This window comes from Holdemania sp. Marseille-P2844, from assembly GCF_900120005.1.
Lineage (GTDB): Bacteria > Bacillota_I > Bacilli_A > Erysipelotrichales > Erysipelotrichaceae > Holdemania.
Map to the genome: position 1 here is coordinate 1 of NZ_LT635447.1, position 114,030 is coordinate 114,030.

The 114,030-nt window shown below is 49.0% G+C and carries 114 protein-coding genes, 3 tRNA genes, 1 riboswitch and 2 other annotated features (1 of these 120 only partly in view); of the genes, 17 read left to right on the plus strand and 100 right to left on the minus strand.

What is annotated here, in order from left to right; all coding sequences use genetic code 11:
* From BQ7364_RS00090 to BQ7364_RS18475, 47 genes are all read right to left on the minus strand, one after another.
* Window positions 1-565, minus strand: a 565-nt coding sequence (locus tag BQ7364_RS00090; protein WP_200798741.1) for a hypothetical protein, incomplete at its 3' end; no start/stop codon positions are given.
* A 9-nt stretch (window positions 566-574) separates the two neighbouring features.
* Window positions 575-946 carry a hypothetical protein gene (locus tag BQ7364_RS00095; RefSeq protein ID WP_072682803.1) on the minus strand — a complete coding sequence of 124 codons (372 nt, stop codon included), beginning with the start codon at window positions 944-946 and terminating at the stop codon, window positions 575-577.
* Window positions 947-956: 10 nt separating this feature from the next.
* A complete protein-coding gene (locus BQ7364_RS00100) occupies window positions 957-3,503 on the minus strand; it encodes a hypothetical protein (RefSeq protein ID WP_072682804.1) in 2,547 nt (848 codons plus the stop codon).
* Between the two features lie 40 nt (window positions 3,504-3,543).
* On the minus strand, window positions 3,544-3,819 hold the full coding sequence (locus BQ7364_RS00105) for a hypothetical protein (protein ID WP_234973125.1): 276 nt from the start codon (window positions 3,817-3,819) through the stop codon (window positions 3,544-3,546).
* 53 nt (window positions 3,820-3,872) lie between these two features.
* Window positions 3,873-4,220, minus strand: a complete 348-nt coding sequence (locus tag BQ7364_RS00110) for a hypothetical protein (RefSeq protein ID WP_072682806.1) — start codon at window positions 4,218-4,220, stop codon at window positions 3,873-3,875.
* A 12-nt stretch (window positions 4,221-4,232) separates the two neighbouring features.
* Window positions 4,233-4,688, minus strand: coding sequence for a phage tail tube protein (locus BQ7364_RS00115; protein ID WP_072682807.1), 456 nt, complete (start codon window positions 4,686-4,688; stop codon window positions 4,233-4,235).
* A gap of 2 nt (window positions 4,689-4,690) precedes the next feature.
* Window positions 4,691-5,089 (minus strand): phage tail terminator protein, encoded by a 399-nt coding sequence (locus BQ7364_RS00120; protein WP_083538297.1) that lies wholly within the window; start codon window positions 5,087-5,089, stop codon window positions 4,691-4,693.
* Window positions 5,086-5,499, minus strand: a complete 414-nt coding sequence (locus BQ7364_RS00125) for a minor capsid protein (protein WP_234973126.1) — start codon at window positions 5,497-5,499, stop codon at window positions 5,086-5,088. The genes BQ7364_RS00120 and BQ7364_RS00125 overlap by 4 nt, the downstream gene beginning before the upstream one ends.
* The gene (locus BQ7364_RS00130; protein WP_072682808.1) at window positions 5,496-5,843 is read right to left on the minus strand and encodes a hypothetical protein; all 348 of its coding nucleotides are present in this window, start codon (window positions 5,841-5,843) and stop codon (window positions 5,496-5,498) included. Before BQ7364_RS00130 ends, BQ7364_RS00125 begins: the two co-directional genes overlap by 4 nt.
* Complete coding sequence (locus tag BQ7364_RS00135; RefSeq protein ID WP_072682809.1) at window positions 5,828-6,190, minus strand: head-tail connector protein; 363 nt, start codon at window positions 6,188-6,190, stop codon at window positions 5,828-5,830. The genes BQ7364_RS00130 and BQ7364_RS00135 overlap by 16 nt, the downstream gene beginning before the upstream one ends.
* Window positions 6,191-6,209: 19 nt before the next feature.
* Window positions 6,210-6,467 (minus strand): hypothetical protein, encoded by a 258-nt coding sequence (locus BQ7364_RS00140; RefSeq protein WP_072682810.1) that lies wholly within the window; start codon window positions 6,465-6,467, stop codon window positions 6,210-6,212.
* Between the two features lie 14 nt (window positions 6,468-6,481).
* Window positions 6,482-7,375 (minus strand): capsid protein, encoded by an 894-nt coding sequence (locus BQ7364_RS00145; protein ID WP_072682811.1) that lies wholly within the window; start codon window positions 7,373-7,375, stop codon window positions 6,482-6,484.
* A gap of 17 nt (window positions 7,376-7,392) precedes the next feature.
* Window positions 7,393-8,103, minus strand: a complete 711-nt coding sequence (locus BQ7364_RS00150; RefSeq protein ID WP_072682812.1) for a hypothetical protein — start codon at window positions 8,101-8,103, stop codon at window positions 7,393-7,395.
* A 250-nt stretch (window positions 8,104-8,353) separates the two neighbouring features.
* Window positions 8,354-9,547, minus strand: a complete 1,194-nt coding sequence (locus tag BQ7364_RS00155) for a phage minor capsid protein (RefSeq protein ID WP_072682813.1) — start codon at window positions 9,545-9,547, stop codon at window positions 8,354-8,356.
* On the minus strand, window positions 9,534-11,063 hold the full coding sequence (locus tag BQ7364_RS00160) for a hypothetical protein (protein ID WP_072682814.1): 1,530 nt from the start codon (window positions 11,061-11,063) through the stop codon (window positions 9,534-9,536). Before BQ7364_RS00160 ends, BQ7364_RS00155 begins: the two co-directional genes overlap by 14 nt.
* Before the next feature lie 4 nt (window positions 11,064-11,067).
* Entirely contained in the window at window positions 11,068-12,462 is a 1,395-nt protein-coding gene (locus BQ7364_RS18245; RefSeq protein ID WP_234973127.1) for a terminase, read from the minus strand.
* Window positions 12,453-12,941 carry a hypothetical protein gene (locus BQ7364_RS00170; protein WP_072682815.1) on the minus strand — a complete coding sequence of 163 codons (489 nt, stop codon included), beginning with the start codon at window positions 12,939-12,941 and terminating at the stop codon, window positions 12,453-12,455. Before BQ7364_RS00170 ends, BQ7364_RS18245 begins: the two co-directional genes overlap by 10 nt.
* A 32-nt stretch (window positions 12,942-12,973) precedes the next feature.
* Complete coding sequence (locus tag BQ7364_RS00175; RefSeq protein ID WP_072682816.1) at window positions 12,974-13,738, minus strand: hypothetical protein; 765 nt, start codon at window positions 13,736-13,738, stop codon at window positions 12,974-12,976.
* Complete coding sequence (locus BQ7364_RS00180; protein WP_072682817.1) at window positions 13,725-14,840, minus strand: DUF4417 domain-containing protein; 1,116 nt, start codon at window positions 14,838-14,840, stop codon at window positions 13,725-13,727. The genes BQ7364_RS00175 and BQ7364_RS00180 overlap by 14 nt, the downstream gene beginning before the upstream one ends.
* Window positions 14,841-15,255: 415 nt before the next feature.
* Entirely contained in the window at window positions 15,256-15,417 is a 162-nt protein-coding gene (locus tag BQ7364_RS17855; RefSeq protein WP_159432730.1) for a hypothetical protein, read from the minus strand.
* 5 nt (window positions 15,418-15,422) lie between these two features.
* Window positions 15,423-15,794: a DUF6883 domain-containing protein gene (locus BQ7364_RS00185; RefSeq protein WP_072682818.1), complete on the minus strand. Its 372-nt coding sequence runs from the start codon at window positions 15,792-15,794 to the stop codon at window positions 15,423-15,425.
* 94 nt (window positions 15,795-15,888) lie between these two features.
* Window positions 15,889-16,317 (minus strand): sigma-70 RNA polymerase sigma factor region 4 domain-containing protein, encoded by a 429-nt coding sequence (locus BQ7364_RS00190; protein ID WP_072682819.1) that lies wholly within the window; start codon window positions 16,315-16,317, stop codon window positions 15,889-15,891.
* Between the two features lie 411 nt (window positions 16,318-16,728).
* A complete protein-coding gene (locus tag BQ7364_RS00195; RefSeq protein ID WP_072682820.1) occupies window positions 16,729-17,061 on the minus strand; it encodes a hypothetical protein in 333 nt (110 codons plus the stop codon).
* On the minus strand, window positions 17,058-17,417 hold the full coding sequence (locus BQ7364_RS00200; RefSeq protein ID WP_072682821.1) for a hypothetical protein: 360 nt from the start codon (window positions 17,415-17,417) through the stop codon (window positions 17,058-17,060). The genes BQ7364_RS00195 and BQ7364_RS00200 overlap by 4 nt, the downstream gene beginning before the upstream one ends.
* Window positions 17,414-18,133 (minus strand): pentapeptide repeat-containing protein, encoded by a 720-nt coding sequence (locus BQ7364_RS17475; RefSeq protein ID WP_083538322.1) that lies wholly within the window; start codon window positions 18,131-18,133, stop codon window positions 17,414-17,416. The genes BQ7364_RS00200 and BQ7364_RS17475 overlap by 4 nt, the downstream gene beginning before the upstream one ends.
* Before the next feature lie 6 nt (window positions 18,134-18,139).
* A complete protein-coding gene (locus tag BQ7364_RS00210; protein ID WP_072682822.1) occupies window positions 18,140-18,331 on the minus strand; it encodes a hypothetical protein in 192 nt (63 codons plus the stop codon).
* A complete protein-coding gene (locus BQ7364_RS00215; protein WP_072682823.1) occupies window positions 18,328-18,522 on the minus strand; it encodes a hypothetical protein in 195 nt (64 codons plus the stop codon). Before BQ7364_RS00215 ends, BQ7364_RS00210 begins: the two co-directional genes overlap by 4 nt.
* Window positions 18,523-18,534: 12 nt before the next feature.
* Window positions 18,535-19,287, minus strand: a complete 753-nt coding sequence (locus BQ7364_RS17595; protein WP_072682824.1) for a DNA-methyltransferase — start codon at window positions 19,285-19,287, stop codon at window positions 18,535-18,537.
* A 15-nt stretch (window positions 19,288-19,302) separates the two neighbouring features.
* Window positions 19,303-19,809: a single-stranded DNA-binding protein gene (gene ssb, locus BQ7364_RS17600; protein WP_072682825.1), complete on the minus strand. Its 507-nt coding sequence runs from the start codon at window positions 19,807-19,809 to the stop codon at window positions 19,303-19,305.
* 154 nt (window positions 19,810-19,963) lie between these two features.
* The gene (locus tag BQ7364_RS00230; protein WP_072682826.1) at window positions 19,964-20,872 is read right to left on the minus strand and encodes a hypothetical protein; all 909 of its coding nucleotides are present in this window, start codon (window positions 20,870-20,872) and stop codon (window positions 19,964-19,966) included.
* A gap of 2 nt (window positions 20,873-20,874) precedes the next feature.
* Window positions 20,875-21,855: a hypothetical protein gene (locus BQ7364_RS00235; RefSeq protein ID WP_072682827.1), complete on the minus strand. Its 981-nt coding sequence runs from the start codon at window positions 21,853-21,855 to the stop codon at window positions 20,875-20,877.
* Between the two features lie 15 nt (window positions 21,856-21,870).
* Window positions 21,871-22,620, minus strand: coding sequence for an MBL fold metallo-hydrolase (locus BQ7364_RS00240; protein ID WP_072682828.1), 750 nt, complete (start codon window positions 22,618-22,620; stop codon window positions 21,871-21,873).
* 2 nt (window positions 22,621-22,622) lie between these two features.
* Window positions 22,623-23,726, minus strand: a complete 1,104-nt coding sequence (locus tag BQ7364_RS00245; RefSeq protein WP_072682829.1) for a hypothetical protein — start codon at window positions 23,724-23,726, stop codon at window positions 22,623-22,625.
* Window positions 23,727-23,730: 4 nt separating this feature from the next.
* On the minus strand, window positions 23,731-24,453 hold the full coding sequence (locus BQ7364_RS00250; protein ID WP_072682830.1) for a hypothetical protein: 723 nt from the start codon (window positions 24,451-24,453) through the stop codon (window positions 23,731-23,733).
* A gap of 13 nt (window positions 24,454-24,466) precedes the next feature.
* Window positions 24,467-24,853: a hypothetical protein gene (locus BQ7364_RS00255; RefSeq protein WP_072682831.1), complete on the minus strand. Its 387-nt coding sequence runs from the start codon at window positions 24,851-24,853 to the stop codon at window positions 24,467-24,469.
* Between the two features lie 2 nt (window positions 24,854-24,855).
* The gene (locus BQ7364_RS00260) at window positions 24,856-25,059 is read right to left on the minus strand and encodes a cold-shock protein (RefSeq protein ID WP_072682832.1); all 204 of its coding nucleotides are present in this window, start codon (window positions 25,057-25,059) and stop codon (window positions 24,856-24,858) included.
* 19 nt (window positions 25,060-25,078) lie between these two features.
* Window positions 25,079-27,118 (minus strand): SMC family protein, encoded by a 2,040-nt coding sequence (locus tag BQ7364_RS00265; protein ID WP_072682833.1) that lies wholly within the window; start codon window positions 27,116-27,118, stop codon window positions 25,079-25,081.
* Between the two features lie 41 nt (window positions 27,119-27,159).
* Entirely contained in the window at window positions 27,160-28,212 is a 1,053-nt protein-coding gene (locus BQ7364_RS00270; protein ID WP_072682834.1) for a tyrosine-type recombinase/integrase, read from the minus strand.
* Window positions 28,209-28,826 carry a DNA methyltransferase family protein gene (locus BQ7364_RS00275; RefSeq protein WP_072682835.1) on the minus strand — a complete coding sequence of 206 codons (618 nt, stop codon included), beginning with the start codon at window positions 28,824-28,826 and terminating at the stop codon, window positions 28,209-28,211. Before BQ7364_RS00275 ends, BQ7364_RS00270 begins: the two co-directional genes overlap by 4 nt.
* Window positions 28,827-28,829: 3 nt before the next feature.
* Complete coding sequence (locus BQ7364_RS00280; protein ID WP_139248512.1) at window positions 28,830-29,351, minus strand: glucosaminidase domain-containing protein; 522 nt, start codon at window positions 29,349-29,351, stop codon at window positions 28,830-28,832.
* Window positions 29,351-29,524, minus strand: coding sequence for a hypothetical protein (locus BQ7364_RS17860; RefSeq protein ID WP_159432731.1), 174 nt, complete (start codon window positions 29,522-29,524; stop codon window positions 29,351-29,353). The genes BQ7364_RS00280 and BQ7364_RS17860 overlap by 1 nt, the downstream gene beginning before the upstream one ends.
* Before the next feature lie 12 nt (window positions 29,525-29,536).
* Window positions 29,537-29,848 (minus strand): hypothetical protein, encoded by a 312-nt coding sequence (locus tag BQ7364_RS00285; RefSeq protein WP_072682837.1) that lies wholly within the window; start codon window positions 29,846-29,848, stop codon window positions 29,537-29,539.
* Between the two features lie 42 nt (window positions 29,849-29,890).
* On the minus strand, window positions 29,891-30,256 hold the full coding sequence (locus tag BQ7364_RS00290) for a helix-turn-helix domain-containing protein (RefSeq protein ID WP_072682838.1): 366 nt from the start codon (window positions 30,254-30,256) through the stop codon (window positions 29,891-29,893).
* A gap of 14 nt (window positions 30,257-30,270) precedes the next feature.
* On the minus strand, window positions 30,271-30,453 hold the full coding sequence (locus BQ7364_RS00295) for a hypothetical protein (RefSeq protein WP_072682839.1): 183 nt from the start codon (window positions 30,451-30,453) through the stop codon (window positions 30,271-30,273).
* Between the two features lie 431 nt (window positions 30,454-30,884).
* Window positions 30,885-31,094: a helix-turn-helix domain-containing protein gene (locus BQ7364_RS00300; RefSeq protein ID WP_072682840.1), complete on the minus strand. Its 210-nt coding sequence runs from the start codon at window positions 31,092-31,094 to the stop codon at window positions 30,885-30,887.
* Window positions 31,084-31,437 (minus strand): hypothetical protein, encoded by a 354-nt coding sequence (locus BQ7364_RS00305; RefSeq protein ID WP_072682841.1) that lies wholly within the window; start codon window positions 31,435-31,437, stop codon window positions 31,084-31,086. Before BQ7364_RS00305 ends, BQ7364_RS00300 begins: the two co-directional genes overlap by 11 nt.
* Window positions 31,438-31,491: 54 nt before the next feature.
* Window positions 31,492-31,623, minus strand: a complete 132-nt coding sequence (locus BQ7364_RS18475) for a hypothetical protein (RefSeq protein ID WP_255370380.1) — start codon at window positions 31,621-31,623, stop codon at window positions 31,492-31,494.
* Window positions 31,624-31,753: 130 nt separating this feature from the next.
* Between BQ7364_RS18475 and BQ7364_RS00310 the strand changes: the two genes are divergently transcribed.
* The 3 genes from BQ7364_RS00310 to BQ7364_RS00320 all read left to right on the plus strand — a co-directional run bounded on the left by BQ7364_RS00310 (window position 31,754) and on the right by BQ7364_RS00320 (window position 34,177).
* Window positions 31,754-32,143: a helix-turn-helix domain-containing protein gene (locus tag BQ7364_RS00310; RefSeq protein WP_083538304.1), complete on the plus strand. Its 390-nt coding sequence runs from the start codon at window positions 31,754-31,756 to the stop codon at window positions 32,141-32,143.
* Window positions 32,144-32,509: 366 nt separating this feature from the next.
* Window positions 32,510-32,866 carry a TM2 domain-containing protein gene (locus BQ7364_RS00315; protein WP_072682842.1) on the plus strand — a complete coding sequence of 119 codons (357 nt, stop codon included), beginning with the start codon at window positions 32,510-32,512 and terminating at the stop codon, window positions 32,864-32,866.
* 141 nt (window positions 32,867-33,007) lie between these two features.
* Window positions 33,008-34,177, plus strand: coding sequence for a tyrosine-type recombinase/integrase (locus tag BQ7364_RS00320; RefSeq protein ID WP_072682843.1), 1,170 nt, complete (start codon window positions 33,008-33,010; stop codon window positions 34,175-34,177).
* 172 nt (window positions 34,178-34,349) lie between these two features.
* Here the strand turns inward: BQ7364_RS00320 and BQ7364_RS00325 are convergent.
* From BQ7364_RS00325 to BQ7364_RS00350, 7 genes are all read right to left on the minus strand, one after another.
* Window positions 34,350-34,433: transfer RNA gene (locus BQ7364_RS00325), tRNA-Leu, on the minus strand.
* Between the two features lie 148 nt (window positions 34,434-34,581).
* Window positions 34,582-39,087 (minus strand): hybrid sensor histidine kinase/response regulator, encoded by a 4,506-nt coding sequence (locus BQ7364_RS00330; RefSeq protein WP_083538305.1) that lies wholly within the window; start codon window positions 39,085-39,087, stop codon window positions 34,582-34,584.
* Window positions 39,084-39,452, minus strand: a complete 369-nt coding sequence (locus BQ7364_RS00335; protein ID WP_072682844.1) for an Hpt domain-containing protein — start codon at window positions 39,450-39,452, stop codon at window positions 39,084-39,086. The genes BQ7364_RS00330 and BQ7364_RS00335 overlap by 4 nt, the downstream gene beginning before the upstream one ends.
* Window positions 39,434-42,637 (minus strand): PAS domain-containing protein, encoded by a 3,204-nt coding sequence (locus tag BQ7364_RS00340; protein WP_072682845.1) that lies wholly within the window; start codon window positions 42,635-42,637, stop codon window positions 39,434-39,436. Before BQ7364_RS00340 ends, BQ7364_RS00335 begins: the two co-directional genes overlap by 19 nt.
* The gene (locus BQ7364_RS00345; protein ID WP_072682948.1) at window positions 42,604-45,231 is read right to left on the minus strand and encodes an EAL domain-containing protein; all 2,628 of its coding nucleotides are present in this window, start codon (window positions 45,229-45,231) and stop codon (window positions 42,604-42,606) included. The genes BQ7364_RS00340 and BQ7364_RS00345 overlap by 34 nt, the downstream gene beginning before the upstream one ends.
* A 464-nt stretch (window positions 45,232-45,695) precedes the next feature.
* The gene (locus BQ7364_RS17865) at window positions 45,696-45,839 is read right to left on the minus strand and encodes a hypothetical protein (protein WP_159432732.1); all 144 of its coding nucleotides are present in this window, start codon (window positions 45,837-45,839) and stop codon (window positions 45,696-45,698) included.
* A gap of 467 nt (window positions 45,840-46,306) precedes the next feature.
* A complete protein-coding gene (locus BQ7364_RS00350; protein ID WP_072682846.1) occupies window positions 46,307-46,954 on the minus strand; it encodes a pentapeptide repeat-containing protein in 648 nt (215 codons plus the stop codon).
* A gap of 137 nt (window positions 46,955-47,091) precedes the next feature.
* On the opposite strand from BQ7364_RS00350, the gene BQ7364_RS00355 reads away from it, so the two are divergent.
* The gene (locus tag BQ7364_RS00355) at window positions 47,092-47,475 is read left to right on the plus strand and encodes a BlaI/MecI/CopY family transcriptional regulator (RefSeq protein WP_072682847.1); all 384 of its coding nucleotides are present in this window, start codon (window positions 47,092-47,094) and stop codon (window positions 47,473-47,475) included.
* Entirely contained in the window at window positions 47,459-49,192 is a 1,734-nt protein-coding gene (locus tag BQ7364_RS00360; RefSeq protein WP_072682848.1) for a M56 family metallopeptidase, read from the plus strand. Before BQ7364_RS00355 ends, BQ7364_RS00360 begins: the two co-directional genes overlap by 17 nt.
* Before the next feature lie 85 nt (window positions 49,193-49,277).
* Here the strand turns inward: BQ7364_RS00360 and BQ7364_RS00365 are convergent, their stop codons facing one another.
* The 6 genes from BQ7364_RS00365 to bcp all read right to left on the minus strand — a co-directional run bounded on the left by BQ7364_RS00365 (window position 49,278) and on the right by bcp (window position 55,981).
* Window positions 49,278-50,966: a M14 family metallopeptidase gene (locus BQ7364_RS00365; RefSeq protein ID WP_072682849.1), complete on the minus strand. Its 1,689-nt coding sequence runs from the start codon at window positions 50,964-50,966 to the stop codon at window positions 49,278-49,280.
* A 114-nt stretch (window positions 50,967-51,080) separates the two neighbouring features.
* Entirely contained in the window at window positions 51,081-51,824 is a 744-nt protein-coding gene (locus BQ7364_RS00370; protein ID WP_072682850.1) for an amino acid ABC transporter ATP-binding protein, read from the minus strand.
* The gene (locus tag BQ7364_RS00375) at window positions 51,817-53,376 is read right to left on the minus strand and encodes an ABC transporter substrate-binding protein/permease (protein WP_072682851.1); all 1,560 of its coding nucleotides are present in this window, start codon (window positions 53,374-53,376) and stop codon (window positions 51,817-51,819) included. Before BQ7364_RS00375 ends, BQ7364_RS00370 begins: the two co-directional genes overlap by 8 nt.
* A gap of 38 nt (window positions 53,377-53,414) precedes the next feature.
* Window positions 53,415-53,626: a binding site (T-box leader), on the minus strand.
* 130 nt (window positions 53,627-53,756) lie between these two features.
* A complete protein-coding gene (locus BQ7364_RS00380) occupies window positions 53,757-54,749 on the minus strand; it encodes a nucleoid-associated protein (RefSeq protein ID WP_072682852.1) in 993 nt (330 codons plus the stop codon).
* A gap of 91 nt (window positions 54,750-54,840) precedes the next feature.
* Window positions 54,841-55,245 carry a hypothetical protein gene (locus BQ7364_RS00385; protein ID WP_072682853.1) on the minus strand — a complete coding sequence of 135 codons (405 nt, stop codon included), beginning with the start codon at window positions 55,243-55,245 and terminating at the stop codon, window positions 54,841-54,843.
* Window positions 55,246-55,519: 274 nt separating this feature from the next.
* Complete coding sequence (bcp, locus tag BQ7364_RS00390; protein WP_072682854.1) at window positions 55,520-55,981, minus strand: thioredoxin-dependent thiol peroxidase; 462 nt, start codon at window positions 55,979-55,981, stop codon at window positions 55,520-55,522.
* A gap of 326 nt (window positions 55,982-56,307) precedes the next feature.
* Here bcp and BQ7364_RS00395 point away from each other — a divergent pair, with 326 nt between their 5' ends.
* The 3 genes from BQ7364_RS00395 (at window position 56,308) to BQ7364_RS17870 (ending at window position 59,534) form a co-directional block, all read left to right on the plus strand.
* Window positions 56,308-57,459 carry a glycerate kinase gene (locus BQ7364_RS00395; protein ID WP_072682855.1) on the plus strand — a complete coding sequence of 384 codons (1,152 nt, stop codon included), beginning with the start codon at window positions 56,308-56,310 and terminating at the stop codon, window positions 57,457-57,459.
* Between the two features lie 71 nt (window positions 57,460-57,530).
* Window positions 57,531-58,928 (plus strand): GNAT family N-acetyltransferase, encoded by a 1,398-nt coding sequence (locus tag BQ7364_RS00400; protein ID WP_072682856.1) that lies wholly within the window; start codon window positions 57,531-57,533, stop codon window positions 58,926-58,928.
* 351 nt (window positions 58,929-59,279) lie between these two features.
* Window positions 59,280-59,534: a LysR substrate-binding domain-containing protein gene (locus BQ7364_RS17870; RefSeq protein ID WP_255370381.1), complete on the plus strand. Its 255-nt coding sequence runs from the start codon at window positions 59,280-59,282 to the stop codon at window positions 59,532-59,534.
* Window positions 59,535-59,754: 220 nt separating this feature from the next.
* On the opposite strand, the gene BQ7364_RS00410 is transcribed toward BQ7364_RS17870, so the two are convergent.
* Window positions 59,755-61,239, minus strand: a complete 1,485-nt coding sequence (locus tag BQ7364_RS00410) for a flavocytochrome c (protein WP_006057698.1) — start codon at window positions 61,237-61,239, stop codon at window positions 59,755-59,757.
* A gap of 125 nt (window positions 61,240-61,364) precedes the next feature.
* Here BQ7364_RS00410 and BQ7364_RS00415 point away from each other — a divergent pair, with 125 nt between their 5' ends.
* Together BQ7364_RS00415 and BQ7364_RS00420 are read left to right on the plus strand one after the other, a co-directional pair.
* Window positions 61,365-63,074 (plus strand): cache domain-containing sensor histidine kinase, encoded by a 1,710-nt coding sequence (locus BQ7364_RS00415; protein WP_072682858.1) that lies wholly within the window; start codon window positions 61,365-61,367, stop codon window positions 63,072-63,074.
* A complete protein-coding gene (locus BQ7364_RS00420; protein ID WP_072682859.1) occupies window positions 63,052-63,825 on the plus strand; it encodes a response regulator transcription factor in 774 nt (257 codons plus the stop codon). Before BQ7364_RS00415 ends, BQ7364_RS00420 begins: the two co-directional genes overlap by 23 nt.
* Window positions 63,826-64,058: 233 nt before the next feature.
* Here the strand turns inward: BQ7364_RS00420 and BQ7364_RS00425 are convergent, their stop codons facing one another.
* The 7 genes from BQ7364_RS00425 to BQ7364_RS00460 form a co-directional block, all read right to left on the minus strand.
* Window positions 64,059-64,346, minus strand: coding sequence for a hypothetical protein (locus tag BQ7364_RS00425; RefSeq protein ID WP_072682860.1), 288 nt, complete (start codon window positions 64,344-64,346; stop codon window positions 64,059-64,061).
* Window positions 64,347-64,503: 157 nt separating this feature from the next.
* Window positions 64,504-65,916 carry an ATP-binding protein gene (locus BQ7364_RS00430; protein ID WP_072682861.1) on the minus strand — a complete coding sequence of 471 codons (1,413 nt, stop codon included), beginning with the start codon at window positions 65,914-65,916 and terminating at the stop codon, window positions 64,504-64,506.
* Window positions 65,917-67,026: 1,110 nt separating this feature from the next.
* Entirely contained in the window at window positions 67,027-67,857 is an 831-nt protein-coding gene (gene rhaD / locus BQ7364_RS00440) for a rhamnulose-1-phosphate aldolase (RefSeq protein ID WP_072682863.1), read from the minus strand.
* The gene (locus BQ7364_RS00445; RefSeq protein ID WP_072682864.1) at window positions 67,854-69,122 is read right to left on the minus strand and encodes an L-rhamnose isomerase; all 1,269 of its coding nucleotides are present in this window, start codon (window positions 69,120-69,122) and stop codon (window positions 67,854-67,856) included. Before BQ7364_RS00445 ends, rhaD begins: the two co-directional genes overlap by 4 nt.
* A 79-nt stretch (window positions 69,123-69,201) precedes the next feature.
* Window positions 69,202-69,516 carry an L-rhamnose mutarotase gene (gene rhaM / locus BQ7364_RS00450; RefSeq protein WP_072682865.1) on the minus strand — a complete coding sequence of 105 codons (315 nt, stop codon included), beginning with the start codon at window positions 69,514-69,516 and terminating at the stop codon, window positions 69,202-69,204.
* 96 nt (window positions 69,517-69,612) lie between these two features.
* Window positions 69,613-70,473, minus strand: a complete 861-nt coding sequence (locus BQ7364_RS00455; protein ID WP_072682866.1) for a nucleoside phosphorylase — start codon at window positions 70,471-70,473, stop codon at window positions 69,613-69,615.
* Window positions 70,460-71,590, minus strand: coding sequence for an alkaline phosphatase family protein (locus BQ7364_RS00460; protein ID WP_083538312.1), 1,131 nt, complete (start codon window positions 71,588-71,590; stop codon window positions 70,460-70,462). Before BQ7364_RS00460 ends, BQ7364_RS00455 begins: the two co-directional genes overlap by 14 nt.
* 226 nt (window positions 71,591-71,816) lie before the next feature.
* Here BQ7364_RS00460 and BQ7364_RS00465 point away from each other — a divergent pair, with 226 nt between their 5' ends.
* Entirely contained in the window at window positions 71,817-73,178 is a 1,362-nt protein-coding gene (locus BQ7364_RS00465; RefSeq protein WP_072682867.1) for an alanine/glycine:cation symporter family protein, read from the plus strand.
* A 207-nt stretch (window positions 73,179-73,385) separates the two neighbouring features.
* Here BQ7364_RS00465 and BQ7364_RS00470 read toward each other — a convergent pair whose 3' ends face one another.
* Together BQ7364_RS00470 and BQ7364_RS18560 are read right to left on the minus strand one after the other, a co-directional pair.
* Window positions 73,386-73,973: a class D sortase gene (locus tag BQ7364_RS00470; protein WP_072682868.1), complete on the minus strand. Its 588-nt coding sequence runs from the start codon at window positions 73,971-73,973 to the stop codon at window positions 73,386-73,388.
* On the minus strand, window positions 73,970-77,476 hold the full coding sequence (locus tag BQ7364_RS18560) for an LPXTG cell wall anchor domain-containing protein (RefSeq protein WP_139248514.1): 3,507 nt from the start codon (window positions 77,474-77,476) through the stop codon (window positions 73,970-73,972). Before BQ7364_RS18560 ends, BQ7364_RS00470 begins: the two co-directional genes overlap by 4 nt.
* Window positions 77,477-77,600: 124 nt before the next feature.
* On the opposite strand from BQ7364_RS18560, the gene BQ7364_RS00480 reads away from it, so the two are divergent.
* Window positions 77,601-78,194 carry a TetR/AcrR family transcriptional regulator gene (locus BQ7364_RS00480; protein ID WP_159432733.1) on the plus strand — a complete coding sequence of 198 codons (594 nt, stop codon included), beginning with the start codon at window positions 77,601-77,603 and terminating at the stop codon, window positions 78,192-78,194.
* Between the two features lie 125 nt (window positions 78,195-78,319).
* Here the strand turns inward: BQ7364_RS00480 and BQ7364_RS00485 are convergent, their stop codons facing one another.
* A complete protein-coding gene (locus BQ7364_RS00485) occupies window positions 78,320-79,699 on the minus strand; it encodes an aminopeptidase (RefSeq protein WP_072682871.1) in 1,380 nt (459 codons plus the stop codon).
* A 203-nt stretch (window positions 79,700-79,902) separates the two neighbouring features.
* Between BQ7364_RS00485 and BQ7364_RS00490 the strand changes: the two genes are divergently transcribed.
* Entirely contained in the window at window positions 79,903-80,754 is an 852-nt protein-coding gene (locus tag BQ7364_RS00490) for a VanW family protein (RefSeq protein ID WP_072682951.1), read from the plus strand.
* Between the two features lie 158 nt (window positions 80,755-80,912).
* On the opposite strand, the gene BQ7364_RS00495 is transcribed toward BQ7364_RS00490, so the two are convergent.
* The 18 genes from BQ7364_RS00495 to BQ7364_RS00580 all read right to left on the minus strand — a co-directional run bounded on the left by BQ7364_RS00495 (window position 80,913) and on the right by BQ7364_RS00580 (window position 101,810).
* Complete coding sequence (locus tag BQ7364_RS00495; RefSeq protein WP_072682872.1) at window positions 80,913-82,148, minus strand: helix-turn-helix domain-containing protein; 1,236 nt, start codon at window positions 82,146-82,148, stop codon at window positions 80,913-80,915.
* Between the two features lie 432 nt (window positions 82,149-82,580).
* Window positions 82,581-83,078: a hypothetical protein gene (locus tag BQ7364_RS00500; RefSeq protein WP_139248515.1), complete on the minus strand. Its 498-nt coding sequence runs from the start codon at window positions 83,076-83,078 to the stop codon at window positions 82,581-82,583.
* Window positions 83,079-83,100: 22 nt separating this feature from the next.
* Window positions 83,101-83,637, minus strand: coding sequence for a hypothetical protein (locus BQ7364_RS00505; RefSeq protein ID WP_072682874.1), 537 nt, complete (start codon window positions 83,635-83,637; stop codon window positions 83,101-83,103).
* A gap of 744 nt (window positions 83,638-84,381) precedes the next feature.
* Entirely contained in the window at window positions 84,382-85,695 is a 1,314-nt protein-coding gene (locus BQ7364_RS00510; protein WP_072682875.1) for an amidohydrolase, read from the minus strand.
* On the minus strand, window positions 85,692-87,410 hold the full coding sequence (locus BQ7364_RS00515; protein ID WP_072682876.1) for an adenine deaminase C-terminal domain-containing protein: 1,719 nt from the start codon (window positions 87,408-87,410) through the stop codon (window positions 85,692-85,694). The genes BQ7364_RS00510 and BQ7364_RS00515 overlap by 4 nt, the downstream gene beginning before the upstream one ends.
* A 99-nt stretch (window positions 87,411-87,509) precedes the next feature.
* Window positions 87,510-88,568, minus strand: a complete 1,059-nt coding sequence (locus tag BQ7364_RS00520; RefSeq protein ID WP_072682877.1) for an ABC transporter substrate-binding protein — start codon at window positions 88,566-88,568, stop codon at window positions 87,510-87,512.
* Window positions 88,569-88,737: 169 nt separating this feature from the next.
* Window positions 88,738-89,775: an ABC transporter ATP-binding protein gene (locus tag BQ7364_RS00525; protein ID WP_072682878.1), complete on the minus strand. Its 1,038-nt coding sequence runs from the start codon at window positions 89,773-89,775 to the stop codon at window positions 88,738-88,740.
* Between the two features lie 10 nt (window positions 89,776-89,785).
* Window positions 89,786-90,568 carry an ABC transporter permease gene (locus BQ7364_RS00530; protein WP_072682879.1) on the minus strand — a complete coding sequence of 261 codons (783 nt, stop codon included), beginning with the start codon at window positions 90,566-90,568 and terminating at the stop codon, window positions 89,786-89,788.
* On the minus strand, window positions 90,568-91,398 hold the full coding sequence (locus tag BQ7364_RS00535; protein ID WP_072682880.1) for an ABC transporter permease: 831 nt from the start codon (window positions 91,396-91,398) through the stop codon (window positions 90,568-90,570). The genes BQ7364_RS00530 and BQ7364_RS00535 overlap by 1 nt, the downstream gene beginning before the upstream one ends.
* Before the next feature lie 63 nt (window positions 91,399-91,461).
* Window positions 91,462-91,562: riboswitch (purine riboswitch) on the minus strand.
* Window positions 91,563-91,756: 194 nt separating this feature from the next.
* Window positions 91,757-92,443 (minus strand): peptidoglycan-binding domain-containing protein, encoded by a 687-nt coding sequence (locus BQ7364_RS00540; RefSeq protein ID WP_072682881.1) that lies wholly within the window; start codon window positions 92,441-92,443, stop codon window positions 91,757-91,759.
* A 115-nt stretch (window positions 92,444-92,558) separates the two neighbouring features.
* Window positions 92,559-93,233, minus strand: coding sequence for a hypothetical protein (locus BQ7364_RS00545; protein WP_072682882.1), 675 nt, complete (start codon window positions 93,231-93,233; stop codon window positions 92,559-92,561).
* A 126-nt stretch (window positions 93,234-93,359) separates the two neighbouring features.
* Window positions 93,360-93,962, minus strand: coding sequence for a hypothetical protein (locus BQ7364_RS00550; protein ID WP_139248516.1), 603 nt, complete (start codon window positions 93,960-93,962; stop codon window positions 93,360-93,362).
* A gap of 164 nt (window positions 93,963-94,126) precedes the next feature.
* Complete coding sequence (locus BQ7364_RS00555) at window positions 94,127-95,116, minus strand: ABC transporter ATP-binding protein (RefSeq protein WP_072682884.1); 990 nt, start codon at window positions 95,114-95,116, stop codon at window positions 94,127-94,129.
* The gene (locus BQ7364_RS00560) at window positions 95,113-96,120 is read right to left on the minus strand and encodes an ABC transporter ATP-binding protein (RefSeq protein WP_072682885.1); all 1,008 of its coding nucleotides are present in this window, start codon (window positions 96,118-96,120) and stop codon (window positions 95,113-95,115) included. The genes BQ7364_RS00555 and BQ7364_RS00560 overlap by 4 nt, the downstream gene beginning before the upstream one ends.
* 13 nt (window positions 96,121-96,133) lie before the next feature.
* Complete coding sequence (locus BQ7364_RS00565; protein ID WP_072682886.1) at window positions 96,134-97,060, minus strand: ABC transporter permease; 927 nt, start codon at window positions 97,058-97,060, stop codon at window positions 96,134-96,136.
* 13 nt (window positions 97,061-97,073) lie between these two features.
* Window positions 97,074-97,997, minus strand: a complete 924-nt coding sequence (locus tag BQ7364_RS00570) for an ABC transporter permease (RefSeq protein ID WP_072682887.1) — start codon at window positions 97,995-97,997, stop codon at window positions 97,074-97,076.
* Between the two features lie 213 nt (window positions 97,998-98,210).
* A complete protein-coding gene (locus BQ7364_RS00575) occupies window positions 98,211-99,857 on the minus strand; it encodes a peptide ABC transporter substrate-binding protein (RefSeq protein ID WP_229056812.1) in 1,647 nt (548 codons plus the stop codon).
* Between the two features lie 306 nt (window positions 99,858-100,163).
* On the minus strand, window positions 100,164-101,810 hold the full coding sequence (locus BQ7364_RS00580) for a peptide ABC transporter substrate-binding protein (RefSeq protein ID WP_072682889.1): 1,647 nt from the start codon (window positions 101,808-101,810) through the stop codon (window positions 100,164-100,166).
* Between the two features lie 116 nt (window positions 101,811-101,926).
* Window positions 101,927-102,134: a binding site (T-box leader), on the minus strand.
* A gap of 554 nt (window positions 102,135-102,688) precedes the next feature.
* Between BQ7364_RS00580 and BQ7364_RS17605 the strand changes: the two genes are divergently transcribed.
* Window positions 102,689-103,237, plus strand: coding sequence for a hypothetical protein (locus tag BQ7364_RS17605; RefSeq protein WP_072682890.1), 549 nt, complete (start codon window positions 102,689-102,691; stop codon window positions 103,235-103,237).
* A 53-nt stretch (window positions 103,238-103,290) separates the two neighbouring features.
* Here the strand turns inward: BQ7364_RS17605 and BQ7364_RS00590 are convergent, their stop codons facing one another.
* The 8 genes from BQ7364_RS00590 to BQ7364_RS00625 form a co-directional block, all read right to left on the minus strand.
* A complete protein-coding gene (locus tag BQ7364_RS00590) occupies window positions 103,291-106,797 on the minus strand; it encodes a hypothetical protein (RefSeq protein ID WP_159432735.1) in 3,507 nt (1,168 codons plus the stop codon).
* A gap of 50 nt (window positions 106,798-106,847) precedes the next feature.
* Entirely contained in the window at window positions 106,848-107,192 is a 345-nt protein-coding gene (locus BQ7364_RS00595; RefSeq protein ID WP_072682892.1) for a hypothetical protein, read from the minus strand.
* An 18-nt stretch (window positions 107,193-107,210) separates the two neighbouring features.
* Window positions 107,211-108,026 carry a hypothetical protein gene (locus BQ7364_RS00600; protein WP_139248517.1) on the minus strand — a complete coding sequence of 272 codons (816 nt, stop codon included), beginning with the start codon at window positions 108,024-108,026 and terminating at the stop codon, window positions 107,211-107,213.
* On the minus strand, window positions 107,989-108,870 hold the full coding sequence (locus tag BQ7364_RS00605) for a type II secretion system F family protein (protein ID WP_072682894.1): 882 nt from the start codon (window positions 108,868-108,870) through the stop codon (window positions 107,989-107,991). Before BQ7364_RS00605 ends, BQ7364_RS00600 begins: the two co-directional genes overlap by 38 nt.
* A complete protein-coding gene (locus BQ7364_RS00610) occupies window positions 108,858-109,913 on the minus strand; it encodes a CpaF/VirB11 family protein (RefSeq protein WP_072682895.1) in 1,056 nt (351 codons plus the stop codon). Before BQ7364_RS00610 ends, BQ7364_RS00605 begins: the two co-directional genes overlap by 13 nt.
* A complete protein-coding gene (locus BQ7364_RS00615; protein WP_072682896.1) occupies window positions 109,906-110,706 on the minus strand; it encodes an RcpC/CpaB family pilus assembly protein in 801 nt (266 codons plus the stop codon). Before BQ7364_RS00615 ends, BQ7364_RS00610 begins: the two co-directional genes overlap by 8 nt.
* Window positions 110,703-111,104, minus strand: a complete 402-nt coding sequence (locus BQ7364_RS00620; RefSeq protein ID WP_072682897.1) for a DUF5411 family protein — start codon at window positions 111,102-111,104, stop codon at window positions 110,703-110,705. The genes BQ7364_RS00615 and BQ7364_RS00620 overlap by 4 nt, the downstream gene beginning before the upstream one ends.
* Window positions 111,105-111,165: 61 nt before the next feature.
* Entirely contained in the window at window positions 111,166-111,345 is a 180-nt protein-coding gene (locus BQ7364_RS00625) for a hypothetical protein (protein ID WP_072682898.1), read from the minus strand.
* A gap of 307 nt (window positions 111,346-111,652) precedes the next feature.
* Between BQ7364_RS00625 and BQ7364_RS00630 the strand changes: the two genes are divergently transcribed.
* From BQ7364_RS00630 to BQ7364_RS00640, 3 genes are all read left to right on the plus strand, one after another.
* Window positions 111,653-111,726, plus strand: a tRNA-Gly gene (locus BQ7364_RS00630).
* Window positions 111,727-111,734: 8 nt separating this feature from the next.
* Window positions 111,735-111,808 (plus strand) — tRNA-Gly (locus BQ7364_RS00635).
* Between the two features lie 130 nt (window positions 111,809-111,938).
* Window positions 111,939-113,036, plus strand: a complete 1,098-nt coding sequence (locus tag BQ7364_RS00640) for a tyrosine-type recombinase/integrase (protein WP_072682899.1) — start codon at window positions 111,939-111,941, stop codon at window positions 113,034-113,036.
* Window positions 113,037-113,061: 25 nt separating this feature from the next.
* Here BQ7364_RS00640 and BQ7364_RS00645 read toward each other — a convergent pair whose 3' ends face one another.
* The 3 genes in view from BQ7364_RS00645 to BQ7364_RS00655 are tightly spaced (at most 39 nt apart) and all read right to left on the minus strand, a layout consistent with a single transcriptional unit that may run on beyond the window.
* On the minus strand, window positions 113,062-113,340 hold the full coding sequence (locus BQ7364_RS00645) for a hypothetical protein (RefSeq protein ID WP_072682900.1): 279 nt from the start codon (window positions 113,338-113,340) through the stop codon (window positions 113,062-113,064).
* Window positions 113,341-113,342: 2 nt separating this feature from the next.
* On the minus strand, window positions 113,343-113,672 hold the full coding sequence (locus BQ7364_RS00650) for a hypothetical protein (protein WP_072682901.1): 330 nt from the start codon (window positions 113,670-113,672) through the stop codon (window positions 113,343-113,345).
* Window positions 113,673-113,711: 39 nt separating this feature from the next.
* Window positions 113,712-114,030, minus strand: the 3' portion of a protein-coding gene (locus BQ7364_RS00655; RefSeq protein ID WP_072682902.1) for a PBECR3 domain-containing polyvalent protein. Its footprint extends 7,052 nt past the window's final position; 319 of the gene's 7,371 nt are visible here — the last part of the coding sequence; the start codon falls outside the window, past its right edge — the gene reads right to left on this strand; its stop codon occupies window positions 113,712-113,714.

Here is a 114,030-nt window from a genome sequence, read left to right on the forward strand (position 1 = left end):
ACTCCTGCTTGGCCGGAGCCTCGCCGTAATTCAACGACCCGACAGTCATCGTGTTAAATTGATCCACGGTAATGTTGGCGCTGTTAAACGACTCAACGGTCCATGCCGGATAAAGCAGCTTGTGCTCCGCCAGCAGCTCGCCCCCGCGGTACCACCGGCAGATCGACTCTACCGGCTTGCTGTAGTCATCATAGTAACAGGTGATGCCAGCCGAGCTGTGCCGCTTATCAAACTGCACCGTGATGATTTGTGGTCTGACAAACTCACAGCTGTCATCTGACAACTCTGACCACCAGCCTACTCTCTCCCGGGTGTAGTCATCCGGCATCAGCGTCATGGATCCGTCAAGCAGAAATTGATCGTACTCGCAAGTCGCAAAGCGTTTAGGGATATCACGGTAGCCGTCATACACCTCACTGAGATGAGCCAGGCGCCACTGGCTTGCAGTCACCTCTGTGATATCACCCTTGGCGGTGTTGTCAAACACATCAATGTCAATCTCGGCCTCGGTATTTCGCCATTTGAAAATTGAGTTTTCGTAAAACGTTTGTGTAGTCTTTGCCATGTACTCACCCTACCTTTCGATCGCCGAGAAAGAAAAGTTTTTCCAGGCACGGCCCTGGCTGTCCTCATAGGCAAGACTTGCGGAAAGTTTTGAGCTGTACGCCTCCATCGTAACCGGATCGCCAGCTGGATCGTAAAACTGGACATAAAAAAAAGGCGGAAGTCCCTTAGCCCATTTTACGAATCGTCTAAACTCAGGTGTCTCAATAGCGATCGCCCACTTGATCGTGATCTTGTTTTTTTTGCCAATCACCTCGCGGAGCATTAAGCCTGAATCATTACGTCCGGATGTTTTATCCACATCGTTAAGCTCCCATGACAACTCGGTGGGGGACGGAAAATCCCGAACCGTTGGATCGTCATCTGTCCAATATTTGAGCATCCTATCCCTCCTACCTGTTTATGCCATTAAACGCAAAATCACCACGGCGACCCTTTGTGCGATCCCAAGCCTCGCCGATGATCCCGACGATCTCATCCATCAAATAGACATCGCCGCTCTTATCCAGAAGCTGACGCAAAAGATCAATGATCAGATCAAGCTGCACTGAGGTCATGCTGTTACCCTGGGGCAGCCGGGCTGCGACACGGTCCGCGAGCTGATCAATCCACCCGGTGTTGTTTTCCAGCGGCATGACTGCTTCTTTGCCGGATTCGCCCACCATCGCCAATGTAGGCTGATCGATGAGACCACCTTGCGCAAGGTATGGAATTTGAGGTATTGTTACAAGCTGAACGCTGCCACCATCATAAATTTTTTGTCCCATCAAATAAAGTGGATCCCAACTAAACTTAAGTTTTTCGTTTAACCATCCTATAAAGCGATTAACGTGTTCAATCGCCCAGTTTATACCTCGTTTAAAGCCATCACCGATATTGTGGGCTAGCTCTCCGAAGAAATCTCCAATTTTCTTTACAGTTGTGTCAAAGAATGTTTTCACTTCGGTAAATTTCACCTGAATACTATCACATAACGATTTAAATTTACCTGAAACCCAAGTTACAAGCGTGCTCCATAAATTCGTTAAACCGGTTCGGATACCCTCGACTAAGTTTGTTGCTAATGTTCCTCCAATTTCCAGGAACATCGTGAATAAAACATCTAGCGAAACAAGGAAAAGTTCTGCCATCAGTGAAACTAAGGACACAAAAATACCTAGCCAGTCAATAGACATCAAGCCTTGAGCAAATGACTCTCCCACAGCTCTGTAATCTGTTTCCCTTAATTTCTGCGTCCACGAATCCATTAGATTGATTGCAAGTACACTCAATCCCTCACCCAATACACCCAAATCAGCGTTTATAAACGCATTTGCAATCATCTGCATAAATCCGCCTAAGAAACTTCCGATTGTGTCGCCAAGCATTCCCCAATCAAATGTTTCAAACAAACCTGCCAGTCCATCTCCAATAAATACACCTAAGCTATCCCAGTTTATCCCAGTTACCAGACCATGTAAGAGACTTAACGCTGTATTTAAAGCTTCAGCAATATTTTTACCGATTTTTTTTCCTAGACCTGGGAACTCTACAAATCCGTTTATCAACTGAGCTAAATTAGAACCGACCTTAGCAGCCTTCGCCTTAATTGGAGCCCAATTTATTTTATCTAATGCTTCACTTAGCTTTTCACCGAACAAAGCGCCAATCCCATACCAATCGCCAGCATCAATTAAATCTTTCAGTTTCTGTGCAAAATCAGAAATCCCTGAAGTATTGATTTCAGGCATGGTGATTTCGGGTAGCGCCGCACCATCGTCCTCTTTTTGTCCGATAATATTGAGCTCGTCAAACGATGCAAGTTGAAGACTTGCTTTTTTTGCAGCCCCGCCCACTCCAGACAGTGCCTGCTTTTGAGCATTAAGCTGCTTTGTAGTAGCCACGCTCGCAGAAAGTGAGCTGCCAAACAGTGTGGAAGTAAATGCAGCAAAATAGGCAGTAATCTTAGAAAGTCCCGCCATCAGTGCATTAACTGCCGGTAGAATTGCCTGAAAAATAGGAGTGAAAGCGACAGAAAGATTGGACTTAACCTGCTTTAACGATCGGTTGAATTGATCGTTAGTCTGTAAGCTTTGGCTTAGCGATGTAAACATTGACTTAATGCCTTTTGTAATCGCAGGCATAAGCAGTCTAAATACAACCAAAGTACCTAACAAGCGTTTAAAAGAAAACCGCGAAGTGCTGGCATGTTTACCGCTGTTTTTGAGATGAAGATTGAATTTCGGCAAATTTTTAACCAATCCGCCAATCACTGACCCAAATTTTCCTAAACTTGAAAATAAGCTTTTAAAGGAAAAACCAGATGATTTACTTTGGGATCCTAGAGAAGATAACTTGTTTCGTAACGAGTCCGCCTTAATCTCAAGATCAACCATTTGCGCGCCGATTTGTTTTAAATTAGATTCAAATCCATCTGCTGCAATTGGATCTGTCTTAATTGCTTTTTGCATCGCGTCCTCAAGTTCATTTGATTTATTTCTCAACTTTTCCATCTGTGCTTCTATTTGAGTTAATTGATTGTTGATTAGTTCTTTCTGCTGTTCAATATTAAAATCAATTTTTATCTTTGGGAAGGATATGACTGAAGGCGGCGCTCGTGGCATGGCTGATCCCGGTGTCGTTTGAGATGGTTGTGTAGTGTCCTCGGGTGCCGGCATGTTTGGCATCTTAACGTTATTGATCTGTTTAAGATAATCTTCCAGCTCCTTTTTGCTTGCTGCCATCATATTACGGACCTCATCCGTAATCGCCTGCAAGCTATCGGTCATGGATTTAGCCATATCCTCAAAAAGCTTTTTGATCGGCTCTTGCATTGTTTGTGACAGCTGCTTTTGAAGATTTTGTGTCAGCTCCATCATCTGTTCTTTGAGGTTTCCACCCATCTCGATATCAAGGGATATTTTACCGATTGACGTACCACCCGAAGCGGATTCTGCCATATTCTCACCTCACTTTCTAAATGTGAAAAAGGCGTTCAGATCATCCGAACGCCTGTGCCAATATTTGTTCTAATTTTTTAACTTCTGCTTCTTTTTCTTCTTCTGACATTTCTTTAACTGGATTTATCTTCATTCGCCATTCGCTGCGGATCCGTTTTTGCTCAGTCGTAAACAGCTTAAGCATATCTTTGTTGTCCTCTGATCTGATCCTGACTATCTGCCCAAGTGGTGTTTCTGGCATTATGCCAGAAAGTAAGGTGCAGAATTCCTGCCAGTCCATCGAATCATCGTACAAGTTTTTATTCGGATACTGCATAGCGAAACTGGATTCTATTAAATCCCAGTCTTCATAAATGTCATACCACTGATTTACTTTTTTTTAGCCTTACCCTCAAGCTTGTCAACATCCTCTAAAGATTGCCCACCAATACAAGCAAAGATGACAAAGACCAGATCCTGCAAAGCCTCAAAAGATAAATCCATACTGTTGATGTAATCAGCAGCACTCTGACCCAACGATAAAATCAAAATTTGATCAATAGCTCTCATCTGCTCCTTTGCAGGTGCATCATCAGCCATCTTTTCCTGCAGCGCCATGATCTCCAAAACATTCGTTTTTGAGGTGTTTACAGTAAAGCAATGGTCAGCATCGATTGTGATAATCGGCCGCTCATTCTTTGCTTTTAGGCGCTCAATAATATCATATTTTCTTGCCATTTTATTTCCTCCTTATGCCGTCGGTGTCGCTGCCGGCGTCCATGTAGGCTTACCATCACCCTGAGCGGTGAACTCCAACGGCGCCACATTAGTGCTGTCACCACCAGCAACATTGGTAACGTTTAGAACGCAAGCAAAACTCAGCTTACCACCGTCTGGAAATTCGATCGCCATTTTTGTAGAGCAGCTGAGACCATCTTTCCATGCGGTCTCTGCCACATAATCATTACCAGGGTCACCGACATGCCGTTTTCCACTAAACTCAATGCTGAATGCTTTGCCGGTCATTAAAGAACGAGCCCATCCCGCTGATCCGAACGGCGTCCAATTTTCCACATTGCCATCAATGGATATTCCCATTGTTTCGAGATCCGCAATATCAACATCAGGTTCGGTTGTTCCGCCATCTGTCGAAATTTTAATTTTCATGTTATAGACTGGAAAAACACCTTTAAATTTCTCTGCCATGTTCATTCTCCTTTTCTTTCGTAGGTCATATAAACCTCAATTACATACTCATTAACCCCTGAATCATCCTGCCCCAATGAGATTGGTTCATCATTGCGCATGTCAAACTTAACTACTCTGCGGCCTGCGATCACAGGATTTTGTCCATAAAACTTGGAATACAATTCTTGAGCCGCTCGCTCAGAATCATCTGGATTTTTTGTCCAATGCAAGACGATGGATAAACCTTTAACTGCAGTAGAAGTTTGACCAACACCACCTAAGGCAAGCCGGCCGCGACTTGTCGCTAGATTCCGTATACAAACCGTTTTGTTGTTAGATTTATCGTAGGAAGCCAGGATCCAATGATCAGCCTGAAATTGTGGTTTTAGCCAGTCTTTAATCTCTTTGAGCGTCATCATTTCACTAATCCTCCTGCGGTCTCTTTAAAAAATCGGCTGTAATTATCCTTGATCAGCCGCAAACCTTCTCCATCGAGATAATAATCCATCCAATGATCTTGTGCATTAGGATTATGTGCTGTCTGAAAATGAGCAACATTCCCTTTTTCATTCGGCGCATTGAAGTACCATCGCCGCGCATAAGGTGTGTTAAAGATTACACTACCAACAAGTCCCGCAGCATCTTCTTTTACAAGTCCCCAGCCACTGCTTTGCATGGTACCAGTATCAAAAGGGACAACTTGTCTTACGGTGATGTCGCTCAAAATCCAGTCCACAGTTTTTTCAAAAGCCGTAGTTTTTGCACGATCAAGTTTATCGATAATACCTGGATAAATCTCAACTTTAACGTTTGCCTTAATCCCATTCATCGCAGATCAATCTCCGTACTAAATACAACACCCATCGCCGTTGGTTTACTCACTCGGTAGATTGTGCGCTGCTCATCCCCTATTTTGACATATCCCTGGATTGCCGCAAGGCTTCCAATCGTTTGAACATCACCCTGAATGATAATTGTACCCGACAGTACCGTAAGCTTGCTATCTGCATTAAAAGTGTGCCGGGATGACTGATCGAATACAGCCATTCCAGAATACACTTCAACTTCCTGCGGACCCTGATCTTCGGTATCAATTTCTTGCACCACACTTATTTGTGTAGTCGCTTCGTAAGTCGGAAAAGGAAGCGGCGACTTGATTACAGCACCAGGCATGTCAATCCCGTCCTATCTAACAGCGCGATCACTGAATCATCCGTATGAACGCCAGAAACGACTTTGCCATTAAACGTCATGGACGTTTTACCGATACTATACGACTGCACCGGCGAATTAAAAAACGACCCGTAGGTTGTCACATAATCAGCCTGCAAGCATGTCGCCTTTCTGATCAGCTCCTGCTGACTGAGTTGCAGACCATCGAAGCCCGTCCGGTGAATTCGTCCGAACGTCAAAGCATCAATATCATCGCTGGCATTGCACAGCGCCTTGTCAATCAGTTCTTCATTTATTGCACCTGAGCCATAGGCTTTATAGTCTTCCGGCGTTGCATAAGCTTTCATTGTCACCGCTCCTTTCTGCTTATTCCTTTGCTGGCCGATCCTGCTGATCAGCTTTTTTGTCAGCCTTTTTCAGCTTCTTTTCCAGCTCTGCGACCTTTGCTTTTTCAGCTTCCAGCTCTACTTTCACTTTTTCCAATTCAGCGTAGGGAACTGTTTTACTCGGCGCTGGGATACGTTTACCATCTTTGATGATATCGTACCCAGCCTTTAAAAACTCCTGCTCCTGGGCTTCGTTGATTGTTTCTTCACGGTTACCTTTGATTGCGTAAATCTTCATGTCTTTCTCCTTTCTTATGCTTCGGATTCAGCGTTAATAAATACGCCCTGCTTGCGATTCGGAATCAAGAACAGATCGCCGTACTTGCGGTTCTGGTACAGATATCCATCGCCCTGGGTATGCGTACCTTCCGGCCACAATTTGATGTACTGGTGCTTGTCACAAGCCAAAATCGAACGCGGGTGGAACAGGATCATGTTGATCTGCTTAGCGGAAGCACCCGGCTTACATCCATCCGAGAAGTCATAGACAGTCTTCATGCGGCTTGACAGAATCGGCTTAATTTTCAGGCCATCAAGATTGACGATCTTTCTACGAATGCTCCCGCTGTTCTGAGTCAAGCTCAGATACCGCTGAATTTCTTTTGCCTCATTGATCATTTTTTCAACCACTGGCGTCACATACAACAAACGACCTTCCATCGGGACTTCTTCTTCCGTCATCTTCATCATGGCATTGTCAATGATGGACAATACGTTTTCACTGGTCAGAACCGTGGTGTCCGGCGTTTCACCTGCCGTCTTATATTCGGCATACAGCTTCGAATTCCGATAACAGTCAGTTTCTGGGATTGCCTGCTGGGTCTCGAATTCGTTGGTTACATTGGCTGCGGCAAGGGCAAGGTTCGACTCATCAACATCCATCTGATCGACAAAGAATTCAACATCACGATCAAACTTCAAAACGAAAGTCTGAAAATCGTTCTTTACAGCCTGCCGGTTGAATCCACCATTACGGCTGTGATCTTTGTATCCGGCCATTTCAATAAACGGAATTTTGATTGTATTCGCGTTGATGAATCTAACTCTCTGCGTAGTCATCTCGGCCGTCATCAGCTCACGAGCGTATTTCTGCATGAGCTCACTCTGGAACTGTGTTACATAGTTAACTGTGTTGTTTGCTGGCATTTATATCCACTCTCCTTTTATTTTGTGTTTCCGAAAATACTTGAAATTTGATTTTTTGTTGCTTCTGCAGCTTCTGTTTCCTCCTGCTGGTGAGCGCCAAAGGAAAAAGTATTGGCAGCTGCAGCTTGATCTTCCGATGGTTTAAGCTCCGGCCAGTCGGCAAGCAATGTTTTAACAGCCTCCTTGGCTTTTGCCTCGCTGTACTCGCCGTTTTCCATGACTTCCTCTGGGTCGATCAGTCGCGCCGCGCGAGCAATCTTTGTCGGATCCACACCGGCAATCGCTAACTCGGATTTAATCTCTGCTCTGGCCAATTTGGTTACGAGCATGCCGGTTGCTGGATCTCGCTGCGCTTGTACCGCTGGATGCCCTGGATCCACAGCTGGAGTTTCTGTTTCTCCATCTGTTCCTGCCGCAGCTTCGGCTTCTGTAGCTGCAGGTTCCTCAGTTTCTGCAGTGACTCCGCCCTTTTGATACTTCTTCCGGGCTTTCGCCATCATTGCGTCTACTTCGGCTTGTGTGTATGTTTTTCCACTCTGCGCTTTGTCATCGCTGGCAGATTCAGCGCCCTCCTGTTTCTGTTCAGTTTTTCCCTGTTCAGCGGCCTTAGGATCAGCCTTTTCTGGTTTGTCTTTTTTATCTTCCTCTTTCGGCTTCTCGTTGCCAAAAGCGGAGGCAATTCCTTCTTTTTCTGTTTTTGTTTCTGTCGGTTTCTTTTCGTCTTCCATTTTGTTTCCTCCCTCGGCTTCAGGTGCCGATAACCTCACAGCGCTTTATTTAATGTCCACTGCGCCGGAACGGACCGTGACTTACAGATGACTTCCGAAGTTCGGAAGCTTGCGTTTTGGCGGGTCTTTCATATGCACGATCTCCCTTTCCTTTTTTCCACAAAAAAAGCAGGTCTTTTCAATTACCTGCTTCCAACATTGATTCTTAAAATGCCATTCCTGGCTGACAATTTGCTCATTCCATACATGTTTACACATGCTCTTTTTCCCTCCAACGATTCCGCTTAAGTTCAGGGTTTTGTTTTAGATGATCACGAAGTAGTGCCTGGCAATGTCTCAATTTCTTTTTTGCCTCCTCTTGATTTTTCGGATCAATTACAGTTGCAACATCTCTTTTCGCTTGCCGAATACTTCTTTCCAACATTCTCATCTGCTGTTCAGCTTTGTAAAGCCTCGCTGATTCCTCAGGTGATGCCACAATCGGTTCCCGATCACCGGGATAATAGGTATAAAGCGTATGTCGGCAATTCGGATGAAATAACCCGGCTTTGATAGCCTCAGAAACACACTTATACTTACCATCGTTTGTCTGAATGAAATCCTCTGACGGGTGACTGAATACGTCATCAATCAGAATCTCACCTTGCCACGGCTGGCAAAGTGAACAGGTTGCGGTATGACTGGAAACACGGACAAGCCAGAGTTGGTGTTTATCCCGGAAGGCTCCCTCACCAAGCATGCGGGCACGCTGTGACGCTGTCCGAATTGCCATCTCAACATAGCTTACGATATCAAACCGAGCACCATTTTTGTACTGAATGCACTTAATACCCTGAGCTAGCAACTCCTTGGATGCCTCATCCACAGCCTGCTGCAGTGTTAAGGCTCCGGAAGACATTTTATAAGTCGCCTTGAAAACTGTCTGCCGATAGATGTCGTCCATCTTCCGATATACCGCTTTATTCGCTTCGTTGAGGTCTTCTTTTACCGCCTCTGTTAATGCGTCTAGCTTTCGCGGATTCGCTTTAAAGAAATCCTGTTCAGGATTCGCAGACTTCCCTACTGGCGCGGTGTTCTTTCCATCCTCAGGCAAAGATACCCCAACGGTCTTTTCGGCACCCTGACGCTCTGCGGCACGCTCAACTGTCGAATATCCAGAATCATATGAGCCATTAAGAACCTCGTCAACTTTGCGCTGTGTTTCCGTCGAAATCTCTCCGATGATCTCGCGACACTCACGCCGAAACTGTTCTATATTGCGCAGTGTAGCCTTTTGCCATTGTTCCCACGCAAAGCCCAGCCGTTCTTCTTCCTTCATATGACGCTTAAGATTCCGACGCATGGAGTTGATCAAGTAAAGCTCCATCTCCTCATAAATCTGTCGTAAATCATAAGGATTAGGCGGCTCTGACGGATCTCGGCGCTTATCTTTATCCGTTGCCATTGGTCATCTGCTCGATTGGCGGCATGGTCTGCGTAATCGGTGGAAGATCGAACTCGTTTACCGCTGCCGGTTGCTGCATTGGGATCAGCCCGTCTCTTTCATTCAGCCGGCGGATTTCCTCTTTCTTTTCTTCCTCATCCAGGCTGTCCCCGTACATTTCTTCGATGATCCGCTCGTTGCTCATGACGCCGTATTGCTTCGCCTTACCGACGGTCTCAACCACAGATTCAAACGACGGGTTCGCATACTCGCCAAAACTGCAGGTGATTTCGTATTCCTGGTACGGCTTTCCTGCCGCCGTGTCCATGATCTTAAGTGCTGTTGAGATAATATCCGGAATGACCTTTTCCGCCAGCTTTACGATCTTGTTTCTGGTGTACAGCGTGGCCTTTTCTTTTTCCCGCTGTGCTTCCGCATTGTCCATCTTCTTCACGTCAATGCCGAGTGTAGCAGGGCTGACAAGTCCCTGAAGGCACAGATCTAGCGCGGCCATGTATGCCGCCATCAATCCCTCGCCGTCCACCTGCCCTTGCTTTACATCAATGGTATTGTTTGCCGTTTCGGCACCGGATCCCGTGATCTTGATAAAGCGACTGTCAAACGTGTTGGGTTTAAGCAGATCGCCACGCTTGGGATCTCGGGGAATCATCTTGTCTGGGATAAATGTCTTTGTCCGGTTATCTCGCAGCGCCTCAATCCATTGGCTGAAAGCCTCATCAAAACTGTCAAAAGCGTCCTCTTTTCCATCAAACAGCGACTTTCCACGGCCTTTATATTTTGGCGATGATCCGAAAATCACCGGAACCGCCATCATATACGCCTGCGATTTACTGATTGGTTTAAGGTGTGCGAATTCGGGATAATCAAGCAGGTTTTCCTTTTCCCAAGTTGGGCTGTAAAGCTCGTAATCTATCCCATGTTCATCATAGATTTCATGCAATTCAAAACGACCTTCACTGAATTCATACGGATTCTTAAAAATGATCTTTTTGATTTTCCCATGCACAAAAACAAATTTGACCTGATCCGCCGGATAAAACTCTGGAATTGGATAAGGACTTTCTTCTGGATGGAAAGAAAACTTGATTGCTCCATCGCCTAAATAGAGCGCTTGCTTAAAGATATCTTTCCAGAAATCGTCAGGGAGTTCTTTCTCCATTTCCTCCCAACGCTGCTTTCCTTTGGTGTTGTCAAAATCCAGCTCATTCATATCGTCTAAAACGATACCTGTCAAAACATCGACAATTAAAGCCGGTAATCCTGTATGAATTTTTCTGAAATCAACGCCATTAGTTGCCGTCGCTGCCCAAAACTTTGTGTTGCCCATCATATCATCAATGGTCGTGTAAAACTGATGCAGCTCCGACGGATCTCCACGATACCAGATCTGGTTTTTGAATACATTGGCATCAAAGTCCATCGGCTCAATAATCCGCACCGTCAACGGATTCATACCTTTGTCAATTTCCAGCCAGTTCCGCAGCTTTACCTTGACGCTTTGGCTAAATTTTCCCATCTTATCATCCCTTTCCATCCGGTATACCGATCATGTGCTTGTACGGCATCCAACTGTACTGATCAGCGTTGATCGTATGATCGTTGGCATCCTCTGGCAGTTTTTTGTCATCCTGCCAGCTGTATGCGTTGTACTCATGGATGCTGTTGGTGCATTCATCCACGATGAAGTAATATCCCTGCGCCATCCAGCCGATCTGCAAATAGATTCTGTCCAAGATCGGCAGACGCTTCCAGCTTGGATAAAAGAAATACAGACTTCCGATCTGCCTGTTATACTTCTCACACTCTGTAAGCGTCGCCTGGTCGGCTGAGTCTATGTAAACATCACGGGCGAAAGCATCGCCGCCATCTACCCAGCGTTTCCGGTTGCGCTCCAAGAAGTCAACCAGCAGCGGTGGAATGTCCGAAGGTGCCAGAGCGTTCTGTCCTCTCGCTACACGGCCCTTGTTGTTATAGACTTCTTCGGCCAGCGCAACAAAGACCCGCTCCGTTGTGATCCCGCCAAACTTGAAAGAAATAGTGTCGTCACTCTTACGTGAGTAAGATGTATCCACTGCAGCGCAAAATTGTACATACTGCTTTTCTTTCGCTTCTTGCGGGGTGATAATGTGTCTTTTCTCAAGGTTAAAGACAAGCCCCGTTGCTCGACCACGCAAGCCTAGAATCTTGTTTTTATACATCTTGGTGCCAGGCGCAACCGCGCTTTTTTTGATCTCTATTTCCTCAGCGGTAAGTGCTGCATTGTCGTTAAAGTTAAAGTACCAATGCACCCATCCTTTTACCGGCGGCTCGTTAAGCTCTGCAAGAAGTTCCGCCGGGTAGTCATCAACGTACCTTTTTAGCGGTCGGCTGCGGTTGAGAAACTCGGAATACACTGGCAGGTTAGGATCATCTGGATTACTTGTCGTCATCATGTATTTGCAGCGATGCGTGATCTCCCGCAAAAATTCCATATCTGCGATATTGACCTCATCAATGTACACACAGCCAACCTGGCCGCCCAGAACCTTTTTCCATCGCGTCTTGTTGTCATATCCGCAGACGTAAATGATCTTTACCCCCTGCGGTGTGAGTAGCTCAACATGCGGTAGTCCAACCTTACCATGCCCTTTTGGCCAATAGCTGGCTGTGTATTTAAACTGATCCAGCAGCATTCTTTCACCGTTGATGACGTTCTTTTCCACGGTACCAAGATCCGCGCCGGCGATAATGTGAAATCGCACCGGACTGGCAGCTACCTTACACATAAATTTAAAAATGCCGACCGTCGTCTTGCCGCAGGCAGTGACTCCCTCCAGGTATTCACGGGGCACGTCCACCCGCAAAAAATCCTTGAACTTATCCGAGAGGATCAGCATTGGCTTCTGCACTTCGTTGACTTGATCCGTTACTTGCATATTTCATCATCCTCTGGTGTCATCATTTGTTTCACGATTTCGCTGACCGCTTCCATCTGCTTAACGGTCGGATCATCGGCATCCTGGTGTGCAGCTGCTGCCTTCGCTGCCTTCAATTCCTTTTCCCATATCCGCATTTTCTTCTTTTCGAGTTTAAGCCGTTCGGCATCGGTATCCATCCGATCAACATCGCGGATAAACTCCATCGCTCGAACGTCGCCTTTTAGCGCGCTGCGGAAGGCAGAAGCAAGAACTAAATACTGATTATCAGCATCATCCGGATCAATGCCTAAATCAATAAGCATTTCCTTGCTTTTCTTGCTTTTTACAGGCAGAGAAAGAAGCATCTGCATGGCTTCCCGCATTTGCTTTTTACGCTTGAGTTTTGCATTGGTTGCAGCTGCGCCCTTGCGCTGGATCGCAAGGCGTTCTTCCGGAGTCCGATCGCGTAAATTGATTAAATTCTTCTCATTGGCCATGCCAGTTCCTCCTTTCCCAGAGTTCAGAGTTTTTATTTAGACTTTCTCGCAGTATATGAATAACCGTATTTCTTGGCGTTTTTTCGCAGCCACCAGTCAGCCCCATCATCATAGCTCAAGTGTTTTGGCCATTTCGCGGTGCTAACGCCTTTGATGAACGCTTTTGAATCAAAACCCTTTTTCTTGCTAATTGTGTAAATTTTGCGAGTCCCGATGGCTGCTATCCCCCGCTCATTTCCCGAAGCGATAGAAATCAGGTCTGCTTTGCTGAAATTCCCGCCGCTGGGATGATTGTGTAAGATCATTTGATTCTTTCCACCACTTATTGCAACTGAGGATCTACCGCCCTCGATATGCCGATGAACAAAGCCTTGATCATCAACGGTTATGCCATATTCATGATCTGCACTCGCATATTTTTTCACGAATAAATCCAAGGTTTTATCATAGCTTCTGAACTTCCCGCCGACATTAAATTCAGCTGGGAATTTTGCATTTCTAAAGCCATGATCACGGCCATCTCCGGCTGAGTTAAAACCACCACCGAGGTCATTTTTTCCGTACTTTGCCCCCCGGCCGCCTGCAAACGTCCGATAAAACTCATCTTGCGATGATATGAGAGCGGCAATCGACTTTTTGCCGATCATGATTTTAAGAAAATCATCAAAATTCTCACTGACAATAGATTTACCTGTGTTGAGATTGTAAAGCTCCAGATCATTAAAAACGATCCAGTTATCATCTAGCCGGATCGCATTGTTACCTTTCAGCAAAGCTCTGAATTTAGCTGTCTCCATTTTCCTTCCCCTCCTGTTTCTGATTCTTCATTCTTTCAGTTACCTTATTTTCAAAATAAATGACCTCACATTCTGGCGGATAGTCATATTCGAGCTTCCCGCCGTACACAAGTATGTGAGATGGCTTAACGTGCTCGATCATCGCATCCATTCCCTCTTTCCAGACCTGAAAGCATTCATCATCGCGCTTAACTCCGATCGTGGACACTGCCACGATGCTGCCCGCTGGGATCCCATCAAAGCAAAAAGTAAAGGTTTCCGGTTCTGCCCAACTTATAGTCGGAATAACTTTGATGCCGTTCCGTTGCCAGTATTGCCCAAGAAGCCGCGACCTGTACACATTCCACACCTTCATAGCCATGGGCATGTCTAAATACAGCGAAAAGTCAGGAGATAGCACTACCTCGTAATCAGCGAGCGTTTCTAGATACTTCTCCGGTTGATTCCAAAGCCGCTCAAACTGATAGTCATCCACAAAACAATGCACGCCTACGGCCTTGTTACGGCTGCTCAGCGCGTAATTAAATCCGATCAAATCAGTTGGGATTACACCGTCGTTGTAGATAACCGGCATTTGATAAAAACCATCAGCCTCATCCTCGTCAAATTTATCAAGGTTATAGGTTTCCATCGTCCTTATGCGCTCATTCTCGCGTTCTTCCGGTTGGTCATCATGCCAGCCGATCAAGTCATCAATTTCTTCTGGATCAAAACCCGTCAGCTCCAGATCGAATTCTTCTGATGATAGTTCAGTCATCAGACCGCCGAGTAGCTCCATATCCCACTCACCGCTGATTTTGTTGAGCGCCACATTCAGTGCCTTCTCGTCGTTTTTTCTGATGTCCAGGACAACGGCGCTGATCTCCGTGTAACCCATGTCCTGCATGACCTGCAGACGCTGATGGCCTCCGATTACTGTCATATCCTTGTTGACGATCACCGGGTCACAGTATCCCCAGCGTTCAATGCTGGCTTTGATTTTTTGATACTCGCTATCTTTCGGCGTCAATTTTTTGCGCGGATTGTACTCCGCCGGCCGTAGGACAGAGACATCAAGCAGCTGCGTCTGCAGCTCGGCTGCGCGCGCGTGAAAGCTAGTCATTGCGTTTTCTTTCCTCCGCTGCGTTTGTGTTTAATGCTTTTTAGATACTCCTGATACGGTTCGCAATAAGCACAATCGCGGCATACTGTCGGGCAGTCTTTTGGACAACGCTTGCTGTCATTGCATGGTGATTTAATCATACGAATCACGCTCCTTTTCTTATTTTCTGCCTACATTGATCGCTTAAATATTTGATAATTAATAACTATCAATGCCTAACTCGAAAAACATAAATATTTATTAGTTATTAAATATATAGAGAGAGAAAGAGAAAGAGAAAGAGAAAAAGGTCAGCGGCAAGGCGATAAACCAATCTGACCAGTGTTTGTATTTTGCAACATGTTGTCATATGCTGCCACATTCAGCGAGGGAGGCGCTCGCTAAAAACCATTAAAAAAGCAATCTGATAGATTGCTTATTTTTTTTCTAACTCATTCTCTGAGTATTCCTTTACATCGTTATTATCTAATTCAACCTGATAATAATACGTGTTTTTTACTTTATACATGTCAACAACTATACCTGTTTTCTTAGTGTTTTTAATTATTACTTCCTCTAAGTCTTTAAATTTATTCATCTATCTCACTCCTTTCCTTTTTTCTTTTTAATCCTGTGAGCTGTAATATTTCTAAAATATTGTTCCTCTTTATCTTTACCCCAAACTGTTCTAAACAACTTTTTTTCTGTAACCCCCAATTCCATATCTACTATTGCCTTTGTATATCCTGTTTCTGATCTTTTATACTCAGTCACTTCATTACCCAAAAGACCTTTAAGCATATCTTTTCTTAGCTGTTCCGCATTTTCCATGGTATATCCAACTGCAGCGAATTCTTGATAATGCTTTTGAACTGGATTCAAATAATACTTATATATTTTATCATCATGTATAGTCGCATGAGAAGCTCCTTCAATTTGTTTTTTTATACCTATTTTTGCGCCTCTACCGCCCATCCCGTGCACCTCCATAATAACAAAAAGCGCCCTGGATTACCAGAACGCTTAGACATACCTACTGCATCGTTACGCGCACAGTATATCACAAAAGTCAACCGTACGCGTACGGACTTTTACAAATTTGATCGATGCGATACTGTAAGCCTGTTTTTGACATATTGACCATGGGCGCAGCTGCCTGATAGCTGTATCCATCCTCATACACCAGCCGGATGATCTGCCGATCGTCCTGGCTTAGGCTGCTAAGCCAGGTATCCAGCCCCAGCAGCTGCCGCTCGGCGTACGCCTGATCGATCTCTCGCTCCAATGTTGCCTGCTCAATAGTCATACGCTGCACCGCAGGGTGCTTGGGATCCAAACGGTGGATCCCGCACTCTTTGGCAGCCTGCTCTGGCCAATCCTGATGCCAAGCAATAGCATCCTCGATCTGCTGCAGCCGGCGCTCCAACTGTCGGATCTGGCGGGTGTAGTTGCCGTACACTCGCAGCTTATCCTTGGTCCGTTTGATCCTCTCGTCCACCGCTATCCCTCCTGTCAACACCGATCAACTCTGCCCGATATCGTTTTTTAAATTTGCGTCCTTGCCTGATGCTGTGGTACGCCGCGGTGAGCTGCATCTTAAAAAATTGAGCGATCTCCGGTACCGTACCGACAAATACACAAAGATCGTTGTCTCTGGTGTCGTACAGAGCGTATGTCTTTATAGCTCTCACATCAGCGACTGCCTCTCATTGCCGCTCGCAGCTTACGCCTGAGTCGTGCCAGGTGGCGCTGCATGTCTCTTTTGCGCATCGGCGACATCGTGTTGGCTATTTGTTGTTTGGTGGCCAGGATGGCCGCTTGGATCTCAGTGACGGTCATCATCAATCTCCTCCCATCCTGTCAATCAGCAGCACGAGCACCACAAACACGACGGCGAGTAGTACGGGGATCATTGATTGCCGCTCCAATCCAATGCCTGACCGCAATGCTTACAATACAAGTCCCCATCAAACGGGTGTACTCTTCCTCCGCATTTAGGGCAACGGTATATAATTACTGTTGTTGGACGATCGTCTATAAATTTAGCGGTTGCCGTTTCTTCATTGATCTTCACCGGCGTCGCTCTGTCAATAAGCTCCTGTAGAACGGATTTATTTGCGTTAAGTGTTTCTTTGTCCAAAGGGTAATAATCTCCGCATTCATATTCTTCCAAATCAAAATCTTCGATGTACTCCATCGCATGATCGCATAAGAAATTTAACGCTTCTTGATATTTATTCATTCTTCAACCTGATTTCTGTAAAAACGGTTTTCTTCAAATTCTTCTAATAAATCAATTTTATCATGTGTTACAGTCATAGCTTCATAATTTATCTTTCCGTTTAAATCTTCATAGAAATTCATCAAGCACCAACCATACACTTCACACCAATACCATTCTCCATCTTCAAGCTCTTTAAATTTCAACGGAGGATTGTCAAAGTGTTTATTTATTAGTTTTTCTAGGTTTGATATATGCTTCATAATTCTTGGAGAATGAAAGCTTATATATCTTGGAGTATGTAAAAGAAAACTGTCTTTTAATTCTTTAGTTGCTTTTAAACATTCTTCTTTTGTAAGTTTCTTTTCATCAATCATCGTTCGACCACCTCCAACAGTTCGACTCGTTCACATCTGATTTTCCCATCCGAGTTGTACGGGACACAAACTCCGCAAAGCCATTCCCAGCGAATTAAGACCTTCCAGATCTCGCCTTTGTAGTTGTTTTTAACAAATTCCAGCGGTGCGACGTTTATTCCACATCCGCAAGCATTGCATCTATCAAAGTTCACATTCTCATTAATCACCGATCCGGCAATGATATTCCAACTTCCCGGCGGTTTGCGTTCACCGCCAAACGTTTTATACGCGATATATCCATCTTTTGTTTTTTTAAAGTTTCTTTCCATGAAGTCAACCGCAGCTAATATTCCTTTAGATCCACTCAGGTTAGCGTATCTCAGGTCAGCGTTGCTCAGGTCAGCGCCACTCAGGTCAGCGTTGCTCAGGTTAGCGTATCTCAGGTTAGCGCCACTCAGGTTAGCGCCACTCAGGTCAGCGTTGCTCAGGTCAGCGTTGCTCAGGTCAGCGCCACTCAGGTCAGCGTTGCTCAGGTTAGCGTATCTCAGGTTAGCGCCACTCAGGTCAGCGTTGCTCAGGTCAGCGTTGCTCAGGTCAGCGCCACTCAGGTCAGCGTATCTCAGGTCAGCGTATCTCAGGTTAGCGTATCTCAGGTTAGCGCGTTCTCCGCCTTCTTCATCTAAAAGCCAGTTTTTATGGTTTTCCAATATTCTGTTCAGTTCTTTTTTATTCATCATTACTCACCCCCATGCATCGCTTTTATATCGCGATTCTTCCTTTCTTTTTAAGTTTTCGACTTGCTGTCGTAATCCGAGATTTTCACGTTCAAGTTTTTCGATATATTCGATGATCACTTTTAAATCATGCGGATATTTGCTTTTCGCACACTGCGTTAAATCAAAGATGCAATTTTCAACTTCTTTATTTTTCATTTCGTCCTCCAATACCCAAGACGAATCGCCATTTCTTCAAATTCGGCAATGTTTATCAATTCCGGATCTATTCCGTTATTCTCTGCGATTCTTTTCATTGCTGTCGATGGCTGGATCGCTTTCTTTTCCCATCCGCAAAAGACTGTTCGATCTTTTGCTGCAATTTTTTCTGATTTCTTAAATTTGATCATTTTTCATTTTCCTCACAAATTCAAGCATACAGGCACATCCGACAACATCTTTTCTTTAGCTGCTCTGTAAAACTCTTTCTTGATCTCAAACCCATAGCAGTTCCGATTCAGCTCGGCGCAAGCTCTTAATGTGCTTCCGCTACCGGCCACCGGATCTATTACAACATCGCCTGGATCCGTGTAGATTTCAATCAGTCGTTTTAGCACTGGAACTGGTTTTTGTGTTGGGTGAATCCTCGGGTATTTTCCTGACTTATCCCACTCAAACCAATCCAGAATCATCTTCCCACCGTTATTAAATTTAGGCAGTTTGTCCCGATACAGGACAAGCGCTGTTTCTGTCGCGCCGCAAATTCGCATGTTGGCTTTCAGTACCTGCGAAGAAGACTTCTTGACGAAGAATAACGGCTGTGTATGATTAAATCCAAATTGTTTTGCATAGTCTGTGATCTCGTTCAGCTGCTGCCAGCTGAAGAAGATGATCATACACGGTGCTTTTCCTCTTTCCTTCGGCTCCGGCCTGAGAAGCCGCGTGCAGAACTGGAAAAAGTTATAAATTTTGAAATCTTTGTCCGTGTCAAAGAATTCCTTTCCCGCCTTATCACTTTCGCCATTTTTGTTGTCGCCGCCAATATACCAATCAGAACGGCTTCCGTAAGCGTTGATCCCGATATTGTACGGTATGTCAGCAATGATCAACTGCGCCCGTGGGATCTGGTATCGTTTGGCGTTTTCAAAGTGATCGTTATACAACTCAATCTTCATAACACTCCGCCTCAACTAAAATGGGAGATCGTCAGAGCTGATGTCCAGCGTTGGACCTGAGCTGTAATCCTCACCAAACGGATCCTGATACTCCGGATTGGCAAAACCTGTGCTGCCGTAGGCTGACGATGAACTGCGGCCGGCAGTGTTATCCCGTGTAGTCGATCCGCCTTTGTATTGTGACTTGCTACTCGCTTGCGATGACGCCTGCCGCTGGATCTCAACACGCTCACAGACGACTTCGGTAACGTTCACTTTCTGGCCAGAGGCATTGTCATAGCTGCGCGTCTGGATCCGGCCATCCACCGCAAGCAGCGCTCCCTTTTTTGCATAGTTGCAAATGTAGTCAGCGGATTGCCGCCAAGCCTGGCAGCTGATCCAGTCCGTGACAGCCTCGTCCTGCCCCTTGAGTTTTGGACGATCCACAGCCAGCTGGAAGCCGCAGACGGACAACCCAGACTGCGTCTTGCGCAGCTCAGGATCCCGAGCCAGCCGGCCGGTTAAGATTACTCGGTTAATCATGATCGTTTACCCTCCCACGGGATCATCCCGATCACTTCTATCTCTGTTTCTTGTAGTTTCAGCGCTCCGCTTACGAGTCGCAAGCCCTCCACAGCATTACTGCACATGATGTAAGACGGCGCCAAGTGTGGATAACGGCGCAGACGATAAACCATCAGCACGCTTCCAGCTCCTTCAGCACTCGCTCGAGCCGATAACGTCCATTATTGGTTAGCTGCGTTTGCCAGGCGTTCGCCCGTGGCGACCAGCGGAAACCGTTCTTTTTCAGGACATCACGAACTTCCGCAGAAGGCTTTTCTTCAAAGATCAGCTTAATTCTCATGGCTTCCGGATCTTCTTCAACTGAAAATCCGTCATATTCTTTTCTGTAAGCCGGTTGTGATTTTGCGACTTCTAGCTTTTTAATCCGTTCTTTCACCCGCCGGATTTCTGCGTTGTTGTTGGTGAGCTGATAGCTTTCAAACGGCTTCGGGTCTGCGCGCCAATTGATGTCCAAAGATATTTTCAGTTTTTCCAGCTCTTCTAAAGGTAAATTAGGGCAACCGTCCAGCGTTTTATACTTGCGATAAAAGGCATTGACTGCCTTCATGGTTTCCTGCGCCTGCTCAAGATTCGCCAGCTTGTTTTTCAGCTTTTCTATAGCTTCCGGATCACCGGCGGTTATGACTTCCTTACCATTTAGCAGATTTCTGATTTTATCTTCGATCGCTTTGCACATTTTATACTTCTCTTGGTTTCGATCCCACGCCTGATTCTGCTTTTCTTTTTTTCTCATCGGAAATTTAGCCGGTCCAGCGATCATCACCGACGGACACATCTGATCGATCCGGAAATTGGTATTGTAGTAGTCTGCGAGCAGCTTAGCGTACTTATCCGCTAATTTCTCCGCTTTCTCAGCGGCGTCTGGCCGTCTATCAGCCACTTTCTCAGCCAGCTGGTATATTTGTTCTGCTTCCTGTCGATAAGCTGATGTCGCACTTCCTTCGCGGTAGTCATCAAAGGACATCATTTCCTTTGATCGCCGGGCTGCAGCTTCGTTAATTTCGTAGTATTTTCTTTCCATCTCTACTTCTCCTGTTCTTTTAATTTGCGGCGGATTTCTTCAAATTCTTCACGGTTGAAATCTGTGGCTTCTGCAACTTCCAGATCCGATCCGGTTTTCATCTGCTGGTAGTAATCCGGGAATACGTCCTGGCGCTTTTGAGTTGTCTTGCCACGAGATCCGCTATCCTGAGCACGACTCAGCCAATTTGTAACAAATCGCAATATCCCACGCTTTGTTTTACGTCTCGCCGGATCTGCAAGTAGCCAGCCTCTCATCTTGCGCAATTCTGTCACCACATTCGTTGCTTGATATAGCTGTTGCCATTCATTGGCCATTGATGTGGCTACAGGGTATTCTGTTCCATCGTTCAATGGCAGCATGATTAATGGCAGCTCTTGCGAAACTTCGGCAAACTCCTCTGGTTCTTCTTCGTCATAAGGTACAGGTTCGGGAGTATTTTCATCCGGCGTCGAGTCGTTAGAGCTCGGCGCAAAAGTATTTAAATATAAGCTACTGTTACTGTTACTGTTATAAGCTACTGTATTTCGAACTCTTTCAGTAAGGGTTACGGTAAGGGTTTCTAAAGCCTTTTTGAAATCTTGGCTTTTGTCCTTGGAACAGTCTTCGTAACCCATTTTTATAACCTCGATAAGATCACTTAAAAATACTGTATCAGGTAAAGTGCCTAGGAACTTTATAGCCCCTCTAATTTGGTTTGAGTTCTCAAAGCTGTTATACCGCAAAAAGTTCTTAATAAAGACGATTTCGTTATCTTTGTCGTACTTAATGCAACCGTTTTGTAACAGTTCTTTAAACCCTTTTTGAACCCTTTCAAGTGTCCATTTTATGTCCGAAGCAACATATTGTTCAGGGAGGTAATACAACCCTATTGAGCTACGATGAGGACAAGTCAGAAGATATAAAAACAACAATTTCCCGTCATCACTTAATTTTCTATTTTTTTGATCCCGCCAAAACATGCTATCAATCTTGGAATACATTGTATAAACCCTCCTTTACAAAATACCCCCACTTTTTCGGCATACAAAACAAGGCTTTCCGAACTGTTTCTGAACCCTTTGTTTAAACAAATTGGGGTTGGCGTGACGGTCAGATAAGTGCATCAAAAAGATGCCTTTACAGTTGCTGAGATCCAGTTTTTTGAGCTGATCACAGGTGTGCTTAATGGACATGTGGCTGTTTAAAATGCGCTCATAACGTTTGATATCGACCTCGTTGTGCTGCTCTTTGGCAGCCTCGTAAGCAAAGTGGATCACCTGACCGTCATAGTTGGACTCAATAAATACATAATCAAACTGCTGCTGTGAAAGATCCTCCGCAAAGTATTTGCAATCATTGACAAACAGGATCATCTCCATATCGGTATAAATCACAAAACCCAGGCTATCCTCTGCGTCATGCTCAACGACAAACGGGTAAACTCTGGTTTCCGCAGCGACGGTCTTAATCCGGCCGGCCTCCAGCAGTGTGCTCTGGTCCTCTCCAACGATCAACCGGTTGCCATACACACGCTTCCCGCGGCGTTGCAGATCGCCGGAAGCAGCGCAGTGGTCCTTGTGGTTATGCGTGATTAAAACAGCGTCTACGGGCCGTAAGTCGAGCCCCTCAGAGGTCATACGGCGCAGAAGCTCAGCATAGGGAAGGCCAGCCTCCAGCAGCAGCACTACCGGAGGCAAGTCTTTGCGATTTAATGTAATATGATAACAGTTGCCAGCGGATGAGCTGGCCAAACAACGGAATTCCATGGTCAGAACGGGTCAGCCGACGCAGCGACCTTCTCGGCTTCATTAAGCTTGATTTCCGGGGCCTTTTGTACGCTCTCGGCCTGTTGAGGGATCGCCGGGATATCGTCTTGTACTGGGCGGCTTCCGGCCTGCTCAGCGACTTCTGCGTCCACAGCACCTTCTTTGTCGATACGTTCATCTTCTGTTTCTTTATATTCGTCATCTTTCATTGAATCCTTATAGGATTCAAAAATATAAGAATCTCCAAAATCCTTTGGAATTGGTTTTGTTACGTTGTTACGAATTTTCCGGATAATCATAGATTCTCTGGAATGCGGAGAACGCCAGGCCGGACTGATGTATTTTTGAACTGATGGATGATCAAGAATCTCCTCTAATGGCAGATCCTTTACTCCATCTATTATTTCTTTACGCATCGCCGCTTGCTTTTCTTTGGCTTCTATCGCAGCTTTACCCTCAAGGTTATATGCACTGATACCGAAGTATTCCCCCATCAGATTTTGATTGATGTGCGCAAGTAAATTAACTTTAACAGACTCTCGATCAGCGATGTGATATTGGGTAGATCCATCAGAGTAAGTAATTGGATAAACAACACGTACAACCTTTTGACTATAACCTTTGGGCTCCCACTCCGGTGGCACAACTTCGAGACCTTTAAAATGAGGAAATTTAAAATCATCACCCTCACGGACGAGCCAATAAGGATGTACTGTCTGAACATTTACGCCATACTCTCGCAGAATTCGATCATTACCATCACCTTGAATACCAAAATCAAGATGAGGTGTTTTGTTGGGCTTGTTGATGTCCCGAGGAGTGATATAACACTCCTCAGGAATAGCTAATGCGTTGAGCCTGAACATGGCCGCACGCTCTAAAATCGTCGCCACGTCATCTTTTAAGACATTGATATCCACCTTGTTCGTTTTACAAACGTCAAAGCACTTTTTAAAAGCATTTTTTGCACAGATCATTTGATAATCATCTAAGCGCATGCCAACTTTCCCTAATCCCTCAGCAGCACCATTGATAAACAATTCTGATAGTTTCTGTTCAGCGGTTCTAAAAACTTTTACCGGCGCATTCTTCTTTTCTTCTGCCATTTTATTACCCCACAATTACCTTTCTATCTTCAATCTCGGCATATAAATAATCTATTAAATATTTTTTAATTTCAAGTTGACAGGACGCTTTCCACGCTCCTCCATCCGCATCAAATAAAGCAACATTCATGTTTTTATCTATACGGAATAGGAACATTTGTTCTGGTTGCACCACTTCGTAAAATGTCCGGAAAGGTATCAATTTTACCAGAGGTGGAACGGCAATTGTGCCTTTTACAGAAACTCCCTGCGTCACTGCGACTCTCTGTCCCATTCCATCATCAGTCATCTCAATCTTATTTTCTGAAGAAATACGGCTGATCAACTGGATGAGATTGTTCCGGTTTTCAGACTCTGCAAAATTGGTTTGTAGCATGATAATCATAGCCTCAACGGACATATACTGATTAAACTCAATATTGGGAGCCTGGGCTGTCGACCGGAAGATGTGCTCACGATCTTTGTAACGATCGTATGAGGAGTAAACATTGACTTCACGTTCTTTTACAAGAACACGCAATGGAAGATTGTGGTCATCGAGCTCTGTTTTAATATTTTCAATCAGCATTTCGAGATTGCAGAAATCCATGCGATCACAGCGCGGAATCCGCTCTTTGATTGGGCTGAGAGCCAACTCCGTGTAAGTTGTACCCTCAATATCAATTGTTTGCACCTTGTTTCGACTTTCGACTAGTTCCTGAATTTTTTCAATAGCTTCTTTTAACATTGCGATTTCCTCCTTAATTCGCTCTTTCTGATGGTATATAAATTTCCGGCATCACGACATCACCTGATAAGTTAATCTGTCCCGGAGCTACTCCGCAGTTTTCTTGCAAACCCTCTTTGATCTCGCCAGTTTCCTCATCAACAATTTGGACTGTAAGCAAAGAAACTTTGATAGGATTCGTTGGTTGTAACGAACTAGAAACTTTAACTGTTACTGCCGGGTTCTTTCTTTCATAGTCAGCCTGAACGGTTAATTCGACTTTAATTTTTCTTGGCTTAACTGGATCCGTATTAAGATCAGCAATGTTTTTCAAAACTTTGCTCAGTTCAAGATCAATCCGTTCTAGGATAGCTCCACCATTGAACTCAAGAATTGAGCTTGTGTTCTTTTTGTTCTTCATCATCAAGCCTCCAAGCAGACATAGCCTGCTTTTTCACCATGGTCACCCTGAATAACCTCAAAGGTTACCCGTTGATCTTTTTCAGCTTTTTTAAAGCCTTCCATTTGTAAATCAGACCAGTGAAAGAAATAATCAACTCCGTTGTCGCCGGCGATGAAACCATAACCCTTTTTGTCCTCAAAAAACTTAACTGTACCTTTAATCATTTACTTTACCTCTCTCTTTCTATGCGCTAATCAGCGTTACTTTGTTATAGTTGACGTCGTCAACTTTGGTCGTGATGATCTGCGCCTGCGTCGGAATCGCCGCCAGGCTGGCTGTGTCGAGCTTGTCGCACTCATCAAATATGTAAGGCAGATCTGACAGTCTGAGATGACGTTTAACGCATTCAGCCAGGTAGATGCCTGTCAGGATCTTTTCAGAGCCCGAGCCATCCTCAAACGGTGTGTTTTTGTCCAACACCGATGGATAGCACACCTCATCCCAGCTGCCTTTTTTGAGATTGTATTTGATCAGAGTAAATTGGACACGATCACCAAACACGCTGGAAATACGGCGCTGGAACAGTCCGAGCTTGATCTCTAAAAACCGATCAATCAAGATGGACTGCTGCTCAAAGTCAATGAGCGTGTCCTCTTTTGCTTTAATTTGTATACACATGGCCGCAGCCTTTTTTTGCGTGGCCACGTAAGCGCCGTGATCGTTTAGGACGTTGTGATACTGTACAGAGTCAGCGTTTAACCGCTGGATCTCCGCTTGTACGTCAGCCATGGTTGCCTGCTGATTTTTGATCAGATTGTCATAGCTATCCTGAGCCGCTTTCACAGCCTCTCTGAGCGCTATTGTCTGATCTGAGTCAACTACCTCACTTAACTGTTTACGCAGCTGTCCGGCGCTATCCTGAGCTTGCTGAGCGTCTTTTTCAAACTCGCGGATTTGTTGTTTGATCAGCGGTAAACTCTCCTCTGCGTCTGCCTTTCCTTTTCGGAGTTCTTCAATTTTAAATCTCAGATTTTCGATGTCATTTTTCAGTTGCTTACCTTGCCGGACGATGTAATCAAGGTCTCGCTGCTTACTGGACTCCCAGGTTACACGGTAGCTTTCAAGCGCCGCTTGATTGAGCACATAGCCACAATTTGGGCACACTTCTTTTTGTGATTCTGGTTGCGTATATTCCTCGGCATTTCTGGTGTGATATTTCTGCAACCGCTCCTGCCTTCTCGTTTCCAACTCCGCGATCTGCTGTTCAATGCTGGCAATCTTTTGATCATTGCCAAGAATTGCATTCTCAGCGGAAATCCGACGCCGGATTAAATCCTGTGCTTGACACTCAGCATCTTGTCTTACCTTTTCCAGCCGGCGAAGCTCCGCCTCAATCTGCCGGTTGTGCTCCTGTACTGCCTCCATGTCCTTTGTCCGGCTCTCAGCAAGCTTAAGGGTCATATCAGACAGTTGGAGTTTTGCCTCGTTGATCCGCGGATTGTCCCGGCCAGACAGCTGTACCTGTAAGCCTGACACTTGCTTGTCAATTTGATCAAGCGCCTCTTGAGCCTTTTGAAGTGATACATGATCTACGTCTAGCACAGACTCCAGACCTTTAACTTGCTGCTCACTTGCTTCAATATCCTTTTTAACCGCTACGACTTGTTGCTTGACAAACTTTTGCGCAAGTCCTGGATCGTACTGATACCGCGCCATCAGATCGCGGATTGTCAGCAGCGCCGGATCGGATGCAAAGACATCCTCATTACTTACATCGCCGATGATCTCAACGATAAAGCTTCGCAGCGTCTTATAGTCGCAGCCTTGGCCGATGTAATATGGGTCAATCATCGCCCGGGTCAAATCAAATTTTGATGTCTCAAGCTGCCGGTTGGTACCAAGCAGCTTAAGCAGCGTCTTTTTTGCCTCGCCCTGGTTTTTAAACTTTGTGCCGTCGATCCAATAATCGGTCGTATGCTGCAAGTCACCCGGCTCGCCGGATCCTTGCTGCCGAGGCCGCCATCCCTTGTACACTTTTTTTAATGTAAAGGTATCGCAGACCAGCTCAACGCTGACCTCTGCCTCCTCTTTAAATTCCGGCTTAAATGATTGATAATCTGACGACCCATCAAGCAATAAATCAGTTAACGCCCAATAGATGGCCAGGATTGTATTTGTCTTCCCCTGCCGATTCGGACCCGCGAAGATGCTGCGGGATGTAAGATCATATTCCGCGTGAGTGATATTGCGGAAATTCTCAATGATGACCTTTTTTAATTCCATCGTCAATCTCCCTTCCGCCAGCTGGATCATCAGCTGGACATTTACATATATTTTCTGTGGCTATGTTTAACATTTTCCTGTGATACCTGGGCATAGATCATCGTTGTGTTGATCTCATTGTGTCCAAGCATCTGCTGCACTTCTTCGATTGGCATTCCTTTGGTCAAGGCCATCGTCGCACAGGTGCGTCTGAATTTATGCGGATGACACTTGATCCCGAGTTGATCGCCTAAATGCCGGAAGTAGCTTTCGATTCCACCTGCGCCGAGTATCGTTCCGGTATTGTATGAATTCTGATACCCGGTGAACAGATACTCGCTGTCTACTGACATTTCTGATCTCACTTCAAGCCATTGCTTTAAGCGGATGATTGATATCTCGTTTAGATAACAGATTCGTTCTTTTGCACCTTTGCCGAACACGAGGATCTCGTTGCTTGTCAGGTTTAAATCCTTAAGCTTAGCTCCGGAAGCTTCACTTACGCGGCAACCGGTGCTCAGCATAAATTCAAAGAGTGCTTGCATTCTTATCGCTACAAAACGATCTCGTGTATTTCTTGCCTTTTCAACCCGGTTCTTCAATTCGTCTCGCATGAGTTCGATTTCTTCCTGGCTGAATGGTTTCTTGATCCGCTTGTCTTCTTTCATCTTCTTAATCGCCCGCATTGGATTCCTTGGAATATATCCATTATCCGCGAGCCAAGTAAAGAAGCTGGACAGATATCGACGCTCGCCGTTCAGTGTGGCTTTTGACAAATTCGGACTGTCGATCATCCGCTTTGCGAAGTGCATCCGCAGATCGTCCGTTGTAATGTCGGTGATCTTTTTTTGAATGTATAGGTGTAGATGTGAATTTAACTCCTGCCTATACACTTTAATGGATCGATCACTCAATCCATCAATCTTTTTGCTTACCAAGAACAGCTGAATCAGCTTTTCGTCTTCGTAGCCATACGGTACGACTTCATTCTTTTTAGGTACCAGATCATAATCTTCGAGGCAAGTGATCAGTGTATTCTTTACAAGCTCAATTTCGCGGCTTTCAATTTTATCATTTAGCTTCAAAATGATTAAATTGATTACATCATTTTTCACGGTGACACACCTCTCAAGCAATACATTGGCGTGACTAAGGTAAAATTGATTTCATTTTGCAGGGTATTGCCTTGCACACATATCGCACTAATACCCGCAAAGCTAAACTGTAGATAAGACATCCACACACATTTGTAGTCGAGATCCTGGGCGACAACGTCAAGCAAACTTTGATAATCGTAACCTAAACGCTGGATCTCCTTGGCTACCGCCAGAAAATTGGCCCCGCCGCCGACACTGGGCTCATTGGCTGTGATCTTTTCGCCGCTATATCCAGTAAGTACCGCCTTGGCCATCAGCACACACACATGAAATGGTGTGAAAAATTGACCTGTCCTCGAATTCCCGGCATTTAACATCATGTAGATGCTGCCGAGATAATCATTGATATCATTCTCAAACAGCTCTACAAGCCTTGCGGTCCATCGGCACATTTCTTTTAACTGCTCATCGTTGTATTTTTTTGCAAGTGTCAGATACTGCTCTTCCAGTCGTTGATCGAAGAATAACTGGTTTGATATAGAGATCCCGGACATCTGCACCCAATCCTGGAAGATATCTTGAGCATGATAGCTGCCCGCCATCCTGTTGATGCCGTTGATGATTGCCTCCATAAGCTACTCAGCCAGCTGCTCCATGAGCTGGACTATCTTTTCTGTATCATCAGCCTCCGACCACAGCGAGCGCTGCTGTGCTACCGTGGTCAGGCCGTTGCCGTAGTAGTCGGCCATGATCTCAAACATGCGCCGCAGGCCATCCGTGGCCGTGCTGTACTGGCAGTACCGATCACCGCACCGGATGCCGGCCGGATTGTGCTTGGCCAGCCAGGCCGATGAGCTACCCCAGCCAGTCTCAAGGACAAACACCGCCGCGGCGTAGACTGGGCTGATGTTGTACTCCTCAGCCAGCTCCAGCAGTGCTACCGGCACCACGCCGGCGGCCTTGCCGATCGGCTGCCAGTCGTGCCAACTGACGTCCATCTCTGCGGTGTAAGCCGGCGTATCAGGCTGATAGAGATCGATCACGGTCACCGTCTGCCGTACTGGTGTCTCGGCCTCAGCTGCAGGCAGGTTAAGCGTCACGCCGGCGGTAATCGCAGCCGTGAGAGCCACGAGCACTGGGCGTCTAAGCCGGCGCACTACCGATCCTCCTGGCCGATCAAATTTCGCATCTTGTCCATGATCTCCGTCTCCGTGTAAATATCCATCAGATACGCCATCTCCTCCACGATCTGGTCTATCTCGTCCATCTTAAGTCCGATATGCTTTGCTGCCACCGCTGCATAAGCGCGGGTTGCTTCGTTCGTTGTCATTCTGGCACCTCCTCAATATGCTTCTCTCATTGCATCCATTTCTGCTTGAATTTTTTCTAATTCGGCAGTCAAACTTTCTTTTCTCTTTTCGAGCGAATGAAAACTAAGTGCTTTCTCTTCTAAGAATTCAATCATTGTTTGACCACCCAATTGCCAAAGGAATACCATTTCATCGACATTCAAATTTACTGGGTGATAATTATAAACATTTTCTACTGACTTAAATTGATCATCAGTAATTTCATGCCCAATAAAATCTTCAAATTCTTTTTTTAACATATTTTTACCTTTCGTCTGCCACAAATTTTTCTGTATTTTAACCATTGCCGTGGTTTTTGTAGTATAATTTCACTGAACTTGGGTAAATCAGTTCAGTTTTGTTCTTGCCTTCCGGTTGCCGCCGGTTGGCTTTTTTTGTGCTGTCAGCGTCTCGCTGATCCGCAACTGGTTGACCGCCTCGATAATTTTTTGCTCGCTGCTCAGGTCCATGCCGCGGGTCCGCTCCAGAAATCTCTCGGCCTCTTCCCGGGTGTATATCCACTCCTGCCCGTTCCGCGTGCCGGTAAGCAACCCATGCTTGCGCAGCACATGGATCCTTTGCGGATATGTACCCAACGCCTCGGCAAGCTCCTTGGTGGTGTAAACCAGCTTGTACTGATTAGCAGCCAAGCTGGCCTGCAACATGTCAACCTTTTTTGTTAGCTGCTCGATGGCAGCCAGTAACTCGTCCATGCCCTTAATCCTCCTTATCTCGCTTGTGCTTGGTCAGTTCTGGGCGTCGTAGGCTTGCGTGCCTTTTGATCAAGGGCTTCGCGCGCTTTAAGCAACTGCATGTCATGTTCCAACATAGCCTGCCCTACAGGACTAAGCTCGCGGAAAGCCTTTAAAAACTTCTGCATTTCCTGCTGATCGCTGTTCTTTTTACGCATACTCTCACACTCCTTTCTGGCCTCATCAGTGCCGGCCTAACCGGCAGACCATCGGGCAGATCGCCCTAGGTTTCGACCTGTTAAAAATTTCCAAGTTGTGTTAAAATTATCGTGGAGGTGATAAAGTTGACAAAACTTTTGAACTCCCCTATTCTTCATAGCTAAGATCGCACACCGTGCGCCAGCAGACGGCTGTTTTTGCTTAGAATGACAATCGCTTTTTATATTTGCTTACCATGGCAAATATAATAGATTCTAAGTGTTGCACAGCAAGCAACCATACTTTACTGTGGCTGAAATGTAATCTTAGCTACCGCTCAATAGGGTCTTCGGCAGAAGCGTCCTGCCTTAAGTGGGTGGACTTCCAGGTGACGCTGGAAGTTGAGGTAAACAAATAACGCAGGCATCAGTGCGTCACCACTGGTGCTTTTTTATTTGTTGTTGAAGAATACTTGATCGACACTAACATCAGGAAATTTCACTTTAAATTTCTTAAGAAATTCATAACTTGGATTTTGATATCCACTTTCAACCTTGTAGTAATAGGAAGCAGAAACACCTATTTTTTCAGCCATTGCTTTTTTAGTTAAATCAGCCGATCTTCTAAGGTTAATTAAGTTCACCATTTCTTTACTTTTCATCGAATAATTCCTCTATCAATTCTTTAGGCACCGGCTGATTCTGTCTTTTGTGCTTATCAGCCAACGACATTTCAGCTTCCTCTCTCTGGATCGCTTCCATGCAGTCTTTTACTCCTTTTCTTTTTTTGATCAGATATTCCTCGCCATCTATGGATATGCCATTTATTTTTTTACCTCGGCTGTTCCATAATAGAGAACATTCATTTCCGTATGCTCTTAGGAGATTCATGGCTGCGGTGAGCTGCTGCCATGGTTTTCCGAGCTGCTTGGTCTTGTTGATTTCTTTTGCCAATTCAAGCAATACTCCTGGATTTACCATAATTTCAATTTGTTTTTTCTTCATCTCACACCTCCTTGACGTTGGCTTCTTCTAAATTCATCTTATTGCCTCCTTTTTCTAATTGACGCCGAACAGCTTTTTGTAGGACTCAAGTCCGTAGCCTGTTGTTTCAATTACAAACTCATGTTTGACGCTATCGTAGATGCCGTACCAGTTGGTGCTGATCTGTTTTACTTCGTATCTTTTCATCTTATGTTCTCCTTTAATCTATTGCAATATCATATTACACCAAACGTTTATTTCCGTCAATACAAAAATATTGCAAAAGTTTATTTTTTAGTTTATGATAGGTTTGTAATTAGAAAGGAGGTATCAATAAATGACTATAAATGAGCGCGTGCGCGCATTGAGAAAGGAACTCGGGATGAATCAGACTGAATTTGGCGAGCGTATCGCCTTATCACAAGGTCACCTTACAAGTGTCGAACAAGGCAAAAGAGCAGTTACCGACCGAACCATCAAATTGATTTGTACTGAATTCGGTGTATCTGAAGATTGGCTGCGGACAGGCAAAGAGCCCAAGTATTTGAATGATGATGATTCCAGTCTTTTCCGGCAGGCCGCTGCGGGCATCGAGATGGTTGATGACAAACGTGCGATGGCTGCGCTTGAGGTTTACTGGTCGCTAAGCCCGGATGACAAAAAAGTGATCTGGACAATGCTTGACCAGATTTATGAAAAAGTGCATAAAAAAAAGAGCAGCGACTAAATCACTGCCCATGAATCCTGCGCCACTCAGCACAGATTGATTTAAACCAATTCAAAAGCTTGTCTAAAAGACCTGGATCATCGATCCTGTCTATCATGTTTTTAAGCACTGTTCTATAATCTTCTACGTTCATCGGCTATTCCTCCACTATCTAATATTAAACGGTTGGAAGACTCCGGAGCCTCTGTATGATTATAGATTACCAGTAACTGGAAATTTATTCAAGCTACTCAGCAAGATAGAATCGAACAAAAAAATCTTACCTGGTATCTAATACAGGGAAAGATAGAATTAAAAATATTTTTTAAGATTTAGTTTTTTATGCCATCATTAAATAATTAACAAAGAACTTGAAAGGGGATAAGTATGTCAGAAAATTATGAAACAAAGTTTTGTCAACACTGCGGTGAAAAAATAAGAAAAGACGCCGTCATCTGTCCTCACTGTGGATGTGAAGTAGAGAGCCGACGTCGGGAAAAAGATGAAAAGGTTATCATCAATAACAACATAAGCAATCGCGTTAATGCACATGGTGGAGGATGCAAGAACAAATGGATTGCCTTGCTTCTTTGCATTTTTCTAGGTTTTTTAGGAGCACACAAATTCTACGAAGGTAAAATATTATTAGGAATCGTTTACATATGTACTCTTGGATTTCTAGGAATAGGTATACTTTTTGATTTTTTCTCATTATTATTTAAACCAAATCCTTATTGGGTCTAAAAAAGAAAAGCCCACCGGCGGCAACCGGTGGGAATTGAGGAACTGATTGCAGTCAGAACCTCTGCATAGAAAAATTTGTCGTGGCAGACATATCTTTTTCTATGCGCTCATTTTACCACAAAAAGAAAAGGAGCGCTATATATGGCAAAAACAAAAAAACTCCGCAAGGAAAAATACATCAAGCAAAAAACAGTCAATGGTCGCTTATATTTACAGGTATCATTTTTGTATGAGGATGAATATGGCTTTAAACAATCGTACAGCAAGAGTTTCCGCGCAGACGATTACGAGTCAGCCGCCGCGGCTCTGGACGTTGCCTGTGCACACCGCGATCAGATGCGTACCCAGCTGCTGCACAGCGGCCAGAAGGTCCGCGCACGAGCTGACAGAAAGCATACGGTGGATGAGGCGTTTATGCTGATCCAGCAGATATTTCCAAAAACCTTAAAGACAGTCAAGCACCGTACGATTACCTACCGCAATTACATCCAGCCGGCTGTCGGCAACAAGCCGATTGAGGAGATCACCGGCCTGGACATCCAGCAGACGCTTAACGCGATGATCACCACAAAGTCAGACGACAACATCGGACGGGTGGCCACCTGCTGGAGATATATAATCCGGGCGGCTGCCTTCACAGGCTGGATCAGCAGCGATCCTATGCTGCAGGTGGTTGTCCCAGCATCGCAGCTGCCACATAAAAAAACAGATGTATCGACAGATCGCGAAACACTCGATAAAGTCATCGCCGGCATCCGGCATTATACTAAAAATAATGACAGGTATAAATTTAACGCTGAACTCATCGTTTATATGCTTGAGATCATCTATTATACCGGGATCCGGCCGGCAGAATGCCTGGGGCTTGATAAAGCAGATATCGATCTTGACGCCGGATATATAAACATTGATACCGCACAGGGCAGCACGACCAAGGAATGGAACACGCAGAAGGCGACAAAGACTAAACAAAGCGTGCGTCTGGAGCCGATCGTTCCGCAGCTTGAACCAATCTTGCGGCAGCTCATCGGTATACAGCCTAGTGAGCATTTGTTTATGCGCTGCGATGATACTGTATGGTCTATTGATGATGTTGCAAACAAGATCAACTATGTCAGCAAGCGTGTGGGTGTCGATTTTAACGTATACCGGTTGCGGCACAAATTTTCCACTGACCTTGTCACCAACAACGTCGATCCGCGCACGATCATGGAGCTCATGGGACATAACAATATCAATCAAACATTGGACTATGCCAGGAGCAACGATCAATTAAAAAAAGATGCATTGAAAAATCGCAAATACTCATGAATTACTGCCCGGTTATCCGGGCATTTTTCTTTGAACTGTTTTTGAACGATTCTTGAACGATTTTGCTTGAATTGCATTAAATCGGATTGATTTAACACATTGCAAAATAAAATAAAAAAGCCCTTTGTTAAAGGCTTTTCTTAACCACATTGAATTGTGGGCTTCCTTAAAATGGTGCACCGAACGGGACTTGAACCCGTACGAATAAATCACACGCCCCTCAAACGTGCGCGTCTGCCGATTCCGCCACCGGTGCATTGCTTAATTATTATAGCAAAGTTCCATTCAAAAAGGAAGAATTTTTATTCACACGTCGCTTTTTCGTGAGCAGGAAGAAACAATGGGAAATCATTCAAAAAAAAACAGAAAAAACCGCGGCTGAATCAGACCGCGATTTCCTGTAATCAATCGGGATTTCCGTTTTTTTCCGGCAGCACCCGGCTGAGCACCACATAAAGCAAATCAATATCAATCGGTTTCGCGACATGCGCAGTCATTCCCGCCGCCATGGACGCTTCCACATCCTCCGCAAACGCGTTGGCCGTCATCGCGACGATCGGAATCTGCCGCGCGTCCGGGCGAGGTAATTGACGGATTGCCCGGGTCGCTTCATAACCGTTCATCACCGGCATCTGGATATCCATTAATATCGCGTCGTAATACCCCTCGGGCTTGTCGCTGAAGTTGCTGACCGCCTGTTTTCCATCACAGCAGACCTCAAACCGGGCGCCGGCCAATTCCAGAATGCCGCTGAGAATTTCCGCATTGATCTGATTATCTTCCACGATCAGAAAACGCCGCCGCGCCAGATTTTGATCCACCTGCGGCTTCACGGTCAAAGTCTTTGACGAATCCGGATTATCCGTTTCTCCGCTGAAATCCTGTTCACATTCCAGTTCGACGATAAACGTAGAGCCGTGTCCGACTTCACTTTCCACTTGGAGACTGCCGCCCATCCGTTCGATCAGACCGCGCGTGATGCTTAATCCCAATCCCGTCCCCTCGATCTGTCCGACTTGCGGACTGCGGGCAAACGGATCGAACAAATGGGCCAGAAACTGCGGCTCGATGCCGATGCCGGTGTCGCGGATTGTAAAACGGTATCTCACCTGTCCCGGAGATGAACCGGCGATTTCCTCCACGATGAAATCCACCTGGCCTCCCTCCGGAGTGAATTTGACGGCGTTGCTTAAAATGTTGATCAGAATCTGATTGATCCGCAGCGCATCGCCAAAGAACCGGGTGTGTTCGATCCGCTCGGCATTGATATTCAGCCGAATCGCTTTGGCTCGCGCCTGCGGTCCCATGATTGCCGACAACTGTTCGATCACCTCCGGCATCCGCAGACCAGCGCGGTTCAATGTAATCTGCGAACGCTCGATCTTGCTCATATCGAGAACGTCGTTGATCAAACTCAGCAGATGTTTGGACGAATAGGTAATTTTTTTCAGACAATCCGCCACCCGCCGGGAATCATCCAGATGGGCTCTCGCCAGCGCGGTCATCCCCATTATCGCGTTCATCGGCGTGCGGATATCATGACTCATCGCCGAAAGGAAATCACTCTTGGCCCGGTTGGCTTCCTCGGCCTGGATCAGCGCATTTTCCAGTGTATTTTTCGTCTGACGTTCCGCGGCGAGCATCTCCGTAACGTCCGCGCGCACAAGACAGACAGTCTGATGATCGGCGTCCCCCCACAGCACGCTGACTTTTTTTATCCGCTCGCCAGCCTCGCTCTGATAAGGAAACAGGAAATCATAGCCTTGCGGCTCACGCTGCAGGCGCTTTAGCATCGTCGCCAGGGCAAATTGCCGGCTGCTCTCCTCCGCGCTGCCGCTCTGACTGTGGCTGCGGGCAAACTTGTCAATCGCTTCGTCGCAGTTTTCAACGATATACGGCGGCAGATTCTCCACAATAGTCTGGCGTGTATGAATGGTCAGCCGCTGCGAAGCGATATCAATGAACCCGGCCAATTCAAAGATTACGGCGGCTACCCGCAGCAGTCCCTGCTGCTCGCGCACCGACTCGGTGATGTCGGTCCGGGACAGGCAGATCCGGTTTAACCGCCGGTCCGTGACCGACACAGTGACGTTTTTCATGCGCAATTCGCCGCGCGGATCGCACATTGAGAATGTGAATGTAAACGAGTTTTCTTTCGCCAGCCGGGGTTTCAGGAATTCCGGTTTCAAATTGCCGGCGTAGCGTTCCTTATCCTTGGGCAGCACATGGCTTTCCAGCAGCTGATCAATCCATTGAGAATAGCGGCCATGCGTCCTTGCGGTCAGCGCCGTCTGTTCGTTCTGGGTCAGAATCTTAAATGTATCCGCACCCAGGTCGATATCGGCGACAAAATCATAGTTGATTTTTGACAGCTGCTGCAGAATCAGGTTGGCGATTGTCTTTTCCGTGATGTCCGTGACAGTCAGAATCCCCGTAACGTCCCCGCTGTCCGGCGTCGTTACCATGTTCATTTTAATTTCGACATAGCGGCCTTGCGATTCCCTGGGCAGCTGCACGAAACATTCCTGAATCTGCACAGTTTCTCCGGCCGCGAATTCCCGCCGGGCCGGCTCGTTTAAATAATGATCAAGGAAATACCGGCGCTGATCCGGCTCGACGATCAACGACGCCAATCCTTTAAAGAACACGTCGCGGTCGTAGCCGAAAGTTGCCAGCAATTCGGAATCCGTGTAATCCATGATGTCCAGAATCACGCCCTGAGTGATGTTGCAATGTCCCGCTACCAGCGCATTTTCCCCCGGTGTGCGGTAATGTTCAAGAATCAGTTCGTTATACTGCTGGCGAATCCGCTGCTGTTCCAGCCGTTCCCGGGTGATATCGTGATGCAGCGCATAGACGCGGATTTCCCCTTCCTCACCCGGGATCATCGCCAGCTTGCTGCTGACCCAGATCTGACCTTTGTCTGCCGTCAGCATGCGGAAAACAATTTCGCCCTGAGGTTGGCGGTCGGCGATGAACTGAAGCAGCTGGCGGCGGACTCTTGCCTGATCTTCCGGATGAATGTTCGCGGTAAAATCCTGCCGGATCGCCTGACTTATCGCAGCGTAGCTCATCCCCGCCATTTCGGCAAATCCTTCCGAGATGTATTCCGGAATCAGCTGCCCCTTTGGCGTACATTCGATCACCGTCACGCCGCCCGGCAAATTCTGGACGACCGTCTGAAAATACTGCGCCAGCCGTTCGTTTTCCTTGCGGACGCGGACTTCCTCGGTGATCTCACGAACATGCTTGATATAAGCCCCGATCCCGTTCCAATCCGTTTCACGAAAGCGGGTCGCATAAAAACGGCCGGGCTGATCGACGGACATCTCATGTTCTTCATTATCCGGCGCGTGTGTTTTCAGCGTGCAGAAGGCGCAGGGCTGCGACTTGCCAAACAGCACTGCGTAGCATTTCCGGCCGGCATATTGTTGATCATTGGAAAAAATTTTATGGTTATCGTTGACATAATAAAGTTCATAGTTCTGCTTGCCGATCACATAAATCCCATCCGAGGATTCATCGGCGATACTCTGGTACAACCGGGTTTCCGCCGACATGCCGGTAAACACCGCATAGAACTGCGTCGATTCCGACAGGGGACCCATTCGCCGGCCGTTCAGGTGTATCCAGACCAGCGAACCATCGCGGTGAGGACTGCGGTAGGAAACATCCAGCACCTCGCCGCTGACTAATGCCTGCCACGCCGCTTTCTGCACCCGCTCGCGATCCGGCGGATAGATTGCGTTCATCGCATCCTGATGGACGATAGTCTGAAATTCCTGCTTTCCATAACCGGTCAGCTCTGCGACGCCGGCAGAGAAATACGTCGGGATAAAGACCTTGTTTTCCACTTTATAACTGGCGATTCCGCCGGGAATGGAATTGACCAGATGATTCATCTGGAGCTGCGCTTCCTTGAGATCGGAAATATTGTGGAACACGCAGTGAAGCAGCGAACTGCCGTCCTCCTCGCCGATCCAGCTGATCTGTACGCGCACCCAGACGAGGTGACCGTCACGGTGAGCCATGCGGAATTCCAGCGTCGCCGGCTCATGCGTGCGCACGACTTCCACAGCCTGGGCCTCGACGCGGCCACGGTCCTGATCATAGATCAACTTGCCGGCGTCTGCGGCAGCCTGGACAGAATATTCTTGAGAAGTATATCCGCTGAGCGCAGGCACGCCATCGGAGAAATAAACGGTCTCCAACTTGTCCGTCACTTTATAAACGGCAACGCCGCCCGGGATTGCATTGATGATCTGCTGCATTTTCTGATTGGCGGCGTTAAGCTGTGTTTTTAACGCGGCCTGTTCGCTGCCGTCCTGAAACAGGCTTACCAGCACCGTTCCCCATTGAGGCAGCGTGCCCATCGAAGCCTCAATCTGAATTGCACAGTAACATCCCTGCGTTTTATCCCACGCCCGCAAGCTGTGCCGCAATGTTCCGCGCTCTGTTTTCAGCTGTTGCAAAGCCCGCTGCAGTGCTGGCCGATCTTGTGGATGCACGGCAGTCTGCGCCAGAAGTCCCTCTGCAGGTTCGCCGAAGTGCTGCCGAAAAGCAGCGTTGGCATACAATGGCGGCGATGCATTGTCCGCAAGCTGATAAATCACGAATCCGCAGGCAAGCGCGTCCCCCAAATTTTCCAGCATTGTGAAAAATGACGGGACTTCCGGTGTCAGTACCAACAGCGTCGCCGTTTCCTCAGCAATCTTCAGCGTCTGAACTTCCGTTGTGTAGCGCGCCTGCGTGCGGGGATTTTGCCAGACAGCCGGATTCTGGTTTTCCCCGATGTTCTCCAGCCAGCCGCTGAAGTCGGGATCCTGACTCCAGCTTTGCGCCGCTTCGTTGGCCGGCTGCCATTTCATCTGTGAACCGCGGACAAACAAGATTGTTTTATGGGAATTCATAACGAACACGCGGTCAGCTCGGCATACATCCCTCTGACCTTCTCAAACTCCTGCCCGATCTTTTCCAGCTTTTCTGGATAATCGCCCCGAACTTCCAAGCGCCGCAAAGGCTCCACGATCTCGCAGACCGCTTCGTACAACGACGTTAATCCCAGATTGCCAGATACGCCCTTGAGCGTGTGAGCCGCCTGAAAAGCAGCTTCCAGATTTTTTTCTTCTACCGCTTTCTGCAGCGCCGGCAAGCTCTCATCCTTGAACAACATGCCTAAAATCCGCACATACATGCGTTCCTGCTGCATAAACCGTTCCATTGTCAGCGCATAATCCACGCCGTAGGCCGTCATAATCATTTTAACGTCTGACATCCGAAAACCTCCTTGTTTCCGATAAATTCATTCAGCGTCCGGATCAGTAAGTCCGGATCAATCGGCTTCGCCAGATGCGCGTTCATCCCGGCCGCCATGCTTTTTGCGATATCGTCGTCAAACGCGTTGGCGGTCATGGCGATGATCGGAATCTGTCCGGCATCCGCGCGCGGACTGGTGCGGATCCTGGCCGCGGCAGTTAAGCCGTCCATGACCGGCATCCGGATATCCATTAAGATTGCATCGTAGTAATTCAGGGCGGAAGCCTGATAAGTCTGCAGCGCCTGTTCGCCGTTTTGCGCCGTATCAACGCTGAAGCCCCTGTCCTGTAAAAGCATAGCCGCGACTTCGGTATTGATGGCGTTGTCTTCGGCCAGTAAAATCCGCCGGCCGGTAAAGTCCAGCGTCTTCAGATCCAGACCCCCGGCGTCCCCGGCGGAAACGATGCCGGCGAAAGTTTCATGGACGCCCGCTGCCAGACCAAGCTTGACCTCAACGATAAATTCCGTACCCCGGCCCTTTTGCGAACGGACGCTGATTCTTCCATCCATCAGATCGACGACGCTTTTGGAAATTGCCAGCCCCAGCCCGCTGCCGCCGGATGTCGCCGTCGTCCCGGTTGACTCCTGAGAGAACGGTTCAAACAGATGCGGCAGAAACTCCGGGCTGATGCCGACGCCCGTATCCCGAATCACAAACCGGACGACGGCGTTGTCTTTCTTTGCCTGAAGCTGGCTGACGTGCATCACCACCTCGCCGCCGGACTCTGTGAATTTCACCGCGTTGCTTAAGATATTGACCAGCACCTGCTGCAGCTTCATCGCATCGCCCATATACTCCGCCTGCAGCGAAGGTTCGACGATGCATTGATAACGCACGCCTTTGTTCGCGGCCTGACCGGCGCACAGAGTGCTGACTCCTTCGATCAGTTTCCGCGTGGATAAAGGTCCGTTATTTAAAAGCAGCTTGCCGCTTTCAATCCGGCTCATGTCGAGGATATCGTTGATCAGTCCCAGCAGAAACCGCGAAGACAGCTGAATTTTTTCAATACAGTCGCCAATGCGGACCGGATCGTGCAGCGACTGGGCGGCGATTGCGCTCATTCCCAGAATCGCGTTCATCGGGGTGCGAATCTCATGCGACATCCGCGAGAGAAAATCCGTCTTCGCGGCGTTGGCCTGCTGCGCGGCGTTCAGTGCGGAAGCCAGCTCCGCTTTCTGAATCTGTTCCTGACGCACGACCTCGGTCACGTCGCTGCGCGTCACGCACAACCGATCCAGCCGGCGGTCGAGATAGAAAACTTTATACAGTTTGACACGGGTCTGTCCCTGCTTGTCCTGCATTTCAATGGAAAAGGTATAGGATCCCTTTTCCGCCAGCTGTTGTTTCATAAAAGGCAAATCGAGCTGACGGCGGTATTCCGCTTCAAACTCCGGTTTGACATAACGCCGGGCAAATTGTCCGATCGCTTTTGAAAATTGATCCTCCTTTGGAATCATCGGATCGTTGGAAGCATGAATCCGCAGTTTTCCGGACAGCGCGTCGATTTCCGCGATGATGTCGTAATTCAGACTGACGATCTGATCCAGCAGCTGTTCCTGCAGCTTTTGTTCCGTGATGTCAAGGGTATAGAAAAAGACGATGAGTTCCCCGGTTTCCGGATTCAGGCAGGAATGAAACGTTGTATGACTCCAGAACGCGCCTTCGCGCGTACTGCGCAGAAATTCAAAATGATATTCCGTCTTGCCGACGGCGTAATCGGCCTGGACCTGTTCGCGCCGCATTTGCTCTTCAATCCGCAAGCCGGTCAGCGGGTCGATGGAGGAATGCGCAAACTGAGCGATCACCTTGTCATAGCTTTCGCCGATCTGAGCAACGGCGAAGTTGGCCGTCGTCAGATAGCTTTCCAGCACATTGCGGGTCAGATTCAGCCGTCCCTGACCGCTCTGATTGCCGCTGGCAGCCTCCACAAAGTAACGCAGTTCCCGTTCGTACAGTTCCTTTTCGCGCCGGTGGAGCTGCTTTTCCTCGGTAATATCAATAAACACACAGTCAAGATACGGTTCGTTGTTTTCCATAAACAGCTGAGCTTTCACCGAGACCCACTTCACGCTGCCATCCTTGCAGCAAATCTGGTTTTCAATGTGGACGGTTTTCGCCTGACGCAGCTGTTCGCGCAATCGTTGGGCGATTTCCTGCAGTTCCTGCGGGGCGATGATCAGCGCCAGCTGATTGCCCAGCTCGGCAAATTCAGCGCGGGTGTAGCCGATGAACTCAAACAGTCCGTCGTTGGCGCTGACAACAGTCAGGCTGGCGTCGTAACGGCAGCGGAAAACCGCGCCGGGAATGTTGTTGTACAGCCGCAGCACTTCCTCCTGCGCCTGAATCTGTGCGGTGATGTCATAGCACACCGACGAAATCGCCGGACGTCCGTCCTCCGCCTGCAGCCGCCGACCCAGATCATGAACCCAGATATAACTGCCGTTCTGCTTCTTCATCCGATATTCCACCGTGTATTCATCGCTGGTTTTCAGCTGATCGGCGACTTCCTCATCGACCCGCTGCCGATCGTCCGGATGCATGCAGTTGATGATCCGGCCCTGGATGTCCGCGACGAATTCCGCTTCGTCCCGATATCCCAGATACGCCAGCATCTGATCATTGATGAAATAAAACGGGAAGCCCTCGGCGATATAGCCGCCCATCATCCCGCCCGGGAGCGTGTCGTTCAGCAGCTCTTCCCGCTGGCGGCGCAGCCGTTCCACAACCACCGTCTGCGGGTAGTGCTCACCCGCCTGCTGACTGCGGCCCGGTTCGGCAAAATGCAGACTGACGATTTTCCAGGTCTCCGCCTGCCGCCGCAAGATAAAAAACCCCCGAAGATGCCAGGCATACTGGGAGTTTTGAAGAATCATTTCAGTAAAAACAGAACTCAGATCCGCTTGTAAAAAACGGACTTTCATCACAGGAAAAGCGGCCGAAAACGGTTCGGCCAATTCCTGAATATCCGCGACGATATACGCGTGCATCGCTTCCCGCCCGCTGGCGGCTTCCTGTTCGCCAGTTCCGATAAAATCAAGGTCCTCATCCAGATAGCCGACGGTTTTCTCCACATCGCGTGCTTCAAACCAGGCCTCGCAGAACTGCCGGACTATTTTTTCACAATTTCGCTCCTGATCCCCCATACATTCGCTTCCTCCCATAAACGACAACGGCTCTGACAGCCGACCTTTGCGCATTTCAACGCGCTGTCCGCGCGGGACAGCACCTCATCCAGCGTTTCGCTCAAATCCCACATTGCAATCCCGGCGGAGACTGTCAGCGGCACGTCCTGATTCCACCCGGCCTCGACAAACGCCTGGCCCAGCGCTTCGCCCTTTCGGACAACCGCTTCCTTCCGCGCCGTCTTCTTCATGACCACAATAAACTCATCCTGCCCTAATCGGGCGAAGATATCGCTCTGACGGAAATGTGAGCGCAGCAGACGGCTGAACTGACGAATCCGCTGATCGCCGCAATCATGACCAAGCTGGTCGTTGACTTTTTTCAGATTGTCAAGGTCGAACAGGAACAACGCCAGCGGGGCATCGTCCTGACGCAGCGACTGACAAACCGCATACAACCCCCGGCGGTTTAACAGATCAGTCAGATAATCACGATAGGCTTCCTCGCGCAGGATTTGTTCCTGCTGCCGCAGAACACTTAATCTCTGCGTGCGCTGGACGCGTTTCCACAGACTCATCGGCGTGTGCGGTTTGCCCGCAAAATCATCCGCTCCGATATTGAACGCCGCTTCCTCCCACCGGTCGTCCCAATATCCACTCGCAATGATCGGAATATCGCGGACTTCGATGCGGTGCTGCAGCGTTTTCAACACTTCGACTCCGTCCGGATTTTTTATATCCATACTTAAAACAATCAGCCGGATCTGGCTGGCATAGAGGTCCAGGCACTGGTAAACACTCTGACCGTCGCCGACGCATTGCACCTGATACTGCTGGCTTAAAACGCGGCGCATTTCTTCGCAATAACGAACGTCTCCATCCGCTAATAAAAGCATCGGCTTCTGCTGATTAGGAAGCGGCTGCGCATTGTCCAACGCCTGATTCGCCTTCTGTTCGCACTGTTTCTGAAGCAGTTTTTCAAATTCCTCGCAAGGCATCGGCCGCGCAAAATAATATCCCTGCACATAATCGCAGCCGGTTTCCCGCAGCCGTTCCAGCTGTTCCCGGGTTTCCACACCTTCCGCCACGACGCTTAAATTCATCCACCGCGCCAGACTCATGATGAAGCGCAGGATTCCCTGATTGGTCGGCTTAGCCGTTTCGTTCTGAATAAATTTCATATCCAGCTTTAAAATATCCAGCGGCAGCTGGTTCAGCATGTTTAATGAAGAATAGCCGCTGCCGAAATCATCCATTTCAATGACAAATCCCAGCGTCCGCAGCTGTTCGACCGTCGCGATGATCTGGCCCGGGTTTTCGGTATAGGCACTTTCTGTAATCTCCAGATGCAGCCGGCTTGGCTGAAGCTCATATTTTTTCAGAATCCGGGTCAGAAAGTCGATCAAATCGCTGTTGTAGATATCCGCCCGGGAGACGTTGACGGAAACCGAGATCGGCGGATAGCCTGCCTGATCCCATTGGTGCAGCTTGGCGCAGGTCTGTTCCCACACATATTGATCCAGCTTGGTGATAAACCCGTTGCGTTCAAACAGTGGAATAAATTCGGCCGGCGACTGAAAGCCCCATTGCGGATGATTCCAGCGCACTAACGCCTCGGCGCCTGCCAGCTGATCGTCTTTAATCTGAAACTTCGGCTGCAGATATATCACAAACTGCCGTTCTTTCAGCGCAGCTTCCATACTGTCGGTAATCGCCTGTTCCCGCAGCAGCTTGTTGCGCAGCGTATCGTCATAGGCAGCGACGTAGTGATTATATTGTCCCTTGATCCGGCGCACCGCCAACAAAGCCCGATCGCACATCTGTTCCACCGACACCTGTTTATCGCGGATGACATAAACGCCCCATTTCACAACGACGTTCTGCATGTTCGCCAGCGTGTTGATCTCGCTGTTGGCGTTGATAAAAGATTCCTGTGGATACGCTTGCGGACGGCGCAGCAGACAGGCGAACTGATCGGCGCTCAACCGGCCGCAGATTCCGCGGTCGCCGATTTTTTCCTGAATCATTTCAGCGACGCTGATCAGCAGCTGATCGCCCGCCGGCACACCCAGAATATCGTTGATCAGTTTAAAATTCTCAATATTGGAGCACAACATGTCATATTCCTGATCCGGATGCGCCTGCAGCTCCTCCCGCACCCGCCGGTAAAAGAATTCCTTACTGTAAAGGCCGGTCAGCCGGTCATAGCGGAACTGATTGATCATCGCAGCGTTTTCGCGCAGGTTAATAATACTGGCGACGCGGTGCAGGATAATCTGCGGCCGGTACGGTTTGGCGACAAAATCCGTCGCGCCGTGGGAAAGCGCCGCAACCTCGTCGGATTCGTTGTCGTTCTGCGTCGCCACAATGACCGGAATGGAAGCAATCGACGGATCGTTTTTCAGAATGGATAAAAACGTATAGCCATCCATCACCGGCATCATAATATCCAGCAGGATCAGGGAAACGTTATCCTTCTGATCACCCAGCACTTTTAACGCTTCCAAACCGTTCTGCGCTTCCAGAACTTTATACTGCGGCTCTAAAATTCCCCGCAGCATGATCCGGTTGATCTCATTATCTTCCACGATTAAGATTATTTTTTGTGAAGTCATCTTCATTACCCCGCTTCATCCGCCTTGCTTGGACTGTCGCCGGAAATCAAAAACAAGATTTTAATTTTCAGATTTCCAACCAGTTGTCTGAACTGCTTAAAGAATTAGGGGAGTGTTTTTATCTCTGCCTGATATCCATTGAAATAATTTTAGCATAGGGTAAAGGGAACCGCAATCTCTTTCCAGGGTGAAAGTCGTTCGAATATGGTAATAATTTCAGTAAATAAGTTTAATTTCATCCGGTTTTCTTTTGAATGACAAACCTGAACATAGATTAATCCGGATTGAATTCCTGACTGATTATAAAATGGAATTGATCTATCTAACCCTGGATAATTATTTCATTTCCCTAACTATTTCCCCCGATCCTGCCCGAAAGGAAAAACAACGAAAAAGGGCTGGCGAACGCCAGTCCCTGACTCAAACATCTTTTCATTTCAGGCGAAGCTGGATTTAAAGCTGGATCAGCGAAGCATCAGCCGGCTGCCCTGATGCAGGATATCCGCGATCAGGTTCAGCACCGGATTGTATTGATCCAGAAGGCAAAGACTCATGCCTCCAAAAACAAACATCGTCGTGACAAACCAGCGCAGATTCTTAATCATCATCTTCCGCTTCCTTCTGTTTTTTAATCCACCAAAGCAAGCCTGCCGCCACGCCTAAACTGATGAGCAGCCATCCTGTTTTTTTCTTCATGAAGCCTTTCCTCCTTGATTTCTGGCTTCATTATAAGAAATATTCCCGCCGCTCTCCATCGTTTGAGCTTACAGACAGCTTACAGTTTCGTCACCCGTGTAAAAAACATGATTTTCTGAAGCCTCATTTTAGTAAATCAAGCCTGAGCGGCCTGCCCCAGTTTGAAAATCGCAGTTTTCTCATAAAAAAAATAGAAATTCGCTTACCGGGCGCCTTTCTATTTCCATTCCAACAGGAATGATTTTTCTATTGCCAGGGAGTCTGGCTTAACGGGGGAAAGAAATTAATCAAACTTCTCATTTGATTGTCTTCATTATAACCTCCGCTTGTGTGAAAAACATGGTCGAATTGTGAAATATTTGTGTAAGTCAAAAGCAGTTTATTCTTCCTTAATGATAATCCCCAAAACCCGGGCCAGATCCACCGCCTGCGCCGGATTCACAATCACGCCCCTCAGCTCGTCGCCGCACAAGGCAATTCCTTCGATCGAACAGGTGGACAAATCGACGCCGCTGAGATGACTGTGGAAAAACTCACTTTCATCCAGCTTGCAGCGTTGAATTTCAAAGCTGGAAAACTTTCCTTCGCTGAATGAAGACTGCGTGCAGATGCAGTCCGCAAAGCGGCAGCTTTTAAAACTGGAGAACGCGAAGTTGGAATAATCGAGCGCACAGTTGAGGAATACCACGTCCTGCAGCACGCAGCGCGACAGATCCGCGCCGGTCATGCGGCAATGATCGAACACAACCCGCCGCAGCGTGCTTTCACTCAGCTGACAGTTGGAAAAATCGCAGTGATCGAAAATCACGTCGATAAAATAATTTTTCTCGCTGATCGCCGCCATCGTCACCTTTGTCAGCCGGCATTCGCTGAATTCCCTGCCCGGCGCTTTTTCTTCCGGCCATAAATCATCGTTGATTTCCAAGCCGGTCAGTTTTTCCTGCGCCGCCAGCGCGGACGTCAGCACAGCGGGATCCAGCTTCAGGGGCAGGCGCGGCGCTTGCAGTTCTTTTTTGATTTGTTTCATGAACTCATCCTTCCTGATTCTTTTAATCTTATCACAGATCCAGTTTCTTGCAATGAAATCCAATGTTGACAGCCCTTGTCTATCGTGATAGACTCAAGACAGAAGATGTGTCTATTGCAATAGACAGGAGGTGCTTTATGGAACAGGAACTGAAACTGCATGAAGCGGAATACCGTTTTGCCTGCATTATCTGGGAACACGAACCACTCAGCTCCGGCGAGCTGGCGCAGCTGTGCCGCCAACAGCTGAACTGGCAGCGTACAACGACGTATACCGTGTTGAAAAAGCTTTGCACAAAAGGGTTCTTTAAAAATGAAAATGCCGTCGTAACAGCGCTGATCAAGAAGGAACAGGTGCAGCAGTATGAAAGCCGCAAGGTGCTGGAAAATCTTTTCGACAACTCGCTTCCGGCGTTTCTGACCGCATTTATGGCCGGAAAGAAAATCAGCGAGGATGAGGCTGAAGCGCTGAAAGCGTTGATTGACCGCTGTCAGGAGAATGATGATGAACGCGGCGCTTAATTTTCTGATCGGCAACAGCGTCGCCGTGTGCTTCGTCTTCCTCGTTGTCGTGATTCTGCGATGGCTGCTGCGGCATACGCCGAAAATCTACGCCTATGCCTTATGGGCGGCGGTGTTTCTGCGGCTGCTTTTGCCGGTATCGATCAGCGCGCCGGTCAGCTTTGTCCCCGCCGGCGCAATGGCCTTGAGCGAACAGACCGCGCAGGCGCTCTCGCTTCCGCGCAGCGATGCCCCTCGCACGTCCTTAATCCCGCCAGAAACAGCCGCAGCTGCGGAAACCCGCCCTATGTCCGCTTCCCAACCGGCCGCCGGACTTGGAATGTTCTGGCTGATCGGACTGGCCGTGATCGTCAGCGGCAGTCTGCTCCAATACCGCCGGTTTCTTCGCCGCTGTGTCCGGGGAACTGAAATTCAGCCTGGAATCTGGCGGTGTTCCGACCTGGACTCGCCGGTTCTGATCGGCCTGGTTCATCCCCGGATTCTGCTTCCGGAGGGATTAAATGAAATAGAGGAAACCAGCGTACTGCTTCATGAACAGATGCATTCCCGGCGCAAAGACCCGTGGATCAAGCTGGCCGCTTACGCGCTCGTCTGCGTCTATTGGTTTCATCCGCTGGTCTGGGCCGCCTTTGCCCTGATGAGTCAGGACATGGAAATGGCTTGCGATGAAGCGGTAATCCGCCGTCAGGACAGTCCGGGAAAACAAGCCTATTCCCATGCCCTGGTCGAACTGGCTGCCGCCTCTTGGCAGCGCTTCCCGCACCCGCTGAACTTTGCGCGCGGGTCGCTGCGCAGGCGAATTGAGAACATCCTGAATTATAAAAAACTACCGTGCTGGGCTGGCGGTCTGCTGACGATCGGACTGGTCGTCGTGCTGATCGTGGCGCTGTGCAGTCCGCGTCAACAAAACGCTTTCGACGCGCAGGCAAAAACGCTGGCTGAACAATTCTGTTCAGCCTTGGTCGCGCAGGATGACGCAGAGCTGCGGTCACTGCTGCCAGATCAGAGTGCCGCTGACCGGCAGGAGCTGCTGCGATTCGCGACTCCGGAATGTCAGGTCTGGTCTGAAAAACCGGCAGTTTACCGGGATCAGATCCGGGTTCAGGCAGACATCGTGATCCAGGACAGCACTCTGTATGCCTCCGGCGATGCAACGCTCAGTCTGATGATGCGCTCGCAGGATAAGGATTTATTTCTGGAACGCGTGCAGGTCGGCGAAGCCGCCCCCTTTGATCTCGATCCCGCGGACGCCGACGCGTTCATGCCGCTGAACGATATCGTCGATCGGCTGCGGGCTTATATCCCGCAGGCGGTGCTGGACGGCATCAACAGCCGGACAATCCCTTCTTCGCATTTCTATCTGCTCGCCAGCTACGATGATCCGCAGACCCGGATCGCTGACAGCTACCGCTATAATCTCCAGATCACCGTTGACGCCGACCGGATGACCTCGCTGCACTTCCGGGATTACGGTGCGGACGCCTCGCAATGGCCGCTTGTCAATCTGACGCAGGCGCAGGGGCAGGCGCTGGCCGAAGCCTTCGCCCAGGATTTCCTCAAGCTGGATCAGAATCCTCCATGGGAACCGGCCGGGATTCAGGAAACGATCGGCGGCGACTACGACAGCTGGAAAGCGGTGCAGGACGGGGTCACCTATACGATCTGCATCGATCGGGAACATGCGTTTGTCGTCTACTATTTCTCCGAAGCCGAATAATCCCAAATACATGATAAAACAGGAAAGATCACGGTCTCTCCTGTTTCTTGTTTATTCTTCTTTCGTTTGAAAATCAGCGCCAGCCTTATAACACAAGCTTTACGACCGCGCGGCCGGCTTTCGGCTGGAACGCAGTAATCGTGATTTCCGCACCCTTGCGCGCCTGCACCAGCCAGCGCAGGGTATGGGTCAGCGGTGCGTGTGCGCCGGTAGTGACTTCACAGGAACGATACTCGGCGTTCGCACCGGAATAGCCTTCCAGATCGCCGATCTCCGTAATTGCCTGACCGGCGATGAAGCTCTCAATCTGCCCCTGCAGCGAAACCTTGACCGGTTTGGCCGTGCCCAGAAGCTTCGCTTCCCGGCTTAAATAAGTCGGCAGATAGCCAACGTTAGAAATTGTAGCGGTTACTTCCGCCAGATCCGCACCCAGCCAGTTCACATTTGTCTTGTCGATCTCCAGCTGCGGCAGCGACTGAGCGTAGCGCAGGCAGAACTTCGTCGTTTTTTCCACTTCCTGCAATAAGAACGCATTCGGACAGTTTTCCTCAGTAAATTTCAGATTCAGTCCGCCGATTTCCACTAATCCCAGCTGCGGATGTTGATACGGCGTCCAGGCTTCCATGCTTTCCGGGGCGTTTTCCGCGCACCACGCCAGCACCTTCGCCATCGTGTCCAGACATTCCGCTTCGCTTTTGGCGTCGCGGCGATCCCAGTCGATCTTGCAGCCGGCCCGTTCCAACAGATTCCACAGTTCCAGCGTATAGGCAGGAATGCCCTGATCCTGGAAGCACCAGTCGTCAAACGCGCCGGAGGAATAATTTTCCTGATCCGTCATGAAGTGATCGAAAATGTTGATCGCCGGATAGCCCATTTCTTCCGTCGCCATCGCCGCGATCTCACGCAGCCGGCGCATGTCGTCGGGATCCGCGCTCTTTTCCGGGCGGGTTCCCGGCGGATACAGAATCACGCCGCCGCTGGTATGATGCGTTGCGACCGCGCCGATGTTGTGATGGGCCAGGACAAAATCCACTACCGCTTTGTTTTCCGGATTGCTTAACGGGTAAGCCCCGGCCCCGGCCTGGCGGGATTCATGGAACCAGCCGAACGGATAGTTGCGGTTGAAGTCCAGTCCCCATAAGGTGGGAGCCGGCTGAATCTCATTGCCGTTGGCGCCCTTCAGCACGCCTTCACTGACGACCGTGTAGAACTCGCCATCGCGCTCATCCGGCTTGCGTTTTTCCATTAACTGCGGGTGCGTCTTGCTGATCTTCCAGGCGCCGTGCTTGTCCTTGATCCGCATCATCCGGATCACGCCGTCCTGATCCATGTCTTCCGGCACTAAACCCGGCTGCTGCACCGGGGTCAGATACGGCCGGTCAGCGGAACGCAGATCATACGGCGAAGTCAGATACACCTCGCTGCCGTCCACGCTGATCCGCGGAATGACGTAGAACGTCAGCGTGTCCACCAGCCGCGTCAGCTGGGCATCCTCGCCATAGTTTGTGCACAAGACGTCGAGCGTATGCAGCGCCGCCATCGAACCGGTCACTTCCCCGGCATGCGTATTGGCGTCGATATAGAACGCCGGCTTCGCCAGCGGATCGCCCGTCTGCTTATTGGTCAGCGTCAGCGCCCATACGTCGCGGTCCTTTTCACTCTTGCAGATCGATTCCATCGCAAGTAAATCCGGATGGTTTTTGACCAGCGTCTGCAGCGCTTCGGTCAGCTCGGAATAAGCATAGTAATGATCGTACTGAAAGGTTGTTTTCATTCGGACACCTCCATCTTTATTTTATATTCAGTCCTGCCCTGGCTTAGTCAGCTTGAATTCAACGATTTGCTCAGGCCGGCCGGTAATCCTATGATGCGCCAAAATCCTGTTTTTTTACAACACTTTGCTTAAGAATTCAATCGTTCGCGGATGGGTTGGATGATCGAAGATTTCCGTCGGACTGCCCTGTTCGGCGATCACGCCTTCATCCATAAACAACACGCGGTCACTGACCGACCGGGCAAAGCCCATTTCATGCGTGACGATCACACACGTCATGCCGCCTTCCGCCAGCTGCTGGATGACCTCCAGAACGTCCTTGACCATTTCCGGATCGAGCGCCGAGGTCGGTTCGTCGAACAACATGACGTCCGGCTCCATCGCCATCGCCCGCACGATCGCCAGCCGCTGCTTCTGACCGCCGGAGAGCTTGCGCGGATATTCGTGCGCCTTGTCCTCCAGGCCGACCTGCTTCAACAGCTTCATCGCTTTCTCTTCCGCTTCCTTCTGCGGAACCTTCTTTTCCAGCGTCGGGGTGATCGTGATGTTTTCCAGCACGGTTAAATGCGGGAAAACGTTGAAATGCTGGAACACCATGCCGATCTTCTGACGGTGGTGGTCGATATTGATCTTTTTGTCGGCAATGTCCACGCCTTCAAAGATGACCTGACCGCTGGTCGGCTTTTCCAGCAGGTTCAGACACCGCAGAAACGTCGACTTGCCGCTGCCGGAGGGGCCGATGATCGAGACGACCTCGCCCTTATGAATCGTTTCGTTGATTCCTTTTAAAACTTCCAGCGATCCGAAATTCTTTTTCAGATCTTTGACTTCAATTAATTTTTCTCCTGCATTAATCACTGACGCTCATCCTCTTTTCCATATATTGAATGCCCTTCGATAAGACAAAGGTCACGACGAAGTAGATCGCGGCAATGATGATCAGCGGCTGCCAGGCATAGAACTTCGTGCTCATTAACAGCGTCCGCGTATACATCAGCTCACCGATATAGAAGGTGGAAGCCAGCGAGGTTTCCTTGATCATCGTGACAAACTCGTTGCCCAGCGCCGGCAGGATATTCTTGACCGCCTGCGGCAGAATGATCTTCATCATCATGTGCCGGTTGGACATGCCCAGACTCTTGGCCGCTTCGCTCTGGCCCTTGTCGACCGCCTGAATGCCGGAACGGATAATTTCCGCAACATAAGCCGAGCTGTTGAAGACCAGCGCGATGACGACGCAGGCATATTTGGACAGGTTCAGCCATGGGAAGGCCATCGGCAAAAAGAAGCGGAAGATATACAGCTGCACGAGAATCGGCGTGCCGCGCAGCACTTCGACATACACCGCCGTGATGAATTTCAGCAGCGGATTTTTCGACAGCTTGATAATCGCGATCAGCGCGCCGAAGATCGTGCCGAAGAAGACCGTGATTGCCGCCAGCTTCAAGGTTTCCCACAAGCCGCCCATGAAGATGCCGGAATTCTCCTGGAAGACCTGGATGACGCCCGGCGACTTCTTTGCGACGCCTTCGGAGCCGTCGAATTCAATGCCCAGCTTGGAAGCCAGCGTCTTGGCTTCGTTTTTCCATTGTTCATACAGCCCCTTTTCGTTGATGTCCGCAATTATGTTGTTGATCGCGGCAATCAGCTCCGTTTCGCCTTTTTTAACGGCGAGCACGTTGCCGGCATGCTGATCTTCCAACGTCGTATCGAAGCGCGCATCCGCCAAGATCAGCGAATTGTCCTTGGATACATAGCCTTTGGCCACGTCGCAGTCGGAAGCCAGCGCATCCACCTTGTTGGTGGTTAAGCTCAGGATGCCGATGTCCATCGACGTGATCGTTTCCAGCGTCGCCTGCGGCAGCTGGGTCTGCACATAGTTTTCCTGCAATGAGCCGGCCTGCGCGGCGATCAGTTTCCCATCGAAGCTGGCCAGATCCGGATACTTCTCCGCATCCGCGCGGCGGATCATCAGCCCCTGACAGGCCGCTTCTCCGGTTTTGTTAAACCCGTCGGATAATTCAAAGGAATCCTCGCGGTCTTCCTTCCAGCCGAAACCGCTGATCGCCATGTCGCTTTCGCCCAGATCGACTGAGCTGAGCACCATCGCGAAGTCCATCGCCTGAATTTCCAGCTCAACGCCCAGCTGATCAGCGATGTACTGCGCCATCATGATGTCGGAGCCGACATACTGGTCCTGTCCTTTCCTGGAATCGTCGATAAACTCCTGCGGCGCAAAGTCCGGCGACGTCGCGACGATCAGTTTGCCCCGCTGCAGGATTTCCTCCAGCCGGTTGGCGGGATTGCCCTGAGCCGGCTGTTCCTCCTCGGCCGCCAGCGACAATCCAGTTGTGATCCACAGGCAGAAAATCATAACGGCCAGGATCAGCGTGCTCTTCATCTTTCTCATATTACCCCTCTTTTCCAAACAAAAAAGCCGTTCCTCTATCTAGGAACGACTCACATCGCGGTACCACCCTAGTTGCCGGAACAAAAACATCCGACCCCCTCGTTCGTTAACGCAGACTCACGTTTCAGACTACTGCTTTCATCTGAACTTCTCCCAGGTGCGCTTCGCTATTGACAGTGCCGCCAAACTTTCACTCTGTTTTGGCTCGCTAATGGATATCTCAAGCTACTCTCCTGTTCGCTGAATTTTGAATATGGATTCAGTTTAAGCGAAACTGAGACGGTTGTCAAGACGGAAATCACCTGCTTCGCGATAAAAAGAGAAATTTTACATCAATCCATGTAACTTCTTACATTCTTTTTTTATTTGTCCGGCTGCGTTTATTTATCATAGATATGGGTGATGTTTTTCAACAGGATGGAAAGACTGCCGTCAGGATTAGTGATGAATTCCACATGGCTCTGATCGTGCATATAATCAATCGGCAAAACGATCGAAATCCCGCTGTCGGTCACCAGCTTCTGCTTTTTCAGCTTGGCGTCGTAGGCGGAGCTGGTCACAACCATCCGCTGCTGATCCAGACCACGGTCCTGCAGCTTCGCCTTCGCTTCAAACAGCGTCGAAGGATCGTCGACGTAGATTTCCTCAAAGACTTCCTCAAGGTTGACTTCTTCCTTTTCCTGCAGCGATTCTGCAACTTTCTGCTTGAACTCGACACGGCGGTTCATTTCGGTCAGATCGTCGCTGGGATGAATTTCCTGCACGATTTTCTGCGCCGCCTTGATCTTCTCCTTCGGCGTCATTTCAAATTGTTGATTTAGCAGCAGTTCCGAAAGCGGCGTAAAGCCTTTTTCCTTCTTTTCAATCAGCTGTGTCAGCCCGGTGAACAGATCGGTGCAGAACTCGAAGCTCACCCCGGCCGACGCGCCGGGCAGCGTCGTCTGGTATTCGACTAACTCCAGCCGGGTCTGGCGTTCATCCTGGCTGAGATGGTGAATCAGCGAGCTGCGGTAATCCAGAATTCCGACATATAAGCTTAAATGCCGGTCGATCTCCAGCAGCGCGAACAGAACATCCGCGCTCTGGCCGCCGTTGCTTTGGCGGTAGTTGAACAGCTTTTCCAGCAGCTGCAGCGTAAACTGGTAAAACGCCTGCCAGTCCGAGGCTTTCAGCACCTCATCCAGCTGGACCCCGCCGATGCTGGCCGTTGTGCTTGTGCGGCAGTGTTCGCTGCCCGTCAGACGCTGCAGCCGTTTTTCCAGATAGGTATTTAAAAAGTCCGTCGGTTCCAATTCCACCTGCGAAACCACAGGCATCCCCAGATTCATATCCAGGCTGTGCAGAATCGCGGTTTTTAATTCGATCGTTTCCACGAGCGATTCCTCCTTTATCCTGGGCTTAGTTTACCTTTTTTTCCGCAAAAAGAAAAGACATCTCGTTTCTGAAATGTCCTGCTTCCCCGTTTTACAGCTGCGTCATACCGCCGACGGCAGCGATGATTTCCTCGGTGTCCAGCGTGCTGAACCGGCTGCGGTTAAACCGGATCGTCTTCGACTGCATATCGACGATGACCGACAGATCCACGTTCATATAGAAACCCTTGACCAGACATGTGCGGATTGAATCCTTCGCCAGATCATGCTTGACGATCGCCAGACTTTCCACATCAGTATAGACTGGAATTCCCCGATCTTCCGAATACATCTGAAGTTCTTCCAGACGGATATAATCGACGACGAATGCGTCTAAATTCGCAATCCGGTCGGCGTACTCCAATAACTGTAAGGTCGCGTTTTCCTCCGCCATCAGCGGCACGGCATATTCTTCCACCAGCGTGTTGCCGATGATTTGTGTTTGTTTCTTATTCATCCTGCTCACCCATCCTGCTCCTTTACTTATCATCATTATACTATGTTTTAGGAAAAGTGAATATGCTGAATTGAATAATATCCTTATTTTTTTAATTTCGACAATGTTCGACATAGAAATGATCACAGCGCTTACATTTCCGTTATTTTCCTGCTTATTTAATTATGCTGAAAAGAGTGCCTTTTTCATGCCCGCAGCGATTTAAAAAGTCTGGAATCAAACTCGTTCCAGACCGGTTATCCTGATGAAAGTGACCGAAATCGAGATTGGAAATTTAATTCTGTCCTTCCAATCCGTCGATGAACGCCAGCACCTGCGCGACGTCCTGATCCGGCTTTACTTTGTCAAAACGCTTTAAGATGTTTCCCTGCTCGTCGATCACAAACGTCGTACGCGCCACGCCCATCACCTTTTTGCCATACATCATCTTTTCCTGCCAGACGCCATAAGCTTCGATCGCGATCCGTTCAGGATCGGAAAGCAGCGTAAAATTCAGGCTTTGCCTGGCGATGAATTTCTGATGGGATGACGCGGAGTCTTTGGAGATGCCGATCACCTTGAGATTCCGCGCGGCCAGTTCGGCAAAATGATCGCGATAGCTGCAAGCTTGCTTTGTGCAGCCCGGCGTGCTGTCCTTGGGATAAAAATAGACGACGACCTTCTGCCCCAGGAAGTCATGCAGCGCTACTTCGTTGCCCTCGCTGTCGTTCAGTTTGAAATTATATGCTTTTTCCATGATTGTTCGTCCTTTCTTTGTTTTTTTATTTTTGTCAGCTTTATCATACCCGTTTTTCCGGTTTCTGCCTACTCTGACGCCCGGATTTTCTGCTTCCTTTACCGTAATCAGAGGATATCCACGTAAACTTTTGAAGATAAAGAAAGGAATGGGTATCAGGAAAAGGAATATACAGCGAATACTTCATTGAATTTTGCGAAAAGAAAACAAAAGATGATGATATAATCAACTTGAAAAGACTGCCGATAAAAAGCTGAACTCTAATCCAGTTTTACTTACTGGCTGAGTTGATCGGTAACAGCTTTCACTCTAACTGGAGGTTAACAATGAAAAAAATCATCGTGGCTGCGGATTCCTTCAAAGGTTGTATGTCCAGCAGCGAGATCGGAGCGCACATTCAGACTGTGACGCATGAACTTCTTCCGGCGGCTGAAGTCACAGTTCTGCCGATTAGCGACGGAGGCGAAGGCTTAGTTGAAGCTGTCGTTAAAAACGGTGGCTTTCTCCGTCAGGAAGGGATGTTCTGCGATCCTCAGCGCCAGCCATGGAGCGCAGTCTGGGCCAGGAGGGGATCGGAAGCCGTGATTGAACTGGCTCAATGCAGCGGGCTGGGGTTATGCCAGCCCCGCAATCCTGCTCTGGCTTCAACCTACGGCACAGGTCTGCAAATCAAAGCGGCTTTAAACGCCGGATGCAAAACGATTTATCTGGGTCTGGGCGGCAGCGGCACGCATGATGGGGGATGCGGAATCGCGGCGGCTCTGGGCGTACGTTTTTCCCATCAGGGAAAAACCTTTCTGCCTACCGGTTTGACATTGGATCAAATCGAAGCGATCGACGTTTCCGGCTGTGAACTGCGAAACTTTGACGCACAGCTGATCTGCCTGTGCGACGTCGCAAATCCATTGTTCGGCAGTACCGGGGCAGCCCGGGTGTTCGCCCGGCAGAAAGGCGCAGATGAACGGCTGATCGGCCAGCTGGACCGCAGTACGGAAGCGCTGACGCGCAAAGTGGAAGCCTGGCAGGCCTGTTCCCTGGCAAATCTGCCGGGATTGGGCGCGGCCGGGGCCTGCGGTCTGATGTTGAAAGGGTTGTTCAACTGTGAAATCCGCAGCGGACTAAAACAGCTTTTACAATGGATGCGGCTGGACGAACAGCTGGCGGAAGCGGATCTGATCGTTACCGGCGAAGGCCGGATCGACGCGCAAAGTTTACAAGGCAAGGTCCCGCTGGGTATCCTTCGTCATGCTCAGCAGGCAAACGTACCGGTTCTGGCGGTATGCGGTCAGCTCGGTATGGCGAAAACAACGCTGCTGGAAGCTGGATTTTGCGATGTGCTCGTATTGCAGCAGCCGTCCATGAGCGAGCAGGAAAGCATCCTGCACGCCCCACAGCGGCTGCAGGAAGAATGGAGACTCTGGCTGAAACAGAATTTACCGCGGCAGGAACTGGCTGAAAAATCCGTCAGTGTGTCATAAGCGCAGTCAAGAACATTTTCCCGGACATTGGATTATGATAGAATAAGAAAAAGAGCCAAAAGAGGTATACCATGAAAATCCGTCATTACCCTGCCGCTCAGCGACAGAAAATTCAAGCGCTTTTAGACTTCAGCCGGCGGATGCTGCGCACCCAGCGGCAGACCTGCGTTAAAGCGTGCAGCTGGGACGTATCGGAAATTGTCCCCAACAAACCCTTGCCGCCATGGGAAATTTTTGCCGCGGAGGAGGATGACGGTCAGATCATCGGAGCTTTGGCGCTGGATCCTACCCGCTGGCAAATTGATTTGTTAGCGGTCCTGCAGCACCATCAGGGCGAAGGCTTATCCAGCGAACTGCTGCATCAGGCCCGCCGGTTCGCGAAAAAACATCATCATTTTGAGCTGCAGGTGATCGTCCTGATGCCCTCGCTGCCATTCTTTTTGAAAGAAGAATTTACGCTGATGTCCAGCGATCATCATCCGGTCCAGCTGCAGGAACGGTTCTTCATGCGGCAAACGTTGCGGCCGCGGCTGGTGCTGGCGGCGGAGCCCTTTGACGACGGCTGGGACGCCCGGGCGTTTAATGAGAGCCTGCAGGCGCTCGTACCGATTTCTCAATGCCAGTCGGTTTCCTGCAATCTAAGCGATGGACAACATGGATATGTCGACGCGCTGATTGGCCAGTCGGTCTGCCAGCGGGTGACCCTGCCCGTTGATCCGGCTTTCCCTGCCCGAAAAATCAGTTATGCCGTGCGGGGCAACAACGCGATTCTGGAACTTTCCGCGCTCGCTGATGAAACCAGTACCCGGCTTGGCGGTCACCTGATCCTTCATGCCCTCAACCAGGGCTGCCGCCGGTTTTATCTGATGCTCAGCAACGCCATACCGCAGGATGGCGGTTTGGGGATGCTGGAAGTGCTGGGCATGAAGTTTGTTTACGACGATCTGGGTGAAATCGTCCGGGCAGACGATCAGGAATTGAAGAAAACGCTGCGCGGATTGACGTTCATCGCGCTGTGCGATCCCAAGGATTTATACCGCAATGCCCTACCTGCTTCGCCGCTCATTCGCTGGCTGCAGCAAACTTCGTCCGCCGCCGAACCGGGTGCAGGCGCAGGTTATGGGCTGGGCTATACGATTCAGGTGCTGCTGCGCGGGAAATGTCAGGATGGCGTCGCTGCCTTGATGTCGACGATCGGTTTTCGAGAACGGCTGCGCCATGCGGACGCCTTGCTTTGCTTCCGCCAGAAATTCCTGTCGCCTTCCTCCTCCAGTTCCCTGCCTCAGGCTGCGGCAATCGCGCATCATGAAGACATGACGACCATCTTAGTGACGCCGGCAAAGACAAACGCCGCTCAGGCTGAAATTCTGGGCTTTGATCATGTCTTCAATCTGCCGGAAGGACCGTTAAGCGATCAGGATGTTCAAAAGACATTAAGCCGGATTCTTAACGAGCTGAACGGTTTATAGCCGGAATAGCGGTTCAATTTCATGAAATCTCCTTCCATCATGAAGGTGCTGCCCGGGAAACCGGGCATGGGATTCACTGACAATGCAATGACGTGGATCAGCCTGACTCTGGATCGTATCGCTGCGTGAAATTTCCGGCAGACTGCGCTCTGTCTCGTTTCGTCACAGATCGGAAAAGTCGGGAGGTGTCAGGTCCACGGCGATGATCCCCCCGTTTTCAACAGCCCCTTTGCCAGCCAGAATGTCTGGTTCGGTCAGAATCATCAGAATTCAAACGGTGCCTTCGTTCAATGCTGCTTCGAAGAACTGGTCATAATCGCCGAGGAATCGCCGGGATCGTCCAGATGGACAATCAACAACGCGTGCCCAGGGTGGGAATGTTCTTCGCTTGAAGCGCTGTTGGAAGCCGCGCGGCAAAACCTCGGGGTCACACTCCTGTCTCAGCCGCTGGCCCATCAGAAGATCGAAACCCGGCGCTTCACCCCCGTGATCGTCAGTGATTTCCGTTTAGAAAATTCTCTGTCGCAGCTTTGTCATAAACAAAAATACAAAACCCCGGCGATGCTCAAACGCATAAGACTGGCGGAAACGACGGCGCAGGACTGACGCAGGATGAAGGCTGAGAACAGCGCCGGGATCCGTGCTTTTCTATTTCATGGACGCCTTTGATGCCTTTGTTTTTGTGCATCCCTTGATAATGGAAGGGATAAAAACAGATAAAAGCCCCGCGGCTTTCGTTTCTGAAAGAACGGGGCTTTTCATTTTGATTTTCTTGATCCGTACCGGTTCTCGTTACAGGGAATACCGACGGATTCTAAATTTCTGCTTATTTGTTCGCTGCCGCGTTAGCGCCTGCGATCCGGCCGAAGACCATGATATCCGCAATCGCGTCGGAGCCTAAACGGTTGGTGCCGTGGATGCCGCCGGTTACTTCGCCAGCCGCATACAGATTTTCAATGACGTTGCCGTCAACATTGACCACCTGAGCTTCCGGATTGATCTTGATGCCGCCCATCGTGTGGTGGATTGCCGGAATCGACTTCATGATATAGTAAGGACCTTCGCCGAAGGCGATCAGATCGCCGCGCTTGTTGAATTCCTCATCCTTGCCCTTTTCGCAGTATTCGTTATACTTCGCGACGGTGGCCTTCAGGTTTTCCGCATCGATGCCGAAATGCGCTGCCGCTTCTTCGATCGTGTCGGCTTTTACCAACATGCCGCGTTCAATCAGATCATCATATTCGTTTTGATGCTGCTCGCGGACGCCGGAAGCGACCATCGAAGCTTCGTCCCAGAACAGATACGAGAAGCCGTCGGTGGTTTCCGTAACCGCTTTGGAGATGACGTCGCGGCGTTCCAGTTCCTCAACGAACCGCTTGCCTTCCAGGTTGACTAAGATCGCACGGCCGTCCAGACGGACGTCGCCGACATACAGTAAGCGTCCAGTTTCCGCATCGCAGGTCGGATAGGTCTGGATCCATTCCATGTCGACCAGCTTCGCGCCGATCGCTTCCGCCATCGTGATGCCGTCGCCAGTCGATCCGACGCTGTTGGTGGACAGGATTTTTTCATCCATCATCGGGTTGTACTGCTTGCGCATTTCCAGATTGGAGCCAAAGCCGCCGGTCGCGATGATCACGCCGTTGTGAGCGGTGTAGGTCAGAGTCTGGCCGTCATGCTGGGCTTCGACGCCGATCACTTTGCCTGCTTCGTCCTGGATCAGTTTGGTTGCCGGCGTATCGGTCTGGATTTCGATGCCCAGCTCGTCGCATTTAGCCTTTAACTTCTGAATCGGTTCTACGCCGCTGGCGTTCAGCGGAACCAGACTGCGCTTGACAGAATGACCGCCGAAGAATAACATATTATCCTCAAACTGAACATGCACGTCGTCGCGCAGCCATTCCGCAGCGCTCAGGGCATTTTCAGCCAGAACCCGGACCACTTCCGGATCCGCGATATTGTCGCCGCCCTTCATGATGTCTTCATAGAACAGATCGACGGAATCCTCGATCCCTTCCTTTTCCTGCAGCCAGTTGCCCGGAGCGGCCATTTCCGCACCGGAGATCAGCGTGTTGCCGCCGACCATCGGCATTTTTTCCAGCACGAGAACGCTCGCGCCGTTTTCCTTTGCGGTGATCGCCGCCGCCATACCGGCTCCGCCTGCGCCTAAGACGATTACGTCCGCTTCGGTATTGACGTCCGCAGTTTTCGGCTCGTCGCTGGTCTTCGGCTGTTCCGCAGGCTTCTGCGAACAGGCTGTCAGGCTCAGCGCCATGACGCCCGCTAACGCCAGAAGAGTTACTTTCTTCATTTCTTTTTCCTCCCTTTGACAACATCACTTATTTGTGATTACATTAGCATTATAGCCCGGCAGGACTTGTTTGTATTTGCACAAATTTTCGAAAATTTGTACTTTATCAACCTGAGGTGATCCCCATGAAATTTAAAACCCGAATGATCGTGACATTCAGCGCGCTGATCACCGCCGCCTTTGCGGTTTTGATGAGCCTTGTATACCTGACCGTTTCCCATGCCAATCAACAGCTGGTCTCCTCCACCAGCGTCCAGCTGTTCGACGCCAAAGCCCGCGAAGCCGGCGACTGGCTGGCCCAGCGCGTCAGTGAACTGGAAATCATCGCGCTCAGCCCGGCGGTGCAGTCGATGGATTTTGACCGCATCCGGCCGTTTGTCGAAACGCTCAACGCCGACGTCGGGCAGCGCTATGGCAATCAATGGGGCACCTTCGCCATCGGCATGCGCGATGGGATCGGCTGGGTGGCCCAGGATAAGACGATCGACGTATCCGGTCGCGATTATTTTGAACGTGCAATGACCGGTGATGAACCATTTATTCTGAGCGAACCGGTCACTTCCAAGACCGACAACGCCCCGATCGCCCTGATCTGTTATCCGCTGCGCAAAGACGGTGTGCCGTATGGTTTTATCAACGGTGCGATCGCGCTCAACCGGCTGACGGAGCTGGCGCAGGGGATTGATTTCTATAACGGGATATCGTGGATTATGGACAGCGAGGGACGCAACTACACCGTGCTGCCGGAAGCGCTGAGCAGCGCGAAGCTGGCGCAGTTCGCCGAGCATCTGAAAGTGGATCCGCCGACATCCACCCGTTATGTCTCGGACGGCAGTTCGTTTTTCTACTTTACGCCGATCCCGATGACGGAGGATTGGTTTTTATGTACGCAGGTGCCGCGTTCCGTCTTGATGCAGAACACCTATTCTTTATTGGGAACGCTGGCGATGGTATGGATCGTCTTGTTAGGCGTGACGATCTTCGCGGCGATCCTGCTTTCCCGCACGATCAGCCGGCCGCTGGCTCAGCTGTGCGCCACCATGGACCAGGCCGGAACCGGCGATCTGAGCATCCGGGCAGAAGAACGGGGCGGTGATGAAATCGCAACGCTGGCCCGTTCCTTCAACAAGCTGACGGCCCAGATCCAGCGGCTGATGAACCAGCTGATCGATCAGGAAAAAGCAAAACGGCGGGCCGAGCTGCGGATCTTGCAAGCTCAGATCAACCCGCACTTTCTCTACAACACGCTCGATATGCTGCACTGGATGGCTTACGATCACAACGACGAAGACATGCTTCAGCTGATCAGCACGTTATCCAGCTTTTACCGGATTTCCCTGAGCCGCGGCGACGAGTTCATCCCCCTGCCGCGCGAGCTGGATCACGTCCGGTATTATCTGGAAATACAGAAAATGCGGTTTGCGGATCAGTTTGATTTCACGATTGAAGCTTCGCCTGAAACGCAATCGTTGTTAATGCTGAAGCTGCTGCTGCAGCCGCTGGCGGAAAACGCGGTTGCGCATGGCATCAAACCGTGCCCGCATCCGTGTACGCTGTCGATTCAGGCGCGCCGCCGCGGTGCGGACGTGGAAATTAAGGTCAGCGACAACGGTGTGGGAATGGACTCCGAAACGCTCGGCCAGCTGCGCCGGGCGTTCGACACGGGAAAAAGCAGTCTGGGCTTCGGCCTGGTCAACGTCCACCAGCGGATTCGTTTAACCTATGGCAAGGACTACGGACTGACGCTGGACAGCGCGAGCGGACAGGGCACGGTGGTTACAGTGCGGATTCCGGCAATTGAGGAGGATCATGATGTGGAAAGTATTAATTTGTGACGATGAAGCGATGACCCGGCGGGGCTTGACCAGGATGATCGGCCACTGCCGAAAGGATATGGAAGTGGTGGGCGCCGCGGCCCAGGGAGAGGAAGCGTGTGCGATGATCGAACAGCTGCGGCCGTCGATCGTCTTCATGGATATCAACATGCCGTTAGTCAGCGGACTGGAAGTCATTGAGCGCTACCATGAGGATCCGCGGCTGCGGTTTGTGATCATCTCCGGCTACAGCGACTTTGAATACGCGCAGAAAGCGTGCCGCTACCATGTCGTCGATTACTTGTTGAAGCCGGTCACCGAGGAACAGCTCAGCGCCGTGCTGGATCGCTGCGCGGCGATGCTCCAGCAGGAGATCACAACCTCCCGGATCGTGGTCCCGCAGCATCAGGACCGCCGGATGATCACACAGGTGCTGCAGGAAATTGATCGCCGGGCGACGGACAGCGAGTTTTCGCTCAATCAGCTCTCTGAACAATTTCACGTTTCCGCTTCCTATCTGTCGCGGATCATCAAAGAAGAAGTCAACTGTACGTTCAGCGAACTGATCAACGAAAAACGGCTGACGAAGGCGCGGACGATGCTGCTAAGTCCAGAGCCGTATCTGATGTGGGAAATCGCCGAACAGTGCGGCTTCACGTCGCAGCATTATTTCTGCCGGGTATTCAAAAACCGCTTCGGTCTCAGTCCCCAGCAATGCCGCCAGATGATGAAGGAAGAAAAACAAATATCAGAGGATTCCAATTATGAATGATCTTGAAAAAGCGCGTATTTTCTCCGTGCATCACAAAGCACAGTGACTTCAGGATCAGCGCTGCGGATGTTTCTGTTGTCTTGCCATTTTTGATCCCCGGGAAATTATGATTACAGGTATAGATGATCTTGTCGATCAGATCCGAAACGAAACCTGAATCTTCTAAATCCTTTCTTATCCTGCGCCCCTCTTGTTATTTTCTCACGCGTTGCTTCACTTGACCGTCTGCCTTTTTACACATTACACAAGGACATGATAAAAGCGCGATTGCTCGCGCTACTTATCATGTTTTTTAGTTGTATGTATTCTTCTTTATCCAGTTGATTTTGCAGCGCTTTAAGCTCAAAGCGATATTCATCCGAGCAGCCATCCAAACCGTGCATACTTTCTTTATATTTCTCAAACAATTTCTCCACTTCTGTTTTATACCACAAAAACAGTTTACTGATTTCTTCTTCAAAATTCCGCATTATTCTTTCACCCTGTTTTTTCAAAAAAATCCTTTGAAAAATAATAACCATTCTTATGCGATTCTTACTTGGTTTCGGGTAGGCATAGAATGTCCATACAAAGAAAAAGGCTGGATAAAGCGTTAAATGAAGCTTTATCCTACCTTGCCTTTTTATCTTTACCCAAATTCGATTAAGAACCTTTTAGATAGCGCTCTGCATTTTTATATTACTTAGTTTTTGTTGCTGCGATATATTTTTGATTTCTACTGTTCGGTTTATCTGGAATAGTCATTAGCAATTTTCCCTGTGCCATAAGCGGATGCAAATAGCTGGAAGAAAAATAACGGACATCCTTATATCCACAATGCAAAGCAATTTCTTTACGGCTATGCGGCTCTTTACAGTACATCATTATCTTTTCTTCTGTGCTAACTCGTTGGTTATCTTGTGGGGTGACTTGTTGGTTATCTTGTGGGGTTGCCAACAAGTTGTAATTCACATTTTTCAAAACCACCCGAAAGTCAGTTGGCGTAGAGTAGAACTCTGGCTTCAGCTGTTCAGAATATCCTGGGAGCTTTGCTGTTTCATTCAATATCTTTTTCAATCCGCTGCCACGGCGTTCCATGAATTTCATGCGGTGGAACAGGTCGGCGATGATTGGGTTGCGGCGCACCGAACCGATAGCATTAATGTCATATTCCTGAATTGGTTTTCCTTCAAACATTCCACCCGGCGATTGAATTTCCAGACGGTCAGCATACATATCAATGTGTATTTCACTGCCAAGGATGATGTAGTCCCGGTGGATCAGGGCGTTTACCAAGGCTTCAGTCACTGCCCTGTCTGCATAGTCAGGCTTATCTACCCGGTAGTGTGCTTCCTTTGCAAATCGTACTTTGGAGTTATTGCGGACGAAATCGCCGCCATTTTGCAGTAGATAAATCAGGTTGCCCTCAAACTCTTTATCATCCAACGCATCATCATAGATGGAACCTTTTTCAAGTCCATTCCAATGAGTGCAGAACACTCTGGAATTGTACACGATATGCTGGTCGGCAAGCAGTTTTCCCGCATTTGTCAAAAAACCGTTCTTATCTGCCAAACCAAAGGAAATGTAATCAGATGGCTCAAAGTGAAGCCCTGTCCGTTCCAGATAGGTGGCTTCCAAAAGTGTAAAGCTGTAATCTGATTTTTTCGCATCGGTAGCCAGCGCATCAAAGGAACGATTTGTGCCTTTCAAAATCAACTCATTTACCACATAATCCGGGGCAGCAATGCTTTCGTTTCCTACACGAATATAAGCTTCCATAATGCCGTCTGCTTTGTAATAGTAAGGCGTAGAACGACCGGCAGCTACAGTAAGCTCCAGAATGTTTTTGCCATCTTCCTGCATCGGTGTAAGTACAAATTGCGGCAGCGGAGTGATGCGCTCTTTAATCAGGCGGCTAATGGTTTCGGCATCGGTCTGAACATTCTCAAGACCATAAATGCTTCGGTCATCGGCAACACCAAAGAACAGCGTACCGCCGATGCTATTTGCAAATGCACTGACGCTTTTTAGCCAGCTTTTTGGTTTCTTCATTTCCAACGCAACCTTGAAATCACATTCAGTTGCTTCAGCAATATGTTTCTCTATCATAAAAGCCTCCTTTACACGGGGCGATTGGACAATGAGTAGTAAGCGATATTATATCCAATTTTTCAGGATATTTCAATTTAGGAAGGTTTTGAGTTTCGGTGTTTCTCTATTTTTTCAGACGTAATTTAAAGCTCGCTTTGTATCCAGTCACTAAATTTATTGCTTCTGCCAAAGATTTTCACTTTTAAGTATAAGAAAACCATCCTTTGTCAAAGTAAAAATTTCATATTCTTATTTTTACTTATAACTTCAACGTTAGCTGCTCGAAATCTTTGTGATAATCTATGAATTGAAATTTCTTTATCCCCGTATGTACATAACTCAATATACTCTTTTTCCCTTTATTGATTTGGTAGAACCAGAAATAGGCATTACTTTTTATGGAACGGCTTCTTTCTATGATTTTGATTATCAATAATTTCTTATCTATTTTTTCAGCCAATAATCCGATATATCCTATCTAACCATCAGCATCGTATTCAGATTATTTAATGCTTTTCATGTCCTGACTCTCACTCCTTCAAATCCATACTGTTGTTTCTTGAATTTGAAATTCTCCTCAATTTGCCAGCAGCTCATGTAGTCTCTCACAATTTAGATAACATCGTCTTTGCCTTTTACCCTTTTATTTGTAAGCAACATCATTGGCTTTTCTTCGCTTATCCCCTAGACGATGATTAAGGTTAAACATTAGCCGGAGTGGCTGGGCAATTCTACTCGAGTAGCAGAGATATAGATTTTTCTGTTCAGCTCTCGGAAGAACATATTCATTCTTATCTTTCTTTTTCTGCTTTTTGCGATTTGCCCTATATTCTTAACTTTTTTGAATAGAAGGCTTCTGTTTTCCTTTAATCGAACAATGAAATCAGCGCTGCTTTTTTGGAAAGGAAAAAATAATTATAGTATACACAGGCATCATATCTTCTGTCTTCAGCAAACGTGCATTATCCAGAAATGGTAGTCTACTGCTTCAATATTTTTAACCCCTTCATCATTTTCAGAAAGAAAGCCGGCGCTTGTTGCAGGGTAGATATGACTGTAAAAAAATAGCGACTGTTTCTTTTTTATTTTTGACCAAAATTCTAATACTTCGGTTTTTTTATCTTTCAGTCAGTCGTTTCGATGCAGCGCCTGAGGGTTCAGCGTGACGTGAAAATCCTCGGCCAGCGCAATGAAATCCTCCGTTGTGATCGTCTGCCGCTTATGCGGAGTCACGGAAAGCACCTTGATCAAAATCTCGGCAGACTTCTCAATCGTGTGCATCAAGCCAAACGTTTCATCAAAATCTGTTCCTGAACAGAACAATCCATGATGCGCCCAGACGACGGCGTTCACCTGTTCCATCTGCACACTCGTCACCTCGGCGATCGCCCGGCCGCCCGGCACCATCCATTTCACCACGCCGACCCCCTCTGGAAACACGACCGGACATTCCGTCGCCATTTCCCACAGCTCCCGCGTAAAGACCGCAGGTTCCAAAGGCAGGATAAACGTCAGGGCGATCAGGTTGGCTGGATGGGCATGATAGATCACACGGTGCTTCCCCTGCGTGACGCGTTTTTTCACCTCATGATTCATAAGATGCGTCGGCAGCTCGCTGGTCGGTCTTCCGCCTTCGGTCAAGCCCCAGACAATCCGGTACTGCGTGCCGTCGGCGCTGATCTCGATGATCGCCAGATTGGCGGCCGGATTCAGCTCGACGTTGCGCATATATTTGCCGCTTCCCGTCACGGCGAAGAACTCGCCGGCCAACCCCGGCACCTTGGCCGTGATCGGCTGCCAGGGCTGGCCAAAATCCAGCTGATTGTGAATCGTCTCAAGCTCGGTCTGCGGGATGCGGTACGACAGATTGCCGCCGTTGCGCTCGTGCCATCCTTGCCGGAAGCCGTCGCCGCACATCCGAATCATTCCCTGCATCCAGGGTGTTTCCAAACATTTCATCCTTGTTCCTCTTCCTCCCGTTTTGCCAGAACACGACGTTCATAGTCCTGTACGACTCTCAGCCATTCCTGCTCGCCCGGTACGCCCTGACGTTGACAGAAAGTCTCCCAAACCGCCCCCAGCGGCGCCATTTTCAGCTGTTCCTGCAGCGCCATCAGTTCGGTGAAACGGCGCTGTCTTTGCAGCTCAGCCAGCGTTGCCTGCGGCGTTAACAGGGCGTTGAGCAGCGCTTTGCGGACACTGCGCACGCCGATTGCCCACGCCGCGATCCGGTTGATGCTGGCGTCAAAATAATCGGTTGCGATGCGGATCCGGCGAACGTCATTGCGGATGATTTCCTGAGCAATCTGCCGCGTTTCATCGTCGTACAGCACGACGTGATCGCTGTCCCAGCGCACCGGCCGGCTGATGTGCAGCGCCAGCTCGTCGCTGAACAACAACATCGACGAAATTTTATCGCTGATCATTTCCGTCGGATGGTAATGCCCTGAATCCAACAGACAAAGCAGCTGATTCTGTGCGGCATAATTCATGTAAAATTCGTGCGAGCCGACGGTGTAGCTTTCGATCCCGATGCCGAATACCTTCGATTCCACGGCGATCTTCACCTTCGAGCGGTCATAATCCAACGTCAGAATCTGATCGAGCGAAGCTTTTAATCGGGCGCGCGGAGAAGTCCGGTCAGCTGGAATATCCTTTAATCCGTCGGGAATCCAGATGTTGACCAGACTTGTGTCTTCCAGTTGATCCGCGGAAGCTTCAGCGATTTTGATGCAGGTTTGACAATGGCGGATCCAGAACTGCCGGATTGCTTCATCTTCGCTGGAAAGGGTCGCAGCCTCCGCCAGCGGATGTCCAAACAGCGTCGGATTGAAGTCCAGCCCCAGTCCGTTTTCCTTTGCGAAAGCGATCCACGGCTGGAAATGCTCCGGCTTCAGCTGATCGCGGTCTACCTTTTGTCCTGGCTCAAACACGGCATAGCTGGCATGCAGATTCAGCCGGTGCTTTCCAGGGAGCAAGTGCAGCGCCGTTTCAATATCCTGCTTCAGCTGCGTGAAATTCCGCGCGCGGCCGGGATAATTGCCGGTCGCCTGAATGCCGCCGGAGACCGCCCCGGCCCCGTCGAAGCCGATCACGTCGTCGCCTTGCCAACAATGAATCGAGATGGGAATTCCGGCGAGCGTGTTCAGCGCCGCTTCCACGTCAACTCCCAGAAGCGCATAATCCGCAGCGGCCAGCCGGAATTTTTCTGATGAAACCGTCATGTTTTTTCCCTCCTTATGAAGAATATCGAGATCTGCCATCAGGACGTTGCGTCATGATCTGATCCTCTCCTTATTCCTGTTATTTCAAATAGAACACCGGGATTAAGTCCACGCTGACCGGGCTGTTGTCCGGGTTGGTTTCCATCAGCTCCGCCATCGAATCCCACCACTTCTGGCAGATTTCCGTTTGCTCCGAAGCCGCCCAGCGCTCCTCGTCCTCAATCTCTAACACCGCGAACAACGTCAGCGTTTTGGGATCGAGAAAGATCGAATATTCATGCCCGCCGTAGTCGTGGATCATCTGCTTCATCTGCGGCCACAGCTGATCATGCCGCCGTTTGTATTCTGCTTCCTTGCCGGGGTACAACTTCATTTTAAACGCTTTGCGAATCATTTTGACTGCCCCTTTCCGCGCCTCTTTCTCCGCTTTCTTTTCCAGTTTCAGTATAGCAGAAATCAAGCGGGAAAAGTAAAAAGCTTCGCTGTTTTTTCAGGAAAAGCAGCGAAGCGATAAGAAGCACAGTATTGACAGGACAGGAATTTCCGTTAATTCCTCAGTCCAGCATTCTTCAGCCAACCGCATGCCGGCTTGAATGACCTGATTGATGTAGCGTTTTCTGACCTCGGCGAAGTTCACGCTGCCCCAGCGCCAGCCGGCGTTGGTCTCAGGCAGCGGATGACCGTCCGACGCCAACAACATCGCCGCAGCCGGGATGCCGTAAACCGCGCAGACCTGAAGCAGGGCGGCGGTTTCCATGTCGACCCCGACGCAGCCCAGCGCACGCCAGGCCGCTTCCTTGTTCATCGTCTGACGATAGACTGCGTCGGTGGTCACGGTATCCAGAGACTTGACCGGCAGCGTCTTCGCCATCGCCTGATTCAGAAAAGCGCGCAGCGCAGGATCGGCCTCCGCCCATTCACAGTTTTCAGCATAATGTCTGGACGTGCCTTCCTCACTGTAAATCCGCGCCGGAATCAGAACGTCCCCCACCTGCGCCCGGGGATCGAAAACACCGCACAAGCCGGCGACGATCACCTTCTTTACGCCCAGCGCCAGCACAGTTTCCAGCGTATCAACCGCCGCAGGCGCGCCATAGCCGCCTTTCGTAAAGCAAACATGCGGAGCATCCCGCAATCTCAGACACGGCGGATTATCCAGAAAACAGGGCAGATGTTCGCTGATCACCTCACAGGGGTAATCCTGACGCAGCTGATCGAGCGCCCGCCCCATTTCAAACAACACGCACACCTCCGGCAGAACTGGCGGCGCTGAGGTACCGTGACTGCTTTTCACATGCCGCTGGGCCGTGATCACCGCTTCGCTGCGGTCTTCCGGATCAAACCAACGCATCTGGATCCTCCGATTCCCGCGCGGCCAGAATCACCGGAATCATCATTTCCTCCACACCCAGTCCCGCGTGCTGACCCTTAAACGGCGGCTTCCCGTTTTCCCACAGACCAAGGCAGCTGGAACCGATCGCAACCGCGAAAACATCGCCGAGGAATTCCCGCGTCCGCGGATGGATCGGACCCGGACCGAACAGTCCTTCGTCCAGCCAGGTTTGCGAGGGTTTCAATACGAACCGGTCGCCATATTTCCGTTCAAACTTTTCCCTGAACTCCGCCAGCCGTCCATCCTTCACAAAGAACGCTGTGCCGCGCGGCTCCACCGTCGGGCCAAAGCGCAGACAGTCCAGCAGCTCAGGATCCTCTTTCAGATTGATGTTGTCGACGTCGACCTGTCCATGATCAGCGATGATGATCAGGCCCGTCCGCGGATCCAGCTCGCTGGCCAACCTGCGGCAGCGCGCGTCGATCTGCTTCAATTCCTCCGTACACGCCGGATCCGAGGGACCTTTCACATGCATCAGGGAATCGAAATGATCCCAATAGGCATAGATGAACTGCGCGTCCTGAGCCTGGCTGTGCGTGGCGATTTGATCGCACAATTCATCGAAGCTGTGCGCCCCGCCTTCGCGGAAAGCGGGATACAGCTCCAGCGCCGTTTTCCCCTGCCGGATCAGCTCTTCCTTCTGATTCAGAAACGGGATATGCGTATACGAGTAATCGAGATAGCTTCGCTCTCCGTAATAGCTGCGGTTCATGAACAGAATCAAGGAATCATCCAGTTCCTTAAAATATTGATGCCAGCCGATCCAGCCGTTTTCCGCCGGGGATTTCCCGCTGAGCACGCTGGTCGTCGCGGCCGAGGTGGTTGAAGGATAGACCGTCGTCACTTCCTTGAGCTGATGCGTCCGCAGAAAGCTGTCCTTTTCCAGTTTGGTTTCCAACAGCCGGGCGCCCATCCCGTCGATCAACAGCACGACGATCTGATTCCACTGATGGTCAGCCAGCCAGGCGCTCACCTGCGGATCCGCCGGGTGATGGACGCTCAATCCAAGCTGCTGCCGCCAGGCGTTGATCACGCTCAAGATTCCTTTGCGGTAATCAGGTTTTATCAATTCCATAGACTTAAACCTCCTTTTTTCTCAAATGCAAGCCGCCGTTTTGCGCTTGGCGAACAGAACTTAAAAACTCTGCCGCCGCAATCTCAACCGGCTTCTCTGATCTTCATTTTACTCAATCCCAAGGGAAAGAACAAAGGTTTTGCGATGAAAATTATCTGTTCCCGATAACTTTTACTTTTCGATTCCCCTGCGCCGAGGTAAAATAGATCGGTGAGGGATTAGAATTATGGAATTATTAAATGAGATTTTCAGTCAGTTCAACGCGGTACTATGGGGGCCGCCGTTGATTCTTCTGCTTTTGGGCACGCATCTGTGGATGACCGTCCGCACCCGCGGCGTGCAGCGCTGGGTCTTCAAGGGAATCAAATTATCGGTCACGCCGGATAAAACCGAGGGGGATATCAGTCCATTCGCGGCGCTGACGACAGCGCTGGCGTCCACGATCGGCACCGGCAACATCATCGGCGTGGCGACCGCAATCGTTTCCGGCGGGCCGGGCGCAGTGCTGTGGACATGGCTGACCGGGTTGTTCGGCATCGCCACCAAGTATGCGGAAAGTCTGATCGCCGTCAAATACCGCCGCAAAACGGAAGACGGCACCTATCTGGGCGGCGCGATGGTCGTGCTGGAAAAAATCGGCCATCCCAAGCTGGGCGTGGCGTTCGCGCTGTTAACCGGGCTGGCGGCGTTTGGCATCGGCTGCAGCGTACAGTCCAATGCGATTGCCGACGCGCTGGTTACCAATTTTCATTTCAACGCTTCGCTGGTCGGTCTGGTGCTGGCGGCCGTGACGTTCTTAGTCATCTTCGGCGGCGTCAAGTCGATCGCCAACGTGTGCGAGAAGCTGGTTCCGTTCATGTCGTTATTTTATACGCTGGGCTGCTTCTACATTCTGTATTATAACCGGGCGTATCTGCTTCCGGCGATCGAGCTGATTCTGCAGGCGGCATTTACGCCCCGGGCGATGGCCGGCGGGTTTATCGGCAGCACGATCATGACGGCCTGCCGGTATGGCTGCGCACGCGGTTTGTTCTCCAATGAATCCGGGATGGGGTCGGCGCCGATCGTCGCCGCCGCAGCCCAGTCGCGCAATCCGGTCCGTCAGGCATTGATCTCCTCGACCGGCACGTTCTGGGACACTGTCGTCGTCTGCCTGATCACCGGCCTGGTGCTCGTTTCCAGCATCCTCGCCAACCCGGCGATCTCCACGATCGGCCTGGAGGGCGGCGAACTGACAACGCTGTGCTTCGCGCAGATTCCCGTCATCGGCACGCCGCTGTTGATCTTCGGCATCCTGACGTTCGCCTACTCGACGATTCTGGGATGGAGTTATTATGGCGAACGATGCATGGAGTATTTATTTGGTAAGAAGATCTTGAAGCCGTACCGTGTTTTGTGGATCGTCGTGCTGTATCTGGGCTGCACGATGAAGCTTGATCTGGTGTGGACGATCGCGGACACACTGAATGGCCTGATGGCGATTCCGAATCTGATCGCCGTGCTGCTTCTGACCCAGGTCATCGTCAAAGATACGCGGTATTATCTGGATGAAGGCCATCTGGACGAAACCGATCCGGATATGGAATGATCTGAACAAGACACAATTAAACCAGACCCCATGAAGAACGAAACGTTATAATCCTGCAGGATTGCGGCGTTTCGTTTTTTTTCAGGTTTCTGCCGCGGGTTCGGAATAATACAAAAGCTCTTTTTCCTCAGGCATAAGAAAAAGAGCTTTTTGTGTCAATCATTTCATTATTAAGTATCGTTAATGAAGGAGGATCGCTTTCGCAATTTATGAGTCTGTCGTTTTCAGCCGGGCCTGGACAACGAAGCGATGCGTCGGTTCGATCGCCGAGCTGCAGGTGATGAGCGTCAGCTGACCCGTCCCATCGCTCAGCAGCACAGAATTGTCCTGCGGCGTTACGGTCAGGGTTTGATAGACCTCATAAACCACCGAACTGCTGCCTTGTTGAAGGATGATTTCAGCGCCGATTGCGATTGAAGGCAGATCGTGAAAGAAACCACCCACGACATTGCGGTGACCGGCGATCACGCAGTTGCCCGGACCGCCCGGTTCCCCGGTATTTTCCATGTGACCCAGACTTATCCTCAGTGTTTGCGCCGCGGTGCCTTCGCACACCGCTTCCTCCAGATCCAGCGACGGAATCCGCAGCAGCGCCGGGCCGTCCGCGAACGAGAATCGGGCATCGTCATCCATGAATTCTGTTGTCTGCGCTTCTTCGTGAATCCCCTGAGTCCTGCGGGTCTGCGCAATCAGCGCTTCCCGTTGCTTCAGTTCCAGAATCCGGCTGCCTACCGTCGTGGAAACCAGAAGAATCCCGGCGCCCAACAGGATCAGTCCGAAAATTTTCGCTTTCATCCGTGGCGGCGCTTTTTCAATGTCAGCGCCAGTCCCGCGGCAATCAGAATGAAGCCGCCGGCCAGTGCCAGCACAAACTCCCGATCTCCGGTATAAGGCAGAACGGCTGCCGGGGCCGAAGACGCCGGCGTTTCAGATTCTGGTTGTTCTGGAGCTGGCGGGGCCGGATGTTTCTGATTGATCACAGCGTGAATTTCCAAACCGCTTTCCTGACCTCTCAGCGCACTGGCAACACCGTCGGCGTCGACCGTAACCTCAAACAATTCGTCCGTTTTCTCATACCCCTGCGGAGCGCTCAGCTCTGCGATCACATAGGTCTGGCCCAGTTCCAGATCCGTGAAATGAACCTGGCCGTGATCGTCGCTGGCAGCCTGGGAAAGCTGCGTCGTTTCATCAAAGCTGCCGCTTTCCGTTTTATAAATCGCAAAGAGCGCGCCGGAGACCGGCTTGCCATACTGATCTTGTTTCAGGAAGACAACCTCCCCACGCAGCCGCGCATCGCTGACCTTCAAAAGCTGAATCGTCCCCGCTTTCGCGGTGATTGTCACTGGATATTCCGTAGTATCGAGCACAAATCCCTGCGGTGCGTTCAATTCCTTCACTACATATTCGTTCTCGCCCGCCTTTGTTTTCAGCGCGGTAAACAGCGCTTTGCCCTCGCTGTTGGTGACGACCTTCTGCATCAGGTAGGTTTCGCCCGCGGCATTTTTTGCGTACAGACCATATTCGGCCCCCGTGACCGGCGTATTGTCATCCGCTGCGGTTTTCGTCAGCTCCAGACTGGCGCGTCCGGGGATCCGCATCGCCGAACCGGCGGAATATTTCGACTGGAACTGGATTGCATCGCTGTTGGCCAAACCGCTGCTCTGATCTCCCATCCCGGCCAGGTTGGACAGCGCAAACTCACCTTTGGCGGCGACGTTGACAAAGGCCGAATAGTGCAGCACATAGGAACCGTTGAGATCCAGCGCGGCAGGCAGCATAAACACCGCCTGATTGCCATTGACCTGAACGGCTGTTCCTTCAATCGTATCCGTTTCCTTGAAATCGCCGTTGGCTTGAATTTCAGCTTGCTTTAAAACAACGCTGTCGGGATCCAGAAGTAATTCCTCACTCATTGTATCGGTGATGACAAGACCGTCCGGGCAGACCGTACTGAGATCTGCCCCGGCCTGGTTGATTTTGATCGTATAGTCGACGGTGTATTGATCGCTGTGAACGACGCTCGATTTGTCAAATGCCGTATTGGCGATCTCAAGCTTGGTCCCGTGGCTGACTGGCTCGCCTTCCTGCTTTTCCAGAACAGCGGTGTTCGTCAGCTTTAACAAAGCGTTCGCGTCGCTGGATGTATTGGATTGATCAAACCGGAACCCCTCGGGCAGATTCGTCGCATTCACGTCCAACACCGTGTTAAAAGTCAGTGTGACCTGTTCATGCAGCGTGCCCAGATCGATCTGAAGCTCGTTATTCACAATCACCGGCGTCATCGGAACATCTTTGTTTTGTGAAGCATACCGGACAGTCAGACTGTTTTCCACATACCGCAGATACTCCGGCAGCGCATCCTTAACCCGAACATCTGTCAGCTCGGTACCGTTTTGATTGACGACAATCTTCCAGCGAAGTTCATGAGTTTGATAATCATAACCTTCCGCGCTCTTCTGAAGCACTGTGCTGGAAAACTGTGGCTGGCCGGAGGCGGTCAACGTCGGAATGGCATCGGAACCGAAGGCCACCTTGTTATGAAATTTCATTTTCGCATTATCCGCATAGAACAGCGGATCGGTCGCTTCGGTTTCATACTGGAACACAATCATTTCGTTAAAGGTATTCGTCTGACCGTCAGCGTTGGCGATCAGAATCTCATAATCCTGTGTCGTCTCAGTTGTCTTATCAGCCAGCGGATTGATTGTGATCGTATACCCTGTTTTCGGCGTGATCACCTGAGCGTTGCCGATATATTTCTGATTGGCCGTGGTCAAGGTATCAATAATCGTTCCATCCTGAACATCCAGAAGATTCTTATTCAGCGTCACTGTCCAGGTAATCCGGCGGGTCGCGGCATTGTAGCTCGCGGATTTTTCAACAACGCTGGTCGGCAGCTTGTGGTTTTTTTCAATGACCGGCGTGCCGTAATCGCGGGCTGGTTCCGGACCGGCGCCGTCCGGATCCCAGTTCATCTGCAGCCACGCCTTGTTGTTCAGATTTGTATTGACGTTCTGCGCTGTCAGATCGAGATCAAAGTGCGTGAGATAGGTGATCACGTATTCGGCTTCCTGCGGATGATTGATCGTCAGCAGTTTCTGATCACCGCCGCTTCGCCCATCAAAGGCAGGATTTAACAAAACCTCAGAGGGAACGGAATTTCCGTTCACCGTAACGTTGGCGTCCGCTGCGCTGAAGCTCAAGCGATCTTCCAATTCGTCGTAAAGGGTAATCGTGTTAAAAGGCAGCGACTGGGTATGCACGACGAGCTTCCAGGTCATCGTCTTGTTGACAAGATCATAACTTTCGCCGGTTTTCATCAGCCAGCTGTCGCCCTTGACCCGCACCTCCCCCTGCGCCTCGGACAGTTTTGCCGAGCCGTCCGGCTGCCAGAGCTGGGCCGTATTGGTCACGGTCATCCCTTTGGAAGGATCTGCCAGCTGACCATCGTCACCGATAAACACCGCGGGGGATGGTATGGTCTTGTATGTGATCACTGCATCCTGACTTAATGGCTGGTCAAGTGTGACCCGCAGCGTCTGCCCGTCGACCTGAACTGCAGGATGCGTCTGCTGCGAACCGACTTTCAGTGTCAGCGAATTGTCGACATAGGTCTGCTTCGCTGTCAGTTCATCGCAAAACAGAAATCCCGTCGTATATTGCGGAGCATTCTGTTCCTCATCAAACGGCGCGATTTGCCTGCTTAACGAAACTGTCCAGACAATCGTCCCGGAATTCTCATAGACGCCGCTTTTTGCGGTAACGGCCGGATCCTTGAGGGCATTGTCTGCAATGGTCAGGCGAATGGAGCGGTCTGTCCCTAAACTCATTTCCACATCCTGCCGGCCGCCGATTTCATCCATGTCCAATCTGGCGCTGAATTCAAAATTCATTGCATAAATTGGCAGGACGCCCAGATCTTCTTCGAAGACAAGCTTGATCTGATCCTTCTGCGCCCCGGCAGTGACGTGCGCTACCGTCTGCCCGTCAATCTTGATTTCCTGATTCAGATTCGGATGACTGTTTTCGATATATTCCGGGATTGCGATGTCCCACTCGCTGCCCGGCAGATTCATGGATTCCTCCAGTGGTTTCAGCGTGTAGCGTAAAATTAACGCGTCTTCTGCGGCGACGCTGTCTCCGTTATTTAACGCGGAATCTCCGCATAAAAGTTCAACCTTTTCGATTAACTTTGCGCCATCCCCTGCGGCCTCTGCGGATACTGTGGGCGGCATCATCGCTTCCAGAGGCAGCACGCAAAGTCCGATGCAGCATAAAAACTGGAATAACTTCCTCATATTTCTCTCCTCAATCATTATTAAGCATGCGCTTAACAATGAGTTTATCATAGCGAAAGAACCAATTTATGACAAAATACAGTTTTTAATCGCATTTTTCAGTAAAATCATCTATACTAAAACCATGAGAAAACAAACGATAGACGCAGGACAGATTTTGGAAATTACAATCGCCCAAGCCGCCCGGGAAGGACTGGTGAACTTGTCCACACGCAGAATTGCAAAGGAATGCGGAATCAGCGAGGGCAGCATCTTTCATTACTTTCACAGCAAACCGGAGCTGTTAACAGCGTGTTTTTATCATGTTGACAGACAGGTTGACGAGCAGCTGAAACAGGCAGATGTCAAGTTGTTTTCCCTGCGCCGGAGCATCCGCGAGTTGTGGTTTTTGTATTTCGGTTATTTCGCGTCGCATGGCGATCACGCCAAATTCTACTCACAATTCCGCCATTCCTCCTTCTATACTCACGACGTCATGCGCGGCCAGACTGAATCCTTCGCTTTTTTTACCAATTTTGTCGAGTTAAACAAAAGCGCAATTTTAATCCGCTCCGAGGTTTTCTGGGAGTTTGTCATCGACACCACGCTGAACCTGGCCGTCAATGTTGCCGACGGTAAATTTCCAGACAGTTCCAAGGATCGTGAGCGGTATTTTACCTTGATCGCCAAAGGTCTGGGCGGCGTCCTGTCGCCGGGAAAGTCGTGGGCTGAAAAATAACTTCTCATTTCATTTCGCAAATAAAATGTCTTATTGACCTTCAGAAAAAACCGGTTTCCCTTCGTTCCGCTCAATTTGCGGAGCTTGGAAAACCGGTTTTATTTGGCTTTCAGGTAATCTCAGGCTTATGCTTTCTTTAAGAATGCGACATAAGCACGGTAGGCTTCATAGACGTCCGCTTTGGAAACGACTTCCCATGGGGCGTGCATATTCTGCACGGCGATGCCGGCGTCAATGACTTCCATGTTGTAATTCGCCAGGATATAGGCGATCGTTCCCCCGCCGCCCTGATCGACGCGGCCCAGCTCAGCGGTCTGGAACATGACGTCTTCCTCGTCCATGATCCGACGCAGCTCGGCGATGAATTCCGGATTGGCGTCGTTGCATCCGCTCTTGCCGCGGGATCCGGTGTATTTGTTGAAGACGATGCCCTTGCCCAAGAACGCCGTATTCTTCATTTCATTGACCGACGGATAATTAGGATCATAGCCGGCGCTGACGTCGCTGCTTAACATCTTACTGTTCTGCAGAGCGCGGCGGACTTTCAGCTCGCTGTAATCGCCCATCGCGTTGAGAATCTCCGCGACAATGTTCTCAAAGAAATGGGAATGCATGCCGCTGGCGCCATTGCTTCCGACTTCTTCCTTGTCAACCAACAGGCAAACGCTGGTGCGCTGCGGATTTTCCATCGCGAAGGTTGCCAGCGCTGAGGTATAGGCGCAGACGCGGTCGTCATGGCCATAGCCTAAAATCAGGCTGCGGTCCAGACCGTAATCGCGCGCTTTGCCCGCGGGAACGACTTCGATTTCCGCAGACAGGAAATCTTCTTCCTCCATGTTGTATTTTTCTTTTAACAGAGCCAGAATCGCTTTCTTGACCGGCTCTTTTTCGTCTTCGCCGCCCTCGGCCGGGATGCTTCCGACCAATACGTTTAAGTCTTCGCCTTCGACGACCTTCGCCCCGGTCTTCTGCATCTGATCAGCGGAAAGATGCACTAACAGATCGCTGATGCCGACAACCGGATCGTTTTCATCCTCGCCGATGTTCAATTCAATCCGCGTGCCGTCTTTCTTGAAGACGACGCCGTGCAGCGCCATCGGATGGGCGACCCATTGGTATTTTTTGATTCCGCCATAGTAATGCGTATCCAGCAGCGTCAGTCCCTGATCTTCATAGATCGGATGCTGCTTCAGATCCAGACGCGGGGAGTCGATGTGCGCCCCGACGATATTCATGCCCGCTTCCAGCGGTTCACTGCCGATCACAAACAGTGCGATATCCTTATCTTTATTGACGGCATAGAGCTTATCGCCGACCTGGATTTTAGCGTTTTCCGCCAGAACCTCGTTCAGATCCCGGTAGCCGTTTTCCTTTGCCAGCCGGACCGTTTCCCGCACGCATTCCCGTTCCGTTTTGCATACGGAAATAAAGTGCTTATACGCTTCGTTGAAGGCAAACAGGGCTTCACGCTGTTCACCCTGCGTTTTATTCCATACTGTTTTCATTCGATTACAATCCTCCTGTGTATTATTATAAACAAACTCCCGCAGGACACAAGCGGAAAACCGGGTTTTCTTACATTGACATTTGTAAATATAGCTGTTACGATATTCTAAACTCAGAGATCTGTACAAATCTTTCCCCGGGGATCGAAAGAAAGCTGGGTAATCTCTGATCAGAATCAGACGGAATGGGGGAAAAATTGGAAATGCGGCGATTACATCTATATCAGTTGGGTCCGCGGGCCTATGCGCTTTCGCGGAAAAAAGAAATCTTCAAGCGGAATTTTCAGGATCGGATGCATCGAATTCACTTTGCCCAGACGTACAGCGAAGCGTGCCTGCCGGTCGTCGTCAACAAGCATAATTCGCTGATCCGACGAAAGCTGGGCAAGGTTGATCAGCAGCTGCAGGAAAACAAGGCGGTAAATCTGGCTCTGGCTGCGCCCAGACTCACGCATTTACTGATCCGACCCGGCGAAACGTTTTCGTTCTGGCATTGCGTCGGAGAGTGCACGGCGGAAAAAGGATATCGGGAAGGATTGACGATCTCCGGCAATCATCCGTCCTCCAGCATCGGCGGCGGCATGTGCCAGATGACCAATCTGATTCACTGGATGGTACTGCACAGCTCCCTGACGATTACCGAGCATCATCACCACGGCCGGTTTGATCTGTTTCCGGATTTCGGCCGGCAGGTGCCGTTTGGAACGGGGACTTCTATCGTTTATAACTATCTAGATTACCGGGTCGAAAACCGAACGTCCGATACATTTCAGCTTGTGATCGAAACAAACGAGCGCTATCTGTGCGGCGAGCTGCGCTGCGATCATCCGCAGCCGCTGAAATATCATATCTACGAACAGGACAGCGGTTTCACCTGGGAAAAAGACGGCGCTTACCGGCATAATATCGTGCGGCGCAAGGCGATCAACAAAGCCAGCGGGGAAGTGGCGTTTGATCAGGAACTGATTGTCAACCATGCCAAGGTGATGTACGATCCCAAGCTGATCGACCCTGCATTATTCCGCGAATCCGGCTTCTGGAATCGTCAAAAATAAGCAGAAAAAACGCGTTTCAGGAAAATTATGCCTGATTTAAGCGCGTTTTTAAGTTTATAAGACAGAGTGTAACAACCTCTGTTTCGATTTAATGAAAAGAAGAGAAAGAAACTATTCCCAAGCAGTTCCCGGGAAATTTTTTTGAGAAGAACCTATACTTATGATAACTCCATTAGAGATTTCTGAATAATGACAACTTCTTCTGTCCTGTGTAATTCTTCAAGCAAATCCAATAATTCCGTAAATAACAGGAAACAATCATCACGATTTGCCTTTTTCTCTACCTTATGCAGCATGGTATACAAATAGCTTACAGTCTCTTCTTTTGTATGATCTAAGGCATATTCTATATAACTGAATTCTTCATATAGAATATTTTTTTTATTTACTCTTGTTTTACCTTTCTTAATATATTCAATAATGAGATCTTTGCTTTTACGCAATTTATAATAGGCGAAGGCAATATTGAAATATAAATCTCCATCATCAATATATTGCATTGCTTTCTCCGCCATAGGATAAACATCATCATATTTTTTTTCACATATTTTACACCAAGATAGATTATAGTAGCTCATCCCCATAAGATTTTCTTTATTCAAAATTCGGGCTAATTTAATTGCTTCGTAAAAATAAGATTCAGCTAATTTATATGCCCCTTTTCTTGAAGAATAAACTCCAAAATGACAAATACATTCCGTTATTCCGATAAAGTTATTTTCCAATTTAAATTGTTCTAACGCTTTAGTCAGAAAAGAATAGGCCAAGTCGTTTTCATTATTTTGAGTATAATTAGTGAATAAATAGTAATAGATTATTCCTAATAATTTATTATCATTACTATTTAAACAACTGTTTAAAATAGAAATTGCTTCGTTATACTTATACTCCCTGCTTTTTCGCAAAGACAAAAATATTCCACATAACTGTTGCTCAATCGGTGAAAAACCACCTTTAACCTTAACGATGATGGATTCAAGGCTTAGAAATTTATCGTCATTTTGTCGACTAATTACACCATCAAAATATTTTAAACATACCCATTTGTAATAATTGATCGAGCATTCATAATCAGATTCCAATTCGTAAGCCTGTTTCATAAGGATTTCATTATCCAGCTTTAATCCATAGATATAATTATCGACATATTGATCAAATATCATATTAAGATAAGAATCTTTTTGTGAAAAATGCTTCTTGTCAATAAGTAGTTCATCAAATAATATATCTATTTCATAATTATTTAAAACGCTCTGGCCATTTTCGATACGAAATAATTGAGAGAGATTGATGCCTGTTCTTGCTGATAATTCCGCTCTTTCCAAGCCTTGTTCCATGCGCGATATTTTAATAAGCAATCCAATTTTATCTCTTGGATATTTACTTACATCCATATTCCTCCCACCTCTTTCAATTAAATATAACAAAGAAGGCTTAACTTAGCTAGTACGATAAAGCTGTATTTTAAATTGTTTTCGCCTGAAAATCTTTAATGTTCGCACAAAATATAACCGGATCTCATTCCAGAAGTCACGTCCGAATCATTCAAACATTTCCCCAATTCAGTACCTTCATTGAGTGTAAAGCACCAGTCTTCATGTTCATTTATTTCATTATCCGCAGAAATAGAAGTCCCCCCTTATGCACAAAGATACTGTCAGTACAATTATCCTCATCCTTATGATCTAATTTCAACTGAATTTCTTCACAGTTCAAGAGAGAAATTCGGATTTAGTTTACGCGCCAATAAATAATAAATTCTTTGATTAAAACCAACTGATATTCTTCATAAAAAATGGTTTCTTTTCAAGAAACCATCTTTAAATCTACTCGAATACAATGACATCTGAATATTGAGAGAAATCAATTCCTTCAATATATGGATTTTCCGGATTTACAAAAACATAATATCCATCTTTTTTTATTTTAGCTTCACTTTCCAACCGTTCGATCGGCGCTCCATCACTGGAATATCCCATAAGATTATCTTGTATATAGTATGTTACAATTAACTCATGACCGCCATCGTTTCTCTCATAGCTAACTTGTATTTCGATTCCATCTTCATATTCGTTATTCTCAATAACAATGTGTTCTGGCAATGGATTTTTTACATAATATTCAAATACTCCGTTAAAAAGGGATTCAGTTTTATATCCGGATTTCTTAGTGGCAGTTGGAGCAGCTTCCGGTTCTTTCGCAGGCTCTACTGTAGTCTGAATGCCTGGTTCAGAAGTTGGCTTTGTTGTTGATGCTGCTTGCGGTGAAACTGCTGGTTCCCCATTATTTTCTTTAGCAGAACATCCGGCAATCAAGATAAGCAAACAAAATACAGAGATCAATCGCTTAATAGTAGACATGAATCGCTTCAATATACCAATCAACCATAAACTCTTCCATCGTTCCGTAAGGCAACGAACCTGATTTGGTAATATAGTGATCGTATATATCCTTTCCCTTTTCCAAGTATGTTTCATAACCGTTGCAAACTATAGAGTGTGTATCAGAAAGTCCTGTTCCATGCTTAACTCTATGTCCCTTAACAATTACAGCATTACCTGATTCAAATTGCTCCCTGATTGCCTTTAAACCTTCTGCTTCAAGATACTGAAGAGCAAAACTCTTGGATTGATGTGTTCTCCCAACCTTGTTTGTTACTACACCCCATAACATATCGCAGCTACCGTCAAATGCGCCAGATCCCAGATTTGCAGCTAGTTCTGCAGGATTTCTTACTTGCCGTTTATTAAGAACATCGGCAGTAGCAGTCGTTGCATCATTGGGATCTGGTGGATTAGGATTTTCAGGACCGTTAGCTGCCGAAACCGGAGTAATTGTCATTGCCAGCATTAACCCCAGCAAAAATGCAAAGCATTTCTTCATTTTTCTCTCCTCTTTTCTATTCTCATTTTAGATCATTCTAACTTGTCCATTGCTATCACCTCTAAGAATATACTTATGATTTCTAATTAAAGAATAATCGAAACTCATGAATAATAAAAGTATCGAAAGTTCAAATTTCCTTATCTTATAAATGTTTTATAATTATCATATAATTATTTATATCATGATCATAATTTATTGTTTGATCACTCGAAATCAAAGGCTGTTATCTATCCTGTGATCAATAACAATAAAAGTAGATCCACAAATTATATATCTGCTTTTTCCTTCATGACTGCCAGAAATTATAAAAAGTCCAAAATTCAGTTGGTTCATCAGTTATATGGCGAAGTATCAGTAATTTCTGAAAACAGGTCTATATCAAATTTGAATCGCTGCTTTGAAATCAGACAAATCCTTATTTAACCAAACTCTTCTTAATAATGGCCAAAAAGTTTTTTACCTCCCATACTTAAAGTCTGAAAACTCCCATTTTCTCCTTAATTCTCAATATTATCCCCTAGTATTTTAATCATTTACCGATTTGACCGAATCTTTGAGAGAGTATGTTTTTACTTTCCAGCAATGATAAAAAAGTTTGGCTTTGAGGAATGCGGCAAAATAAGAAAGCCTCAGATTATCCGTTTTTCCGGAATCTCTGAGGTCTTTTTAATATGCATGCGCTTCAGCGCTCTCATTCTTCATTAACTTTCCTGATAAATCAAGCTCATGTTCAACCGTTTTTTACAGCCCCTCGCTCCGGCGCAGCGCTTCAGCCTTGAAGAACTGCATCTTCGCTTCCAGATCTTCCCGCAGGCGCCGCAGATCCTGACGGACCAGCTGTTTATGCTTCACCGTCTGCACGCCGTTGACCCAGACTGAATCCACATTGCCCGCATGAGCGCTGTAAACCAGAGCCGAGAATGGATCGTAGATCGGGAACATGTTGGCGGACTGCGTTTCCACCAGCACAAGATCCGCTTTTTTCCCCGGCATTAACGAACCGATCTTATCGTCCAGATTCAATACCCGGGCCCCGCCGATCGTCGCCAGCGGCAGAATTTCCTTCGCCGGAAACAACGCCCGGTCATGATTGGCCGTCTTGTGCGCTTTGCCGATTAACGGCAGCTGCGCGAACAAATCCAGCGTGTTGCCGCTGGAAGCACCGTCCGTTCCCAATCCAACCGGGATGTGATGCGCAATCATCTTCTTCAAGGGTGCAATCCCTTTGCCCGCTTTCATATTCGAACCGATGCAGTGCGCTATCCGGCAGCCATACTTCGCCATCAGCGCCAGATCCTGATCGTTGACATGAATGCAGTGCGCCGCAACCAGATGCGGGCTTAACAAACCGATCGACTCCAGATATTCAACCGGCGTCTGATTCCGCTCTTTGCGGAAGGTTTCCATCTCATAATCCATTTCCGCCGTATGCAGCGAAAGCAGCACATCGCAGTGCTCCGCGATGGCCTGAGCTTGCTTTAAGACTTCAGCGCTGTTGGTATTGGTCGCGTGCGGACCGATCGCCGGCGTGATCAGCGGATGCCGGCCTTTCCATTCCCGAATAAACCGCTCGCCGATCGCCAGTCCGCCATAAGGGACGTCGCTGTCGCAGTTGGCAAAGTCGACAATCGTCTCCGCCAGCACCGCGCGCATGTTCATCTCGACCATGGCTTCTGCCAGCGCGTCCTCAAAATAATACATGTCGAACACCGTCGTCACGCCGCCCAGCATCATTTCCGCCGCTGCGTAGCGGGCCGAAGCCTGCGCCAGCTCGCGCGTCATCGCCGCGTTTTCCAACGGAAACAGAAACCGCCGCAGCCGGTCCGGGCAATCGTCGCCCAGCGAACGAAACGGGATCATCCCCAGATGACAATGCGTATTCACCATTCCCGGCAGAAGCAGGCCCCCCTGCCCGTCGATCACTTCGTCTACATGCACGCTGAAATCATTCAGCGCCAAAATGGTATCATCTTCCCAGACCAGACAGCCGTTTTCAAAGACACGATTGGCCTCATCTGTCGTGACCAACGTCACATTCTCGATCCGGACTCTCATGCGTGTTCCTCTTTGATCAGCGGAATGAATTCCAGCGTTTTGCCGATCAACAATCCTTTATCCGTCAGCTTGACCTCCGGCGATACCGGCAAGGACAGCGTCGCAAACGACATCACTGCGTTGTGATGGACATACCCCAGCTGATCCTCCATCGCCGCGCGCACCGCCTCGATCTGTCCGGCCAGTTCCGCCAGCGGCTGATCGGAAACAATGCCCCCGACCTGCAATGAAGCGCAAGCTATGATTTTCTCATCAACGCAGACACAGTAGCCGCCCTGGATTGCAAGCAGATGATTGGCCGCCGCGATCATATCCGGAACATTGGAGCCCATGACCATCAGATTGTGATGATCATGCGCCCAGGAGGACGCAACCGCGCCGTTTTTCTGAATTCCCCCAGTCGTAAACGCCAGCGCGATCTGTCCGCCCTTGCCATAGCGCTCGATGCAGGCCATTAACGCCAACCCGCGGTTCTGCCACTGAACAACGCCGTTTTCCACCGGCAGCTCCGCAGTCGTCAGCCGCGTAAATGTCGCCCGCGGATTAATTTCGATGACCTGGGCGGTCACGGATTTCGCCGTCGGGGAAACCCGGACGAGTAAATCGTCTTCCGTCAAGGGCCGGTGATGCAGTGAATGGTAAAATTCCGGCGGGAAGGAAACCGGTTTTTCCGCAATCGCATAGCCGCTTTGCGGTTCGCTGACCAGAACGCCGTTTTTATAAACCTGATGTACGGTCCAGTCTTCCAGACTATCCAGCAGCACGAAATCCGCGATTTTCCCCGGAGCGATCACGCCGCGGTCGTCCAGATGCATCCGCCGGGCAGAGGTGAAGGTACTGCAGTAAATGGCCTTTTCCATCGGCAGGCCGCAGCGGACAGCGGAAAGCAAAACCTGATTGAGATGGCCGTGCAGAAAATGATCCGGCATCACATCATCGGTCACCAGACTGAAATATTCGTAGAACTGATGCTCCATCAATGTGCGGATGGTATCTTCATGGATCGATTTGCCCTGCATTTCCAAGTACATTCCGTTGGTGATTTTCTCAACGATGCTTTCCGGAGTTTGCTGAGTATGATCGGCATTGACGCCGGAAGCGATAAACTTCGCCAGATCCGCCCCGCTGATCTTCGGGCAATGCCCCTCTAACGGCAGCAGCGGCCGTTTCTTTTTGCACAGCGCGACAATCTGACGAATCAGCGTGTCTTCCTCACTGACCAGCTCCTTGAAGTTCATGACTTCACCCAGGCAGCGGATCTGCGGATTGTCCAGCAGCTTGTCCACTTCTTCTAAGCCGATCACGCCGCCGGTCGTTTCGCAATCCAGATTGGTGGAGGGTACGGAAGAGGGAATTCCATAGAAAATATCCATGACCGGCTCGCTGGCCATGAACGCTTCGATGCCCGCCAGTCCAAACACATTGGCGATCTCATGCGGATCGGCGACCACCGTCGTGACGCCGAAGGACAGCGCCTGCCGGGAAAATTCGGTCGGGATGGTCATCGAGCTTTCAACATGCATGTGGATGTCGATCAAGCCAGGAATCATCCAGCGCCCCTGAGCGTCGATTTCCTGATCCGCGGGCCGGCGTTGTTCCTCTTCGGTTTCCTGCAGCTGAGCGAACTGTCCGTCACGGATCAGCACGCTTTTTTCCTCAAATGTCTGCGTATAGCTGTTGAACACGCGGGCGTTGCGGATTCTCATTGTACTCATGCGATTTTCTCCTTTCACCTCTGATTTGAAACAGGGCAGGACCCGTGTTGGACCCTGCCTTGTCGTTGCTTCCTGATCCTTCAGGAAAATTTCCAGATGTTAGTTGTTGATCGTGCGGTTCCACTGATCCGTCCACTGCGCCATCAGCGGGTTGACAAACGAATAGTCGATCGACTTCGCACGCTCCGCCACGTCGCCGTAAGTCATGTTCGCGGACTGTTCCGGCGTCAGTTCCACGTTCTTGTTAACCGGGCCTTCGTTCAGCGTGACCGCGGTGACGGACTGCAGCTCCTGGGAAATCCGCCAGTTGATATACATGTAAGCCAGATCTTTGTTTTTGGAGTTCTTGTTGATATCAATCGTGTTGAAGTTCGCGTAGGTGTAATCGGCCGGGACGACAAATTCCACATTCGGAGCCGCGTTCTTGATAACCGGCACGCCGAAGTCGCCGACGACCGCAACCGCGATTTCCCCGGCCGCAAACATATTTGCCAAATCGCTTGACTTGGAATAGGTTCTGACGATATTGGATTTCAGCTCGTTCAGCGCTTCAAACGCCGCTGCTCCGTCGTCCGTTGTGATATCGACGCCCTTGTAGTCGGAAGCCAGGTAAACCATCGCCGGGCCAAAGGTCGTCGACAGCTCTGGAATCGACAGCTTGCCTGCCAGTTCTGGTTTCCACAAATCCGCCCAGCTGGTAATTTCAAAGCCGACGGCTTCCTTATCATAAATGATGCCGATGCTGTTGAGCGTATAAGCCGGACCGTATCCCTGGGCGACCGTCGATTTCGCGCCTTCAATGATGTTGTCCAGATTCGGAATCTGGGTGGTGTCGATCTTTTCAAACAGGTCGGCGACATAGCCGTTGGCCGCCGCAGCCTGCGACAGCTCGATGACGTCGACGGTGGAATCCGGGTTGGTAGACAACTTGGTATAACGGTTGGCCGTCGTATCGGTTTCCAGGATGACCTTACAGTTGCACAGTTCCTCAAACGGGCCATACACGTCCTCAACGAGCACGTCTTCGCTTAACCCCCAGGTCGAAACGGTCAGCGTGCGCTGGCCTTCGGTCTGGCCTTCGCCTTCCGGCTTGCTGGAACAGCCGCTCACAGCCGCAATCATGGCCAGAGCGCAGAGCGAAATCATCAGCTTTCTCATTTTCTTTCCTCCTTAAAATGTCAGCTAGTTCTTCTATGGAAATTCCAAACGGAAGTCCGGCGGATTTTCCAGATGTTTCTCAGAAAACCCGACGGTTTCTGCTCGGAAGCAGAGTGCGTCATCTTTCCTGCAGCCTCATCCCGCAGGATGGCCGCGGCCGGAAATTAGATTAAACCAGTACGATCTTGGCGGCCGGCAGCTGGATTTTGATCGTGTCGCCGGCTTTGTAAAGCGCGCCGGAGCCGTCGTTAACGACTAACCGCCCGATCGGTGTGCTCAGCTCATATTGATAGCTCTTGCCCAAATAGGTGCGGACCTCAATTTTAGCTGTGACGGTGTTGCCAGCGGCCTCCTCATTCGTGACGATCTGGATATCGTCCGGACGGATCGTGCCCAGACATTCGCTTTTCCCACAATCCATCTTAGCGGTGAAGAGAGAACCGTCGTTGGCCCGATAGGTATTTTCTTGAGTCTTGCGCAGCTGGATGAAATTTTCAAAGCCGATAAACCGAGCGACAAACTCCGTTTTCGGCCGGGAGTAGATTTCCTCCGGTGTGCCGAACTGTTCGATCACGCCGCCGTTCATGACCGCGACTTTATCCGAAATCGAGAAGCATTCTTCCTGATCGTGAGTGACAAATACCGTCGTGATGCCCAGCTTCTTCTGCAGCCGCTTGATCTCGACGCGCATGTTCAGACGCAGCTTCGCGTCCAGATTGGACAACGGTTCGTCCAATAACAGTAAGCGCGGCTCAATGACCAGCGCCCGGGCCAGTGCGACACGCTGCCGCTGCCCGCCGGAGAGCTGCTTCGGAAAGCGCAGGGCGTACTCCGTCAGATCGCAGACCTCCAGAATTTCCTTGATCTTGCGGTCCATTTCCGCCTTTTCCATCTTTCTCAGCTTTAAGCCGAACGCGACGTTTTCATAGACGCTTAAATGCGGAAACAGCGCGTAGCTCTGGAAAACCAGACCGAAGTTGCGCTTATGCACCGGCACTTTCGTCATTTCTTCCGTATCGACAAACAGCTGACCGCTGCTGGGAATGATGAATCCGGCAATGACCCGCAGTGTCGTCGTCTTGCCGCAGCCGGAAGGTCCTAACAGGGACACCAGCTCGCCTTCGCCGATCTCTAAATTCAGGCCCTTGAGGATCTGGGTTTTGCCGTCATAGCTGACGTTGATATCGTTTAAGGTTACCTTTGACATGCTTTTCCTCCTACTTCGTCAGGGCCCCGATGCCCAGTGTCTTTTCGACCACAAACATGATCGCGATCGTCGCCGCCATCAGCAGCACGCTGACCGCCGAAACGGTCGGATCGTAGAAATATTCGATGTAATTCATCAATGCCGTCGGCAGCGTCCGCACGCCCGGCCCGCTTAAGAACATCGAAACCGGAATGTTGTTGAAGGAATTGATGAACGCCAGCATAAACGCCGCGACAATTCCTGAAGAAATATTCGGCAGCACGACCTTGAAGAACGCCTGCGCCTTGCCGCAGCCCAGCGTCCAGGCCATTTCCTCAATCGAAAAATCAAATTGTTCCAGTGCAGAGCCGACAACCCGGATGACATAGGGCAGCACAACCAGGAAGTGACCGATCAGTAAGCCCTGCATGACCGGCAGCTTCAGCTTCAGAACGATGAACTGATATAACGAATAACCGACGACGATGCCCGGAATGATCGTCGGAGACAAGAAGAAGCTTTTCAGCAGTTTTTTGCCTCTGACGCTGTTGCGGCTGAGCGCATAAGCGGCCGGGACTCCGACCAGCAGCGCGATCAGCGTCGCCACGATCGCCAGCATGAAGCTGAGCTGGAAGCCGCTGAGGAAGGATTTCGTCGCGAAGACGTTGGCAAACCATTTGAAGGTAAAGCCGGAGATCGGGAAACTGATCGTCGGCGCCGTGTTGAACGCCGTCACCGCAATGATCGCCAGCGGCAGAAACAGAAAGCCGAACACAAGGCAGGCATAGAAGGTCAGAAATTTATTTTTACGCATCAGTTTTCACCCCGCTTATCCAGCCGGCCGGCAATGGCGTTGAGTCCCTTCATGACGATCAGCGTCGTCACGATCATGACTAACGCCACCACGCTCGCGCCGGTCCAGTCGTTGAGCGTCATCGCCCGCTGATAGATCAGCGTCGACAGCAGCATGTTTTTCGGACCGCCTAATAACTGCGGCGTCGTGTACGCCGTCATCGCGCCGGTAAACACCAGCACCGCCCCGGTGATGATGCCCGGGATCGACATTGGCAGAATAACCTTGACAAAGGAGAGCAGCCGGCTGGCGCCCAGACTTTCCGCCGCTTCCATCATATCATTGTCAATGTTTTCCATGACGCCGACCAGCGTGATGATCATTAGCGGCAGAAACAGATAGATCGTACCAACGAGAACGGAGAATTCGGTGTACAGCATCGACAGCGGCTGATCGACCAGATGCAGCGCGGAAAGAATCTGATTTACGATGCCGTTCTTGCCGAGAATGTTGATCCAGGCAAAGGCTCGGATGACCGAGTTTGTCAGCATCGGAAACAGTGCGACGGACATCAGAATACCGCGCCATTTCTTTGAGACCCGGGAAATAAAATACGCCGTCGGAATCCCCAGAATCATGCAGACCAGCGTGCAGACTAACGCAATCCGCAGCGTCCGGACAAAGATTTTGATGTAATAAGGATCCTGGAAAAAGGCGATGTAGCGGCTTAACGTCACCGCTCCGCCTTCAAATACGGTCGGTAACAGAACCGCCAGCAGCGGAAGGATCAGCACGACCACAAGCAGGATCGTGATCGGCGCGATCAGCAGGATTGTTGACTGTTTTTTCATGAGTTCCCCTTCCTGATTTCAAATAAAAAACTTCTACCGGCACGATAGAAGTCACAGACAGAGTTGTCCCTTGAATTCTATCGTAGTCCAATATATAGCCATTGGGTAGAAACTCTTCACGCTGTTCCCTGTGAAGATATACGATAAGACTCAATGATTATAGCATAGAAATGTTTTTTGCAAAGTTGAAAATTTGCTTTCATTTGTTTTTTTTCGTTCTTTTCTTAAAAAAAAGCCTTCATAAAGGGGGATTACCGAATTTTTCCTTCCTTTAAACATATGGAATTCCCCAATTCTTTCCATTCTTAATTTTCACTTCTATTCTGTATGTAAGGCAGGCTGAGCCTGCCTTGTCTGTTTATGGATCGATCACCGTCGGGGTTCGTCCGATGCCGACGACTTCCGCCGCAATTCTTCTCCAGGTCTGACAGCCGGCGATACCGTCTGCGCCCAAACCGTTATCGCGCTGATACTGAATCAGCGCTGTGCGGGTCGCGTTGCCGAATTTGCCATCCAGCCAGCGCGTCGAATAGCCCAGGGCATTCAGTGCGTCCTGCAGCACCAGCGTGTAGCAGCCCACCGAACCTTCACGCAGCGTCGGGAATCCCGATGTGCCGCCGCAGGCGCCGCGGGCATAACGGCGGTCGAAGTGAACCCAGGTCGGGGTCATCGACAGGGGTTCGACATAACCCCAGACGCCGAGGTTGTTCGCTGTCCGCCAGATCTGATTACGCTGACTTTGCGACAGCCGCTGGCCGACGTCAAAGGAGACGCCGACGTAATGCTGTGACTGCAGGCCGTGGCCGCCTTCCCAGATCCGCTTAAACGCGTAACCGACCGGAATCGCCGCGCCGTAGGTCCGCCGGGTGGCGTTCCAGGCTTCCATCGCCGTCGTCGTCGTCCAGAAAACCGTGGACCGGCTGGAACCACGGAATTCCCGGACTAATAACGTCCTGCCGTAGGAATACGGCATCGGGTCGTTTTCTGCCCGCCATTCCGTATAAATCTGATTGGTGTCCGGATCATAAACCATAATTTTTGCCATTGATCTCACCTCCTCATTCATGTCTATGCAGGAAAAGAAAAACGGCGTGGATAAACGCCGATCTTGATGAAAGTTTATAGCGTATGAACAGCGGCATTCGAGACAATCAGCTTATTCAGGCATCTAAAAAGGAGAAATCGGCGTCGAATAAGGAAAGTAGTTCTTTCAGTGCAGATTCGGATAGCGAATCTTCCCCTGTCAGCTGCACAAAAATCACACGGTTTTCCCGCCGCAGGAAAAAACAGGTGTCCTGTGTGCCAGGAATCTGCGCCTGCCGGATCTGTCGGATTGCCGCCTGTGGATCCTTCAGGACCTGACTTTCTTCAAACGTCAGCGATGCAAGCCAAGTTTCGTCAAGTTCCTCCGGCAGCCGCAGACAGCTGGTTTTACAACGTGTCTGCGCATTTCGCTGGCCTTTCAGATAGCCGCGCAGATCCTGCTTCATCAAATTCATAAGCTGCAAAGGCCGTGCCGACTCGATCAGCGATACGCTTGCCTTCAAAAGACTGCCTGCGTCCTCACAGCGCAGCTGTACCGTGTAATTGAGTTCCCCCAGAGCATCGCGATGCGCATCCTGACCGCTGGCTGTGAAATGATCGCAGCCGAAAGGTTTCAGCGACAACAAGACCGGCGATACTCTTTCCTGGTGTTTGAAATATAGAAAAGCGCCCAGGGCAACGACAAGTACACTCAGCAGACACCGGTTTCGCCATTTCCGATGTTTTCGGCTGCGCTCCCATGCGTATTTCAATTCATCCCCCAGCGACGTTGAATTTTCATTTTTGACCATCTTCAGTTTCCTCCAAGCTGAACAGCCTTAAGCTTACCTTGGGAATATCTTGTTTTCTCCTTGTATATTTCAATTTTTTACTTGAAAAGTCTAATCTTCGCAGCGGAAAAAGAAATTCATATTGTTTTATTGTTCTATGATAAACGATAGATCCGCATTAAGAAAGGTCCGCAATTCTTCAACACCTTCCTTTGTCAGTAATTCCTCTGAACTCATCGTGATCGCCGCTGCCCGGCCGTCTCTGCACAGAATGAAGAACAACGCTTCTGTACCTTCCGGCTGAAAGGCTTCAATTTGTGTCTTGAGTTGCTGTAACGGCTGATGTAGCCCCGCTTCTGTCAAGCTCATCGCAGCCACTTGTTCTTGCGTTACCTTGTTTGGCATCACGTCTTCCGCATGTCCGCGCACTACATTCTCGAAATAAGTACTCAATTCCGATCGAATTCGTTGATCCAGCCAATCGGTTTCGTCAGAACGGAACAGCGAAGCACGCAGAGTCATTCCCACTTTTCCATATTTCTTACAGTTCATTTCGATTTGATAACGCTGATTGCCCGCTTGTGCGCTGGCTGTCTTCCTTGTAATTTCATAGGTTTCGCAGCCAAACGGCTTCATCGAGATCAGCGCCGTTTCCGCAACTTGTTGATTGCGCGCAAACAGCCAGGAACAGCAGCCCAGACCGATAAGAAAATATATTTTCCAACACACCTGCTTGTTCGCTGTTTTCATAATACGTCTTATTTCATTCATATCTTCTTTAAACATAAATTATCCCTTTCAACCAGCCTCTATGTTTCCATTGTAATCTTTTTTACGGCTTTTGCCTATCAACTTCACTTGTTTATAAAGACAAAAAAACACGGAACTTCCCAGGAAATCCCGTGTGATACAGCTTATCGTTTTGATCCCGCTTGAAACTGGAAGCAGGAAACCTGACGGCCGTTGATGATCGACGGCTGCGGTTTGGCTTTGGCACATTCCTCGGTCGCGTATGGACAGCGGGTGCGGAAAGCGCAGCCTGACGGCGGATCCAGCGGACTCGGCAGCTCGCCCTGCAGAACGATCCGCTTCTTGGACTTGCCGATTTCCGGATCCGGAATCGGAACAGCCGATAACAGCGCTTTGGTGTAAGGATGCATCGGGTTGTGATACAAATCGCTGCTTTCGCCGATCTCCACCATGTTGCCCAGATACATGACGCCGATTCGGTCAGAAATATGCTTGACCATGCTCAGATCATGAGCCACAAACAGATAGGAAATGCCCAATTCCTTCTGAATGTTCTTCAACAGATTGATAATCTGTGCCTGAATGGAAACGTCCAGTGCGGAAATTGGTTCGTCGCAGATGATGAAATCCGGATTCAGCGCCAACGTTCTGGCGATCGAAATGCGCTGCCGCTGGCCGCCGGAGAATTCATGCGGATAGCGGCGAATATGGTCCGGTTTCAATCCGACGATTTTCAACAGCTCCACGACCCGGTCTTCACGTTCTTTTGAACTGTTGTAAATATTGTGGATATCCATCGGTTCCCGGATGATTTCGCCAACGGTCATTCGCGGGTTCAGCGATGCATACGGATCCTGGAAAATCATCTGAACCGATTTCCGGAATTCTTTTAACTCCTTGCCTTTCAGCTTGGTGATATCCTGCCCTTTGTATTCAATCGTGCCGGCTGTCGGTTCGTATAATTTCACGATCGTGCGGCCCAGCGTGGATTTTCCACAGCCGGATTCACCGACTAATCCAAAGGTTTCGCCTTTATGAATTTCAAAGCTGACGCCGTCGACAGCCTTGACAATCTGCTTCTTCGAAAACATGCCCTTGGTGACGTCGAAATGGGTCTTCAGGTCGGTAACTTTTAAAATGACTTCGCTGTTCATTTTTTACCCTCCCTTTTCTTCAATTCATTAAGCCAGCAGGCGCATTCGTGCGTTTTGGAGAAAGCCGTGGCGGAAGGCATCTGTTCCTTACAGATCCGCATGGCCTTTTCACAGCGGTCGACAAACGGACAACCCTTCGGCGGATTTAATAAATCCGGCGGAGAGCCCGGGATCGGCTGAAGATCTTTGTCGTCGTCCTCCGGATTGTTGATGCAGTTCAACAGCCCCTGAGTATAAGGATGCTTCGGCTCATAGAAAATTTCTTTGTCCGTGCCGATTTCAACTATCTTGCCGCCGTACATAATCGCGATCCGGTTGCACAAACTGGCGACAACGCCCAGATCGTGGGTAATCATAATGACGGAGGAACCAAGCTTTTCTTTCATATCCTGGATCAGTTCCAGCACCTGCGCCTGGATTGTTACGTCCAGCGCAGTTGTCGGTTCGTCCGCAATGATCAGCTTTGGATTGCAGGCCAGCGCCATCGCAATGATAATCCGCTGCCGCATGCCGCCGGAAAACTCGTAAGGGTATTGATTCATCCGCTTTTCCGGAGAAGGTATGCCAACCTGACGCATCAGCTCAATCGCTTTCTGTTCGCATTCTTTCTTCGACATCTTCGTATGATTCTGCAGCGGTTCGATCAGCTGTGTGCCGATTTTCAAAACCGGATTCAAAAACGTCATCGGATCCTGGAAAATCATCGCCATGTCGTTGCCGCGGATATGCTGCATCGTCTTTTCATATTCCGTATGATTCTTAAATGCGGATTCATGGATTTTCCTGCCGTCAAACAAAATATCTTCCGCAGTGATCTTGCCGTTATCCGCCAATAAACCCATGACGGAATACATCGTCTGGCTCTTGCCGGAACCGGATTCACCGACGATGCCGAGCACTTCCTGCGGATAAACGCAGAACGAGACGTCACGGACCGCGTGCACCGTGCCCTGATCGGTGGAGAAATCCACGGTCAGATGATCAACTTTCAACAGTTCATTCATGGTTTTCTCCTCCTTATCTCTTCTTCGGATCCAGCGCTTCGCCGAAACCATCGCCAATGAAGTTCAGCGACAACATCGTCAGACAGATCGCCGCGACCGGCCAGATAATCTGAATTGGATAGCTCTGCACCAGACCGCGGGCTTCCGAAGCCAAAGTGCCCCAGCTTGCCTGCGGCGCGCTGATGCCGATGCCGATGAAGCTCAGGAACGCTTCGGTAAAGATCGCGTTCGGCACCATTAAGGTTGCGGAAACGATGATCGGTCCCATACAGTTGATAATCAGATGTTTAAACAGGATCCTTTTCTTACTGGCGCCGATGACAAACGCCGCCATCGAGAATTCCTGCTGCTTCAGTGTCTGGATCTGCGAGCGGACCTGCCGGGCCATGCCGACCCAGGAGGAAATGGAAATGCCTAACAAGACCGAAAACATATTCGATCCGAAAATCATCATGATCAGGATGACGTACAGCATCGACGGAATCGCATAGATGCAGTCGACGATCCGCATCATGACCATATCAACCTTGCCGCCGACAAAGCCGCTGATCCCGCCGTAAATAACGCCGATGATCAGATTCAGAAACGCGGCGACAAACCCGATCGTTAGGGAAATCCGCGCGCCGTACATAACGCGCACCATGATATCGCGGCCCAGCTTGTCCGTGCCCATCAGATGCACCATATTCGGCAAAGCATTGCGGTTGGCCAGATCCTGACCGTCATAGGTAAACGGAGAAACCATCGGAATGATGATCGCCGCCAGAGTGATTAAAATCAAAAAGATCAATCCGAACAGAGCCAGCTTATTCTTTTTGAAACGCCGCCAGGCATCCTGGAGATAAGTTTTGCTTTCAATGGCAATAAATTCGTTGTTTTTTTCGCTGCTGTCCAGCGGTTCAAACAGACTGTCATCCAGCACGAGTTCTTTTTCTTCCATCGCTAGCTCCCTTCTAGCTGTCCAGCTTGATCCGCGGATCAACGACAGCGTTCAAAATATCGGTGATGATGTTGGCGATGATGATAAAAGCGCCGAAGAAAATCGTCAGGCCCATAATCATCGTATAGTCACGGTTGGAAATACTTGTCACGTATTCCGCACCGATCCCCGGTACCGAAAACAGACTTTCAATAACGAACGAGCCTGTCATCAGCGTGGCGATCAGCGGTCCGGCATAAGTGATGACTGGAATCATCGCGTTTTTCAAACCATGTTTCACAATGACCTTCAGCTGAGAGGAACCCTTGGATCGGGCTAAAACCATATAATCCTGACGCATGACTTCCATCATGCTGGAACGGGTCAGTCGGGCGATCATCGCGATCGGCGAAAGCGCCAGAGATACTGCCGGCAGCACATAGTGCTTCCAGCTTGACAAGCCGACGATCGGGAACATGTGCAGCCAGACCCCGAACACAATCATCAACAACAGCGCCAACAGGAATCCCGGAATACTGACGCCGGCAGTCGCGATTGCAATGACGAGGTTGTCGACCCATTTATGTTTGGTAAAGGCTGCGATCGTGCCCAGCGTAATGCCGACCACCATCGCGATCACAAACGAGACAAAGCCCAGCTTCGCCGTGACCGGCATGCCAATCGCAATAATTTCGTTAACGCTGCGGCCTTTACGGAAGGTCGACACGCCGAAATCTCCCTGGACAGCGCTTTTCATATAAATGACATACTGTTCCAGAACCGGTTTGTCCAGATTGTACTTCGCCATCAGCTTTTCCTGAACGGAAGCCGGAATTTTCGTGTTTTCACCAGCAAACGGAGAACCCGGTATAATCTTCATCAAAAAAAAGGTTACGGTCGCCAGAATGAACAACGTCAAAATTCCGACGCCAATCCGTTTTAATACATACTTAAACATTAAAATGCCCCCTTTCCTGCAAAAACTGTCGATTCAAGCATGACCGGACAGACTGAATCCAAAGTTTTTGTAATGGTTTTATTCTATCTTCTTTTAGGCTTCTTGTCAATTTGTTTCACAATGTTTTCTGAAACATTTTCCATTGTTTTTTTACATCTTTTCTTTTCCCCCGACAGGGGAAGAGGTCTGGACAGCCAGACCTCTGAAGAGTCGTTACTTTTCGATCGTGCAATAGCCGTAGAATGGCGTTGCTCCGACATGCGTCGTGTTTTTAACGTAGGTTTTCTTTAACATCGGATCGCCGTAATTGAACAGCGGAATGAGGTAAACCTGTTCCTGAACCAGATAATGTTCGATATCATGGAGCGCTTCCATATATTCTGTATAATCGACAATGTAGGTAGCGGCGTCCATCATCTTGTCATATTCCGGATCATCCACCGCCGGTGTCTGCTGCTGCGTCGTTGTCCACAACGTCAGAAACTGAGATGGATCGTCACTGGCTGTATAACCATAACGGGCAATTTCAAAGTCGCCGTTGAAGATCTGATTGTAATAAACGCCGGATTCAACAACTTCCAAATCACATTCAACGCCGATCGCTTTCCACATTCCCTGCAGAACGGCCGCAACGTCAGCATGCAGCGTCGTCTGGGAATACTTATAAGTAATCTTCAGCGGATTTGTTTCGTCATAACCTGCTTCTTTCAGCAGTCTCCTGGCTTCTTCCGGGTCGTATTGCAGGAATTTTTCTTTCTCGTCGCTTTCCGTACGGAAATCCTTTTCAGCCCCTTTCAAACCGTTTGGCACATAGCCGTCTAACGGAACGTAATAGGAAGGGTCGCCAACCGCGGTAACCATCGCTTCTTTATCAATCGCTAAAGCCAGTGCGCGGCGGACACGGACATCTTTCATCCATTCCGGGCCTGTCGGACCGCTGTTGATAACCAGGAAATAGTTGGACGGACTTTCAACTTTCCACAATTCTTCTTTATTTTCGTAAGTTAACGGCAAAGAAGAATTGACGCGCAGCGCGATGTCGATATCATTGTTCTTAAACGCCAGCGCCTGAGCATCCATATCTGTCATGACCTGGAATGTAATCTTATCCAGCGTGATCTCATCAGCACGGTAATAGTTTTCATTCTTTGTAACGACAATCTTGTCGTTTTCATTGCATTCTTCCAGAATGTACGGACCGACGCTCGGATAGCCCGGCGCGAAGGACCAGGTGGAATCATGCTGCGGCGCGAAATCAGCGCGGACCGGCATAAAGGCATATGAGTTCAGCAGGGCTTTGAAGAAAGCGCATGGTTTAGTCAGCTGGAATACCAGCGTCGTATCGTCAACGGCCTGAACCCCCGGAATCTGCAAGGTTTCCGCATCCTGAGTATCGTCGCTTTCATAAGCGGCGGCACCGTCCAGATAAGTGACCAGATTGTAAATCGACCAGGCGTTTTCAGCGCCATAGGTCAGCGCGCGGACAATTCCATAACGGAAATGCTCGGCGGTTAATGGAACCCCGTCGCTCCATTGAATACCTTCTTTCAATTTAACGGTGTAGGTCAGACCATCTTCGCTGATATCACAGCTTTCCGCTAAATCCTCAATCAGGTTATTGTCCTCGTCCTTGGTGAACAAAGTACTGTAAGTATGCTGCATAACATACCCGTTGATGAGTTCGGAATTCAACGCCGGATCCAACGTTGTAAACTGCGCGCCGACCGCTACGGTCAGCTCGTTGGTTTCTGCCGGATCGTTGGTCGGCGTCTGACCGGAACCTGCGGTTCCCTCTTCCTTTGTACTGCAGCCCGCAAGCAGAAGCATACAGGAACAAACTAAGGCTATCCACTTTCTCATATAGAATCCCCCATTCTCTTTCTGGATTGTTTTTAATTTTACACCCGTGAGAATAAATGTCAACACTTTCATGAAATATTTTGTGAATTTTCATGAAAATATTTTCAATCATTTTTCAAAGACTTGGGAGAGGTTCCGTTTTCTTTTCCGATTCTGACTGACCTTATACGAAAAACTGAACTTCAAGGATGCGATTTTAGATCAGACGCTTATCCTGTCCTGCAATACTACCTTCAGTTTCAGCCGCAGGTTGACAACGGTTAAAAAGAAGAAGGATGGAGCTCTCCATCCTCGCTTCTTTTTGGATTACTCAGCCGCAGCTTCGACAGTTACGCTGCCGAAATACGGATTCAATCCCCACATCTGAACGCCCTTGACGTTTGTTTTTAACAGACACGGAGTGTTGTAGTTAAACAGCGGAATAACGTAAACCATTTCCTGAACCAGATAATGCTCAGCGGCATGCAGGGCATTCATGTATTCCGTGTGATCGACCAGATAGCCCGCTTCATCGACCAGCTTGTCATACGTCGGATCGTCAACGGCCGCAACGACCTGCTGACCAGTTGTCCACAAACTCAGATACTGCGACGGATCATCGCCCGCGCTGTAGCCATAACGGCAGATCTCAAAGTCGCCGTTATCAATCTGATCATAGAAGACGCCGGATTCAACAACGGTCAGTTCGCAATCAATGCCCACGTTCTGCCACATCTGCTGCAGAATCTGCGCAACATCGGCATGCAGCTGGGTTTGCGAATATTTGTAGGTTAACTTCAGCGGATTGCTTTCATCATAACCAGCTTTGGCTAACAGGGCTTTCGCTTCTTCCGGATCATATTCCAGATATTTTTCCTTTGCGTCTTCTTCCAGACGGAAATCTCCTTCTGCTCCGGCTAAGCCTTCCGGAATATAGCCGTTAAGAACTTTGTAATATTCAGAACTGCCGACAGCGCTGACCAGCGCGTCTTTATCAATCGCCAGGGCTAATGCGCGGCGAACATCGACATTCTGCATTGTTTCCGGACCGGTAGAGCCGGAATTGATCGCCAGGAAGTAGTTGGAAACATCTGGTTTATTCCAGATTTCGCCCGGATTGGAATAAGTTTCTGCCAATGTCGGAGTGATAGAAAGGGCAATATCAATCTCATTGTTCTTGAACGCCAGCGCCTGCGCGTCGGTATCGCTCATGACCAGGAATGTGATCTGCGGCATTGTTACGGAATCCGCATCGTAGTATTTATCGTTTTTCACAACGATTGCTTTTTCATTTTCATTGCATTCTTTCAAAACATAAGCACCGACTGATGGATAACCCGGTTTCAATGCCCATAAGGAGTCATGCTGGGTTGCAAAATCAGCGCGCAGCGGCTTCCACACGTTATTGGTCAGCATCTGCGGGAACCAGGCGCACGGTTTCTTCAAGTTCAGAACCAGCGTCTGATCATCCGGCGTTTCAATGCCTTCGATCGTGTCGTTTTCCGGATCAAAGGTGTCGTCGGCCAGAATTTCTTCCGCGCCTTTTAAATAAGAGCTCGGGTAGTAGACTGCCCATGAATTCTCCGCTCCGTAAGTCAGATTGCGCAGAATGGCATATTCAAAATCTTTTGACGACAGCGGCTGATCGTCGCTCCAGACAACGCCTTCCTTTAATTTGAAGGTGTACGTCAGACCGTCGTCGGAAACGGTATAACTGTCGCACAAATCGTTGACGATGTTGTTTTCCTCATCTTGACGGAACAGACCTGCCGTCGTATGACGCAGAACGTAGTTGTTGACTGTTTCAGTACTCAAACCTGGGTCCAAGGTCGTAATCTGGCCGCCGATTGCAACTTTCAGATTCTCCGGATCGGCGCCTGTGCTTGTCGTTGCCGAACCGCCGCCATTGCCGTTGGAGCATGCGCTGACCAGCATCAGCATAGCCGCACAGAGAATAATTCCTAGCTTCTTCATTTACTTTCCCTTCCTTTTCTGGTTTAACCGCGGAGTTGATCTCCGCTGGAGCAGGGTATGCTGATAACTGCCGCAATAGACTGAATCTGTGATCATAAAAAAATCGTTTCCAGATGTCTAGAAACGATTGATCGCGGTACCATTCTAGTTGCCGGCTTCAACAGCCAACCCCCTCAATCCTTAACGCGGAAACACGTGAATTCCTATTTTATTCAGAATTCCATCTCCCAGATGCGCTTCATCATGCGTTAGCCGCGAACCTTCCACCCTCGTTCGCTCGCTTTCGGCCACATTCATGACTACTCTTCTGTTCATTGATTTTGATTAATCTCAGTTTACAGCGCAGAGAACGGGTTGTCAAGCAAAAAACAAAACATTTTCATTTTCTGTAAACTTTTTCATTTTTATTCATAATGAATAGACAGATATCAACGACAACGGATTTCTGCCTTTTTATTCCGAGTTTTACCATTTTGAAACATTGCTGATCCCATCTCCGCTTTTACTTCTTACCCTGATTTTTCCTGCTTAGGAAGAAAAAAGTATGAAATATTTTTTCATAAATTGTAAATTCCCAAAACCATTTCATTTCCGTAATCTTGTTTCCTCATTCTTTTATTCAGACAAGACGATTGAGATCTCCTTTTCATTTTATTCCAGCGGCTCAGTTAAATGCAAAACCGCAATCAGATTGTATCTTTTTCTCAGCGCCCCGTGCGGATTTTTCACTGGTATCCAGGCAGGGTGTTTCCCCGCTTTAAACGGCAGAACTGTTAAAATCCGCTGAGTTTCTGAATCTTCTTTTTGTTCTCAAGATTATTTTGGAACTTCTTGTCGAAGCCGGAATACACTGATACTGAACAAGGGAGGATTAGCCTATGGAACAACTCAACATTAAAGTGCATCAGCGAAAGGAAAGAACACAGCCGCGGATTCTATTCGACGACAACGGCTGGGATACGCCGGAAGATCAGATCCAGGCAGAAAACGAAGTCGTATATCATTGTTGCGAAGACGACTGCGACGATGGCTGCCGATGCGACAATGGCAACTGCGGAGGGAATCAGGGCTGCGGCTGCGGAAATCAGGGTTGCGGCTGCGGCTGCGGATGTGATTGTGATAAGGGATGCGGCGACGATGATAACGGCGGTGGGGATGATTGTGACTGCGACTGTGACTGTGATTGCGATTGTGACTGTGATTGCGACTGTGATTGTGGTAATGACTGCGATTGCGGTAACGACTGTGATTGTGGCGACGGCGGAGATTCCTGCCCGGATGATTGTGATTCCACCTGCCGTCCAAGAACGATTATCTTTCAAAAACGCAAAGAGTGTATTGAACGGACACAGCCGACCGGATGTAATGACGAAACCGGATCATATCGCAAATGTTCCGTCACCATTAAAATTATTAAACGCTATTAAAAGCGAGCTGGGCTCGCTTTTAATTCGTTCTGTTTCAAAATCGGGTACATGCTTCATTGTTCTTCAGGCAGCGATCTTTCCGCCTCCGCTCCATTCAGATTAGCAGCGGCCAGCGCAGTTTTTCCCGCCAGCTGAGCAAACCAGTCGAGATACGGCCGCCACAACGGCGTATCAAATGTCTGCGCATCCTGCGGATTCGCAAATTTAATTCGATACTGATCTTTCATCCGGCTGTCAATAACCGCGGTTCGCAGCATTTTAAACGAAAATTCATTGACCGCCATTTTCTCACCCTGCAGCGTATAAAACAAATCGTCTGGTTCCTTCAGCGGATCGGTATACCATCGCCGGCCGGCTTCCAGAATCTGATCGTCAGCGTCCAGCTTCTCGAAAACGGGTTCGTCGTTGATCCAGCCTTCATACTGGCTTGCCCACATCATCGGCAATACCAGACTGTCGCCCTGTCTTTCAAACGGAATTTCGTAATGTGCGCCCACCGCGTATTTTTCGCGTACCGGCTCTGCGCCCTGATCAAAAATTGCCTTTGCTTTCGCATTGATCAGCGTGGTATCAGCTTTGCAGGCCCAGTTTACAACCGCGGCGCATTCATTGACATAATGATATTGAATCCCCGCTTCGATCCCTTCCCCCGCAAAATAGTCTGACTGGGGCAAAGGACTGATCAATGTCAACGTTTCCGCGTAATTCTTCTGTTCCTCCTTCTGATTTATGGTGAACATGACCGCTCCGTTAAACTCAAGCTGTTCTTCCCCGGTTTGTTGAAACTGACGGGATATTGTGCCGATGTTAACACGAAGTTCATTATCGTCCGGGTCTTTGTCCAGTTCATAATCAACCCGGGCCCGCATGATCGCCGTTTCATCGTTCAGCATAAACGGAATTCTGATCGTCTGTTCCGGCAGCGCCGGCAGCTGTTGTTCAAAAATCACCTCATCCTGCAGCCAGACGGTCACCGTCTGCTGCTTTTGGGGATTGCAGCCATCGCAAAGAGCATGCAGCATTGCGTATTCAGTTTCATCTGGATGCGCTGCGGGAACAAACAACTGACCGGCCGCCGAGTCGCCTTCGTTAAGCTGAAAGTAACCGGAAATGGAGGTTCCCTCATTGCCTGCCCGATCGACGAGTTCCACGACAATTTTGCATTTTCCCGCCATTGTCAGTTCGATTGTCTGCGGAGTATCGTGATCAAACCAGGACGAAGTTTTAATATAGGATTGACCTTCGTCATAGGTGAGGCGGTAACGCCAGCGCTTAACACCGCTCAAATCGTCCTGCGGCGTAATCAAAACAGCTATTTTATCTTCCTCGGTTTCAGCTTCTGGCGGATCAAACAAGGCCCATGGGGATTGCTTGTCAATATTGCCGACCGGAATAGCGACCGTCGTACTATTTCCCGCATGATCTTTCGAAGATACGGAATAAGTACCATTTTCACTGACGGTAAACTGAGCGGCAGGCCCATCTCCAGTTTTCTGCGGAACGCTCAGGTGCTTCACTCCGCTCAGCTCGTCCTTCGCCTGAACCTGAACCAAAACATCTGTATTCGTCCAGTCCTGCGGCGTCAGCGTCCAGCTGATCGCAGGGCCGTGCAGATCCGCGCGCCATTCCAATTCTGCCAGCCCGGCGCAGTTATCCGCATAATCGCAGGCGGTCAGCGTCAGCGTCTGACGTCCTTCTTTGTCGTTGGCCAACGGCGTCGACCAGATTTCGTCCTGCTCAGTCAATGCAATTTCACCTTGCGAAGTTGCGGCTTGTACCGTTTGAACACCGCTGTTAAACTCCGCGGGCCGATCTTCGACTTTACCGGTATGGACTGTAAGTCGGGCCGTTCCATTAACCCAGTTTGAATATACCTGATCCCCATCCGCAAGAATCGTTCCCGCTTCGTCTTCAATCCAGCTGCGCTCACTCTGGGGCGGCAGGCGATCAATTTTGTACAGATCCGAAAGGGTTACACTGCGGTTGCCCGCAAAGTCTTCAACTTCCACTTTGATCCTGTTCAGACCATTTTCTCCCAGCGTCAGCGTCGCTGGCTGCGCCTGCAGCCATTCGCTGCAGCGACCGTAATGCAGACCGCCGTCAACGGATAAAGCCCAGCGCCAGCGTTTTACGCCGGAATGTTCATCATAAGGGGAAACCTCAACCGCCACCGGCTGGTTATGCCACGTTTCATCACCCTGGGGATCCAAGTGTGCGGATGGCGCGGTATTGTCAATCAGAAAAACGTTTGACGTCACAGTCGCCCTGTTTCCAGCTTCATCCTGTAACTGCGCTTCGATCTGCCACTGGCCGGACTGATCCAGCGAATAGAAAAACGCAGAACCATCCCCGTTTCCCAAATCCTGCCGCTGTTGGGTAAGAACATTCAGCAGCGTGTACCGGGCATCCGCAATCCAGTGTTCTTGCGGATCATACAGATTTTTATAGGTAACGACGGTGACATCGTATGAATTCAGCCGGGCATTGGTACTGTGTCCTTCATACTTGTAACACGGCGTGCTGCGGCTGCCGGTTGTATGCTGACACCAGCCGGCGTCATCGCTCGACCAGATCTGATGCGGCAAATTTCCCTGCTGAGCCCAATATACCGGATTCGCTGCATACTGAACGCCCCAGCCCGGACTGGTTTCAATCCAGGGCCAGGCTTTTCCTTTTGAGCCGTATGAGTAATAGCGGTAACGAAAACCGCCGCCCTGTTCTTCAGTATACCAGCCACTGATCTGGCTGGAGTAGCTGTCGAGCCCTTTTACGACCTCCGGATTGGCGTAGGCTGGAATGGATCCCCCGCGGCCATAGTCGTAGAAATCAGATTGATTCTGAATTTCCGCTTCCTGCCGTGCGAACAATGAGGTCGACGGAGTAAAAATACCGGCACTCTCTTTTTTCCATATCCCCTGTGTACCATCAGGCTCGAAAGTTCCGCCGTCCAGACAAACCGTGACCTGACGAATATCTGTATTTTCAATTTTTTCCGGCGTCCAGCGAACATGTTCCTGCACGGCGTAATCCGGAATCTGAAAATAGTTTAACTCATAGTGACACTGCGGCCCGCTGTCGTTAAACATGACATAAAGATTGCTTACCTCGCGGTCTTCCAGATTTAAGGCAATCCGCTTCTCTTTCGTGCTCAGCACCTCTTCGCCAGCCGTCAGCTCCGCCCGGCCGTCAACCCAGTTCATTTCTGCGTTGATCCAGACTGTCTTTTCCATGACTTCGCCCCTGCCGTTCCATCCCTGAACCTCAAGCTGCAAGTCGCCGATCTTTATTGGCCGCCCGAAATGGGCTGAGATAAAATTGGGATCGTCCGGATTTTCATTTCCGCTGACAGTCAGCGTTTTTAATCCGGCCAGCACTTCCCAGCTTGTTCGCTTGGGATAGGAAAAAGTCCCCAGCGCGTTAAACTGCGCCGTAATTTGTTGGGAATTGATCGTCATCTGTTGATCGGCAGTAAATTCGCTGTCCCAGAAATCCTGATGGGCGACCCAATCCTTTACGGAATAAAATAACATGACTGTACAATCCGCCCGGATGGCTGCCATACTTAAAACCAGATTGATCAGCATCAGCAAGCACAAACATCTCCGCGTTTTCAATAGATCACCCGCTTCGTTGTTTTTGACGCCTTCAGCTCGGTTTTCAAACCGATCAGGGCGATTTCAATCTGAAGCTTCCCCGTTACTTTGTAGGTACACCGCTCATTCTGCGGCTGTCTTTCCGTTTCCACCGTCACTTCCGGAACCCGCTGCTTCCAAACTTCAATTTCCTGTTTGGCCGGTTCTGTCAGACCCTCGTGGACTTCAATGATTTCCACCATTGAGCTTGTCAGCTCATTGATTGTTTTATAGCCGACGGCAAAAGCCAGCATCTGCGGAATTAACAACACGCAGAATGTGAACACAAATAAGCCGCCGAAAATTTCCACGCCCTTACCCATATTTCTCCTCCTTTTTGTTTAGAAAAACCGGATCGAAGCGATCATATTCAAAATCACAAAGCCCAGCCACAGAAACAGAACGTAAGGAATCATATTCTGTTTTTCAATCCGGCGCTGCAGCTCAATGCGGCGTGCGCCCTGGATCTTTTCATTCGCGATTTTAGAAAACGCCGTTAAGATCAGCTCACGATTCTCGGAAGTGATCGACAGACTGAACAACGTCCGCATAATCCGTCCGATATCGTCAATTTGAGAAAACCGCTGGGCAAACTTCAAATAGGGCTTCAGATCAGATCCCTGGGTATGGATTTCCCGCGCCAAAACCCGCAGATCTTCCTGAAAGATCGCCGGCGCTTCACGGATTGATTTTTCAATCGCGTTGGGCACCGGATTGTTTTGAATCAGGATCGCCAGATGATTCAAATAGTAAGGAAATTCTTTTTTAGCCTGTCCCAGCAGTTGGATATAGATCATCTTTAACCGCAGGCGATCGCCAAGGTAGACGGCGGTGGCCGCCAGAACGGCGCAGATCAGTGAAAATGTATCCAGCGTGCCTTTCTTGATCGCCAGCATGAACAATCCGGCGGCAAACGCGTACAATATCCGTTTAAGCATGCGGGCGCGCGGTTGTCCCTTTCCTGTTTTTTCACAATAAAATGCGTAGTCGGATTCCATCCAGCGGTCTAATAACGCCGCTGTTTCCGCAGCGAACGGACCCGCTTGATAGGCCCACAGGCCCCACAAGCTCAGTGCACTCAGCTGCATCAGCGCCAACATCAATCCCATAAACTCACCTCTATTCCAGCTTGTCGTTGCGGCTGCACCAGAATTCATACAGAAACAGCGTCGCAGCGTTCAGCAGGTAAAACAGAAAAATGCAGAAGCGAAAGGACTCCGTCGCCAGATTGACATACATGGAGGAATGAAACATCTTTTTCATGACCAGCGCCGCCAGCAGATTCAAAATCATCATAAAGTAAAATACGGAACGTCCGGCAGCTTTCTTCTGCCGGTAATCGTTGATCAGCAGTTCACTTTCCTCGGTGTTGTCAAACAGATAATCGACAAGCTGTTCGTTGCGTCCGCCTTCAATCTTTTTGCCTTTTAACAATAAATGAAGATTACGGACCTGCGAATATTCGTACTTCTTTTCCAAATCATCCAGCGCCTGGGCAAAATCCGAATTGGCTTCGATCTGCCGCACGCAAAGCTCAAGATCCTTTTTTAACGGCGCTTCCACCAACGCCGCGCAGTCTTTCAGAATCCGCAGACTGTTTTTATCTTCCCGGATGTAAAGAATCGCGGTCGATACATACGTCAACATTTCCTTTTCTTCTTTTTCCTGGGCTAAGCGCTTCAGATTCATATAGAAAAATGAAGGCAGAAAGAAGATCGCCAGGGACGCGATGATCGCCGAATAGACCCAGTGCTCTGTCGTGGCGTAGCAGAGCAAGCCGCACAGAGTTCCTAAAATTGCCGCCTGACTTGCATATTGACCAGCCGGATAATGTCCGCCCAGGATTTCAATCCGGCGGATTAATCCAAAATAGGAAATATCGTTCAGCTTCCGCATCACCCGGCTGTCCAAAACAGCCTGCCAGTCATGGCAGTCCAGTTTGAATGCGAGGGCACTGTAACAAAAGCCCAGCGTCAGAAACAGAATTTTCATTCCGCGCATGATTTCTTCTCCCTGCTTTCCGTCATTCCCAGACGGCGCTGCAATTCGGGTGAACAGCGGTTCAGCCGGCCGGTGCGGGCCCGGTAGAGAACATGCTGGGTACATTGCCGGGTTTTCGGGTCATAGAGATACTCGATGATTTCGTCGACGCTGCGGACAATTCCGTCCTTACCCGTTTCCTTTTTCAGATGAACGACCAGATCGACCAGGGAATACACACGCATTTCAAGCGAGCTCATCGACTCCGCGTCGTTTTTCATCATCTGCTTGATGCGGGTGGTAACGGTATCCGCTCCGCGGGTATGCATCGTTGTCAGCACGGTATGTCCGGTCGACATCGCGTCCAGCAAATCGTCGACTTCTTTTCCGCGGGCTTCCTGAAGCAGAATCCAGTTGACGTTCTGACGCAGCGCCATCGCGATGATCGCTGAATAATCAAAGCCCGGACGCACCCGGAACGCGCTGCATGAAGCTTCAGGATGGATTTCCTTAATATTGAATTCCAGCGAATCTTCAATCGTCACAATTCTCTGATCGACGGGAATATAGGTCGCCAGAAATTTTAAGAATTCAGTTTTGCCGCTGCCGGTTTCACCGACAAAAATGATGTTGCACCGATAGCGGATACAGCGGATCAGAAACTGCAGTGCCGAACGGGTGATAAAGCCGCTTTCCACTAAATAGTCCTCGCTCAGAATACTGGCGCGGGATACCTTGCGCAGCGCCAACGTCACGCCGCTGACCGAAAGTTCCTCATGAATCGCGCTGACGCGCAAATCGAGATCGGCGTCATGAATATCGCCTTCCAGACAGGGGCTGCCGGGGTTGAATTCTTTTTCCATCTTATTGGCAACCTGATTGGCAATGCGGTTGATCTCCGTTTCCTGAATCGATCGGTCCATCAGACGGTAATGCCCATGATGATTGGAAGTCACCCAGATTTCGTTGTGATTCAGACAGTTGATATCGCGGATATCTTCCTGAATTAGAAGATCGCTGAGCACACCGAAGTCAATTTTGTCAAAGATCCGCGCATCATTCATCCTCCCTCACCTCTTTGACCAGACTGACGTCAATCGTTTTCTGATAAAGCAGTTCACGCATTTTCGCAATGTCATAGAAATCCTCAGCCTGACTTTCCGGATTCAGCGATCCATAGGTTACCATCGGCAGCACCGTGCCGAAAAACTTTGCCCGCTGGACCAGATCCGCGTCTTCGTACGAGAGGGCGACAACGATGACGCTGGTGGCCTTATCCGACTGGGCGTCGATATTCTTACCCGTACTGTCGCGAACCGCGATCACCCGCGCCTGCGATACCAGCTGCCCATACAGCACGCGTTTTTCCGATTCGTCTGCCTGTGTCGCGTAGCCCTGAAAATAAAGATCAATCTGATGTCCCGGCAGGATGGAATTGGCGTAAGATGTCTTGATGTCCGCGTCGATCGTCACCGCCGCTTCATTCTCCAGCAGCGGAAACGCCGACACATCATGAAGCTCATCTTTCGCTATCAACAGTTCTTCATAGAACAAGGCGCCTTCCGCAACCGAATTATAGGTGTCGACTGCCTGACCGATTAATTGTTCCGGATCTTTTTCAACGCCTTCCAGCACTACCGGCCGCGGAACCTCGATCAACTGAATATCCTCCCGTTGAATCACCGTGCCGGATTTCAGATATCGCGCCGCAACGGGAACCAAAATCGGATCAATGGCCGCCTGTACGGTCGTTTCATACACTTTATAACCGCATAAGCCCACCGCCAACGTCAGAATCAGCGTTAAAAGCAGCCGGTAGCGCTGAAGAAAAGAAGGGGAAAGCTTTATTTTTTTCATTCTGTCTCCTCGTTTCTTTCAACGATCACCACGTTGTCATATTGCGAATCCATCTGTGCGCTCATCGCTGCTTTCCCCGATTCCCGCACCGCCACGGCAATCGCGGCCGGATCTTCATGAATATCGACAAAGCGAACTTCCAGCTGCGACAGCGTGCTGTGATTCTGCGCGATCTTTGCATTCCACAACCGCATCACCCGGTTTTTATTCACCGACAAACGGTTGTTTACGATCAGGTCTCCGCGGTTCAGCGCTTCGTCCATCACGGATAACTGCGTCGTCCGCACACTCTCAAACAGCGAATCTTCCATAATCAGCTTGCGGTCAAAATCCAGAAACAATAACAGACAGATACAGGCCAGGAAAATCAGGCCGTAAATCTTGACGGATTGACTCATTCATATTCCTCCTTCACATTGATGAAAAGAAAGGAAAGCGCGGCCGCTTTCCTTCTGTCGGTTACGATACCGACGGTGTGTAGTGCTGCCCTAAATCCAGCAAGTTCCCGACGGTCTTACTGATGCCGCTGGTCAGCTGCGCCGCGAATCCAGTGTCGGCCATTGTGATGTAAGCTATCAACAGGCCGACCAGAATTACCGCGATGATTAATCCTCCGTATTCTTGAAATATCTCTTTCATAAACACTCTCCTTTCGCTTACATTAGTAATATTGCGGTATTTTTAAAAAAGCCCCACGAAAAATCAAAATATTTTTACTTTTTTCCGTTTTTTTTAGAATTTTTATGAAAATCTCTGTTTATTTTCATAAATCTGCCTTTTTTTATGTTTTTTGCCTTCACAATGTGATAAACAAGGATTCATTCACATTTCTGCGTTGATCTGTTCTGCCAGACCGCGGCAAAATTTTTTTTATTTTTTTTTAAATTCAGGACTTCATTTTTTTCAAATTATGCTATAATAAATGAGCACTTGGAAATCAGAATGCGCGGGTGTAGTTCAATGGCAGAACACAACCTTCCCAAGGTTGCTACGGGAGTTCGATTCTCCTCACCCGCTCCACAAGTTGTGCAGATGTAGTTCAATGGTAGAACGCGACCTTGCCAAGGTCGACACGGCGGTTCAATTCCGCTCATCTGCTCCATTACGATTTAAGCCCTTAATTTAAAGGGCTTTTTTAATGTTCATACATAAAAAGACGAAAAAAAGACGAAAATTTGACTGTTTGATTAAACGAAGATCGTTGTGTATTATAGAATCAGGGGGGTGAATTTATGGCTGTAAAGAACATTGGGAAAAGTAACTGGGAAGCTCGCGGAAAATATAAAATGCCTGATGGAACATATAAAGACTATCGACGAAAAGGATTCAAAACAAAGGCGTCTGCCGAAGAGTTTGAGAGAAATTTAAAGGATCAAGGGAGGTTAGGCGTTGCCGTTGCAAAATCTCAAATAACGTTCAGTGCGCTCACTGAAATGTATTTAAAAAGTAAAAGAGGTAAAAAGAAGACAAGCTCTATCATTGATGATGAAACTGTATTTAAAAAAATAAACACAGATATTGGAGATGAAAAAATAATAGGATTAAACCGGATTAAACTAGAAAGATATTTTTTATCACTAGATGAAAAAGGCTATTCCATCAATTATATAGATAAAATCTATTTCTGTATCAAGAAGGTCCTGACCTATGCAAAAAAAGAACACCTGGTTTCTTATAATGTTATGGATGACATAGAAAGAGTTAAAAGGTTAGATGAAGTTAAAGAGGAAATAAAATTCTGGACTCCAAACGATTTAAAGCAATTCTTAACCGTCGTCAATAACGCTACTCTTAAAGATTTCTATGAATTCTTGTATTGGACAGGATTGCGGCGCGGAGAAGCGCTTGGCATTACCTGGGAAAAAGTTAACTTTGAAGAACGTACGCTGCGAATTAACCAGCAGATCAGCGTGAAGCTTGGCGAGGATGTTATTACCTCTCCAAAAACAAAAAACAGCATTCGTACTCTTAAAATGCCAGAAGTCATTTATAATATGATGAAACGAAGGTACGAAGAAGCGAGAATTCTAAACGGATTTAATGAGAAATTCTTTGTCTTTGGGAATGACGTTCCTTTGAAAAGAAATTACATCCAGAAAAATCTTGATAAGTACATTATCAAATCCGGAGTTAAAACAAGAATCACCATACATGGATTTCGGCACAGCTGCGCATCCTATCTTATTAATAGCGGATGCAATATCCTTGCTGTAGCAAAATATCTCGGCGATACCGTTGATACATTAACCAGCACTTACGCTCACCTATTTACAAATACCCAAGATGAGTTAATCGCAGTGATTGATCAAAATAATAAAAAAGAGGACTAACCGTTATAGGAAAGTCCTCTTTGCTTTATTTTTGTTGCAAATGCTCATCCAATCTGTGATGAGCTGATTTTGTTGATTGCTCTATAATCACGACTTTTTTGCCCAGATCGTTAACCTCATCTTGCAGTTCACTGACGTCAGTTTTCACTCCGGTGATTATGTCCAGTTTAGCGTTTATCTCACCCCTCCATTCTGCATCTCCGCTGATCTTTTTCTCGCGGCCCGATAACCACCCAGCCAAGCCTACAAAGCAGCCGACAAGGCTGACCATCAGGCTGATCGCAATCGTTGTCGATCCATCCATAGTTAATCCTCGTCTTTATGATTGATTTGGCTCAGCGGTTTAAAATAAGACCACTTACCTTCTACCGCTTTATAAAATACATCAGCACCAATAAAGCCCACATGGCCAACAAGGACAATATAAACGATATCCCAGATGGTCATCGGTGTCATATCGCAAAGCACGTAACACCAAGCAAAAGCAAATCCGACATTGAGCATCCAGCTGGTCAAAACCAGCTTTGATTTTGTCGGCGCGATCGCTTCCTTGATCTTCTGGATCAGCAGCGACGCAAACACGCCGACGATGAGTGCGATTAAGCACATGTAGAGTAATGTTTGAGTATTTGGCATAATATAGCCCTCCTTCTTATATATGGAAAAGGAAGAGAATCATTTCCCTTCCTTCATTCCCATTTCTTCAATCATTTTTCTAATCCTTTTTAATTCTGCTTGATATTCTTCTTCGGTCATTTCTAGCACCCTGCCACTCATTCCGAAAGTCCCTGCGTCAATCTCCCCATTGCGTTCTTCAGCATCTTCTCCGTTCGGATTATCATCCGATTCGATAATCTTTTTGATTGCGTCTAGCGTTCCGTATTTTTCATAAATTTCTCTATTCAAAATTGATTTTGAATTCTCTATTGGGATTTCATCACTGGTGGCAAGATTCTTTGTTAGCTTTTTTTCAAAAAATGATTTATACGCAGCC

What these genes read in the sequence shown, in the direction of transcription:
- BQ7364_RS00095 (WP_072682803.1), bottom strand. Translation starts at nt 946, where the DNA reads ATGCTCAAATATTGGACAGATGACGATCCAACGGTTCGGGATTTTCCG.
- BQ7364_RS00100 (WP_072682804.1), bottom strand. Translation starts at nt 3,503, where the DNA reads ATGGCAGAATCCGCTTCGGGTGGTACGTCAATCGGTAAAATATCCCTT.
- BQ7364_RS00105 (WP_234973125.1), bottom strand. Translation starts at nt 3,819, where the DNA reads ATGCAGTATCCGAATAAAAACTTGTACGATGATTCGATGGACTGGCAG.
- BQ7364_RS00110 (WP_072682806.1), bottom strand. Translation starts at nt 4,220, where the DNA reads ATGGCAAGAAAATATGATATTATTGAGCGCCTAAAAGCAAAGAATGAG.
- BQ7364_RS00115 (WP_072682807.1), bottom strand. Translation starts at nt 4,688, where the DNA reads ATGGCAGAGAAATTTAAAGGTGTTTTTCCAGTCTATAACATGAAAATT.
- BQ7364_RS00120 (WP_083538297.1), bottom strand. Translation starts at nt 5,089, where the DNA reads ATGATGACGCTCAAAGAGATTAAAGACTGGCTAAAACCACAATTTCAG.
- BQ7364_RS00125 (WP_234973126.1), bottom strand. Translation starts at nt 5,499, where the DNA reads ATGAATGGGATTAAGGCAAACGTTAAAGTTGAGATTTATCCAGGTATT.
- BQ7364_RS00130 (WP_072682808.1), bottom strand. Translation starts at nt 5,843, where the DNA reads ATGCCTGGTGCTGTAATCAAGTCGCCGCTTCCTTTTCCGACTTACGAA.
- BQ7364_RS00135 (WP_072682809.1), bottom strand. Translation starts at nt 6,190, where the DNA reads ATGAAAGCTTATGCAACGCCGGAAGACTATAAAGCCTATGGCTCAGGT.
- BQ7364_RS00140 (WP_072682810.1), bottom strand. Translation starts at nt 6,467, where the DNA reads ATGAAGATTTACGCAATCAAAGGTAACCGTGAAGAAACAATCAACGAA.
- BQ7364_RS00145 (WP_072682811.1), bottom strand. Translation starts at nt 7,375, where the DNA reads ATGCCAGCAAACAACACAGTTAACTATGTAACACAGTTCCAGAGTGAG.
- BQ7364_RS00150 (WP_072682812.1), bottom strand. Translation starts at nt 8,103, where the DNA reads ATGGAAGACGAAAAGAAACCGACAGAAACAAAAACAGAAAAAGAAGGA.
- BQ7364_RS00155 (WP_072682813.1), bottom strand. Translation starts at nt 9,547, where the DNA reads ATGGCAACGGATAAAGATAAGCGCCGAGATCCGTCAGAGCCGCCTAAT.
- BQ7364_RS00160 (WP_072682814.1), bottom strand. Translation starts at nt 11,063, where the DNA reads ATGGGAAAATTTAGCCAAAGCGTCAAGGTAAAGCTGCGGAACTGGCTG.
- BQ7364_RS18245 (WP_234973127.1), bottom strand. Translation starts at nt 12,462, where the DNA reads ATGCAAGTAACGGATCAAGTCAACGAAGTGCAGAAGCCAATGCTGATC.
- BQ7364_RS00170 (WP_072682815.1), bottom strand. Translation starts at nt 12,941, where the DNA reads ATGGCCAATGAGAAGAATTTAATCAATTTACGCGATCGGACTCCGGAA.
- BQ7364_RS00175 (WP_072682816.1), bottom strand. Translation starts at nt 13,738, where the DNA reads ATGGAGACAGCTAAATTCAGAGCTTTGCTGAAAGGTAACAATGCGATC.
- BQ7364_RS00180 (WP_072682817.1), bottom strand. Translation starts at nt 14,840, where the DNA reads ATGACTAGCTTTCACGCGCGCGCAGCCGAGCTGCAGACGCAGCTGCTT.
- BQ7364_RS17855 (WP_159432730.1), bottom strand. Translation starts at nt 15,417, where the DNA reads ATGAATAAATTTAAAGACTTAGAGGAAGTAATAATTAAAAACACTAAG.
- BQ7364_RS00185 (WP_072682818.1), bottom strand. Translation starts at nt 15,794, where the DNA reads ATGGGCGGTAGAGGCGCAAAAATAGGTATAAAAAAACAAATTGAAGGA.
- BQ7364_RS00195 (WP_072682820.1), bottom strand. Translation starts at nt 17,061, where the DNA reads ATGAATAAATATCAAGAAGCGTTAAATTTCTTATGCGATCATGCGATG.
- BQ7364_RS00200 (WP_072682821.1), bottom strand. Translation starts at nt 17,417, where the DNA reads ATGATTGATGAAAAGAAACTTACAAAAGAAGAATGTTTAAAAGCAACT.
- BQ7364_RS17475 (WP_083538322.1), bottom strand. Translation starts at nt 18,133, where the DNA reads ATGAATAAAAAAGAACTGAACAGAATATTGGAAAACCATAAAAACTGG.
- BQ7364_RS00210 (WP_072682822.1), bottom strand. Translation starts at nt 18,331, where the DNA reads ATGAAAAATAAAGAAGTTGAAAATTGCATCTTTGATTTAACGCAGTGT.
- BQ7364_RS00215 (WP_072682823.1), bottom strand. Translation starts at nt 18,522, where the DNA reads ATGATCAAATTTAAGAAATCAGAAAAAATTGCAGCAAAAGATCGAACA.
- BQ7364_RS17595 (WP_072682824.1), bottom strand. Translation starts at nt 19,287, where the DNA reads ATGAAGATTGAGTTGTATAACGATCACTTTGAAAACGCCAAACGATAC.
- ssb (WP_072682825.1), bottom strand. Translation starts at nt 19,809, where the DNA reads ATGATTAACCGAGTAATCTTAACCGGCCGGCTGGCTCGGGATCCTGAG.
- BQ7364_RS00230 (WP_072682826.1), bottom strand. Translation starts at nt 20,872, where the DNA reads ATGGAAAGAAAATACTACGAAATTAACGAAGCTGCAGCCCGGCGATCA.
- BQ7364_RS00235 (WP_072682827.1), bottom strand. Translation starts at nt 21,855, where the DNA reads ATGTATTCCAAGATTGATAGCATGTTTTGGCGGGATCAAAAAAATAGA.
- BQ7364_RS00240 (WP_072682828.1), bottom strand. Translation starts at nt 22,620, where the DNA reads ATGGAATTCCGTTGTTTGGCCAGCTCATCCGCTGGCAACTGTTATCAT.
- BQ7364_RS00245 (WP_072682829.1), bottom strand. Translation starts at nt 23,726, where the DNA reads ATGGCAGAAGAAAAGAAGAATGCGCCGGTAAAAGTTTTTAGAACCGCT.
- BQ7364_RS00250 (WP_072682830.1), bottom strand. Translation starts at nt 24,453, where the DNA reads ATGTTAAAAGAAGCTATTGAAAAAATTCAGGAACTAGTCGAAAGTCGA.
- BQ7364_RS00255 (WP_072682831.1), bottom strand. Translation starts at nt 24,853, where the DNA reads ATGAAGAACAAAAAGAACACAAGCTCAATTCTTGAGTTCAATGGTGGA.
- BQ7364_RS00260 (WP_072682832.1), bottom strand. Translation starts at nt 25,059, where the DNA reads ATGATTAAAGGTACAGTTAAGTTTTTTGAGGACAAAAAGGGTTATGGT.
- BQ7364_RS00265 (WP_072682833.1), bottom strand. Translation starts at nt 27,118, where the DNA reads ATGGAATTAAAAAAGGTCATCATTGAGAATTTCCGCAATATCACTCAC.
- BQ7364_RS00275 (WP_072682835.1), bottom strand. Translation starts at nt 28,826, where the DNA reads ATGGAGGCAATCATCAACGGCATCAACAGGATGGCGGGCAGCTATCAT.
- BQ7364_RS17860 (WP_159432731.1), bottom strand. Translation starts at nt 29,524, where the DNA reads ATGACAACGAACGAAGCAACCCGCGCTTATGCAGCGGTGGCAGCAAAG.
- BQ7364_RS00285 (WP_072682837.1), bottom strand. Translation starts at nt 29,848, where the DNA reads ATGGTTAAAATACAGAAAAATTTGTGGCAGACGAAAGGTAAAAATATG.
- BQ7364_RS00290 (WP_072682838.1), bottom strand. Translation starts at nt 30,256, where the DNA reads ATGGACGAGTTACTGGCTGCCATCGAGCAGCTAACAAAAAAGGTTGAC.
- BQ7364_RS00295 (WP_072682839.1), bottom strand. Translation starts at nt 30,453, where the DNA reads ATGCGTAAAAAGAACAGCGATCAGCAGGAAATGCAGAAGTTTTTAAAG.
- BQ7364_RS00300 (WP_072682840.1), bottom strand. Translation starts at nt 31,094, where the DNA reads ATGAAAAGTAAAGAAATGGTGAACTTAATTAACCTTAGAAGATCGGCT.
- BQ7364_RS00305 (WP_072682841.1), bottom strand. Translation starts at nt 31,437, where the DNA reads ATGAAGAAAAAACAAATTGAAATTATGGTAAATCCAGGAGTATTGCTT.
- BQ7364_RS18475 (WP_255370380.1), bottom strand. Translation starts at nt 31,623, where the DNA reads ATGAAAAGATACGAAGTAAAACAGATCAGCACCAACTGGTACGGCATC.
- BQ7364_RS00310 (WP_083538304.1), top strand. Translation starts at nt 31,754, where the DNA reads ATGACTATAAATGAGCGCGTGCGCGCATTGAGAAAGGAACTCGGGATG.
- BQ7364_RS00315 (WP_072682842.1), top strand. Translation starts at nt 32,510, where the DNA reads ATGTCAGAAAATTATGAAACAAAGTTTTGTCAACACTGCGGTGAAAAA.
- BQ7364_RS00320 (WP_072682843.1), top strand. Translation starts at nt 33,008, where the DNA reads ATGGCAAAAACAAAAAAACTCCGCAAGGAAAAATACATCAAGCAAAAA.
- BQ7364_RS00330 (WP_083538305.1), bottom strand. Translation starts at nt 39,087, where the DNA reads ATGAATTCCCATAAAACAATCTTGTTTGTCCGCGGTTCACAGATGAAA.
- BQ7364_RS00335 (WP_072682844.1), bottom strand. Translation starts at nt 39,452, where the DNA reads ATGTCAGACGTTAAAATGATTATGACGGCCTACGGCGTGGATTATGCG.
- BQ7364_RS00340 (WP_072682845.1), bottom strand. Translation starts at nt 42,637, where the DNA reads ATGGGGGATCAGGAGCGAAATTGTGAAAAAATAGTCCGGCAGTTCTGC.
- BQ7364_RS00345 (WP_072682948.1), bottom strand. Translation starts at nt 45,231, where the DNA reads ATGACTTCACAAAAAATAATCTTAATCGTGGAAGATAATGAGATCAAC.
- BQ7364_RS17865 (WP_159432732.1), bottom strand. Translation starts at nt 45,839, where the DNA reads ATGATGATTAAGAATCTGCGCTGGTTTGTCACGACGATGTTTGTTTTT.
- BQ7364_RS00350 (WP_072682846.1), bottom strand. Translation starts at nt 46,954, where the DNA reads ATGAAACAAATCAAAAAAGAACTGCAAGCGCCGCGCCTGCCCCTGAAG.
- BQ7364_RS00355 (WP_072682847.1), top strand. Translation starts at nt 47,092, where the DNA reads ATGGAACAGGAACTGAAACTGCATGAAGCGGAATACCGTTTTGCCTGC.
- BQ7364_RS00360 (WP_072682848.1), top strand. Translation starts at nt 47,459, where the DNA reads ATGAACGCGGCGCTTAATTTTCTGATCGGCAACAGCGTCGCCGTGTGC.
- BQ7364_RS00365 (WP_072682849.1), bottom strand. Translation starts at nt 50,966, where the DNA reads ATGAAAACAACCTTTCAGTACGATCATTACTATGCTTATTCCGAGCTG.
- BQ7364_RS00375 (WP_072682851.1), bottom strand. Translation starts at nt 53,376, where the DNA reads ATGAGAAAGATGAAGAGCACGCTGATCCTGGCCGTTATGATTTTCTGC.
- BQ7364_RS00385 (WP_072682853.1), bottom strand. Translation starts at nt 55,245, where the DNA reads ATGAATAAGAAACAAACACAAATCATCGGCAACACGCTGGTGGAAGAA.
- bcp (WP_072682854.1), bottom strand. Translation starts at nt 55,981, where the DNA reads ATGGAAAAAGCATATAATTTCAAACTGAACGACAGCGAGGGCAACGAA.
- BQ7364_RS00395 (WP_072682855.1), top strand. Translation starts at nt 56,308, where the DNA reads ATGAAAAAAATCATCGTGGCTGCGGATTCCTTCAAAGGTTGTATGTCC.
- BQ7364_RS00400 (WP_072682856.1), top strand. Translation starts at nt 57,531, where the DNA reads ATGAAAATCCGTCATTACCCTGCCGCTCAGCGACAGAAAATTCAAGCG.
- BQ7364_RS00410 (WP_006057698.1), bottom strand. Translation starts at nt 61,239, where the DNA reads ATGAAGAAAGTAACTCTTCTGGCGTTAGCGGGCGTCATGGCGCTGAGC.
- BQ7364_RS00415 (WP_072682858.1), top strand. Translation starts at nt 61,365, where the DNA reads ATGAAATTTAAAACCCGAATGATCGTGACATTCAGCGCGCTGATCACC.
- BQ7364_RS00420 (WP_072682859.1), top strand. Translation starts at nt 63,052, where the DNA reads ATGTGGAAAGTATTAATTTGTGACGATGAAGCGATGACCCGGCGGGGC.
- BQ7364_RS00425 (WP_072682860.1), bottom strand. Translation starts at nt 64,346, where the DNA reads ATGGTTATTATTTTTCAAAGGATTTTTTTGAAAAAACAGGGTGAAAGA.
- BQ7364_RS00430 (WP_072682861.1), bottom strand. Translation starts at nt 65,916, where the DNA reads ATGATAGAGAAACATATTGCTGAAGCAACTGAATGTGATTTCAAGGTT.
- rhaD (WP_072682863.1), bottom strand. Translation starts at nt 67,857, where the DNA reads ATGAAATGTTTGGAAACACCCTGGATGCAGGGAATGATTCGGATGTGC.
- BQ7364_RS00445 (WP_072682864.1), bottom strand. Translation starts at nt 69,122, where the DNA reads ATGACGGTTTCATCAGAAAAATTCCGGCTGGCCGCTGCGGATTATGCG.
- rhaM (WP_072682865.1), bottom strand. Translation starts at nt 69,516, where the DNA reads ATGATTCGCAAAGCGTTTAAAATGAAGTTGTACCCCGGCAAGGAAGCA.
- BQ7364_RS00455 (WP_072682866.1), bottom strand. Translation starts at nt 70,473, where the DNA reads ATGCGTTGGTTTGATCCGGAAGACCGCAGCGAAGCGGTGATCACGGCC.
- BQ7364_RS00460 (WP_083538312.1), bottom strand. Translation starts at nt 71,590, where the DNA reads ATGGAATTGATAAAACCTGATTACCGCAAAGGAATCTTGAGCGTGATC.
- BQ7364_RS00465 (WP_072682867.1), top strand. Translation starts at nt 71,817, where the DNA reads ATGGAATTATTAAATGAGATTTTCAGTCAGTTCAACGCGGTACTATGG.
- BQ7364_RS00470 (WP_072682868.1), bottom strand. Translation starts at nt 73,973, where the DNA reads ATGAAAGCGAAAATTTTCGGACTGATCCTGTTGGGCGCCGGGATTCTT.
- BQ7364_RS18560 (WP_139248514.1), bottom strand. Translation starts at nt 77,476, where the DNA reads ATGAGGAAGTTATTCCAGTTTTTATGCTGCATCGGACTTTGCGTGCTG.
- BQ7364_RS00480 (WP_159432733.1), top strand. Translation starts at nt 77,601, where the DNA reads ATGAGAAAACAAACGATAGACGCAGGACAGATTTTGGAAATTACAATC.
- BQ7364_RS00485 (WP_072682871.1), bottom strand. Translation starts at nt 79,699, where the DNA reads ATGAAAACAGTATGGAATAAAACGCAGGGTGAACAGCGTGAAGCCCTG.
- BQ7364_RS00490 (WP_072682951.1), top strand. Translation starts at nt 79,903, where the DNA reads ATGCGGCGATTACATCTATATCAGTTGGGTCCGCGGGCCTATGCGCTT.
- BQ7364_RS00495 (WP_072682872.1), bottom strand. Translation starts at nt 82,148, where the DNA reads ATGGATGTAAGTAAATATCCAAGAGATAAAATTGGATTGCTTATTAAA.
- BQ7364_RS00505 (WP_072682874.1), bottom strand. Translation starts at nt 83,637, where the DNA reads ATGAAGAAATGCTTTGCATTTTTGCTGGGGTTAATGCTGGCAATGACA.
- BQ7364_RS00510 (WP_072682875.1), bottom strand. Translation starts at nt 85,695, where the DNA reads ATGAGAGTCCGGATCGAGAATGTGACGTTGGTCACGACAGATGAGGCC.
- BQ7364_RS00515 (WP_072682876.1), bottom strand. Translation starts at nt 87,410, where the DNA reads ATGAGTACAATGAGAATCCGCAACGCCCGCGTGTTCAACAGCTATACG.
- BQ7364_RS00520 (WP_072682877.1), bottom strand. Translation starts at nt 88,568, where the DNA reads ATGAGAAAGCTGATGATTTCGCTCTGCGCTCTGGCCATGATTGCGGCT.
- BQ7364_RS00525 (WP_072682878.1), bottom strand. Translation starts at nt 89,775, where the DNA reads ATGTCAAAGGTAACCTTAAACGATATCAACGTCAGCTATGACGGCAAA.
- BQ7364_RS00530 (WP_072682879.1), bottom strand. Translation starts at nt 90,568, where the DNA reads ATGCGTAAAAATAAATTTCTGACCTTCTATGCCTGCCTTGTGTTCGGC.
- BQ7364_RS00535 (WP_072682880.1), bottom strand. Translation starts at nt 91,398, where the DNA reads ATGAAAAAACAGTCAACAATCCTGCTGATCGCGCCGATCACGATCCTG.
- BQ7364_RS00540 (WP_072682881.1), bottom strand. Translation starts at nt 92,443, where the DNA reads ATGGCAAAAATTATGGTTTATGATCCGGACACCAATCAGATTTATACG.
- BQ7364_RS00545 (WP_072682882.1), bottom strand. Translation starts at nt 93,233, where the DNA reads ATGGTCAAAAATGAAAATTCAACGTCGCTGGGGGATGAATTGAAATAC.
- BQ7364_RS00550 (WP_139248516.1), bottom strand. Translation starts at nt 93,962, where the DNA reads ATGAAAACAGCGAACAAGCAGGTGTGTTGGAAAATATATTTTCTTATC.
- BQ7364_RS00555 (WP_072682884.1), bottom strand. Translation starts at nt 95,116, where the DNA reads ATGAACAGCGAAGTCATTTTAAAAGTTACCGACCTGAAGACCCATTTC.
- BQ7364_RS00560 (WP_072682885.1), bottom strand. Translation starts at nt 96,120, where the DNA reads ATGAATGAACTGTTGAAAGTTGATCATCTGACCGTGGATTTCTCCACC.
- BQ7364_RS00565 (WP_072682886.1), bottom strand. Translation starts at nt 97,060, where the DNA reads ATGGAAGAAAAAGAACTCGTGCTGGATGACAGTCTGTTTGAACCGCTG.
- BQ7364_RS00570 (WP_072682887.1), bottom strand. Translation starts at nt 97,997, where the DNA reads ATGTTTAAGTATGTATTAAAACGGATTGGCGTCGGAATTTTGACGTTG.
- BQ7364_RS00575 (WP_229056812.1), bottom strand. Translation starts at nt 99,857, where the DNA reads ATGAGAAAGTGGATAGCCTTAGTTTGTTCCTGTATGCTTCTGCTTGCG.
- BQ7364_RS00580 (WP_072682889.1), bottom strand. Translation starts at nt 101,810, where the DNA reads ATGAAGAAGCTAGGAATTATTCTCTGTGCGGCTATGCTGATGCTGGTC.
- BQ7364_RS17605 (WP_072682890.1), top strand. Translation starts at nt 102,689, where the DNA reads ATGGAACAACTCAACATTAAAGTGCATCAGCGAAAGGAAAGAACACAG.
- BQ7364_RS00590 (WP_159432735.1), bottom strand. Translation starts at nt 106,797, where the DNA reads ATGGCAGCCATCCGGGCGGATTGTACAGTCATGTTATTTTATTCCGTA.
- BQ7364_RS00595 (WP_072682892.1), bottom strand. Translation starts at nt 107,192, where the DNA reads ATGGGTAAGGGCGTGGAAATTTTCGGCGGCTTATTTGTGTTCACATTC.
- BQ7364_RS00600 (WP_139248517.1), bottom strand. Translation starts at nt 108,026, where the DNA reads ATGAATTCTGGTGCAGCCGCAACGACAAGCTGGAATAGAGGTGAGTTT.
- BQ7364_RS00605 (WP_072682894.1), bottom strand. Translation starts at nt 108,870, where the DNA reads ATGCGCGGAATGAAAATTCTGTTTCTGACGCTGGGCTTTTGTTACAGT.
- BQ7364_RS00610 (WP_072682895.1), bottom strand. Translation starts at nt 109,913, where the DNA reads ATGAATGATGCGCGGATCTTTGACAAAATTGACTTCGGTGTGCTCAGC.
- BQ7364_RS00615 (WP_072682896.1), bottom strand. Translation starts at nt 110,706, where the DNA reads ATGAAAAAAATAAAGCTTTCCCCTTCTTTTCTTCAGCGCTACCGGCTG.
- BQ7364_RS00620 (WP_072682897.1), bottom strand. Translation starts at nt 111,104, where the DNA reads ATGAGTCAATCCGTCAAGATTTACGGCCTGATTTTCCTGGCCTGTATC.
- BQ7364_RS00625 (WP_072682898.1), bottom strand. Translation starts at nt 111,345, where the DNA reads ATGAAAGAGATATTTCAAGAATACGGAGGATTAATCATCGCGGTAATT.
- BQ7364_RS00640 (WP_072682899.1), top strand. Translation starts at nt 111,939, where the DNA reads ATGGCTGTAAAGAACATTGGGAAAAGTAACTGGGAAGCTCGCGGAAAA.
- BQ7364_RS00645 (WP_072682900.1), bottom strand. Translation starts at nt 113,340, where the DNA reads ATGGATGGATCGACAACGATTGCGATCAGCCTGATGGTCAGCCTTGTC.
- BQ7364_RS00650 (WP_072682901.1), bottom strand. Translation starts at nt 113,672, where the DNA reads ATGCCAAATACTCAAACATTACTCTACATGTGCTTAATCGCACTCATC.